This window comes from Burkholderia diffusa (genome assembly GCF_001718315.1).
Lineage (GTDB): Bacteria > Pseudomonadota > Gammaproteobacteria > Burkholderiales > Burkholderiaceae > Burkholderia > Burkholderia diffusa_B.
Map to the genome: position 1 here is coordinate 1,141,768 of NZ_CP013362.1, position 115,343 is coordinate 1,257,110.

General features: G+C 67.4%; 94 protein-coding genes, 1 pseudogene and 1 riboswitch (2 of these 96 only partly in view). Of the genes and pseudogenes, 49 read left to right on the forward strand and 46 right to left on the reverse strand.

The window, feature by feature from the left end; genetic code table 11:
• Positions 1–45 carry the end of a GNAT family N-acetyltransferase gene (locus WI26_RS05305; protein WP_060321605.1) on the forward strand. It extends 447 nt beyond the left edge of the window, so only the last 45 of its 492 coding nucleotides appear in the window; the start codon falls outside the window, past its left edge; its stop codon occupies positions 43–45.
• A gap of 7 nt (positions 46–52) precedes the next feature.
• Here WI26_RS05305 and WI26_RS05310 read toward each other — a convergent pair whose 3' ends face one another.
• The 3 genes from WI26_RS05310 to WI26_RS05320 are packed head-to-tail and all read right to left on the reverse strand — an operon-like array spanning position 53 to position 2,029.
• Positions 53–925 (reverse strand): cytochrome c oxidase assembly protein, encoded by an 873-nt coding sequence (locus tag WI26_RS05310; RefSeq protein WP_069225376.1) that lies wholly within the window; start codon positions 923–925, stop codon positions 53–55.
• Positions 926–935: 10 nt separating this feature from the next.
• Positions 936–1,376: a copper chaperone PCu(A)C gene (locus WI26_RS05315; protein ID WP_069225377.1), complete on the reverse strand. Its 441-nt coding sequence runs from the start codon at positions 1,374–1,376 to the stop codon at positions 936–938.
• 8 nt (positions 1,377–1,384) lie between these two features.
• Positions 1,385–2,029, reverse strand: coding sequence for an SCO family protein (locus WI26_RS05320; RefSeq protein WP_059465214.1), 645 nt, complete (start codon positions 2,027–2,029; stop codon positions 1,385–1,387).
• Between the two features lie 283 nt (positions 2,030–2,312).
• On the opposite strand from WI26_RS05320, the gene otsB reads away from it, so the two are divergent.
• Positions 2,313–3,065 carry a trehalose-phosphatase gene (gene otsB, locus WI26_RS05325; protein ID WP_059465234.1) on the forward strand — a complete coding sequence of 251 codons (753 nt, stop codon included), beginning with the start codon at positions 2,313–2,315 and terminating at the stop codon, positions 3,063–3,065.
• Positions 3,062–4,438 (forward strand): alpha,alpha-trehalose-phosphate synthase (UDP-forming), encoded by a 1,377-nt coding sequence (gene otsA, locus WI26_RS05330; protein WP_069225378.1) that lies wholly within the window; start codon positions 3,062–3,064, stop codon positions 4,436–4,438. The genes otsB and otsA overlap by 4 nt, the downstream gene beginning before the upstream one ends.
• 97 nt (positions 4,439–4,535) lie before the next feature.
• Here otsA and WI26_RS05335 read toward each other — a convergent pair whose 3' ends face one another.
• Complete coding sequence (locus tag WI26_RS05335; RefSeq protein ID WP_059465216.1) at positions 4,536–6,365, reverse strand: ABC transporter ATP-binding protein; 1,830 nt, start codon at positions 6,363–6,365, stop codon at positions 4,536–4,538.
• A 567-nt stretch (positions 6,366–6,932) separates the two neighbouring features.
• Here WI26_RS05335 and WI26_RS05340 point away from each other — a divergent pair.
• The 3 genes from WI26_RS05340 (at position 6,933) to WI26_RS05350 (ending at position 9,536) form a co-directional block, all read left to right on the forward strand.
• Complete coding sequence (locus tag WI26_RS05340; RefSeq protein WP_044844742.1) at positions 6,933–7,997, forward strand: glycosyltransferase family 4 protein; 1,065 nt, start codon at positions 6,933–6,935, stop codon at positions 7,995–7,997.
• Positions 7,998–8,233: 236 nt separating this feature from the next.
• On the forward strand, positions 8,234–9,034 hold the full coding sequence (locus WI26_RS05345) for a hypothetical protein (RefSeq protein ID WP_069225379.1): 801 nt from the start codon (positions 8,234–8,236) through the stop codon (positions 9,032–9,034).
• 37 nt (positions 9,035–9,071) lie between these two features.
• Entirely contained in the window at positions 9,072–9,536 is a 465-nt protein-coding gene (locus tag WI26_RS05350) for a DUF2214 family protein (RefSeq protein ID WP_069225380.1), read from the forward strand.
• Positions 9,537–9,593: 57 nt separating this feature from the next.
• On the opposite strand, the gene gudD is transcribed toward WI26_RS05350, so the two are convergent.
• Positions 9,594–10,946, reverse strand: a complete 1,353-nt coding sequence (gene gudD, locus WI26_RS05355; RefSeq protein WP_059594475.1) for a glucarate dehydratase — start codon at positions 10,944–10,946, stop codon at positions 9,594–9,596.
• Between the two features lie 424 nt (positions 10,947–11,370).
• On the opposite strand from gudD, the gene WI26_RS05360 reads away from it, so the two are divergent.
• Positions 11,371–12,132: a FadR/GntR family transcriptional regulator gene (locus WI26_RS05360; protein WP_059465220.1), complete on the forward strand. Its 762-nt coding sequence runs from the start codon at positions 11,371–11,373 to the stop codon at positions 12,130–12,132.
• A gap of 226 nt (positions 12,133–12,358) precedes the next feature.
• Here the strand turns inward: WI26_RS05360 and WI26_RS05365 are convergent, their stop codons facing one another.
• The 3 genes from WI26_RS05365 to pdxY form a co-directional block, all read right to left on the reverse strand.
• Positions 12,359–13,507, reverse strand: a complete 1,149-nt coding sequence (locus WI26_RS05365) for a branched-chain amino acid ABC transporter substrate-binding protein (RefSeq protein ID WP_059465221.1) — start codon at positions 13,505–13,507, stop codon at positions 12,359–12,361.
• Positions 13,508–13,887: 380 nt separating this feature from the next.
• Positions 13,888–16,032 (reverse strand): phosphocholine-specific phospholipase C, encoded by a 2,145-nt coding sequence (locus WI26_RS05370; RefSeq protein ID WP_059465222.1) that lies wholly within the window; start codon positions 16,030–16,032, stop codon positions 13,888–13,890.
• 285 nt (positions 16,033–16,317) lie between these two features.
• Positions 16,318–17,178: a pyridoxal kinase PdxY gene (gene pdxY, locus WI26_RS05375; protein ID WP_059447657.1), complete on the reverse strand. Its 861-nt coding sequence runs from the start codon at positions 17,176–17,178 to the stop codon at positions 16,318–16,320.
• 174 nt (positions 17,179–17,352) lie between these two features.
• Between pdxY and WI26_RS05380 the strand changes: the two genes are divergently transcribed.
• Positions 17,353–18,420, forward strand: a complete 1,068-nt coding sequence (locus tag WI26_RS05380) for an alpha/beta fold hydrolase (RefSeq protein ID WP_069225381.1) — start codon at positions 17,353–17,355, stop codon at positions 18,418–18,420.
• Between the two features lie 25 nt (positions 18,421–18,445).
• Here the strand turns inward: WI26_RS05380 and WI26_RS05385 are convergent, their stop codons facing one another.
• Positions 18,446–19,444, reverse strand: coding sequence for an LLM class flavin-dependent oxidoreductase (locus WI26_RS05385; RefSeq protein WP_059465235.1), 999 nt, complete (start codon positions 19,442–19,444; stop codon positions 18,446–18,448).
• Positions 19,445–20,085: 641 nt separating this feature from the next.
• Here WI26_RS05385 and hpnI point away from each other — a divergent pair.
• The 9 genes from hpnI (at position 20,086) to WI26_RS05430 (ending at position 28,991) form a co-directional block, all read left to right on the forward strand.
• Positions 20,086–21,261, forward strand: a complete 1,176-nt coding sequence (gene hpnI / locus WI26_RS05390; RefSeq protein ID WP_059465224.1) for a bacteriohopanetetrol glucosamine biosynthesis glycosyltransferase HpnI — start codon at positions 20,086–20,088, stop codon at positions 21,259–21,261.
• 165 nt (positions 21,262–21,426) lie between these two features.
• Complete coding sequence (gene hpnJ / locus WI26_RS05395; protein WP_330756089.1) at positions 21,427–22,869, forward strand: hopanoid biosynthesis associated radical SAM protein HpnJ; 1,443 nt, start codon at positions 21,427–21,429, stop codon at positions 22,867–22,869.
• 3 nt (positions 22,870–22,872) lie between these two features.
• Positions 22,873–23,757, forward strand: coding sequence for a hopanoid biosynthesis-associated protein HpnK (hpnK, locus tag WI26_RS05400; protein WP_069225382.1), 885 nt, complete (start codon positions 22,873–22,875; stop codon positions 23,755–23,757).
• Positions 23,754–24,797 carry a lysylphosphatidylglycerol synthase domain-containing protein gene (locus WI26_RS05405; RefSeq protein WP_069225383.1) on the forward strand — a complete coding sequence of 348 codons (1,044 nt, stop codon included), beginning with the start codon at positions 23,754–23,756 and terminating at the stop codon, positions 24,795–24,797. The genes hpnK and WI26_RS05405 overlap by 4 nt, the downstream gene beginning before the upstream one ends.
• An 87-nt stretch (positions 24,798–24,884) precedes the next feature.
• Positions 24,885–25,442 (forward strand): hypothetical protein, encoded by a 558-nt coding sequence (locus tag WI26_RS05410; RefSeq protein WP_069225384.1) that lies wholly within the window; start codon positions 24,885–24,887, stop codon positions 25,440–25,442.
• 265 nt (positions 25,443–25,707) lie between these two features.
• Positions 25,708–26,397, forward strand: a complete 690-nt coding sequence (locus WI26_RS05415; RefSeq protein WP_059465229.1) for an ABC transporter permease — start codon at positions 25,708–25,710, stop codon at positions 26,395–26,397.
• Positions 26,394–27,107, forward strand: coding sequence for an ABC transporter permease (locus WI26_RS05420; RefSeq protein WP_059447650.1), 714 nt, complete (start codon positions 26,394–26,396; stop codon positions 27,105–27,107). The genes WI26_RS05415 and WI26_RS05420 overlap by 4 nt, the downstream gene beginning before the upstream one ends.
• A 21-nt stretch (positions 27,108–27,128) precedes the next feature.
• Positions 27,129–27,929 (forward strand): ABC transporter ATP-binding protein, encoded by an 801-nt coding sequence (locus tag WI26_RS05425; protein ID WP_006488736.1) that lies wholly within the window; start codon positions 27,129–27,131, stop codon positions 27,927–27,929.
• A 21-nt stretch (positions 27,930–27,950) separates the two neighbouring features.
• A complete protein-coding gene (locus WI26_RS05430; RefSeq protein ID WP_059447649.1) occupies positions 27,951–28,991 on the forward strand; it encodes a GlxA family transcriptional regulator in 1,041 nt (346 codons plus the stop codon).
• A 440-nt stretch (positions 28,992–29,431) separates the two neighbouring features.
• Here WI26_RS05430 and WI26_RS05435 read toward each other — a convergent pair whose 3' ends face one another.
• The 4 genes from WI26_RS05435 to WI26_RS30870 all read right to left on the reverse strand — a co-directional run bounded on the left by WI26_RS05435 (position 29,432) and on the right by WI26_RS30870 (position 31,833).
• Positions 29,432–29,935: a hypothetical protein gene (locus WI26_RS05435; protein WP_236849295.1), complete on the reverse strand. Its 504-nt coding sequence runs from the start codon at positions 29,933–29,935 to the stop codon at positions 29,432–29,434.
• Positions 29,932–30,267 (reverse strand): DUF6402 family protein, encoded by a 336-nt coding sequence (locus WI26_RS05440; protein ID WP_069225385.1) that lies wholly within the window; start codon positions 30,265–30,267, stop codon positions 29,932–29,934. The genes WI26_RS05435 and WI26_RS05440 overlap by 4 nt, the downstream gene beginning before the upstream one ends.
• A gap of 374 nt (positions 30,268–30,641) precedes the next feature.
• Positions 30,642–31,259, reverse strand: a complete 618-nt coding sequence (locus WI26_RS05445) for a type VI secretion system amidase effector protein Tae4 (RefSeq protein WP_069225386.1) — start codon at positions 31,257–31,259, stop codon at positions 30,642–30,644.
• Positions 31,252–31,833 (reverse strand): PAAR domain-containing protein, encoded by a 582-nt coding sequence (locus WI26_RS30870; protein ID WP_081334230.1) that lies wholly within the window; start codon positions 31,831–31,833, stop codon positions 31,252–31,254. Before WI26_RS30870 ends, WI26_RS05445 begins: the two co-directional genes overlap by 8 nt.
• 649 nt (positions 31,834–32,482) lie before the next feature.
• Between WI26_RS30870 and WI26_RS05450 the strand changes: the two genes are divergently transcribed.
• From WI26_RS05450 to WI26_RS05485, 7 genes are all read left to right on the forward strand, one after another.
• The gene (locus WI26_RS05450; RefSeq protein WP_069225387.1) at positions 32,483–33,715 is read left to right on the forward strand and encodes an aspartate aminotransferase family protein; all 1,233 of its coding nucleotides are present in this window, start codon (positions 32,483–32,485) and stop codon (positions 33,713–33,715) included.
• A gap of 30 nt (positions 33,716–33,745) precedes the next feature.
• Positions 33,746–34,813, forward strand: coding sequence for an arginine/ornithine succinyltransferase subunit alpha (gene aruF / locus WI26_RS05455; RefSeq protein ID WP_069225388.1), 1,068 nt, complete (start codon positions 33,746–33,748; stop codon positions 34,811–34,813).
• The gene (gene astA / locus WI26_RS05460) at positions 34,810–35,841 is read left to right on the forward strand and encodes an arginine N-succinyltransferase (protein WP_059510941.1); all 1,032 of its coding nucleotides are present in this window, start codon (positions 34,810–34,812) and stop codon (positions 35,839–35,841) included. The genes aruF and astA overlap by 4 nt, the downstream gene beginning before the upstream one ends.
• Positions 35,842–35,848: 7 nt before the next feature.
• Entirely contained in the window at positions 35,849–37,312 is a 1,464-nt protein-coding gene (gene astD / locus WI26_RS05465) for a succinylglutamate-semialdehyde dehydrogenase (RefSeq protein ID WP_069225389.1), read from the forward strand.
• 14 nt (positions 37,313–37,326) lie between these two features.
• Positions 37,327–38,667 carry an N-succinylarginine dihydrolase gene (gene astB / locus WI26_RS05470; RefSeq protein WP_059594468.1) on the forward strand — a complete coding sequence of 447 codons (1,341 nt, stop codon included), beginning with the start codon at positions 37,327–37,329 and terminating at the stop codon, positions 38,665–38,667.
• Between the two features lie 7 nt (positions 38,668–38,674).
• Positions 38,675–39,706 (forward strand): succinylglutamate desuccinylase, encoded by a 1,032-nt coding sequence (gene astE / locus WI26_RS05475; protein WP_208604131.1) that lies wholly within the window; start codon positions 38,675–38,677, stop codon positions 39,704–39,706.
• Between the two features lie 361 nt (positions 39,707–40,067).
• Positions 40,068–40,862 (forward strand): ABC transporter substrate-binding protein, encoded by a 795-nt coding sequence (locus WI26_RS05485; protein ID WP_059467138.1) that lies wholly within the window; start codon positions 40,068–40,070, stop codon positions 40,860–40,862.
• Between the two features lie 70 nt (positions 40,863–40,932).
• Here the strand turns inward: WI26_RS05485 and WI26_RS05490 are convergent, their stop codons facing one another.
• Both WI26_RS05490 and cdpA read right to left on the reverse strand, forming a co-directional pair.
• Positions 40,933–42,444, reverse strand: coding sequence for an HDOD domain-containing protein (locus WI26_RS05490; RefSeq protein WP_069225392.1), 1,512 nt, complete (start codon positions 42,442–42,444; stop codon positions 40,933–40,935).
• A 27-nt stretch (positions 42,445–42,471) separates the two neighbouring features.
• Positions 42,472–44,211, reverse strand: coding sequence for a cyclic di-GMP phosphodiesterase CdpA (gene cdpA, locus WI26_RS05495; protein WP_208604132.1), 1,740 nt, complete (start codon positions 44,209–44,211; stop codon positions 42,472–42,474).
• A gap of 279 nt (positions 44,212–44,490) precedes the next feature.
• Between cdpA and WI26_RS05500 the strand changes: the two genes are divergently transcribed.
• Positions 44,491–45,042 (forward strand): peroxiredoxin, encoded by a 552-nt coding sequence (locus WI26_RS05500; RefSeq protein WP_069225394.1) that lies wholly within the window; start codon positions 44,491–44,493, stop codon positions 45,040–45,042.
• Positions 45,043–45,132: 90 nt separating this feature from the next.
• Here the strand turns inward: WI26_RS05500 and WI26_RS05505 are convergent, their stop codons facing one another.
• Positions 45,133–45,762, reverse strand: coding sequence for an SDR family oxidoreductase (locus WI26_RS05505; RefSeq protein ID WP_059467134.1), 630 nt, complete (start codon positions 45,760–45,762; stop codon positions 45,133–45,135).
• 253 nt (positions 45,763–46,015) lie between these two features.
• Between WI26_RS05505 and WI26_RS05510 the strand changes: the two genes are divergently transcribed.
• Positions 46,016–47,488: an NYN domain-containing protein gene (locus tag WI26_RS05510; protein WP_069225395.1), complete on the forward strand. Its 1,473-nt coding sequence runs from the start codon at positions 46,016–46,018 to the stop codon at positions 47,486–47,488.
• 83 nt (positions 47,489–47,571) lie between these two features.
• On the opposite strand, the gene WI26_RS05515 is transcribed toward WI26_RS05510, so the two are convergent.
• The 8 genes from WI26_RS05515 to WI26_RS05550 form a co-directional block, all read right to left on the reverse strand.
• Positions 47,572–47,955 (reverse strand): VOC family protein, encoded by a 384-nt coding sequence (locus WI26_RS05515; protein WP_069225396.1) that lies wholly within the window; start codon positions 47,953–47,955, stop codon positions 47,572–47,574.
• Positions 47,956–48,068: 113 nt separating this feature from the next.
• Positions 48,069–51,377, reverse strand: a complete 3,309-nt coding sequence (locus tag WI26_RS05520) for an efflux RND transporter permease subunit (protein WP_069225397.1) — start codon at positions 51,375–51,377, stop codon at positions 48,069–48,071.
• A gap of 3 nt (positions 51,378–51,380) precedes the next feature.
• Entirely contained in the window at positions 51,381–54,500 is a 3,120-nt protein-coding gene (locus WI26_RS05525) for an MdtB/MuxB family multidrug efflux RND transporter permease subunit (RefSeq protein ID WP_059510950.1), read from the reverse strand.
• A 15-nt stretch (positions 54,501–54,515) separates the two neighbouring features.
• Positions 54,516–55,895 (reverse strand): MdtA/MuxA family multidrug efflux RND transporter periplasmic adaptor subunit, encoded by a 1,380-nt coding sequence (locus WI26_RS05530; protein WP_069225398.1) that lies wholly within the window; start codon positions 55,893–55,895, stop codon positions 54,516–54,518.
• Between the two features lie 250 nt (positions 55,896–56,145).
• On the reverse strand, positions 56,146–56,970 hold the full coding sequence (locus tag WI26_RS05535; RefSeq protein ID WP_059467128.1) for an IclR family transcriptional regulator: 825 nt from the start codon (positions 56,968–56,970) through the stop codon (positions 56,146–56,148).
• Between the two features lie 560 nt (positions 56,971–57,530).
• Positions 57,531–59,489: a PhoX family protein gene (locus WI26_RS05540; protein ID WP_069225399.1), complete on the reverse strand. Its 1,959-nt coding sequence runs from the start codon at positions 59,487–59,489 to the stop codon at positions 57,531–57,533.
• A 193-nt stretch (positions 59,490–59,682) separates the two neighbouring features.
• Positions 59,683–60,876 carry an ammonium transporter gene (locus tag WI26_RS05545; protein ID WP_059465522.1) on the reverse strand — a complete coding sequence of 398 codons (1,194 nt, stop codon included), beginning with the start codon at positions 60,874–60,876 and terminating at the stop codon, positions 59,683–59,685.
• A gap of 242 nt (positions 60,877–61,118) precedes the next feature.
• Positions 61,119–61,454, reverse strand: a complete 336-nt coding sequence (locus WI26_RS05550; protein WP_059465523.1) for a hypothetical protein — start codon at positions 61,452–61,454, stop codon at positions 61,119–61,121.
• A 193-nt stretch (positions 61,455–61,647) separates the two neighbouring features.
• Here WI26_RS05550 and WI26_RS05555 point away from each other — a divergent pair, with 193 nt between their 5' ends.
• From WI26_RS05555 to WI26_RS05570, 4 genes are all read left to right on the forward strand, one after another.
• On the forward strand, positions 61,648–62,076 hold the full coding sequence (locus WI26_RS05555; RefSeq protein WP_059508712.1) for a hypothetical protein: 429 nt from the start codon (positions 61,648–61,650) through the stop codon (positions 62,074–62,076).
• A gap of 97 nt (positions 62,077–62,173) precedes the next feature.
• Entirely contained in the window at positions 62,174–62,629 is a 456-nt protein-coding gene (locus WI26_RS05560) for an Rrf2 family transcriptional regulator (protein WP_059449432.1), read from the forward strand.
• Positions 62,630–62,765: 136 nt separating this feature from the next.
• A complete protein-coding gene (locus tag WI26_RS05565; RefSeq protein ID WP_069225400.1) occupies positions 62,766–63,407 on the forward strand; it encodes an NAD(P)-dependent oxidoreductase in 642 nt (213 codons plus the stop codon).
• 287 nt (positions 63,408–63,694) lie between these two features.
• Positions 63,695–64,165, forward strand: coding sequence for an Lrp/AsnC family transcriptional regulator (locus tag WI26_RS05570; RefSeq protein ID WP_006754321.1), 471 nt, complete (start codon positions 63,695–63,697; stop codon positions 64,163–64,165).
• A gap of 76 nt (positions 64,166–64,241) precedes the next feature.
• On the opposite strand, the gene WI26_RS05575 is transcribed toward WI26_RS05570, so the two are convergent.
• The 3 genes from WI26_RS05575 to WI26_RS05585 are packed head-to-tail and all read right to left on the reverse strand — an operon-like array spanning position 64,242 to position 67,729.
• Entirely contained in the window at positions 64,242–65,015 is a 774-nt protein-coding gene (locus WI26_RS05575; RefSeq protein ID WP_069225401.1) for an ABC transporter ATP-binding protein, read from the reverse strand.
• 4 nt (positions 65,016–65,019) lie between these two features.
• A complete protein-coding gene (locus WI26_RS05580) occupies positions 65,020–66,696 on the reverse strand; it encodes an ABC transporter permease (RefSeq protein WP_069225402.1) in 1,677 nt (558 codons plus the stop codon).
• Complete coding sequence (locus WI26_RS05585; RefSeq protein ID WP_069225403.1) at positions 66,686–67,729, reverse strand: Fe(3+) ABC transporter substrate-binding protein; 1,044 nt, start codon at positions 67,727–67,729, stop codon at positions 66,686–66,688. Before WI26_RS05585 ends, WI26_RS05580 begins: the two co-directional genes overlap by 11 nt.
• Positions 67,730–67,970: 241 nt before the next feature.
• Between WI26_RS05585 and WI26_RS32120 the strand changes: the two genes are divergently transcribed.
• Positions 67,971–68,132: a hypothetical protein gene (locus WI26_RS32120; protein WP_006476417.1), complete on the forward strand. Its 162-nt coding sequence runs from the start codon at positions 67,971–67,973 to the stop codon at positions 68,130–68,132.
• Between the two features lie 159 nt (positions 68,133–68,291).
• On the opposite strand, the gene WI26_RS05590 is transcribed toward WI26_RS32120, so the two are convergent.
• The gene (locus WI26_RS05590; protein WP_059465529.1) at positions 68,292–69,659 is read right to left on the reverse strand and encodes an amino acid permease; all 1,368 of its coding nucleotides are present in this window, start codon (positions 69,657–69,659) and stop codon (positions 68,292–68,294) included.
• Positions 69,660–69,957: 298 nt separating this feature from the next.
• Positions 69,958–72,246, reverse strand: a complete 2,289-nt coding sequence (locus WI26_RS05595) for an FUSC family protein (RefSeq protein WP_069225404.1) — start codon at positions 72,244–72,246, stop codon at positions 69,958–69,960.
• Between the two features lie 181 nt (positions 72,247–72,427).
• On the opposite strand from WI26_RS05595, the gene recC reads away from it, so the two are divergent.
• Genes recC through arfB form a run of 4 tightly spaced genes read left to right on the forward strand, consistent with a single transcriptional unit; the run spans position 72,428 to position 82,135 of the window.
• Positions 72,428–75,766: an exodeoxyribonuclease V subunit gamma gene (gene recC, locus WI26_RS05600; RefSeq protein ID WP_069225405.1), complete on the forward strand. Its 3,339-nt coding sequence runs from the start codon at positions 72,428–72,430 to the stop codon at positions 75,764–75,766.
• Positions 75,763–79,467 carry an exodeoxyribonuclease V subunit beta gene (recB, locus tag WI26_RS05605; RefSeq protein ID WP_069225406.1) on the forward strand — a complete coding sequence of 1,235 codons (3,705 nt, stop codon included), beginning with the start codon at positions 75,763–75,765 and terminating at the stop codon, positions 79,465–79,467. Before recC ends, recB begins: the two co-directional genes overlap by 4 nt.
• A complete protein-coding gene (locus tag WI26_RS05610; protein ID WP_069225407.1) occupies positions 79,464–81,734 on the forward strand; it encodes an AAA family ATPase in 2,271 nt (756 codons plus the stop codon). The genes recB and WI26_RS05610 overlap by 4 nt, the downstream gene beginning before the upstream one ends.
• A complete protein-coding gene (gene arfB / locus WI26_RS05615) occupies positions 81,731–82,135 on the forward strand; it encodes an alternative ribosome rescue aminoacyl-tRNA hydrolase ArfB (RefSeq protein WP_044848015.1) in 405 nt (134 codons plus the stop codon). The genes WI26_RS05610 and arfB overlap by 4 nt, the downstream gene beginning before the upstream one ends.
• 53 nt (positions 82,136–82,188) lie before the next feature.
• Here arfB and WI26_RS05620 read toward each other — a convergent pair whose 3' ends face one another.
• The 5 genes from WI26_RS05620 to thiC all read right to left on the reverse strand — a co-directional run bounded on the left by WI26_RS05620 (position 82,189) and on the right by thiC (position 87,891).
• Positions 82,189–83,469 carry an EAL domain-containing protein gene (locus tag WI26_RS05620; protein ID WP_069225408.1) on the reverse strand — a complete coding sequence of 427 codons (1,281 nt, stop codon included), beginning with the start codon at positions 83,467–83,469 and terminating at the stop codon, positions 82,189–82,191.
• Between the two features lie 448 nt (positions 83,470–83,917).
• Positions 83,918–84,844: a DMT family transporter gene (locus WI26_RS05625; protein ID WP_069225409.1), complete on the reverse strand. Its 927-nt coding sequence runs from the start codon at positions 84,842–84,844 to the stop codon at positions 83,918–83,920.
• A 187-nt stretch (positions 84,845–85,031) separates the two neighbouring features.
• Complete coding sequence (locus tag WI26_RS05630) at positions 85,032–85,280, reverse strand: hypothetical protein (protein WP_059465536.1); 249 nt, start codon at positions 85,278–85,280, stop codon at positions 85,032–85,034.
• A 209-nt stretch (positions 85,281–85,489) separates the two neighbouring features.
• The gene (locus tag WI26_RS05635) at positions 85,490–85,705 is read right to left on the reverse strand and encodes a glycine zipper 2TM domain-containing protein (protein WP_059465537.1); all 216 of its coding nucleotides are present in this window, start codon (positions 85,703–85,705) and stop codon (positions 85,490–85,492) included.
• Positions 85,706–85,959: 254 nt separating this feature from the next.
• Positions 85,960–87,891, reverse strand: a complete 1,932-nt coding sequence (gene thiC, locus WI26_RS05640) for a phosphomethylpyrimidine synthase ThiC (RefSeq protein ID WP_059465538.1) — start codon at positions 87,889–87,891, stop codon at positions 85,960–85,962.
• Between the two features lie 124 nt (positions 87,892–88,015).
• Positions 88,016–88,132, reverse strand: a riboswitch (TPP riboswitch).
• Positions 88,133–88,400: 268 nt separating this feature from the next.
• On the opposite strand from thiC, the gene WI26_RS05645 reads away from it, so the two are divergent.
• From WI26_RS05645 to WI26_RS05655, 3 genes are all read left to right on the forward strand, one after another.
• On the forward strand, positions 88,401–88,652 hold the full coding sequence (locus tag WI26_RS05645) for a pentapeptide MXKDX repeat protein (protein ID WP_069225410.1): 252 nt from the start codon (positions 88,401–88,403) through the stop codon (positions 88,650–88,652).
• A gap of 87 nt (positions 88,653–88,739) precedes the next feature.
• On the forward strand, positions 88,740–89,372 hold the full coding sequence (locus tag WI26_RS05650) for a cytochrome b/b6 domain-containing protein (RefSeq protein WP_069225411.1): 633 nt from the start codon (positions 88,740–88,742) through the stop codon (positions 89,370–89,372).
• 29 nt (positions 89,373–89,401) lie between these two features.
• Positions 89,402–90,190: a molybdopterin-dependent oxidoreductase gene (locus WI26_RS05655; RefSeq protein WP_059523572.1), complete on the forward strand. Its 789-nt coding sequence runs from the start codon at positions 89,402–89,404 to the stop codon at positions 90,188–90,190.
• 41 nt (positions 90,191–90,231) lie between these two features.
• Here WI26_RS05655 and WI26_RS05660 read toward each other — a convergent pair whose 3' ends face one another.
• Both WI26_RS05660 and WI26_RS05665 read right to left on the reverse strand, forming a co-directional pair.
• Positions 90,232–90,513 (reverse strand): helix-turn-helix domain-containing protein, encoded by a 282-nt coding sequence (locus WI26_RS05660; RefSeq protein WP_059508721.1) that lies wholly within the window; start codon positions 90,511–90,513, stop codon positions 90,232–90,234.
• A pseudogene (locus tag WI26_RS05665) lies at positions 90,510–90,862 on the reverse strand (type II toxin-antitoxin system RelE/ParE family toxin). The gene WI26_RS05660 and the pseudogene WI26_RS05665 overlap by 4 nt, the downstream one beginning before the upstream one ends.
• A gap of 495 nt (positions 90,863–91,357) precedes the next feature.
• On the opposite strand from WI26_RS05665, the gene WI26_RS05670 reads away from it, so the two are divergent.
• Positions 91,358–92,539, forward strand: a complete 1,182-nt coding sequence (locus WI26_RS05670) for an EamA family transporter (protein ID WP_069225412.1) — start codon at positions 91,358–91,360, stop codon at positions 92,537–92,539.
• Between the two features lie 21 nt (positions 92,540–92,560).
• Here WI26_RS05670 and WI26_RS05675 read toward each other — a convergent pair whose 3' ends face one another.
• The 7 genes from WI26_RS05675 to WI26_RS05705 all read right to left on the reverse strand — a co-directional run bounded on the left by WI26_RS05675 (position 92,561) and on the right by WI26_RS05705 (position 99,760).
• Positions 92,561–93,760 (reverse strand): MFS transporter, encoded by a 1,200-nt coding sequence (locus WI26_RS05675; protein WP_069225413.1) that lies wholly within the window; start codon positions 93,758–93,760, stop codon positions 92,561–92,563.
• 222 nt (positions 93,761–93,982) lie between these two features.
• The gene (locus WI26_RS05680; protein ID WP_059465546.1) at positions 93,983–94,807 is read right to left on the reverse strand and encodes a phosphodiesterase; all 825 of its coding nucleotides are present in this window, start codon (positions 94,805–94,807) and stop codon (positions 93,983–93,985) included.
• Between the two features lie 38 nt (positions 94,808–94,845).
• Entirely contained in the window at positions 94,846–95,877 is a 1,032-nt protein-coding gene (locus WI26_RS05685) for an ABC transporter ATP-binding protein (RefSeq protein WP_069225414.1), read from the reverse strand.
• A 23-nt stretch (positions 95,878–95,900) separates the two neighbouring features.
• The gene (locus WI26_RS05690) at positions 95,901–96,797 is read right to left on the reverse strand and encodes an ABC transporter permease (protein ID WP_069225415.1); all 897 of its coding nucleotides are present in this window, start codon (positions 96,795–96,797) and stop codon (positions 95,901–95,903) included.
• 10 nt (positions 96,798–96,807) lie between these two features.
• Positions 96,808–97,632, reverse strand: coding sequence for an ABC transporter permease (locus tag WI26_RS05695; RefSeq protein ID WP_069225416.1), 825 nt, complete (start codon positions 97,630–97,632; stop codon positions 96,808–96,810).
• A 16-nt stretch (positions 97,633–97,648) separates the two neighbouring features.
• Positions 97,649–98,677: an ABC transporter substrate-binding protein gene (locus tag WI26_RS05700; RefSeq protein WP_069225417.1), complete on the reverse strand. Its 1,029-nt coding sequence runs from the start codon at positions 98,675–98,677 to the stop codon at positions 97,649–97,651.
• 57 nt (positions 98,678–98,734) lie between these two features.
• Positions 98,735–99,760, reverse strand: coding sequence for a substrate-binding domain-containing protein (locus tag WI26_RS05705; RefSeq protein WP_059465551.1), 1,026 nt, complete (start codon positions 99,758–99,760; stop codon positions 98,735–98,737).
• 901 nt (positions 99,761–100,661) lie between these two features.
• On the opposite strand from WI26_RS05705, the gene WI26_RS05710 reads away from it, so the two are divergent.
• The 5 genes from WI26_RS05710 (at position 100,662) to lpdA (ending at position 106,705) form a co-directional block, all read left to right on the forward strand.
• Positions 100,662–101,288, forward strand: a complete 627-nt coding sequence (locus WI26_RS05710) for a flavin reductase family protein (RefSeq protein ID WP_059508727.1) — start codon at positions 100,662–100,664, stop codon at positions 101,286–101,288.
• Positions 101,289–101,690: 402 nt separating this feature from the next.
• Positions 101,691–102,923, forward strand: coding sequence for a 3-methyl-2-oxobutanoate dehydrogenase (2-methylpropanoyl-transferring) subunit alpha (locus WI26_RS05715; protein WP_069225418.1), 1,233 nt, complete (start codon positions 101,691–101,693; stop codon positions 102,921–102,923).
• 2 nt (positions 102,924–102,925) lie between these two features.
• Entirely contained in the window at positions 102,926–103,969 is a 1,044-nt protein-coding gene (locus WI26_RS05720; protein ID WP_069225419.1) for an alpha-ketoacid dehydrogenase subunit beta, read from the forward strand.
• Between the two features lies 1 nt (position 103,970).
• A complete protein-coding gene (locus tag WI26_RS05725) occupies positions 103,971–105,308 on the forward strand; it encodes a dihydrolipoamide acetyltransferase family protein (RefSeq protein WP_069225420.1) in 1,338 nt (445 codons plus the stop codon).
• A 5-nt stretch (positions 105,309–105,313) separates the two neighbouring features.
• Positions 105,314–106,705, forward strand: coding sequence for a dihydrolipoyl dehydrogenase (gene lpdA / locus WI26_RS05730; RefSeq protein ID WP_069225421.1), 1,392 nt, complete (start codon positions 105,314–105,316; stop codon positions 106,703–106,705).
• Positions 106,706–106,750: 45 nt separating this feature from the next.
• On the opposite strand, the gene WI26_RS05735 is transcribed toward lpdA, so the two are convergent.
• A complete protein-coding gene (locus WI26_RS05735; protein ID WP_059465557.1) occupies positions 106,751–107,725 on the reverse strand; it encodes an alpha/beta hydrolase in 975 nt (324 codons plus the stop codon).
• Between the two features lie 136 nt (positions 107,726–107,861).
• Here WI26_RS05735 and WI26_RS05740 point away from each other — a divergent pair, with 136 nt between their 5' ends.
• The 4 genes from WI26_RS05740 to WI26_RS05755 all read left to right on the forward strand — a co-directional run bounded on the left by WI26_RS05740 (position 107,862) and on the right by WI26_RS05755 (position 112,322).
• A complete protein-coding gene (locus tag WI26_RS05740; protein WP_059465558.1) occupies positions 107,862–108,878 on the forward strand; it encodes an AraC family transcriptional regulator in 1,017 nt (338 codons plus the stop codon).
• A 95-nt stretch (positions 108,879–108,973) separates the two neighbouring features.
• Positions 108,974–109,603 (forward strand): NAD-dependent epimerase/dehydratase family protein, encoded by a 630-nt coding sequence (locus WI26_RS05745; protein ID WP_069225422.1) that lies wholly within the window; start codon positions 108,974–108,976, stop codon positions 109,601–109,603.
• Positions 109,604–109,899: 296 nt separating this feature from the next.
• Positions 109,900–110,577: an SOS response-associated peptidase family protein gene (locus tag WI26_RS05750; RefSeq protein WP_069226356.1), complete on the forward strand. Its 678-nt coding sequence runs from the start codon at positions 109,900–109,902 to the stop codon at positions 110,575–110,577.
• A 314-nt stretch (positions 110,578–110,891) separates the two neighbouring features.
• Positions 110,892–112,322, forward strand: a complete 1,431-nt coding sequence (locus tag WI26_RS05755) for a purine-cytosine permease family protein (protein ID WP_059540175.1) — start codon at positions 110,892–110,894, stop codon at positions 112,320–112,322.
• Between the two features lie 725 nt (positions 112,323–113,047).
• On the opposite strand, the gene WI26_RS05760 is transcribed toward WI26_RS05755, so the two are convergent.
• The gene (locus WI26_RS05760; protein ID WP_059508732.1) at positions 113,048–113,959 is read right to left on the reverse strand and encodes a LysR family transcriptional regulator; all 912 of its coding nucleotides are present in this window, start codon (positions 113,957–113,959) and stop codon (positions 113,048–113,050) included.
• A gap of 171 nt (positions 113,960–114,130) precedes the next feature.
• Here WI26_RS05760 and WI26_RS05765 point away from each other — a divergent pair, with 171 nt between their 5' ends.
• Positions 114,131–115,051: a pyridoxal-phosphate dependent enzyme gene (locus tag WI26_RS05765; RefSeq protein WP_069225423.1), complete on the forward strand. Its 921-nt coding sequence runs from the start codon at positions 114,131–114,133 to the stop codon at positions 115,049–115,051.
• A 270-nt stretch (positions 115,052–115,321) separates the two neighbouring features.
• Here WI26_RS05765 and WI26_RS05770 read toward each other — a convergent pair whose 3' ends face one another.
• Positions 115,322–115,343: the 3' portion of a DUF2242 domain-containing protein gene (locus tag WI26_RS05770; RefSeq protein ID WP_069225424.1), read on the reverse strand. 1,031 nt of this gene lie beyond the right edge of the window; the window shows 22 of its 1,053 coding nt (coding positions 1,032–1,053); its start codon lies off the right edge, out of view; it ends in the stop codon at positions 115,322–115,324.

The window sequence follows — 115,343 nt, forward strand, 5'->3', positions numbered from 1 at the left end:
GAGGACGGCATCCCGCACGTGTGGATGACCGGCACGCGCGGCTGACGCGCCGTCAGTGAGCGGTGCGCGTCACCGGCGGGTTTTGCGCGCGCCGGGCGGCCGCCCGCTCGTCGATCAAGCGGCCGCGTGCCGACAGCCGCAGCCAGTGCCGCAGCGCGATCAGCGCGCCGATCACGCTCATCATCGAACCGGGAATCCACAGCAGCAGGCCGCCGATCTGCTGGTCGCGCAGCGGGCTGAGCCACGTGAATGCGCGTCCGCAGATCGAGTAGATCGGATACAGCTCGTGCGGCGTGAAGAAGATCAGCGCGCCGAGCGCGATCTGCGGCGGGATCGCCGCGACGACGATCAGGATCCGGCGGCCGGGTGACAGCCGCGCGGGCGGAGCGGGGCGCGGATCGACGACGAGCCACCAGAACAGCAGCCCGTCGATCACCATGCTCCAGTTCATCACGCGATACAGGCGCCAGTCGAGCATCGCGATGAAGTGGATCGGCGACAGCAGCCAGAAATAGATCAGCCCGACGAACAGCACGACCGCGACGACCGGATGGAACACCACGTCGAGCGTCGCGCGCACGGGCGCCCACGCGAGCGCGGGGCGCACGAAGCGCTGCCGCCAGCGAAACGGAATGCCCGCGCGGATCGCTGCGCCAGGGTAGGCCAGCGCGATGAAGAACGGCCCGAGGTGATGCAGCACGAGATGCTGCGCGCGATGCATGAAGAATTCGTGCTCGAAGAAGTAGTCGAGCCGCGTATGCAGCGCGATGTAGAGCGCCGTCAGCCCGAGCCAGAACGAGAACTGCCGCAGCGGCGACACCTTCGCCTTCTTCACGCCGCGTGCGAACAGCACGGCGGCCGTCAGCACCGCGATGACCACGGTCGGCGACGGTTCCCACGGATCGAGCCAGTACAGGACGTTCATCGCGCGCGTATCACTTCGCCTGGGCCGGCGACTTCACGGCGAACGGCGTGTCGACCGTCTCGCCGTCGGAGAACTTCAGGCGCAGGTGCACGGTGTCGCCCGGCTTGATTGCGTGCTTCGGCTCCTCGAGCATGAAGTGATAGCCGCCCGGCGCGATGTCGACCTTGCCGCGCGCGGGGATCGTCAGCTTGTCGACCATTTCCATCTTCTGCGTCGAGCCGTTCGACACGGTCTGGTGCAGCATCGCCATTCCGTAGTCGGGGCTGTCGACGTCGACGAGATCGACCGGCTTGTCGCTCGTGTTGACGAGCGTCACGTAGCCGCCCGCGGGCAGCTTGTTCGGCAGCCAGCGCACCCATGCATTCTGTGCGGTGATCGCGCCGGCGGCATATGCGTGCGCGCCGGTGCACAGCGCGGCGAGGAGGGCGAACGTCTTGAGGGTCGTCTTCATGTCGGAGTTCAGGTGGTGGAGGCGGTGTCGATGATCCGGCGCACATCGGCGGCGATGGCGTCTGGTGAATCGCGGTCGGTGGCGAGCAGGCGCGCGCGACCGTTCGCGTCGAAGATGTAGACGGCCGAGCTGTGCGTCACCTCATAGCCGCCCGACGGATCGCGTTTTTCCATCTGGTACGCGACGCGATAGCGCTTCGCGAGGGATTCGATCTGCCCGTCGGTGCCGGTCAGGCCGCGCGCGTGCGCGGCATCGAACGCGGCGACGTACGACTGCATCGCCTGCGGCGTGTCGCGCGCGGGATCGACCGAGACGAACAGGATGCGCACGTCGTTCGCCTGCGGCCCGAGCTTCGCGAGCACTTCCATCAGCCGTGCCATCGTTTCGGGGCAGACGTCCGGACAGTGCGTATAGCCGAAGTAGACGAGCGCGACGCGGCCGCGAAACGCGTTCGCGTCGACCGCGTGGCCGTCGCCGCCGGTGAGCGTGAACGACAAGTCGGGCAGGTGGCCCGTGACGTTGGTCAGGTGCCAGTTCGGCTCGTCGTGCGTGCATGCGGCGAGCGCGACGGCGGCGGTCAGCGCCGCGGCCGTGCGGACCAAGCGGGTCAGACTGAATAGGCGCCGGTGCGGCGCGGGACGGGCAGGCGACATCCTGGGGCTCGATCGGACGGAACGGTCGTCGACCGGCGCGGCGCCATGCGTCGCGCGGCCGGCGGTTGCCGACTGTAGCGCAATTCCCGCGCCTGCGTCCTTTCGAAACCCGTACGGCACGGGCGAGCGGGGCAATATGTCGCAGTCGACGCGGATGGCCGCGCGCGCTCCGCCCTCCGCCGGTTTCGCCCATCTCGATACGCAGGCGCGGTAAGATGCGCACAATTCCATTCTCGCAGCGGCGGCCCCGCGTTTGCAGGCCGCTTCTCAGACCATCGAATCGATGCAATCCGTTCCGGCTTCCCTGTCCCTGACCGATACCGCGTTCTTTTTCGACTTCGACGGCACGCTCGTCGAGCTGGCGCCGACGCCCGACAGCATCCACGTGCCGCCGTCGCTGCTGACGTTGCTCGATGAACTGCGGCGCCGCACGCATGGTGCGGTTGCCGTCGTGTCGGGTCGCGGCATCGACAATCTCGACACGTTCCTGAAAATGCCCGATCTGCCGATCGCGGGCCTGCACGGCGCCGAACGTCGCGATGCGAACGGCGACACGCAGCGTATCGGCTTCAACGACGAACGGCTGCTGCGCATCGAGCGCGAACTCGCAGGCGTCGTCGACCGTCATCCGGGCATGCTGCTCGAAATCAAGGGCGCGGCCGTCGCGCTGCACTATCGCAACGCGCCCGAGCGCGAGCCGGTCGCACGCGAAGCAGCCGAGCGCCTCGTCGCCGAATACGCGGATGCGTATGTGCTGCAGCCCGGCAAGATGGTATTCGAGATCAAGCCGAAAGGCGTCGACAAGGGGCGCGCGCTGGCCGCGTTCCTCGACGAGCCGCCGTTCGCGGGCCGCGTGCCGCTGTTCGCGGGCGACGACCTGACCGACGAGAAGGGCTTCGCGGTGGTCAACGCGCGCGGCGGCCTGTCGATCAAGGTCGGTGCTGGCGAGACGTCGGCCCGCACGCGGCTCGACTCCGTCGACGCATTGCACGAGCAGATCGCCCGCTGGCTTCACGCGGAGCAGCAAGGCGCATGAGTCGACTCATCATCGTTTCGAACCGCGTCGCCCCGATTTCGGAAGGCGAGCCGGCGGCAGGCGGCCTCGCGATCGGCGTGTACGACGCGCTGAAGGAGACGGGCGGCATGTGGTTCGGCTGGAGCGGCGAGGTGGTCGCGTCCGGTGCGCCGCAGATCCGCATCGAGGAGCGCGGCCCCGTGACGTTCGCGACCATCGGGCTGTCGCGCCGCGATTACGACCAGTACTACCGAGGTTTCTCGAACGCGACGCTGTGGCCCGCGTTTCATTACCGCGCGGACCTGATCCAGTACGATCGCCACGAGTTCGAAGGCTACAGCCGCGTGAACGTCTGGCTCGCGCAGCAGCTCGTGCCGCTATTGCAGGACGACGACGTGATCTGGGTGCACGACTATCACCTGATCCCGTTCGCACGTGCGCTGCGCGCGGCCGGCGTGAAGAACCGCATCGGCTTTTTCCTGCACATTCCGTTTCCGGCCGCGCAGGTGCTGGTCAACGTGCCGCCGCATCGCGAGCTCGTCGAGTCGCTGTGCGCGTTCGACCTGCTCGGGTTCCAGACCGAGCCGGACCTGCGCGCGTTCTGCGACTACATCGAGTTCGAGGCCGGCGGCGAAGTGGCGCGCGAAGGGCGCACGATGCGCGTCAGCGCGTTCGGCAACACGCTGCGTGCGTCCGCCTATCCGATCGGCGTGTATCCGGACGAGATCGCGTCGCTCGCGCAGGCCGGCGAGCACGGCAAGGCCGCGCGCATGGCCACGTCGCTGCGCGGGCGCCAGCTGATCATGAGCGTCGACCGGCTCGACTATTCGAAGGGGCTGGTCGAGCGGTTCCGCGCGTTCGAGAAGCTGCTGGAGCACCAGGCGTCGATCCGCAACCGCGTGTCGTTCCTGCAGATCGCGCCGTCGACGCGCGCCGACCTGCGCGCGTACCAGGACATCCGCCTGCAGCTCGAAGCGGAGTCGGGGCGCATCAACGGCCGCTACGCGGAGCTCGACTGGGCGCCGATCCTCTACATTCACCGCCAGTACGACCGGCAGGTGCTGGCCGCGCTGTATCGCCTCGCGCGCGTGGGCTTCGTGACGCCGTTGCGCGACGGGATGAATCTCGTCGCGAAGGAGTATGTGTCCGCGCAGAATCCGGAGGATCCGGGCGTGCTCGTGCTGTCGCGTTTCGCGGGCGCCGCGCGCGAACTGACGGGAGCGCTGATCGTCAATCCGATCGACATCGACGGGATGGCCGATGCGCTGTCGCAGGCGCTGACGATGCCGCTTGCCGAACGGCGCGCGCGGTATGCGGACATGATCGCGCAGCTGCGCGAGAACAATGTGTCGGTGTGGCGCGACAACTTCCTGCGCGACCTGCAGCGCGTGTAACCCGCGCGCAGCGCGGCACAGGTCGCGTGATGCCATGAAGAAAAAGCCGCCGTGCTTCGAGCACGGCGGCTTTTTTTGTGGACTGCGTGGCGCGGCGTCAGGCCACGCGTTCCCCGGTTGGTGTGGTGCCGTCGGGCGCGTGATGGCGGCCGTGCTGCTTCGCGAGCAGGTCGCGGTACAGGCCCGGGCGGTTGCGCAGCACGTCGGGGCTGCCGTCGTCGATCACCTTGCCATTGCTCATCACGATGATCCGGTCGAAGTTGCGCAATGTCGACAGCCGGTGCGCGATCGCGATTACCGTGCGGCCGACCATCAGGCGGTCGAGCGCGCTCTGGATCGCTTCCTCGGATGCGCTGTCGAGCGCGGACGTCGCTTCGTCGAGCAGCAGGATCGGCGCGTTCTTCAGGATCGCGCGCGCGATCGCGATGCGCTGGCGCTGGCCGCCCGACAGCTTCACGCCACGGTCGCCGACGATGGTGTCATAGCCTTCCGGCATCGCCTCGATGAACTCCGAGCAACGGGCGTCGCGCGCGGCGGCGAGCACTTCGTCGCGGGTCGCCTCGGGGCGGCCGTACGCGATGTTGTCGTAGATGGTCCGGTGCAGCAGCGAGATGTCCTGCGGCACGAGCGCGATCGCGTGGCGCAGGCTGTCCTGCGTGATCGCCTTCACGTCCTGGCCGTCCACCTTCACGGCGCCGTCCTGCGTATCGTAGAAGCGCTGCAGCAGCGCGAGCACGGTCGACTTGCCGGCGCCCGACTTGCCGATCAGGCCGACCCGCTGGCCCGGTTCGATATGCAGATCGAAGTGGTCCAGGATCGCGCGGCGGTGCGGGTACGCGAACGTCACGCGTTCGAAATCGACACGCCCGCCCTTGGCCGACAGCGGTTGCGCGTCGGATCGGTCGGGCATCCCGTGCGGCTCGAGCAGCGTCTTCACGGCTTCGGACAGGCGTGCGACGTGCTGCGTGACGTCGACGAGCGCGACCGCCAGATCGCGCGTGCCGTGCAGGATCGTGAAGCCGAGCGAACTGACGAGCACGATGTCGCCGGAGGTCGCGCGCCCCTGGTCCCACAGCCACAGTGCCCAGCCGAGCAGGCCGGCGGACAGCATCGCGGTGATCACCGCATGCAGCAGGCGCAGTTTCTCGAGATACAGCAGGCTTTGCTGGCGCGCGTCCATCTCGGCCTTCACCGTCGCGCCGAAGCGCTTCTGTTCGCGCAGCGTCATCCCGAACGCGCGCACGAGGCCCATGTTGCCGATCACGTCGACGAGCTCGCCGTCGACCGCGGCGGCTTTCGACGCGAACGCGTGATGGCGCGCGGAGCCGCGGCCGGCGAGCTTGAACAGCACGACGGAGAGCACGGCCGAACAGCCGAGCAGGCCGGCAGCCATCAGCGGGTTCACGACGATGATCATCAGGATCGCGCCCATCACCGCAATGCACGGCGGCAGCACGTTCCAGGCCATCGTGTTCTCAGACGTATAGACGGCGTTCGACGTGGCGGTGATGCGGCTCGCGAGCGTGCCCGGCTGCTTTTCCGAGTAGTACGTCGGCGAGTGGCCGATCAGGTACTGGAACAGGTCGCGCCGCAGGTCGCCGGTGACCGCGACGAACGTATGCGCGGCGACCCAGCCGCCGACGCGCCACAGCAGGTTGTCGGCCGCGATCAGCCCGACGAGCAGCGCGAACGCGCTCCACAACGGGCCCGGATGATGACGCCCGGTCGCAAGCACGTCGATCAGGTGCTTGATCGCATATTGCGAGCCGAGCGCGCAGCCGACGGCGGCCAGCACACTGCAGAGCACGACCAGGTGCGCGACGGGATGCAGGCGGATGTAGCGGAACAGGAACGCGATCGGCCGATGCGCGTAGCTCGACAGCTTCGCGTTGTGGGCGTTGCGCTGGGCAGGGGTGAGAGATTCCAAAATATGCGTGCGGTGATTCGGTGATTGAGCGGATCGACTGGATCGCAGCCACGGTCGCTCGGACTGAATAATCCGGCATTGTAAACAAGGCCGTGCATTGCGCTGCGCGAATCTTGCGTTGGTCAGGGGTGCGCGACCAAATTTGAGATAAAATCCGGCATCTTCATCCTGCCTGCCGCATGCGCCGGAATCGCGATGTCGGCAGCGACGGGATGACCCGGAACGCCAAAAGGGCCTTCCACTCTAGAACGGACGCCCAAGTCCGCGGGTTGCAAAGTGTTGCGCCTTTGTAACAAAGTAAAGTGTTTGAAATGTTGTGAGCCGTATCGGGATTAACCCTAGATAATCGGCTCCGGGTTCGATTCCAGGTTTTTACGAACCCCTGTCAACGGGTCTTCGTTTCAAACGTTCTATGCCTGTCGCGTCGCCGACGCTCCTTGTGCAGCGCGGGTTCGACGCCCCCGGCAGGCTGATTCGTCCGATCTTCGGACGAAATGCATCCAGCCCGGACCGCCGGCAGGTTGCCGACCCATACCTGGTTTTTAGCCGATTTTTTAGGAGTTACGCATGCGAATCGCCCAAATCGCTCCGTTGCACGAAGCGGTGCCCCCGAAACTGTACGGTGGTACCGAGCGAGTGGTGTCCTACCTCACCGAAGCGCTCGTCGAGATGGGGCATGACGTCACGCTCTTCGCGAGCGGCGATTCGCAAACGTCGGCGAAGCTCGAGGCGTGCTGGCCGCAGGCGCTGCGCCTCGACCCGACGATCCGCGACGTGATGGCCCCGCACATGCTGCTCCTCGAGCAGGTGCGCCGCCGTGCGGAAGAGTTCGACGTCCTGCACTGCCATATCGACTACTACCCGTTCTCGCTGTTCTCGCGCCAGCCGGTCCCGCATCTGACGACGATGCACGGCCGTCTCGACCTGCCGGAACTGCAGCCGATCTTCAATGCGTTCAGCGACGTGCCGGTCGTGTCGATCTCCGACAACCAGCGCATCCCGCTGCCGCAAGCGAACTGGCTGTCGACCGTGTACCACGGCCTGCCGGAAAACCTGCTGACGCCGATCCCGAACGTGAAGCCGAGCTACCTCGCGTTCCTGGGCCGCATCTCGCCGGAGAAGCGCGTCGACACCGCGATCCGCATCGCCGAGCAGGCCGGCCTGCCGATCAAGATCGCCGCGAAGCTCGACAAGGCCGACCGCGCGTACTACGAAGAGAAGATCAAGCCGCTGTTCGCGCTGCCGCACGTCGAGTACATTGGCGAAATCAGCGAATCGGAAAAGACCGAATTCCTGGGCAACGCGCACGCGCTGCTGTTCCCGATCGACTGGCCGGAGCCGTTCGGCCTGGTGATGATCGAAGCGATGGCCTGCGGCACGCCGGTGATCGCGTTCAAGCGCGGTTCGGTGCCGGAAGTGATCGAGAACGGCGTGTCGGGCTTCGTCGTCGAAGACGAACTGTCGGCCGTCGCGGCGCTCAAGCGTCTCGACACGCTGCCGCGCGAGAAGGTGCGCGCCGCGTTCGAGGCACGTTTCTCGTCGAAGGTGATGGCGCAGAACTACGTGAAGGGCTACGAGGAACTGCTGCGCCAGAAGCGCCGCACGGTGCTGCGCGAAGTCAACGCAGGCTGATGCCGGAGCGCCGGCCGCACTGCGGCTGAGGCCGTCATCGACGCCCCGTCCGGGTCCCCGGCGGGGCGTTGTCACATCTGCAGCGCGGATCTGTTGTATTCTCGCCGCGCCCGGCGCCGCGAACGGCCCCGGAAGCGGCCCGGCACGCCATCCTGCCGTCTGTCCAGACGGTAATGTCCCTATAATGGCCGTGCCGCGAAATCCGGCCCCGCACGAACATCGAGAGGAGAGCAGTCTTGGCGAGATCGAAAACCACGCGCGCAGCGCCGGCCCCCGGCGCCGGCGTGATCTTCGCGTTGCGCGCGATCGGTCTCGTGCTGCTCGCGCGCTGGCTGTTCTCGATGTCCCAGATGGGCTATCGCGCGTCGCTGTCGGCGATGGTGTCGTCGCCCTGGGCGTTCGTCTATCTCGTGCTGATCTTCCTGCTGCTCGCGCTGCCGGGCGCCGCTGCGCGCGCCGAGCGGCCGTTCCATCCGCTGCCGCAATGGCTGCGTCAGGCGCTGCGGGTTTTCGCACTGATCGGTTTCCTGTTTGCCGTGTGGTCGATCGGCGCGTTCGCGTGGGCGGCCGGCTGGCGCCGTGCGCTGCACGCGGTGACGGCGACCAACGGCTGGCTCGTCGCCGCGCCGGCGCTGTATGCGGCGATCGTGTGGATGTGCCGCCCGCGGCCGCTGTGGCGCACCAACGTGGCCGCGCGCCGTTTCGCGGTCGGCCGCTACGCAATCTCGCTCGATACGCTCACGCGCACCGCGATTGTCTGGATGGAGAGCCGCAAGGTCGGTCAGTATGACGCGCGCGAACTATCGGTGCGCTGGCCCGACCGGGGCGCGGCCACTGCGGTCGAGCAGGGTGCGCCGGCGGCTGCCGTGCCGCCGCGTCGCGGCAGCCTGTTTCGGCGGCCGCAGGTGGAACTGCTGTGGGATTCGCCGGCGGCCGTCGGCCATAACCGGCAGATCGTGATGCGCGCACCACTCGCGACCGAGGGCGACCGCGTTGCGGTGCTCGCGCTTGACGCCGCGCTCAAGCAGATCGTCTGACAAGGCCTGCGCGGCGCGCGGGCGACACGGAGGCACAATGATCGTTCGTTGGTTGCTGGCAGCCGTTCACCTGATGGCGTTCGGCGTTGCGTTCGCCGCAATCGCAGGGCGCAACCGCGCGCTGCGCAGGGTCATTGCGTCGGCGCAGGCCGCCGACCTGCCCGGCGTGTTCAAGGCGGACGCGGCCTGGGGATTGTCCGCGCTGGTGCTGATCGCGACGGGACTCGCGCGCGCGTTCGGCGGCTTCGAGAAGGGCGCCGCGTATTACCTTCACGAGCCGCTCTTCCACGTCAAGATGACCGCGCTCGTGCTGATCCTGCTGCTCGAGATCGTGCCGATGCTGGGGTTGATCCGCTGGCGCGTCGCCGTGCGGCAACAGCAAATGCCCGATCTCGGCCGCGCACGGACCTACGTGCGGATCGGCCACTGGCAGGCCATGCTCGTGATGGTCATCGTGTTCGCCGCGTCGGGGATGGCGCGTGGGCTCGGGCTGGCCGGGTAGCTGCGCACGGCCGGGACTTCCGACCGGACGGCCCTGCCGCCCGGCTCGTCCGCCCGCTCAGCGCACGAGGCACGGGCGCTTGTTGTTGAACGTCCATCCCGGAATCAGATACTGCATCGCGGCTGCATCGTCGCGCGCGCCGAGCGCGTGCTGCTTGTACAGCTCGTGCGCGAGCGCCACCGCATCCATGTCGATGTCGATGCCGAGACCTGGACGCTTCGGCACTTCCACGAGTCCGTTCTCGATCTTCAGCGGCTCGCGCGTCAGCCGTTCGCCGTCCTGCCAGATCCAGTGCGTGTCGATCGCGGTGACCTGGCCGGGCGCGGCGGCCGCGACGTGCGTGAACATCGCGAGCGACACGTCGAAGTGGTTGTTCGAATGCGAACCCCACGTGAGGCCCCAGTCGCGGCACATCTGCGCGACGCGCACCGAGCCCTGCATCGTCCAGAAGTGCGGATCGGCCAACGGGATGTCGACCGCCTGCAGCTGCACCGCGTGGCCCATCTGCCGCCAGTCGGTCGCGATCATGTTGGTCGCCGTCGGCAGCCCGGTCGCGCGGCGGAATTCGGCCATCACCTCGCGGCCCGAGTAGCCGTTTTCCGCACCGCACGGATCTTCCGCATACGCGAGCACGTGATGCAGGTCGCGACACAGCCGCACGGCCTCGTCGAGCGACCACGCGCCGTTCGGATCGAGCGTCACGCGCGCTTCGGGGAAGCGCTCGGCGAGCGCCGTCACGGCTTCGACCTCGCGTGCGCCTTCGAACACGCCGCCTTTCAGCTTGAAGTCGTTGAACCCGTACCGCGCATGAGCGGCTTCGGCGAGGCGCACGACCGCTTCGGGCGTCAGCGCGGCCTCGTCACGCACGCGCGTCCAGTCGTCGGTCGCGCCGCGGCCGTCGCGATAGGGCAGCGCGGTTTGCTTGCGATCGCCGACGTAGAACAGGTAACCGAGCATCTCGACGCGCTCGCGCTGCTGTCCCTCGCCGAGCAGGGCGGCCACGGGCACGCCGAGATGCTGGCCGAGCAGGTCGAGCAGCGCGGCTTCGAGCGCGGTGACCGCGTGGATCGTGGTGCGCAGGTCGAAGGTCTGCAAGCCGCGGCCGCTTGCGTCGCGGTCAGCAAAGGTGCGCCGCACGTCGTTGAGCATCGCATGGTAGTTGCCGACCGGCTGACCGACGACGAGCGCGCGCGCATCCTCGAGCGTGCGGCGGATGCTTTCGCCTCCCGGCACTTCGCCGACGCCGGTCCGGCCCGCACTGTCCTTCAGGATCACGAGGTTGCGGGTGAAGAACGGGCCGTGCGCGCCGCTCAGGTTGAGCAGCATGCTGTCGTGGCCGGCGACCGGAATGGCTTGCAGATCGACGATGCGTGGCGTGTCGTGGGAAGGCGAGGCAGTGACGGCGTTCATGGCGGCGATGGCGAAAGAGTGGGCAATGCCGTGCGGCAAAAGCTTTGCCGCGCGCGGCGGGAGGTGCGATCATTCGACAACCGACGTGCGCGGCGCGCAAGCCCCGCATGTCGACAGCAACCCGAAAGGGTGGGGCGACCCGCTCGATGCCGGTGTCGCGGCGGACCGAAGCAAGTGTGGATGCTCGCTTCGGTCGACCGTGAAACTGGGCGCCGGCAGCCGCGCGGAAGCGCGAATGCCGGCCGATCGCGAACCACGGGACCCGGCAGGCGCTTGTACGCCGGCTTCGGTCGACAGGAGATCCGTATCGCGATCATCAGTCGTCGGATGACTTGTGACGCAGTATAATGAATCATCGGCGTCCGCTCAAACCCCGCGTAAACCCTCGGCTCACATTACGATCATTCAAAAAGGAACCGGCCTCATGTCCGTGCCCACGCTTCCCGCAGCGCCGCGCCGTCGCGCACGCAGCCTCGCACAAGATGTCGTCGACGCGCTGACCGCGCAGATCGAAAACGGCACGCTGCGTCCCGGCGACAAGCTGCCGACCGAAACCGAAGTCATGGCGGCGCAGGGCGTCAGCCGCACGGTCGTGCGCGAAGCGATCTCGCGGATGCAGGCGAGCGGCCTCATCGAGACGCGCCACGGCATCGGCAGCTTCGTGCTCGAACCGACGCGCCGCCAGACGCTCGGCATCGATCCCGCGACCATCACGACGCTGCGCGACGTGCTTGCCGTGCTCGAGCTGCGCATCAGCCTCGAAAGCGAATGCGCGAGCCTCGCCGCGCAGCGCGCGAACGATACCGACCTGGCCGCGCTGCGGCGTGCGCTCGACGCGATCGCGTCGGGGGCGGGCGGCGGCCGCGACACCGCACAGCTCGATTTCCAGTTCCATCTGCAGATCGCGCAGTCCACCGGCAACCGCTACTTCGTCGACATCATGACGCAGCTGGGCGCGTCGATCATTCCGCGCACGCGCGTGAATTCGGCGCGTTTTGCCGGCGACGACCTCGAGCGCTATGTCGGCCGGCTCAATCACGAGCATGAAGACATTTACGAGGCGATCGCGCGTCACGACCCGGAAGCCGCGCGTGCCGCGATGCGCACGCACCTGACCAACAGCCGCGAGCGGCTGCGGCGTGCGCACGAGGCGGCCGAGGCGGAGCGCGACACGCAGGCCAGCTGACGAGTCGCTGCCGAAATGGCCCGCGCGTTGCCGCGGGCCATGGCGTATATCGCCGAAACATCAGTCATCGTATGATGTCCGCGCCGATTGGCCCATTGCGCCACTCGTTATATTGCCGGCCGCGCATCCGTCGGTACGCGCACCGTGCGAGAGACGGCGAGGCGACGTTCCCGCCGTCGCCCGCGCCCGAGGCGGCCGGGCTGTCCAGGCCGCCAATCCCGCCCGATCAGCCGCCCTTCGTCACGATGGTCTTCCACGTGCCGTTCTTCACCTGATACAGCGTCGACATCCCGCTCTTCAGCGAGCCGTCGTTCGCGAACGAGATGCGCCCGGTGACACCTTCGAAGTCGACTTTCTTCAACGCCGGGCGATAGACCTTCGGATCGGTCGAGTTGGCCGCCTGCATTGCCTTGATTGCCGCCCACGCCGCGTCGTAGCCGAACTGCGCATACGACAGCACGTCGACGCCGAAGCGCTTCTTGAACCGCTGCTCGAAATCCTTGCCCTGCGGCAGCTCGTCGAGCGGCCGTCCGTACTCCCACGCCATCGCGCCTTCCGCGGCCGGGCCCGCGATCTTGATGAACTCGTTGTCCTTCACGCCGCCGCCGCCGACGAACTGCGCAGTCAGCCCGAGCTGGCGCATCTGCTTGATGAAGTTCGCGGCGAGCGAATCGAGCCCGCCGAAGAAGATCAGGTCGGGGTTCTTGCCCTTCAGGCTCGTGATCTGCGCGCGGAAGTCGACCGCCTGGTTGCTGGTGAACTCGCGGCCGATGATGTTGCCGCCGGCCGCCTTCACGGCCTTCTCGAACTCGTCGGCCTCGCCCTGGCCGAACGCGGTGCGATCGTCGATGATCGCGATGCGCTTCGCCTTGGTCACGTCGACCGCGTACTTGCCCGCGTTCCCGGCGTTCTGGCCGTCGGTCGCGATCACCATGAACATGTTTGCGAGCCCGCGCGACGTGAGCGTCGGATTGGTCGCGGCCGGATCGATCACCGGAATGCCGGCCTTGTCGTAGACCACCGACGCCGGAATCGTCGTGCCCGAGTTGAAGTGGCCGACCACCACCGACACGTTCTGGTCGACGAGCGCCTGCGCGGCCTGCACGCCGATACGCGGGTCGGCCTGGTCGTCCTGCACGACGAGGTTGAAGTGCGCGGGCTTGCCGGCGATCTGGATCTTCTGCGCGGCCGCGTCGTCGAGCGCGAGTTGCACGCCGTTCTGGAGATCCTTGCCATAACCGGCGTTCACGCCGGTGAGCGGCGCGGCGAAACCGACCTTCACGTCGGTCGAGTCGGCCGCCTGAGCGGCCTGTTGCGAGAGGAGAGCTACCGCGGATACGACCGATACCGACAACAGGGAATGACGGAATTTCATGTTCGTTCCTCTTGTTCTTACACCAGCGGGTGGGTACCGCACGCAGCCGGCGGGCCGGGTGCGTGCGACGGGCGGGCGGTTCGACCGCTTCTCGGAATCGGGCGGGGAGGTCGGCATGCTGATGCTTCCCGGAAGAATCTCCCGTCAGGCTCTGCGAGGAGCCCCGATCGCCTCGATATATAGGTCGCCGATATGTGCGGGTCTTGGCAATTTGCCGCGCATTCGATGCGGATTTGCGCATAGCTTCCACGCGAGCGCGGGCGGCCGGTATCGGGAGTTTCCCGTCGCGCGCGCAACGGGCGCAGAGGCGGGATACGGGCGGCGGTGCGGGGGACAGGCGCGGCGCGGCCCGCCGGGGCCGCGCCGCGTCATGAGAGCCGTCAGTCGGACAGCGCGTCCGATGCGGCTTCGGCGTCGTCGTGCGCCGCGGTCGTGCGGATCAGCGGGTCGCTCGTGCTGGGGCGGCCGGTTTCGACGTGGCCCGCGAAGCGGCGCTGGAAGCCGAGCGGCTTGCCGTCGCTGACGGTCAGGTCGTACCAGCCGTTGCTGCCGCGCAGGTCCCAGTAGTCGTCGACGTGCGTACCCGGCTTGAGGTCGAACTCACGCGCATGGCCGTGGCCGTATGCGTTCGTCACCTTGAGCCGCACGGTCTTGTGACCGCGGTTCATCAGGCGCAGCGTGATGTTGCCGTTCGCGACGTCGTAGCCGTAGATCACTTCGGGGTTGACGCTCGCGGGGCCGACCGCCAGCGCGGCGGGGCTGCGGAAGTGGCAATAGAAGCCGTTCGGGCCGTACACGTCGAGGTCGTACAGGCCGAGCGACGGCGCCGGGCTCCACGTGTCGGAAAGCCGCTTGCCGGCGTCGACCGTGTAGGCCCACGGGCCGTCGACGCGATTGCGCGCCTGAACCTGGAACGCCGCGCCCGCGGTGCCGGTGTTCGCGAAGGTCAGCCGGAATTGGCCGCTCGCATTGTCGATCCGCCCGTGCACGAACAGTTCGTACGGCAGCGCGCGCGCCGGACGCAGGCCGGCCTCCTGCTTCGGCAGATGCTGGACGACCGGCGGCACCGGGATGTAGTCGGGGTGTCGGTTGCGGTCGGGCGGCGCGTAGCCGCTCGTGTCCGGGAGCTGCGGCCAGCTTGCGTCAGGCGTCGAGAAATCGAACGCGGACGTCAGGTTGCCGCACACCGTACGGCGCCATGGCGACACGTTCGCCGCGGTGACCGCGTATTGCTCGCCGAAGCGCGCTTCGATGAATTGCAGCAGCGACGTGTGATCGAAGGTCTGCGAACAGACCCAGCCGCCCTTGGTCCACGGCGACACCACCAGCATCGGCACACGCGGCCCGAGCCCGTACGGGCCGGCCATGTGCGACGCGTCGCCGGCGAATACCTCGTTGGTCGTCGCGACCGTCGACAGCCCGTTGTCGCGCGACTGCGGCGCGAACGGCGGCTGCACGTGGTCGAAGAACCCGTCGTTCTCGTCGTAGGTGATGAAGAGCGCGGTCTTGCTCCATACGTCGGGATTCGACACGAGCGTCTTCAGCACCTGCTCGATGTACCACGCGCCGTAGTTCGCCGGCCAGTTCGGGTGTTCCGAGTACGCTTCCGGCGCGCAGATCCACGACACCTGCGGCAGCGTGCCGTTCTTCACGTCCTGCTGCAGCACGTCGAACAGCGTGCCGCCGGCGCTGATGTTTGTGCCGGTGCGCGCCTTGTCGTACAGCGGCGTGCCGGGCAGCGCGCTGCGGTACTGGTTGAAGTAGAGCAGCGCGTTGTCGCCGTAGTTGCCGATGTACGGGTTCTGCGTCCAGCCCCACGAGCCGTTGGCGTCGAGCCCCGTGCCGACGTCCTGGTAGATCTTCCACGACACGCCGGCCTGCTCGAGCACTTCCGGATAGGTCGTCCAGCCGTAGCCCTTTTCCTCGTTGCCGAGCACCGGGCCGCCGCCCGTGCCGTCGTTGCCGACATAACCGGTCCACATGTAGTAGCGGTTCGGGTCGGTCGAGCTCGGGATCGCGCAGTGGTACGCATCGCAGATCGTGAACGCGTCGGCGAGCTGGTAGTGGAACGGGATGTCGTCGCGCTTCAGGTACGCCATCGTCGTGGTGCCCTTGTTCGGCACCCACTGGTCGTAGCGGCCCTTGTTCCACGCGGCATGCATGTCCTGCCAGCCGTGCGGCAGGTCCTGCAGGAACTGCAGGCCGAGCTTGTCGGCGCCCGGATGGAACGGCAGCAGCTCGGCCGGGCCGACCGGCTGATGGAACACCGACTTGCCGTTCGCGAGGCGCAGCGGGCGCGGGTCGCCGAAGCCGCGCACACCGCGCATCGTGCCGAAGTAGTGGTCGAACGAGCGATTCTCCTGCATCAGGATCACGATGTGTTCGATATCGCGGATCGTGCCGGTACGGCGGTTCGCGGGAATGGCGAGCGCATCGCGGATCACGGGCGGGAACAGGTTCAGCGCGGCGGCGCCGGCGGTGCCGGCGGCGACGCGCAGGAAGTCACGACGGTTCGATCGGGTCATGGTCGTTATCGTGCGTTAAAGGGGGGAGCCGATTGGCGGGACATGCGGGAAAAAACGGGCGCGTCCGCGGCGCAGGATGCGGCTGCGTCGGTCGTGCCGCCGCGAGCATAGCGAGGATTCGGTGTCATTCATGTGAAGTCCGGAAACGTTTGCACGGCAGCCGGACGGCATTCGAACGGCGTGGCGCCGACGATCGGGTTGCAGGGAGCGACGCGAAAGGGTGGGCGGGGGCTGCGCGCGTGGAATGACGGAGAGGCAGGGAAGGCGCGCGGCGAGGCGGGTGCGTCAGGCGTCGGTGACCCACGCGCCGAACCATTCGCTCGGGCGCGCGATTTCATCCTGCGCGGCGACGAGTTCGAGCTCGTAGCGGCGCGCATCGTAGGTCGCCTTCACGACCGCGTGCACGGCCGCGAGCGTATGCTCGAACGCGGCGCGCACCGAGTCGCCGCGCAGCCGGCGCGCGACGAAGATGGCGCTGGTGAGGTCGCCGACGCCGACCGGATGGCGCGGAAACGCATACAACGGGCGCTGGCCGATCCACGCTTCGGTCTCGGTGACGGCAAGCATGTTGAAGCGGTCGGCCGGGCTGTTGCGGTCGTGCAGGTGCTTGACGAGGATGATCTTCGGGCCGCGGCGGATCAGCGCGCGGCAGGCGTCGACGGCTTCGGCGACGGTCTCGATGCGCCGTCCGGCGAGCTTCTGCAGTTCGGTGTGGTTCGGCGACATGCCGTCCGCGAGCGCCGGCATCTCCTGGACGATGAATTCCTCGACGCCGGGTTCGGGCCGGATGCCGCCCGTCTGGCCCAGCGCCGGATCGCAGAAGTACCACGCGTTCGGGTTCATCGCCTTCACCGAGCGCACGATCTCGACCGTCGCGCGCGCCTGCGCCGGCGAGCCGACGAAGCCGGACAGCACCGCGTCGCAGCGCTTGAGCGCGCCGATCGCGGCAACGCCGTCGACGAGCTGCTCCATCTTCGCGGCGTCGATCGCGCTGCCGGCCCAGTGGCCGTACTGCATGTGATTCGACAGCTGGACGGTATTGAGCGGCCAGACGTTGACACCGAGGCGCTGCATCGGGAACACGGCCGCGCTGTTGCCGGCGTGTCCGTAGATCACGTGCGACTGAATGCTGAGGACGTTTTTCATGAGCGTTCGCCTGCAGGCGTTTCAGGGTCACGTCACACGATACCCGAGATCGTCGCGTGCGCGGAAGTCGCGTGGCGATCGAGTGTTGCGCGCCGTCGTCAGCCTGACCGCGTAGAATCGCGGAGCGCGGAGCCGCCTGGCTGTCCGCGTGCATTTCCCATTACCGTGATCGCCATGCCTTCGATTTGCAAGATGTTGTCCGTCGCGCGCGCCGCCGTGCTCGGCGCGGGTATCGCCGCCGCATGCGCGACGCCCGCCGCGGCCGCGGCCGCCGTCCCGGCGCCGACCGGTAACGACGGGCCCGCGTACGGCCCCCGCCTGGAGGGCTTCACCTATCCGGAGCCGGTGCACCGCTACGCGTTCGTGTCCCAGCGCGAAACCCTCGAGATGATGTACATGGACGTGCAGCCGGCGCACCCGAACGGCCGCACCGTCGTGCTGCTGCACGGGAAGAATTTCTGCGCGGCGACGTGGGAGGACACGATCGGCGTGCTGAGCCGCGCCGGCTATCGCGTGATCGCGCCGGACCAGATCGGCTTCTGCAAGTCGTCGAAGCCCGAGCGCTACCAGTTCAGCTTCCAGCAGCTCGCGCGCAACACGCATGCGCTGCTCGAATCGATCGGCGTGAAGTCGGCGACGATCGTCGGCCATTCGACGGGCGGGATGCTCGCGATGCGCTACGCGCTGACGTACCCGAAGGCGACCGAGCAGCTCGTGCTGGTGAACCCGATCGGCCTCGAGGACTGGAGGGCGCTAGGCGTGCCGCCGCTGTCCGTCGACTACTGGTATGCACGCGAGCAGAAGACGACGGCCGACGGCATCCGCCGCTACGAGCAGGCGACCTACTACGCGGGCAAGTGGGCGCCCTCCTACGAGCGCTGGGTGCAGATGCTCGCGGGCATGTATCGCGGCCCGGGCCGCGACGCGGTCGCGTGGAACTCCGCGCTGATCTACGACATGATCCTCACGCAACCGGTGGTGTACGAACTCGGCGCGATTCGCGTGCCGACGCTGCTGCTGATCGGCGACAAGGACACGACCGCGATCGGCAAGGACGTGGCGCCGCCCGACGTGCACGCGAAGCTCGGTCGTTACCCGGAACTCGCGAAACGCACGCAGGCGGCGATTCCCGGCGCGCAGCTCGTCGAATTCCCGGCGCTCGGGCACGCGCCGCAGATCCAGGACCCGGACGCGTTCCACAAGGCGCTGCTCGACGGGATGGCGGCGGTGCACCCGCAGTGACGCCTGGGCGGGCGGGCCCGCCCCGTCAGCGGGTTTCGTTCGCGAGTTCGTCGCGGATCTGCGCGGCCAGTTCGAACGAGCGCAGCCGCGCGCCGTGATCGTGGATCTGCGCGGTGATGATGACCTCGTCCGCGCCCGTCTGCGCGATCCGGTCGCGCAGCTTGTCGCGCACCGTGTCGCGCGAGCCGACGGCCGCGAACGACAGCGCGTGCGCGACGTTCGCGAGTTCGAATTCGGTCGCCTCGAGCACGTCGACGGGCGGCGGCAGCTTGCCCGGCGTGCCGCGACGCAGGTTGATGAACTGCTGCTGCAGCGACGTGAAGAGGCGCCGCGCCTCGTCGTCGGTATCGGCCGCGAACACGTTGATCCCGACCATCGCATGCGGCTTCGGCCATGCGGCCGACGGCCGGTACTGCGCGCGATAGAGTTCGAGCGCGCGCATCAGGTAGTCCGGCGCGAAGTGCGACGCGAATGCGAACGGCAGCCCGAGCATCGCGGCGAGCTGCGCGCTGAAGAGGCTCGAACCCAGCAGCCACACGGGCACGTCCAGCCCCGCACCGGGCACCGCGCGCACGCGCTGGCCGGGCACGGGTTCCGCGAAGTAGCGCTGCAGCTCGGCGACGTCGTCCGGAAACGAGTCGGCGCTGCCGATCAGGTCGCGGCGCAGTGCGCGCGACGTGGTCTGGTCGGTGCCGGGCGCGCGGCCGAGCCCGAGGTCGATGCGCCCCGGATACAGCGACGCGAGCGTGCCGAACTGCTCGGCGATCACGAGCGGCGCATGGTTCGGCAGCATGATCCCGCCCGAGCCGACGCGGATCGTCTTCGTCGCGCCCGCCACATGACCGATCACGACGGCGGTCGCCGCGCTCGCGATGCCGGGCATGTTGTGATGTTCGGCGAGCCAGTACCGCCGGTAACCGAGGCGCTCCGCGTGCTGCGCGAGATCGACGGTGTTGCGGAACGCCTGGGCGGCGTCGGCGCCGGCGGGAATGGGGGCGAGGTCGAGTACGGAAAACGGAATCATCGGATGGCCTTCGTAGGGGAGGAGCGCGGTGATGCGCATGCGCAACAGATGCCGACGATTTTGCCAAAGGGTTCCGGAACGCGCTGGCGACGCACGGATACCCATGAGCCTTTCAGGGGTGCAAGGTAAGCCCCGATGATCGTTGCATAAATCGACCTAATCGCCGAATAATTACCAATCTTTACCGCGATTGGGCATGTCTTTGCATCGACGTACAAATTTCCACGAAACGTTTGATTTTCAAGACTGCAATATGCCTGCAAAGCGCTTACGCTAACGTGAACGAGGTCGCATCAGAATGGTTCCTCGCCCGCCCAGCTTTGCCGAAATCGCACCAGTCCGTTTCGCGAGGCATCCGAGCGCGGGTCGGCGCGGGCTGATAAAATCCGGCGCCTGCCCATGTTGTGCCGATGGTAGCCATTCGAATCTTCCCGCATCCCGTCCGGGCATCGCGCGAGGATGTGCCACGCGAATCCGGGCATGGCCGCCTTCGGGGCATGGGCCGTGCCTCCCCATTACACAGACGCTGCTGGAACAAGGAGTCGGGTCGTGCCCGCGTTCGTTGCTGTCGGAATACCCAATCACGTTCAATCCGGTCCGATCGATCGGCCGGGCGCGCGCGTTGCCGGAGGGCGTCGCGCATGACGCCGGCCGTCACGTTGCTGGACTGGCTCCTGACCGTGTTCACGCTGGCCGCGGCCGGCTATGCGCTCGTCGCCGCGTTCGCGCCGCGTCCGCGCACGCCGCGCACCGGCGCGCGCGACGGCTTCGAGCCCGTCAGCGTGCTCAAGCCGCTGTGCGGCGCGGAGCCGCACCTGTACGAAAACCTCGCGACATTCTGCGAGCAGCGCCACCCGCGCCATGAAGTGCTGTTCGGGGTCGCGTCGGCGGCCGATCCGGCCATCGCCGTGGTCGAGCGGCTGCGCGCCGATTATCCGGAATGCGACATCACGCTGGTGATCGACGCGCGCGTGCACGGCAAGAACCTGAAGGTCAGCAACCTGATCAATCTGGCCTCGCGCGCGAAGTACGGCCGCATCGTGATCGCGGACAGCGACATCGCGGTGAAGCCGGATTACCTGGAGCGCGTGACGGCGCCGCTCGCGGACGCATCGGTCGGCGTCGTCACGTGCCTGTATCATGCGCGCAGCGTCGGCGGGTTCTGGACACGGATCGGCGCGCAGTTCGTCGATGCCTGGTTCGCACCGTCGGTACGGATCACGCACCTCGGCCGCTCGAGCCGCTTCGGCTTCGGCGCGACGCTCGCGCTCACGCGCGACACGCTCGACCGGATCGGCGGCTTCGTCGCGCTGAAGGATGAACTGGCTGACGATTTCTGGCTCGCCGAGCTGCCGCGACGCCTCGGGCGGCGCACCGTGTTGTCCGAGGTCGAGGTCGCGACCGACGTGATCGAGCCGTCGTTCGGGCCGCTCTGGCACCGCGAGACGCGCTGGCTGCGCACGATTCGTTCGCTGAATCCAACCGGCTTCGCGTTCCTGTTCATCACGTTTACCGCACCGTGGCTCGCCATCGGCGCGGCACTGGCACTGCGTCTCGACGGCACGATTGCCGGCACGCTGGCGGGGGGCGCGGCCGTCGTCGGGGCGTTCGGGCGGCTCGTGCTGCACGCGCGCGGCGAGGACGGCTGGCGCGCGTTCTGGCGCGATCTGCCGCTCGTCGCGGTGCGCGACACGCTGCTCGCGCTCGAATGGCTCGCGGCCGTGTTCGGCACGCATGTCGTATGGCGTGGCGCGAGGATGACAGTCGTCGGCGGCGAACGCGCGGCGGCGGCAGTGGAAGGCGGGGACGGCCGCTGAGGCGCGTTCCCGACGGAACCGGCCACGTGCCCGGTCCCGATCGAATCCGGCCCGAAGGCCGAGACGCGCCGCGCGGCAACGCCGTGCGACGCGACATGACAGAGAGGCGGGCGCCGGCAGGGCGGCCCGCGGTTGATTGACTGAATCGTTGAAACGAATCGAACTATGCAGGCTACCGGAGCATTCATGAAAACGCTGTTCTTGCAGGCCCCTTCGTATGACGGCTTCGACGGCGGAGCCGGCTCGCGCTATCAGGCGAAGCGCGAAATCCGTTCCTTCTGGTACCCGACGTGGCTTGCGCAGCCGGCCGCGCTCGTGCCGGGCAGCCGCGTCGTCGACGCGCCGGCCGACGGCCTGTCGGTCGAAGAGACGCTGAAGATCGCCAACGACTACGACCTCGTGATCATCCACACGAGCACGCCGTCGTTCCCGACCGATGCGATGTTCGCGCAGGATCTCAAGAAGATGAAGCCGTCGATGCTGGTCGGCATGGTCGGCGCGAAGGTGATGGTCGATCCGCACAACTCGCTCACGGCGAGCGAGGCAATCGACTTCGTGTGCCGCGAGGAATTCGACTACACCTGCAAGGAACTCGCCGAAGGCAAGCCGTTCGCCGAGATCAAGGGCTTGAGCTGGCGCGCGAAGGACGGCTCGATCGAGCACAACGAAGCGCGTCCGATCCTCGAGAACATGGACGAACTGCCGTTCGTCGCGCCCGTCTACAAGCGCGACCTGAAGATCGACAACTACTTCATCGGCTACCTGAACTACCCGTACGTGTCGATCTACACGGGCCGCGGCTGCAAGTCGCGCTGCACGTTCTGCCTGTGGCCGCAGACGGTCAGCGGCCATCGCTACCGCACGCGCTCCGTCGAGAACGTGCTCGCGGAAGCGAAATGGATCCGCGACAACATGCCGGAAGTGAAGGAACTGATGTTCGATGACGACACCTTCACCGACGACCTGCCGCGCGCCGAAGCGATCGCCATCGGTCTGGGCAAGCTCGGCATGACGTGGTCGTGCAACGCGAAGGCGAACGTGCCGTACAAGACGCTGAAGGTCATGAAGGAAAATGGCCTGCGCCTGCTGCTGGTCGGCTTCGAATCCGGTGACGACCAGATCCTCGTGAACATCAAGAAGGGCGTGCGCACCGATTTCGCGCGCCGCTTCAGCGCGGACTGCAAGAAGCTCGGCATCAAGATCCACGGCACCTTCATTCTCGGCCTGCCGGGCGAGACGCAGGAAACCATCAAGAAAACGATCGAGTACGCGAAGGAAATCAATCCGCACACGATCCAGGTGTCGCTCGCCGCGCCGTATCCGGGCACGACGCTCTACAAGCAGGCCGTCGAAAACGGCTGGATGGAAGAGAACAAGACCATCAACCTGGTGAGCAAGGAAGGCGTGCAGCTCGCGGCGATCGGCTACGCGCACCTGTCGCGCGACGAGATCTATCACCACCTCGAGCAGTTCTATCGCCAGTTCTACTTCCGTCCGTCGAAGATCTGGGAGATCGTCCGCGAGATGCTGACGAGCTGGGACATGATGAAGCGCCGTCTGCGCGAAGGCGTCGAGTTCTTCCGCTTCCTGCGCGCGCACGAGGCCTGATTCGTGACGACGCAGCGGGCGGCGCGGGCGCTGATCTTCACCGCGGACGACTTCGGGCTGCACCCGCGCGTCAACGCGGCGGTCGAGCGCGCGCATCGCGACGGCGTGCTCAACGCCGCGAGCCTGATGGTCGCCGCGCCTGCGGCGCAGGATGCGATCGAGCGCGCGCGGCGGCTGCCGTCGCTCGCGGTCGGCCTGCATCTCGTTCTCGCGGACGGGCCGGCCACGCTGCCCGCGCAGGAAATACCCGCGCTCGTCGGCCCCGACGGGCGATTCGGCGACGCGATGGCGAAGGACGGCTGCCGCTTCTTCTTCCTGCCGCACGTGCGGGCGCAACTGCGCCGCGAGATCCGCGCGCAGTTCGACGCGTTCGCGGCGAGCGGCCTGCCGCTCGACCACGTGAACGCGCACAAGCATTTCCACCTGCATCCGACCGTGCTGTCGATGATCATCGAGATCGGCCGCGATTACGGGCTGCGCGCGGTGCGGTTGCCGTACGAAGCGAGCGCGCCCGCGCTGCTCAAGCCGTGGATCGCGCTGGTGCGCGCGCGGCTCGACCGCGCGGGGCTTGCACATAACGACTATGTGGTCGGGATCGAGCATACGGGCGCGATGGACGAGGCCGTACTGCTCGACGCGCTCGCGGCGCTGCCGCCCGGCGTCGGCGAGATCTACTGTCATCCGGCGGAAGCGGGCGACGGCCCGATCACGCCGACGATGGCCGGTTACCGTCCGGTCGACGAACTGGATGCGCTGCTGTCGCCGCGCGTCGCGGCCGCGCTGAAGACCGCGGGCGTCGCGACCGGCGGTTTTGCGGACGTGTTCGGCCAGCCCTCGGCGCGGCGTGGTGCGCGCGCGTCGCGCGAAGCGGGGGTGCAGCCGTCATGACCCGATGGATCAAATGGCTCGGCTGGCCGATCGGCATCGGCATCCTGCTCGCGTTGGGGCTGCACGAAGGCATCGGCGACGTGACGCAGATGCTCGAGCGCGCCGGGTTCGCGCTGCTGTGGCTCGTGCCGTTTCACGCGCTGCCGCTGCTGCTCGACGCGTATGCGTGGCATCAGCTGCTCGACCGACGCGCGTCGCTGCCGTTCCTGTGGTGGATCGCGACCGTGCGCGAAGCGGTGAACCGGCTGCTGCCGGTGGTCGGGATCGGCGGCGAGCTGGTCGGGATCCGGATGGCGCGCTGGCAGGTGCCCGACGCAAGCCGCGTGACCGCGTCGGTGATCGTCGAGGTGCTGGTGACGATCGTCGTGCAGTATGCGTTCGCGGCGCTCGGCCTCGTGCTGCTGCTCGCGACGACGCACGACATGGGCGGCGGCACGATCGGCCTGGCGCTGCTGCTGACGCTGCCGCTGCCGGTGCTCGGCGTCGTGCTGATGCGGCGCGGCGGGATCTTCCATGCGATCGAGCGGTTCGCGGGGCGTCTGCTCGGCGATTCGCACCGGTTGCTGCAGGGCGTCGACGGCCGCCGCCTCGATGGCGACATCGACGCGCTGATGTCGCGCACGATGCTGCTGTTCAGGGCATTCTTCTGGCAACTGGCCGGTTATGTGCTCGGCGCGCTCGAGATCTACTGGGCGCTCGCGCTGCTCGGCCATCCGGTGTCGATCGGCGGCGCGATCGCGATCGAGGCGATGACGCAGGCCGTGCGTCATGCGGCGTTCATGGTGCCGGGCGGCCTCGGCGTGCAGGAGGCGACCGTCGTGCTGCTCGCCCAGATGTTCGGCGTCGATCGCGAGACGGCGCTGTCGCTGGCGCTGGTCAAGCGTGGCCGCGAGGTGCTGTTCGGCTGCGTCGCGCTCGGTTCGTGGCAGCTTGCCGAACTCGTGCGCACGCGGCGCCGGATCAGCGGAGCGCGGGCGGTGGCGCGGGCGCCGCAAGCGGTGCGCCGCGAAGCCGAGACGCACACCGAAACCATGCATTGAACACGAGACGGGCCACGCGCCCGTCTCGCGCTTTTGGCGTTGCACGGGTATCCTTGCCGCGTGTTTTCTCGACGCGCATTTCTTCCGATGATTTTCCGTTTCCGGCTGCTTCCCGTGACGATGCTGGCCGCCGCGCTGGCGCTGACCGGCTGCGGCGACAAGCAAGGCAACTTCGACGTGCAACGTATCAGGGACTTTTTCAACGCGATCAAGCCCGCGCCGCTGCTGCTCAAGGGGCTGAAGGCCGGCGTATCGACCGAAGCCGACGTGCGCGCGACGATGGGCAAGCCCGAGACCGAGCGCGCGTTCACCGACGGCTCGAAACGCCTCGAATATCCGCGCGGCCCGATGGGCAACCAGACCTGGTTCGTCGACCTCGACGCGAGCGGGCACTACACGGGCGCGACGCAGGTGCTGACCGCCGAGAATTTCGCGAAGGTGCGTCCCGGGATGAACGAGGACGAGGTGCGGCGTCTGCTCGGCAAGCCGGGCGACATCGCGCAGTACCCGCTGAAACCCGAGACGGTGTGGAGCTGGCGCTGGCTCGAGGACGGCGTGAATACCGACGCGTTCTTCAACGTTCATTTCGGTCCGGACGGGCTTGTCTATACGACTTCGCGCTCCGACATCCTCAAGGGGCGGTGAGAACGCCTGCGGCGCTATATCGAAAAAGCGACCGGAAAATTGCAAAAAGTCCGCTTCCCTGCGTGTCATCCGACTGTCAGGAAGCGGCTTTTTTCCTTTTGAAACAGCGGCGTAGGCCGTGCCTGCAAATGATGAGACGAATTGCTGCGATGCAGCAATCGCGTGTACGGTGATTTGAGGCAATCAATTTCGCTTGCGACTATCCGCGTCAGCCCGGCGCGGGAAGGCATGTGCGCCGGTGTTCATATCAACACTGGAGACGCGCGTGTTCCTTTACGGCTTTGGTCCCGTCCTCTGGGCCGGCACCGTGCAGACCATCGAGCTGTCGGTGCTGTCCCTTGCCGCCGCGGTGGCGCTGGGGCTGATCGGCGCGGTGGCGAAGCTGTCGCACAACCGGGTGTTGCGAGCGATCGCGACCGGTTATACGACGCTGATCCGCTCGGTGCCCGATCTTGTCCTGATGCTGCTGCTGTTCTACAGCATCCAGATCTGGCTGAACCAGTTCACCGACCTCGTCGGCTGGGAGCAGATCGACATCGATCCGTTCGTCGCCGGCGTGCTGACGCTTGGCTTCATCTACGGTGCGTACTTCACCGAGACGTTCCGCGGGGCGTTCCTGTCGGTGCCGCGCGGCCAGCTGGAGGCAGGCGCGGCGTACGGGATGAGCGGGATGCGCGTGTTCGTGCGGATCATGTTTCCGCAGATGATGCGTTTTGCGCTGCCGGGCATCGGCAACAACTGGCAGGTGCTCGTCAAGGCGACCGCGCTGGTGTCGATCATCGGTCTCGCGGACGTCGTGAAGGCCGCGCAGGACGCCGGCAAGAGCACGTTCAACATGTTCTTCTTCATTCTCGTCGCGGCGCTGATCTACCTCGCGATCACGACCGTTTCCAACCTCGTGCTGATCCAGCTCGAGAAGCGTTATTCCATGGGCGTGCGGCACGCAGAACTATGATCGAGATCCTCCAGGAATTCGGCCAGGCGTTCCTTTACTGGGACGGCCAGCGCCTCTCCGGCCTTGCGGTGACGCTGTGGCTGCTCGTCGCGTCGATTTCGCTCGGCTTCGTGTGCGCGGTGCCGCTCGCAGTCGCGCGCGTGTCGAAGAAGAAATGGCTGTCGATGCCGGTGCGGTTCTACACGTACGTATTCCGCGGCACGCCGCTGTATGTGCAGTTGCTGCTGATGTACACGGGCATGTACAGCCTCGAGTTCGTGCGTTCGCACTCGCTCCTCGACGCGTTTTTCCGCAGCGGCTTCAATTGCGCGATCCTCGCGTTCGCGCTGAACACCTGCGCGTATACCACCGAGATCTTCGCCGGCGCGATTCGCGCGATTCCGCACGGCGAGGTCGAGGCGGCGCGTGCTTACGGGATGTCGCCGTTCACGATGTATCGCCGGGTGATCCTGCCGTCGGCGCTGCGCCGTGCGCTGCCGCTGTACAGCAACGAGGTGATCCTGATGCTGCACGCGACCACCGTCGCGTTCACGGCGACCGTGCCCGACATCCTGAAGGTCGCGCGCGACGCCAATTCCGCGACCTACATGGCGTTCCAGTCGTTCGGAATCGCCGCGCTGATCTATCTTGCGGTATCGTTCGCACTCGTCGCGGCATTTCGCCGGGCGGAGCGCCACTGGCTCGCGTATCTCGCGGCCGGCCGTCATTGATTTCACTTCGAGGAGAGCCAGTTGGCCGAGATCACTCAAACGAGCGCGTCCGCTTCCGTCAAGCTTGCCGCGGTCGACATTCACAAGCGCTACGGCGACAACGAGGTGCTCAAGGGCGTGTCGTTGAACGCGAAGGCCGGCGACGTCATCAGCATCATCGGTGCGAGCGGGTCGGGCAAGAGCACATTCCTGCGCTGCATCAATTTTCTCGAGCGGCCGAATGCGGGGCAGATCGTCGTCGACGGCGAGGCCGTGCGTACCAAGACCGATCGCGCCGGTGCACTCGAGGTTGCCGATCACAAGCAGTTGCAGCGCATCCGCACGAAGCTCGCGATGGTGTTCCAGCACTTCAATCTGTGGGCGCACATGAACGTGCTCGAGAACGTGATGGAAGCGCCGGTGCACGTGCTCGGCATTTCGAAGAAGGAAGCCGAGGAGCGTGCGCGGGAATACCTGGAGAAGGTCGGTCTGCCGCCGCGCGTCGAGAAGCAGTATCCGTCGCATCTGTCGGGCGGGCAGCAGCAGCGTGTCGCGATCGCGCGGGCGCTGGCGATGCATCCCGACGTGATGTTGTTCGACGAGCCGACTTCCGCGCTGGATCCGGAACTCGTCGGTGAAGTGCTGAAGGTGATGCAGAAGCTGGCCGAAGAAGGCCGCACGATGATCGTCGTCACGCACGAGATGGGCTTCGCGCGCAACGTGTCGAATCACGTGATGTTCCTGCATCAGGGGCGGACCGAGGAAGAGGGCGATCCGAAGGAGGTGCTGGTGCGTCCGCAGAGCGAGCGCCTGAAGCAGTTCCTGTCGGGCAGTCTCAAGTAACGCGAAGGGCGGGTTTCATACGTGGTACCGGTGTCTCGTCCCGCAGGCGCCACCCGCACGACGCAGGTGGCGATCGTTGCATTGCCGCCCGTGTCGATGTCGGGTGTGGGTCCGATCGTCGATGCGTTGCATCTCGCGAACGAGATCGACGGGCGCTTGCTGTATCGCTGGCAGGTGTGTTCGTGGGACGGGCGGCCGGTGCCGCTCGCCGGTGGTGCGCAGTGGCATGCCGATGCGGCGTTCAACGATGCGATCGCGTGCGACTGGCTGATCGTCGTGTCGGAGCGGTTTCAGCAGTTTGCGGACTATCGGCTGTTTCTCGCGAGTCTCGCGCGCGTCGGGCAGCGCACGCCGGTGGTGACCGGGATTCACCACGGCGTGTGGTGGCTCGCGATGGCCGGGCAGCTTTCCGGATATCGCGTGAGCGTGAACTGGGAGACGTATCAGCAGTTCGCCGAGCAGTTCGAGCGGTCGATCGTCACGCAGCAGATCTTCGAGATCGATCGCGATCGGGCGACGTGCGCGGGCGGGCAGGCGACCGTCGATTTCATGCTGGCCATGATCGGCCGGGAACACGGGGCGGATCTGGGCGAGCGCATTGCCGATGCGCTCGGGGCCGGCACGCTGCGCAGCGGCGAGGAGCGGCAACGGATTCCTTTCGTGACCGCACCGGGCGAGCGGCATCCTCGGCTGAACGATGCATTGCTTTTGATGGAAGCCAATGTCGAGGATCCGTTGACGACCGACGAGATCGCCGGGCTCGTGGGCGTTTCCCGGCGGCAGCTGGAGCGACTCTTTCGGCAGTATCTCGGAGCGATGCCCTCCAAGTATTACCTCAATCTCCGGTTGCTCAAGGCAAGGACCCAGTTGCAGCGGACCAGCAAGTCGGTGGTTCAGGTCAGTCTCGCTTGCGGGTTTTCTTCTGCTGCGCATTTTTCGAATGCTTATCGCGAGCGGTTTGGGGTTACGCCTCGGGAAGATCGTCGGGCATGGCTCGAGAAGCAGACCGGCGGTGGGGGCGAGCCGAGAGGGGGGGCGCTCGTTGAGCGGGGGAAGGATTGAGGTCTTTTGTCTTGCCGCTTTCGTTGACGTGAAGCACCTGTGATCGTGTCGGTCTATTAGCGTCGCCCCTGCGCGGGGCGGCGGTTACTTTTCTTTGTCTTGCCAAAGAAAAGTAACCAAAAGAAAGGCGCTCGGACAACGCATGAACTCCCGGTGCCATGGTCATCCAAGTGGCCCTCGCCTAAGTGTCGGCGCCAGTCAGGACACGGGAGTGGTTCGAGCAATGGTTCTGACATCACTCACCACTCCACGGAGCGGTATACCGCCCGCTGGCTCCGTCCTCGCTTCGCTCGGCCGACAGGTGTTGCGCTCCGGCATACGAAGGCGTCGCATAACTGCCACGCGTGCGTGAACGGCGAAGGGGAAAAACGGAGCCGAAGGAGGGTCCGTGATCGGAACAGTTTTCGCCGCGCGCGATCTCAGCCCTGACCTGAGCGTACTCACGGCAGTTTCGCCAGCAGGCGATCGATAAATGACGGCGGAAGGCGCATAAGTCCGTCGTCACCCGACACCGCCGTATCGTAGATGAGAGAGTCTTTCGTCCAGATCAATCTGGCAGCATCGGGGTACCAATACGTGCGCTCGGCCAACAATGTATTGTCGGATGTCCGATACACGCGCAGCAGGATTCGATCACGCGTCAGGTACGCATAGCGGGCTGTGTAGATGCCACCGTCTTCCTCGGACCGAACCGTGTGGAACTTCGTAGCTGCACCCCGCGCATCCGCGGCGCGGTAATAGGACCAGCAAGCCCCTACAAGAAACATAACGCACAGTCCCGCGTCAAGTCTTCTCGTCATCATGGTCAGCCTGGTGGCACGTGCATTTTTCCCAGGCTGGAAGCAGACAGCCGACAGCAGCAGACCTGTCGCGATTCCTCCCAACGCGAGCAATGCAAAGGCGCCGATGGCACTCTCCTGTATACCGGTTGCGAGTCCGATCATGCGAAGTACACCGTGATGGGGTTGTCCAGTCGCATGGGCTTCCAGTCGGAATAGACAACAAAGTCGCCGCCGCGACGGTGCTTGAGTTGCCATTCACGGAACGAACGGTTCCGCACCGGATAGTAGACTTTGCCAGATCGAAAGAGGTTTTCCGCAAGCTCACCAGTGACGACCGGATAGTCGAGCCAGCGTACATCCGCCAGGTTGGCGGTTGCAACCTCGGGGACGATGATCACACCGTTCCTACTCCGGTGCCCCAGGTATTGAGATGTGGTGTCCATCGGCCCTTCGAACGAATAGCCGTCGCGTACGTAGACGACGATATGCGCCACTGCTTACCGTGCATAGTCGATATGGAAGAGTAGAGGTCGCAGTTATCCGGCGAGACCAATGTATGGCGCGACGTACGGTTTGCTATAGAACAGCGCGGCGATCAACGTTACAGCAAAAAGAGCACTTCCCCAGCGATGGCCCGACCAGCGCTTATACGCCACGGCGTTTAATACCGCACACGCGATAGCCGGCCATAGAAGCATGACAAACATGCCCAGCAGGAACCTTACGCGAGATGTGCAGTGTTCCATGTCGCTGCAGCCTGTTGTATGCGATTTCGCTTCGGGCCAATGGATATGATTGAGAATATAGATGGTCACCCATGTGACGCCCAGGCCCCATGCGAATCCGAGTACAGCGAGCACTATCCGCTTCATCTTACTTCCCAGAACAGGATTTCTTTGGAATTGGCAAGGTCGGAGAACCAGTTATTGTTCGTAAGCGGATTTTTGAATCGCGATATGCCGACGCGGAAGCGTAAGAAACTTACAACGGATGGCGTAAGCGTGTCTTTGTTCCAGAGGTCGATATGGCCACCGCTGAGTGAGTCTGCGGAGTCACCATCCTGCCGCCAGTAACCGAAAAAATAAATGATACCGGTTCGACCACTTATCTTGTTCTGCCAATCCGGACCTGTGATGTTTTCGGGTTTGCCGAGCCCAAGGAATGGGCGAAGCTTCAGCCATTCGGCCAACTCGTAGGCGCGCGTCGCTGTTGCTTTCCCGCCGAGTATCAGGCGGCCTAGTGTCTTCTTGCCGGGCATCGGCTTCAACACGTTTTGAGAAAATGACTTCATGTCGCTTCCGATCCTGTGTAACGTGACGCTCATGCGCATGGCGCATTGATTCACGTACTCGCCAGTGGGATCGTCATAGGGGTCTTGCTTCGGGTACGCGTTCCAAAGCGCCTGAAAGGAGAGAGCTTGTAGATGGACGGACTTCTTTGAATTTGGTGTGTCGTTCGTGCGGACCTTCGTGGAGGGGTTAGGCATGGCTTACCCCACTGTATTTTTTCGCGATGGCTTCGTCACCCCAATAGACGGTGTAGTCTTCCGAGCCATCACCGGTATTGACTCGAGGTAGTTTGCCGCTTGCATCGAGCACGCCCGAATGGATTCCACCGTCTGCCGTCTCGATGTAATAGGGATAGCCGACAGGGCCGTCGGCCGCGTTTGTGCGAGTTTTCACTTCGATCTGTTCATCAAATGCGCCCTTCCTGAACGATGCGACACTGCCCGTTGCCGTGCGGCTCAAAACGACTTCCCCGAGAGCCTTTAGCCGATCATTGCACCACGCGTCACCCGCGAGTACGGCGATGATGCTGGGTGGCGTCGAGCAGCCACAGAGGACGATATCGCGGTCGAGTGCGACTTCTCCCTGAAACCTGAGTCGATAGGGTCCACCAGCCTTTGCGATGATGCCGGTGCTCTGACACGCGGTACAGAATGCGCTACCGCCAATCAAGGCTGCCTGATGGCCACGGACGAGGAACCGTGGTCCGCCATATGAGTCGATTGTCCCGCCGCTGGAAAGATGATCGCCGACGACTGCAATTCTTCTATTCATTGATTGCCCCTCTCGGAAAGCCATGATCGTAGCGGTGTAGTGCAAGACGCCATCTCGATATTGTCCGGGGCGCTCAGGATGGCGTGATCGCGCTGGCTACATTGCTTGCGCACTGGCCCGGAAAATTGCTTGAGGGACTTCCCGAACTGTCCGGCGTGACCACGCGATACCAGAAGGGGATGCGTCCGTGTCGGCCGAGCGAAGCGAGGACGGAGCTAGCGGGCGGTATACCGCTCCGTGGGGTGGTGAGTGACGTCAGAACCATTGCTCGAACCACTCCGGTTTCCTGACTGGCGCGGACACTTAGGCGAGGGCCACTTGGATGACCATGGCACCGGGAGTTCATGCGTTGTCCGAGCGCCTTTCTTTTGGTTACTTTTCTTTGGCAAGACAAAGAAAAGTAACCGCCACCCCGCGCAGGGGCGACGCTAATAGACCGACACGATCACAGGTGCTTCACGTCAACGAAAAGCGCACCACCCAAACGACCCCAAATAAAGCCCCCGACAAAACAGCCCCCGCCGGGAGGGCAAAATAAGGCGACCCAACCGCTTCCGATAGAACCCGTCGCAAATCCGCAAGACGCTTGCGCCACCCTTACCTAAACTTGATCCTGTTGAACCCTCTTACGAAACCGAAAGGAACGACCATGACGACCTCGACCGTGACCCGCCAGACATTCGATGAAGTGATGGTGCCGGTATTTTCTCCCGCGCCGTTCGTGCCGGACCGTGCAGAGGGCTCGCGCGTGTGGGATACGGCCGGCCGCGAATACGTGGATTTCGCGTGCGGCATCGCGGTGACGTCGCTGGGCCACGGCCATCCGGAACTGCTGAAGGTTCTGGACGAACAGGGCCGCAAGCTCTGGCACATCGGCAACGGCTACACGAACGAGCCTGTGCTGCGCCTCGCGAAGCGCCTCGAATCGCTGACCTTCGCCGACCGCGCGTTCTTCGCGAACTCGGGCGCCGAAGCGAACGAAGCCGCCCTGAAGCTCGCACGCCGCGTTGCATTCGACCGCCACGGCGCTGACAAATACGAAATCGTCTCGTTCGTCCAGTCGTTCCACGGCCGCACGTTCTTCACGGTCAGCGTCGGCGGCCAGCCGAAATACTCGGAAGGCTTCGGCCCGGTGCCGGCCGGCATCAAGCACCTGCCGTTCAACGACATCGAAGCCGCCAAGGCCGCGATCGGCCCGCAAACCTGCGCGGTGATCGTCGAGCCGGTGCAGGGCGAAGGCGGCGTGATCCCGGCCGATCCGGCCTTCCTGAAGGCACTGCGCGAAGCGTGCGACGCCAACGACGCACTGCTGATCTTCGACGAAGTGCAAACGGGCGTCGGCCGCACGGGCCAGTTCTACGCATACATGGACACCGGCGTCACGCCGGACATCCTCACGACCGCGAAGGCGCTCGGCAACGGCTTCCCGATCGGCGCGATGCTGACGACGAACGAGCTGGCCGCGCACTTCAAGGTCGGCGTGCACGGCACGACGTACGGCGGCAACCCGCTCGCATCGGCGATCGCGGACAAGGTCGTCGAGCTGATCGGCGACCCGGCCCTGCTCGAAGGCGTGCGCGAACGCAGCGTGCGACTGAAGGGCGCGCTGGAACGCATCAACGCACGCTTCGGCATCTTCAAGGAAGTCCGCGGCAAGGGCCTGCTGGTCGGCGCGGAACTCACCGCCGCATTCGACGGCCGTGCGAAGGACTTCGTCACCGCGGCCGCCGAGAACGGCCTGATCATGCTGATTGCGGGCCCGAACGTGCTGCGTTTCGTGCCGTCGCTCGTGATTCCGTTCGACCTGCTCGACGAAGGCGTGAAGCGCTTCGAGAAGGCGGTCGAGCAGGTGCTCGCGGCCCAGGAAGCCCCCGCGCGCTGATCGGCGCGCCCATCGCAGACAGGAACGACGATGCTATTTGTTCGCCCCGGCAAACTCACGGATCTCGATGCGCTCGCGCACATGGCGCGCACCGCGCAGCCGGTCCTGCACTCGCTGCCGCACGACCGCGCGGCGCTCGAAGCGCGCGTGGCGCTCTCCGAGGATTCGTTTCGCGCGGACGTCGACTTCGCCGGCGAGGAGTTCTATCTCTTCGTGCTCGAGGATTCGTCGACGGGCAAGCTGCTCGGCACGGCGAGCATCGTGGCCGCGGCCGGCTACTCGGAGCCGTTCTATGCGTTCCGCAACGACGCACTGATCCACGCGTCGCGCGAGCTGCACGTGAACCGCAAGATCCACGCGCTTACGATGTCGCACGAGCTGACCGGCAAGAGCCGGCTGGCCGGCTTCTATGTCGATCCGTCGCTGCGCGGCGACGCGGCCGCGCACCTGATCTCGCGCGCGCGGATGATGTACATCGCCGCGAACCGCCGCCGCTTCACGCCGGAAGTGTTCACGCTGCTGCTCGGCGTGAGCGACGCCACGGGCGCATCGCCGTTCTGGGAAGCGGTAGGCCGCAAGTTCTTCGGCCGCGACTTCACCGACGTCGACATCGCGTCGGGCGGCCGCAGCCGCACGTTCATCGCGGAAGTGATGCCCGCGTATCCGCTCTACGTGCCGCTCCTGCCGGAAGCCGCACAGCGCGTGCTCGGCGAGCCGAACGAATCCGCACTGCTCGCGTACGACATTCACCTCGAGGAAGGCTTCGAGCCGGACCGCTTCGTCGACATCTTCGACGCGGGCCCGGTGCTGACCGCGCAGGTCGATCGCACCGCGTGCGTGAAGCATGGCGCCGAGCGCATCGTGCGTGAAGCGGCGCACCAGCAGGGCGACGTCGCATACATGGTGTCGACGGGCAGCGGCGAATCGTTCCGCTGCGTGCTGGCCGACCTGCCGGGCGACACGGCCGACGCGCGGGGCGCCCATGCGCCGCTGGCCGGTGACGTGCGCGCGGCGCTCGATGTGAAGGATGGTGACGTCGTGCGCTGCGTGCCGCTGCACCGCCGCGACGAAGAAGACATGAAGGGAGACGCAGCATGATCGTCGTTCGGGTCGTACAAACGGGCGACGTCGACGCGCTCGTGTCGCTCGCGAAGGAAACCGGGCCGGGCCTGACCACGTTCAAGCCCGATCGCGACGCGCTTGCCGCGCGCATCGAACGCACGCGCCGCACGCTCCACGGCGAAGCCGCGCCGGGGGAAGCCGGCTACTTCTTCGTGATGGAAGAATCGAAGACGGGCGACATCGCGGGCGTGTGCGGGATCGAATCGCAGGTCGGTCTCGAACAGCCGTTCTACAACTACCGCGTGAGCACGGTCGTGCATGCGAGCCAGGAGCTCGGCGTGTGGACGCGGATGCATGCGCTGAACATCTCGCACGACCTGACGGGCTACGCGGAAGTGTGCTCGCTGTTCCTGAGCCCGCGCTATCGCACGGGCGGCGTCGGCGGCCTGCTGTCGCGTTCGCGCTTCATGTTCATCGCGCAGTTCCGCGAGCGCTTTCCGGAACGCATCTGCGCGGAGTTGCGCGGCCACTTCGACGAGGACGGCACGTCGCCGTTCTGGCGTGCGGTCGGTTCGCACTTCTATCAGATCGACTTCAACGCGGCCGACTATCTGAGCTCGCACGGTCGCAAGTCGTTCCTCGCGGAACTGATGCCGCGCTATCCGGTGTACGTCGACCTGCTCCCGCAGGATGCGCAGGACGCGGTCGGCCTCACGCACCGCGACACGCTGCCGGCCCGCAAGATGCTCGAGGCGGAAGGGCTGCGCTACCAGAACCACGTCGACATCTTCGACGCTGGCCCGGTGCTCGAATGCCACGTCAACGACCTGCGCACGGTGCGCGAGAGCGTCGTCGTGCCCGTTGCGATCGGCGTGCCGGACGCCAGCGAAAACGCTCCGAAGTCGCTCGTGTCGAATACGTCGCTCGGCGATTTCCGTGTCGGCGTCGCGCCGGGTGTGGTCGCGAATGGCGCGTTCGTGCTGTCGGCCGACGATGCCGCCGCGCTCGACGTGAAGGCCGGCGATCCGGTCCGCGTGCTGCCGCTCAAAGTCAAACAGGGATAAACGAATCATGACGGAACTCTTCATCGACGGCGCCTGGGTCGCAGGCTCGGGCCCCGTCTTCGCTTCGCGCAACCCGGGCACCGACGCTGTCGCTTGGCAGGGCGTCAGCGCATCGGCGGCCGACGTCGATCGCGCGGTGGCAAGCGCGCGCCGCGCATTCGCCGGCTGGTCGGCACTCGACTTCGAATCGCGCTGCGCGATCGTCAAGCGCTTCGCGGCGCTGCTCACCGAGCGCAAGGAAGCGATCGCCACCGCGATCGGCCGCGAGACGGGCAAGCCGCTGTGGGAAGCGCGCACCGAAGTCGCGGCGATGGCCGCGAAGGTCGGCATCTCGATCCAGGCGTACCAGGAACGTACCGGCGAGAAGCGCCAGGAGATGGCCGACGGCATCGCGGTGCTGCGCCATCGTCCGCACGGCGTCGTCGCGGTGTTCGGCCCGTACAACTTCCCCGGCCACTTGCCGAACGGCCATATCGTACCGGCGCTGATCGCGGGCAACACGGTCGTGTTCAAGCCGTCGGAGCTCGCGCCGGGCGTCGCGCGCGCGACGGTCGAGGTGTGGCAGGAAGCCGGGCTGCCGGCCGGCGTGCTGAACCTCGTGCAGGGCGAGAAGGACACGGGCATCGCGCTCGCGAATCACCGGCAGATCGACGGGCTGTTCTTCACCGGCAGCTCGGACACCGGCACGCTGCTGCACAAGCAGTTCGGCGGGCGTCCGGAAATCGTGCTCGCGCTCGAGATGGGCGGCAACAATCCGCTCGTGATCGGCGAAGTCGAGGACATCGACGCGGCCGTGCATCACACGATCCAGTCGGCGTTCCTGTCGGCCGGCCAGCGCTGCACGTGCGCACGCCGCATCTTTGTGCCGCACGGCGCGTTCGGCGACCGCTTCCTCGCACGTTTCGCCGACGTCACGTCGAAGATCACGGCCGACGTGTTCGACGCCGATCCGCAGCCGTTCATGGGCGCGGTGATTTCGGCACGCGCAGCCGCGAAGCTCGTCGACGCGCAGTCGCGCCTGATCGAGCAGGGTGCGAAGCCGGTCATCGCGATGACGCAGCGCGATCCGCGCCTGGGCTTCGTGAATGCGTCGATCATCGACGTGACCGGCGTGGCCGACCTGCCCGACGAAGAGCATTTCGGCCCGCTCGCGCAGATCGTCCGCTACGCGACGTTCGACGAAGCGATCGAGCGCGCGAACGACACGGCGTTCGGCCTGTCCGCCGGCCTGCTGGCCGACGACGCGAAGGCATGGGACCACTTCCGCCGCACGATCCGTGCGGGGATCGTCAACTGGAACCGCCCGACCAACGGCGCATCGTCCGCCGCGCCGTTCGGCGGCACGGGCCGCTCGGGCAATCATCGGCCGAGCGCGTACTACGCGGCCGACTATTGCGCGTATCCGATGGCGTCGGTGGAAAGCACCGAATTGACCTTGCCCGCGAGCCTGTCGCCGGGCCTGCATTTCTGATCGAGGGAACGACGATGAACGCACAAGAAGCCAATTTCGACGGGCTCGTCGGCCCGACCCACAACTACGCCGGGCTGTCGTTCGGCAACGTGGCGTCGCTCAACAACGAGAAGTCGGCCGCGAACCCGAAGGCCGCCGCGAAGCAGGGGCTGCGCAAGATGAAGCAGCTCGCGGATCTCGGTTTCGCGCAAGGGGTGCTGCCGCCGCAGGAGCGTCCGTCGCTGCGTCTGCTGCGCGAGCTCGGCTTCACCGGCAAGGACGCGGACGTGATCGCGAAGGCCGCGAAGCAGGCGCCCGAACTGCTCGCCGCGGCGAGCTCGGCATCGGCGATGTGGACCGCGAACGCGGCGACCGTCAGCCCGTCGGCCGACACGAGCGACGGCCGCGTGCACTTCACGCCGGCCAACCTGTGCAGCAAGCTGCATCGCGCGATCGAGCACGAGGCGACGCGCCGCACGCTGTCGACGCTGTTCGCCGATCCGGCGCACTTCGCGGTGCACGAGGCGCTGACGGGCACGCCGGCACTCGGCGACGAAGGCGCCGCGAACCATACGCGCTTTTGTGCCGAATACGGCAAGCCGGGCGTGGAGTTCTTCGTGTACGGCCGCGCGGAATATCGCCGCGGCCCGGAGCCGAAGCGCTTCCCGGCGCGCCAGACCTTCGAGGCGAGCCGCGCGGTCGCGCATCGCCACGGTCTCGCCGAGACGGCGACGGTCTACGCGCAGCAGGATCCGGACGTGATCGATGCAGGCGTGTTCCACAACGACGTGATCTCGGTCGGCAACCGCGATACGCTGTTCACGCACGAGCGCGCGTTCGTCAACAAGCAGGCGATCTACGACACGCTGACGGCCGCGCTCGACGCGCGCGGCGCGCGGCTGAACGTGATCGAGGTGCCCGATGCGGCCGTGAGCGTGAACGACGCGGTCACGTCGTATCTGTTCAACAGCCAGCTGCTGTCGCGCGCGGACGGCTCGCAGGTGCTCGTCGTGCCGCAGGAGTGCCGCGAGAACGCGAACGTCGCCGCATATCTGGATCAGCTCGCGGCCGGCAACGGCCCGATCCGCGACGTGCTCGTGTTCGACCTGCGCGAAAGCATGAAGAACGGCGGCGGCCCCGCGTGCCTGCGCCTGCGCGTCGTGCTGAACGACGCCGAGCGCGCGGCCGTCACGTCGAACGTGTGGATCAACGACACGCTGTTCGCGTCGCTCGACGCGTGGATCGAAAAGCATTACCGCGACCGTCTCGCACCGGAAGACCTCGCCGATCCGACGCTGCTCGACGAATCGCGCACGGCGCTCGACGAGCTCACGCAGATCCTGCGCGTCGGGTCGCTGTATGACTTCCAGCGCTGAGTCCCGCATGCCGGCCGCCGCGCTGCTCGACGATTTCCTCGCATTCACGCTCGCGGGCGACGCCCCGCCCGTGACGGACGGCGCGTGCGCAGGCGGTGCGGTGCGCTGGCAATGGCTCGGCGACGGGCTGCTTAAGTTCGAGCCGGCGCTGGCCGAGCGGGACGCCAACGCGGCCAGCGTGCTCGTGTCGGCCGGCGTGCATGGCGACGAGACCGCGCCGATCGAGCTGCTGTCGATGCTCGTGCGCGACCTCGCGGCAGGCACGCTGCCGCTCGCGTGCCGATTGCTCGTCGTGCTCGGCAACGTGCCGGCGATGCGCGGCGGTGAACGGTATCTCGACGACGACCTGAACCGCCTGTTCAGCGGCCGTCACGCGCAAGTGCCGGCGAGCCGCGAAGCGCCGCGCGCGGCACAGCTCGAAGCGGCGGCCGCCGCGTTCTTCGCGGCTGCGCCGGCGGGCAGCGTGCGCTGGCACATCGACATGCATACTGCGATCCGCGCATCGGTGTTCGAGCAGTTCGCGCTGCTGCCGCACACGGGCACGCCGCCGACGCGCGCGATGGTCGAATGGCTCGGCGATGCGCGCATCGCGGCCGTGCTGCTGCATACCGCGAAGGGCAATACGTATTCGCATTACACGGCCGAGCATTGCGGCGCGCTCGCGTGCACGCTCGAACTCGGCAAGGTGCGGCCGTTCGGTCAGAACGATCTGGCGCGCTTCGCGCCGGCCGATCATGCGGTGCGCAAGCTCGTTTCGGGCGCGCCGCGCGATGTCGACGCGCCGCTGCCGCGCATGTTCACCGTGATCGACCAGATCACGAAGCAGAGCGACGCGCTCGAGCTGTTCGTCGCGGCCGACGTCGCGAACTTCACCGCGTTCGCGCGCGGCACCGTGCTCGCGCAGGACGGCGACTACCGCTACACGGTGAAGCACGACGAGGAGCGCATCGTATTTCCGAATCCGACCGTGAAGCCGGGTTTGCGCGCGGGCCTGCTCGTCGTCGACACGACGCGCGAGACGCTTGCCGCACTCGTCTGACGGAAGATCGGCTGCGCGCGGCGACAGTGATCCGTCCCGTCGCCCGTGCGCCGTCCCGCAGCATCCCCCGAATGGCGTCGACGCCCGCATGCCGCGCAGACGGCCCGCGCGTCGAGCCTTGCGTATTTGCGACATCGTCTTGCAAGTTCGACGGCGCATCCGGCCGTCGTCGCGCACGCAGCGCAGCATCGCGCGCCGCCGGCCGCTTTGCCGTATCGGGCCGCGCGGATTGGTACAATCGCGGCCTTGCGGCTGTTGCGCCGCATCAAGGCGCGGCATCGGCATTGTGGTTGTCATCCGACCCTGCAATGATGCATGCGCCCGTAGTTCCGGAACATTCGAGTATCGAGGAGAACACCTGATGAAGTTGGATTGGCGTAAAGTGGCCGCGCATGCGGTAGTGGCGGCATCGGCCGTGGCGGCAGGCAGCGCGATGGCTGCGGATCTGAAGGAGATCCGGTTCGGCGTCGAAGCCTCGTACGCGCCGTTCGAATACAAGACGCCCGACGGCAAGCTGACCGGCTTCGACATCGATATCGGCAACGCGGTGTGCGCGAAGCTGAAGACGAAGTGCGTGTGGGTCGAGAACGACTTCGACGGCCTGATCCCCGCGCTGCAGGCGCGCAAGTTCGACGCGATCAACTCGGACATGACGATCACCGACCAGCGCAAGCACGCGATCGCGTTCACCGATCCGATCTACACGATCCCGAACCAGCTGATCGCGAAGCAGGGCAGCGGCCTGCTGCCGACCCCGCAAGCGCTGAAAGGCAAGCGCGTCGGCGTGCTGCAGGGCACGATCCAGGAAGCGTACGCGAAGAAGAAGTGGGCGCCGGCCGGCGTCGACGTCGTGCCGTACCAGACGCAGGACCTGGCCTACGCCGACCTGAAGTCGGGCCGTCTGGACGCGACGTTCCAGGATTCGGAAGCGGGCTCGAAGGGCTTCCTGTCGAAGCCGCAAGGCCAGGGCTTCGGCTTCGCCGGCGGCACGGTCAGCGATGCGGAGATCCTCGGCTCGGGCGTCGGTTTCGGCCTGCGCAAGAACGACGCGGCGCTGAAGACGGCGCTCGATCAGGCGCTGAAGGAACTGAAGGCCGACGGCACGATCGACAACCTCGCGAAGAAGTACTTCAGCGTGCCGGTCACGCTCAAGTAAGCGTTTCGATCCGTCGCACGATGCAGCCGGCCGCTTTCGCGGCCGGTTTGCTTTTGGGGCGCCGCTCGCGTTACGCGGGGAAGAACCGCCCCAGTTCGCGCGCGAGCTCGTTGAGCACGCTCATCTCCTGCTGCGTGATCTTGCGCGCCGGCTGCGCACCGGCCCAATCGCCGTACAGCAGGCCGACGGTCTTCGTGCCGACGCGTACGGGCAGCAGCACGAACGCGCGCGTGTCGGGAAGCGCATCGAGATACCACGCGGGCAGGCGCTTCATCATCTTCGGGTCCTGCGCCTGCTCGATGAAGATGCCGACCGAGTTCGTGATCGCGAGATGGAACACGTCCGGCTCGAAGCGCTCGTCGAAGCACAGCCGGTCGAGCGCCGCGTCGACGTCCGGGCCGAAGCCGAGCCGCGCGGCGAACGCGCCGTCTTCACGACGCACGAACATCACGGTGCGCGTGAACGCGAGGCCCGCCAGCAGGCTTTCCGACGCGAGCGCGAGCACCGGCGTCAGCACGTGCTCGGACGGCAGCGCGCGCAGGTCCGCGAGGCCGGCTTCGAGGCATGCCTCGGGTTCGGGCTGCGCCCGCGCGATCGCGTCGGCGTTCGCGCGCAGCTCGACGATCTCGCGCATCACGGTGTCGCTCGCTTCCTCGCGCGCGAGCCGGTCGGCGATTTCCACCAGCGCGTCGGCATCGATGTCCAGCTCCTGCCCGTAGTGCTGCGCGAGCGCCGCGATACGCGCATCGCGCTGCGGGCCCGCGGGCATCGCGAGCGCACCGGCGACATCGGTCGAGCAGCGGCTCACCGCGCGCAGCCAGCGCACGCGGCCGGGGCTGTCGTCGACGCACGCGTCGCGCGGCCGCTGGCGGTCTGCGTCGATGTCGTCCTCGTCGCCGCCGGCGGCGTGTGCGCTGCCGCCGTCGCCGTCGGCCATGCCGGCGCGGATCACGTCGGGCAGCCGCCAGCTCGCGGCGGCCTCGAGACCGATTTCGTCGAAGCCGACACCCAGCACGTCGACGCACGCGGCCGCTTCGTCGCCGTTCAGCTCGGCGGCGCGGCGCCGGATCCGGTCCCATTCGCTGTCGAGATAGCAGACCACCAGCAGCTTGCCGACCTGACGCATCAGCGTGCAGACGACGGCTTCCTCGCCGCCGCGCAACTCGGCATGCTCGGTCAGCTTGCGGGCAACGCAACCGGACAGCAGCGCGCGGTTCAACTCGAGCTTCGCGTCGATGCGGCGCGGCGTGCTGTGATGGAAATGGTCGACGAGCTTGAGCCCGACGACGAGATGGCCGACGGTGTCCATGCCGAGCACCATCAACGCACGCGTGACGGTCGTGATGTTGCCGCCGAACGCCATGTACATCGCGGAGTTGGCTAGCCGCAGGACTTTCTGCGTGAGCGCGAAATCAGACAGCACGACGCGCACGAGCGCGGTGAAGTCGAGATCGTCGTTCTTCATCGCGGCCATCGTCGCGCGCAGCGACTCCGACAGCAGCGGGAAGTCGCCCCGTTCGTTCATCCGCGCCCACAGCTTGTCGAGCAGCGCGGTGCGGGGCAGGTGTGCGGTGATTGACATACGGATCTATCCGGTTCGCCGCGCGCGTCAGGCGGCGTGCAGGCGCAGCTGCTGCGCCTCGAAGCGCCGTGCGAGCTCCTCGGACGGCAGCGCCTGACAGACGAGCCAGCCCTGGATGTGATTGCAGCCCATCTCGGTCAGCAGCTCGCGCTGCGCCTCGGTCTCGACGCCTTCCGCGACGAGTTCGAGATCCAGCGTCTGCGCGAGGCCGACCACCGCCGACACGATCGCGCGATCGTTGCGCGACGTCAGCAGGTTCTCGACGAAGCTGCGGTCGATCTTCAGCTTTGCGAGCGGGAAGCGCTGCAGGTACGCAAGGCTCGAATAGCCGGTACCGAAATCGTCGATCGCGAAGCGGATGCCGAGCGCGGTCAGCTCCTCGAGCAGCCCCTTCGCCTGCGCGGGGTCGTGCATCAGCAGGCTTTCGGTAATTTCCAGCACGATGCGGCGCGGGTCGATGCCCGTCAACGCGATCGCCTCGCGCACGCTTTGCGTGAAACGCGGGTCGCGGAACTGCTGCGGCGACACGTTGACCGCCACATACTGCAGCGCAAGCCCCTGGCGATCCCAGGCGACGAGCTGCATGCACGCGGCCTTGAGTACCCAGTTGCCGAGATAGTTGATCAGGCCGATCGATTCGGCGAGCGGAATGAAGGTCGCCGGCGGCACGAGGCCGTGCACCGGATGACGCCAGCGGATCAGCGCCTCGACGCCGTCCACCGCACCCGACTGGCTGCGCGTGATCGGCTGGAAGTGCAGCGAGAACTCGCCGTTGCGCACGCCGTCGTACAGGTCGGCCTCGAGCTTCAGTCGTTCCGCGTCGGCCGGATCGTCGACCGGCTCATGGAATGCGAGCGCATTGCCGCCGGACGCCTTGGCCTGCGCGAGCGCATGGTCGGCGCGGCGCAGCAGCGGACTGTGATGCTGCGCGCGATGTGGCGCGGCGCGTTCGTCCGGGTACAGCGCGATACCGATGCTCGCGGACAGGTGGACGGTTTGCCCCTGGTATGCATAAGGTTCGCGCACCGCGGCCTGCAGCCGGCGCGCGAGCGCATCCGCGGCATTGCTCGCGCGCGTGCGGTCCGGCGCGGTGAACACGACGGCGAACTTGTCGCTCGCGACGCGCGCGAGCTGCTCGCCGGGCGTGACGAGCGCCTGCAGTCGCTGCGCGGTGTCGCGCAGCAGCGTGTCGCCCGCGTCGTAGCCGAGCGCGCGGTTGATGCGCTGGTAGTCGTCAAGGTCGAGCAGCAGCAGCGCCGCGCAGGTGCCGCTTTCGTCGGCGGCCTGCTGCACGCGCATCAGCGCGGGCACGAGCGCGGACAGGTTGTCGAGCCCCGTCATCGGATCGTGGTGCATCTCGTACGTCAGGCGCGCCTCGAGCGCACGCCAGGCCGACACGTCGAACGCGGCGATCGCGAAGCCGTCGACGCCGTGATGGCGGCTCTTGAACGCACGGATCTCGACGTCGAGCGGATAGGTGAGCGACTTGACGATGCACATCGTCGCCTTCTCGACCTGGCCGGAACGCGCGGCGCGCGCAAGCAGGCCTTCGAGCGCCGCGGTATCCTGTTCCGCGATCAGGTCGCGCAGCGTCAGCGTGTGCAGGTAATCGCGGTGATAACCGATGAAGCGCAGGCTCGCGTCGGACACGTAGAGAAAGCGGAGCTCGCGGTCGACATGAGCGAGGAAATCCACCGTGCCGACCGTCTGTTCCAGCCAGTTGCGCACGGTGTCGTCGCGGCGCGGCGCGCCGGCGCGCGCAGGCATCAGCGCGCCGCCCGACCAGGCGAAGCGGCGCAGCGTATGCAAGGCATTGCGCCAGGAGCCCTTGCGTGGCGTCTGTTTCCTGTTGGCTTCCATGTATCTCGCTGACGTGAAGGGCTGGAACCGGCTGTCCGGGAGGAATAACGGCAGACTGCGCGGAATCTTTAACCGGTTGGTCGCGGCTGGCGCTGCCGCCGAACCGGATCGTGCACACCGGCGTTCGACAGGCGAACGCCGGTGTGGCCTACATCGAGGCTGACTTTATAAGAAATGAGGACGCAGATGAAGCGAAAACTGTTGGTGGGCGCCGCGGCGGCGCTGCTGGTGGCCGGTCATGCGCTGGTCGCGCAGGCGCAACTGAAGCCGGGCGACACGGCGCCCGACTTCACGACGCAGGCGTCGCTGGGCGGCAAGACTTACACGTACTCGCTGGCCGATGCGCTGAAGCACGGGCCGGTCGTGCTGTACTTCTACCCGGCTGCGTTCACGAAGGGTTGCACGATCGAGGCGCATGCGTTCGCGGATGCGGTCGATCGTTACAAGGCTTACGGCGCGACGGTGATCGGCGTATCCGCGGACAACATCGACACGCTGACGAAGTTCTCGGTGAGCGAGTGCCGCAGCAAGTTCCCGGTCGCGGCCGATCCGGACGCGAAGATCATCCGCGAATACGACGCGAAGCTGCCCGCGCTCGATCGCGCGAATCGCGTGTCCTACGTGATTTCGCCGGAAGGGAAGGTGCTGTACGAATACACGAGCTTGTCGCCCGACAAGCATGTCGAGAACACGCTCGGCGCGGTGAAGGCGTGGGCCGACGCGCATCCGAAGCAGTAAGCCGCAGCCAGTGAGCCCGCAGCAAAGCGGCCCGCATCGCGGGCCGCCGGCACGACGAATCGCGCCGCCCGGGGGCGGCGCAGGCGTGCGTTACGCGCGCAACGCCTGTTCGATCGGCACGCTGCCGCCGACGAAGCCGATGACCTTGCGCGAAATGCCGAGCTTGATCGCTTCGATCGCGGCCCATGCGACATCCTGACGCGACACCGGCGGCGCCGGGTCGAGCGGCTCCTCGGTCAGCGCGATCTTGCCGACGCCCGGGCCGTCCGCGAGCGGGCCGGGGCGCAGGATCACGTAGTCGATGCCCGACGCGATCACGCGCTCGTCGCCTTCGCGCTTCATCTGCGAGTAGTGGCGCAGCGCGTCGCCGCTGCGCTCCGGCCAGTACGCGCTCAGCGAGCTGATCACGACCAGCTTCTGCACGTTGTAGGCGAGCGCATGCTCGGCCGTGCGCGCGACCGCGTCGCGGTCGATCTGCTCCTCCTCGGCGGCGCCTTCCGATTCCGCCGAGCCGGCCGCGTAGATCACGTGCGTGATGCCCTGGAACGCGTGCGAGAAATCACCCGCCAGATCGGCCTCGACGACCTTCGCGCCCGGCAGCGCATAGCCGTGCCGGCGCACCAGCGCAGTCACCTCGAATTCCGGCTGCTCGAGCAGCAGATCCGCGCAGGCCCGGCCCGTGCGGCCGGTCGCGCCAATCAGCAATACCTTCGTCGTCATGAAACCGCTCCTTGCGCGATGCGTCATCCTCCCAGATAGGGACGGACGACCGATACTCAAGTGTATGTCGATTTGGGGAGGCGGCGCGCGGGTAATTGGGGCGGTACCGCTCCGTAACGACCGGCGCGGCACCCGTTATCCGCGCGCTCGCGCGCATGGATGGCGGAATCGACCCGCCGACCGGCTATCATGTGCGCGATGCATTTTTCGCCGCTACGCAATACAACGCGGCGACCAACCGGTTGGAGTACACATGGCATTACCCCTGGACAACGTCAGCATGGCCGTGTTCTGCGACTTCGAGAACGTCGCGCTCGGCGTGCGCGACGCGAAGTACGAGAAATTCGACATCAAGCCCGTGCTGGAGCGGCTGCTGCTGAAAGGCAGCATCGTCGTGAAGAAGGCGTATTGTGACTGGGAGCGCTACAAGGGCTTCAAGGCGTCGATGCACGAGGCGAGCTTCGAGCTGATCGAGATTCCGCACGTGCGCCAGTCCGGCAAGAATTCGGCCGACATCCGGCTCGTCGTGGACGCGCTCGACCTCTGCTACACGAAGTCGCACGTCGATACGTTCGTGATCATCAGCGGCGACTCGGATTTTTCGCCGCTCGTGTCGAAGCTGCGCGAGAACGCGAAGAAGGTGATCGGGGTCGGCGTGAAGAAGTCGACGTCGGACCTGCTGGTCGCGAACTGCGACGAATTCATTTTCTACGACGACCTGGTGCGCGAGCAGCAGCGCGCGCTGGCGAAACGCGAACAGCAGCGCACGGGCAACGGCGGCGCGAAGCGCGCCGACGAGCCGTCGCGCAAGCCGGAGCTGGAAGTGCGCCGGAGCGAGGCGATCGCGCTCGCGGTCGAGACCTTCGATGCGCTGGCATCGGAGCGCGACGACGTCGGCAAGATCTGGGCGTCGGTGCTCAAGAGCGCGATCAAGCGCCGCAAGCCCGACTTCAACGAGTCGTATTACGGCTTCCGTGCGTTCGGCAACCTGCTCGACGAAGCGCAGGCGCGCGGCCTGCTCGAGGTGGGGCGCGACGACAAGTCGGGCGCGTTCGTGTCGCGGCCGCGCCAGTCCGCCGCGGCGGCCGAGCCGGTGGCGGCGCGTGAAACGGGTGGCGCGCAGCAAGGTCACGGCGGGCGCCACGGGGAAGCCGCACCGGCCGAGCGCGAGCCGCGGCATCGCGGGCAGCGTGCGGAAGCGGCCGTTCACGAAAGCGTGCGGATCGATGCCGAAGAGGCGGACATTGTCGACGTCGTGACCGACGCGGCCGTCGTGCCGGCGGCGACGGCCGAAGCGAATGAAGCGGCCGAGACGCACGGCGACGCGAAGGACGGTCGCAAGCGCGCGCGCAAGAGCGCGGCGAAGAAGACCGGCGCGAAGAAGGGCGGCGATGCGAAGGGCGCCGGCCGTCACGCGGCGGCGAAGCCGGACGAGGCCGCGCACGGCGGTGAGAAGCACGGCGGTGAGAAGCATGCCCAAGCGGCCCATCGCGACGCGGAGCACGGCGAGGACCGGCACGTCGCGGCACAGCACGCGGCACCGACGGTCGGCGAGTACGGCGTGTCGACGGCTGCCGCGCAGCCGTCACACGAAGCAGCACCGGCTGTCGAATCGACCGCTGAAGCGGCCGCTGAAACGGCAACCGGCGCCAAGCCGAAGAAGCCGGCTCGCAAGACGGCGACCCGCGCACGTCGCCCGCGCAAGACGGCCGCTGCCCCCGAGTAACGGCGTCACGGCGGGGCGGTGTCCGACCGAGGGCGCCGCCCGCGCCGCCACGTTGGCCGGTGCCTGCCGGCCGACGCGTTCCGTTATCCGTTCAGCACGTATGGCTGCGTCATTACTTCGAGGAAGTGGCCGTCCGGATCATCGAAATACACGCCGCGCCCGCCGTTGTGGCGATAGATGTCGCCGGGCTGCCGCTTCGCGGGGTCGACCCAGTGCGGTAGTCCGCGCTCGCGAATGCGCGCGAACACGCGATCGAAGCCGGCCTCGTCGGTCAGGAACGCATAGTGCTGGACCGTGATTTCCCCCTCTTTTTCATAAAAATCGAGCGACACGCCGTTGTCGAGCTGGACGACCAGCATCGCGCCGAACGGCGTCGGCGCCGGCAGTTCCAGAAGTTCCGTGAGGAAGCGGCTCGACGCGTGCTTGTCGCGGCACCAGACGATCGTATGGTTCAGCTGGACGTTCATGGCAGGTCCCCGGGAAGGGGCGCGAGGGTGGGCATGGACACACGATAGCCGATCGCGGCCGGTGTGCAAGCCCGTCAAGCGGCGGCCCTATGCGGCCGCTTGCCGTTACCCGCTTACTCGCCCGCTACCGCCGGTCCGCCCGGGGTGCCGCGGCGGCTGCGGCGCTTGTCGCCCCACACGCGCAACCGGTCCATGTACAGATAGACGACCGGCGTCGTATAGAGCGTCAGCACCTGCGACATGATCAGGCCGCCGGCGATCGCGATCCCGAGCGGCGCGCGCAGCTCGGCGCCGTCGCCGTTGCCGAACGCGAGCGGCAGCGCGCCGAGCAGTGCGGCCATCGTCGTCATCATGATCGGCCGGAAGCGCAACAGGCACGCCTCGTGGATCGCATCAAGCGACGACTTGTTGCCGTTGCGCGTCTGGTCGATCGCGAAGTCGACCATCATGATCGCGTTCTTCTTCACGATACCGATCAGCAGGATCACGCCGATCAGCGCGATGATGCTGAACTCGGTCTTGAACAGCAGCAGCGCGAGCAGGGCGCCGACGCCGGCCGACGGCAGCGTCGACAGGATCGTGATCGGGTGGATGTAGCTCTCGTACAGGATACCGAGCACGATGTAGACGGCCAGGAGTGCCGCGAGGATCAGGATCGGCTGGTTGTTCAGCGACTGCTGGAACGCCTGCGCGGTGCCCTGGAAGCTGCCGACGATCGTCGGCGGCACGCCGATCTGCGCCATCGTCTGGTAGATCACCTGGGTCGCCTGCGACAGCGACACGCCCGGCGGCAGGTTGAACGAGATCGTCGTCGCGACGAACAGCCCCTGGTGGTTGACCGACAGCGGCGTCGTGCTCGGGCCGAAGGTCGCGATCGCGGACAGCGGGATCATCGTCGACTTCGACGTCGACACCGCCGCGCCCGACGATGCGCTCGACTTGCCGCTCGACGCGATCGAGTTCAGCGCCTGGTTGCGCGCGGAATCGGACGCGATCGCCGCGGCGCTGGTGGCGGCCGTTCCGGCGCTCGACGTGCCGGCCGAGGTCGCGACGAACGTGCCGGCCGCGGCGTTGGTCGTCTGCGAGCCGTTCGCGCTGCCGCCCGACGTGCTGATCCATACCTGGTTCAGCATCTCGGGGCTCTGCCAGTATTTCGGCGCGACTTCCATCACGACGTGGTACTGGTTCAGCGGGTTGTAGATCGTCGAGACCTGACGCTGGCCGAACGCGTCGTACAGCGTGTTGTCGATCTGCGCGGGCTTGATGCCGAGCCGTGCGGCGGTCGCGCGGTCGATCGTCACCATCGCCTCGAGGCCGCCTTGTTGCTGGTCGGAGTTCACGTCGGTCAGCTCGGCGCGCTTCTGCAGCGCCTCGGTCAGCAGCGGCCCCCACTTGTACAGCTCGGCGCTCGAATCGCCGAGCAGCGTGAACTGGTACTGCGCGTTGCTCTGCCGGCCGCCGACGCGAATGTCCTGCGCGGCCTGCAGGAACGTACGCGCACCCGCGACGTCAGCGAGCGGCTTGCGCAACTGCTGGATCACCTGGTCGGCCGACAGCTTGCGCTCGGTGCGGTCCTTCAGCGTGACGAACATGAAGCCCGAGTTGGTCTGCGTGCCGCCGGTGAAGCCCGCGACGCTCTTCACGTTCGGGTTGGCCTGCACGATCCGCATCATCTCGGAGAACTTCAGCTTCATCGCCTGGAACGACGTCGACTGGTCGGCCTGGATGCCGCCGATCATCAACCCGGTGTCCTGCTGCGGGAAGAAGCCTTTCGGCACGACGATATACAGGTAGACGTTCAGGCCGATCGTCGCGAACAGGATCAGCAGGACCAGCAGCGGACGGCGCAGCGCCCACGACAGCGAGCGCTCGTAGCCGCGCTGCATCCGGGTGAAGAAGCGCTCGAGGAAACGGCCGAGGCGGCCTTCCTCCTGCACCTCGTGCGACTCGCGCAGCAGCCGCGCGCACATCATCGGCGTGACGGTCAGCGAAACGGCCAGCGACACGCCGATCGCGAGCGACAGCGTCAGCGCGAATTCGCGGAACAGGCGCCCGACGATGCCGCCCATCAGCAGGATCGGCAGGAACACCGCGACGAGCGAAATGCTCATCGACAGCACGGTGAAGCCGACTTCGCGCGCACCGTCGAATGCGGCCTGCAGCCGCGGCTTGCCGTTCTCGATGTGGCGCGTGATGTTCTCGAGCACGACGATCGCGTCGTCGACGACGAAGCCGGTCGCGACGATCAGCGCCATCAGCGACAGGTTGTCGATCGAGAAGCCGAGCAGGTACATCGCGCCGAACGTGCCGACGATCGAGATCGGCACCGCGACGCTCGGAATCAGCGTCGCGCGCCAGTTGCGCAGGAACAGGAACACGACCATCACGACCAGGCTCACCGCGATCAGAAGCGTGTGCTCGGTGTCCTTCAGCGACGCGCGGATCGTCGTCGAGCGGTCGAGCACCGGCGTCACCGTGATGTCGGCCGGCAGCGACGCGGTGAGCTGCGGCAGCGCCGCGCGCACGCGGTCGATCGTCTCGATGATGTTCGCGCCGGGCGAGCGGTAGAGGATCACGAGCACCGCGCGCTTGCCGTTCGACAGGCCCAGGTTGCGGAGATCCTCGACGCCGTCGACGACCTCGGACAGGTCGGACAGCCGCACGGCCGCGCCGTTGCGGTACGCGACGACCAGGTCGCTGTACTGCGACGCCTGCGAGGCCTGGTCGTTCGTATACAACTGGTAGCGCTTCGGGCCGAATTCGATCGCGCCCTTCGGGCTGTTCGCGTTCGCGGATGCGAGCGCGGCCCGCACGTCCTCGAGGCCGATTCCGTAGTGGAACAGCGCGTGAGGCTCGAGCTCGACGCGCACGGCCGGGTTCGCGGAGCCGCTCACCGACACCTGGCCGACCCCGTCGATCTGCGACAGCGACTGCTGCAGCACCGTCGACGCGGCGTCGTACAGCTTCGCGGGCGACGACGTTTCCGACGTGAGCGACACGACCATGATCGGCGAATCGGCCGGGTTCACTTTGCGGTAGGTCGGGTTGCTCTTGAGCGACGCGGGCAGGTCGGCGCGCGCCGCGTTGATCGCGGCCTGAACGTCGCGCGCGGCGCCGTCGATGTCGCGGTTCAGCCCGAACTGCAGGATGATCCGCGCGTTGCCGACGGTGCTGGTCGACGTCATTTCGCTGACGTCGGCGATCGAGCCGAGGTGCCGCTCGAGCGGGCTCGTCACGCTGGTCGCGACCGTCTCGGGGCTCGCGCCAGGCAGTGACGCCTGCACCGAAATGGTCGGGAAATCGACCTGCGGCAGCGGCGACACCGGCAACTTGATGAACGCGAACAGGCCCGCGAGCGCGACGCCGAGCGCGAGCAGCGTCGTCGCGACGGGGCGGGTGATGAAGGGGCGCGACAGGTTCATCGCTTACGCGCCCGTTTGCTTGCCGGCGTCGCGGCCGGGGCCGTGCCGCTCGAACCAGCCGCGTACGCGGCGCGCGAGGCTGTCGAAGCCGAGATAGATCACCGGCGTCGTGAACAGCGTGAGCACCTGCGACACGATCAGGCCGCCCGCGATCGCGATCCCGAGCGGCTGGCGCAGCTCGGAGCCCGCGCCCGCGCCGACGATCAGCGGCACCGCGCCGAGCAGCGCGGCGAGCGTCGTCATCAGGATCGGCCGGAAGCGCAGCAGGCACGCCTGATAGATCGCCTCGCGCGGCGGCTTGCCTTCGACGCGCTCGGCCTCGAGCGCGAAGTCGATCATCATGATCGCGTTCTTCTTCACGATGCCGATCAGCAGCACGATCCCGATGATCCCGATGATGTCGAGGTCGTGTCCGGTGATCATCAGCGCGAGCAGTGCGCCGACGCCGGCCGACGGCAGCGTCGACAGGATCGTGATCGGATGGATGTAGCTCTCGTACAGCACGCCGAGCACGATGTACATCGTGACGACCGCCGCGAGGATCAGGAACAACTGGTTCGACAGCGACGCCTGGAACGCGAGCGCCGCGCCCTGGAAGCGCGTCTGGAACGAGCCGGGCAGGCCGATGTCCTTCTCCGCGGCGGCGATCGCCTTCACGGCCTCGCCGAGCGACGCGCCCGGTGCGAGGTTGAACGAAACCGTCGTCGACGGGAACTGCGACAGGTGCGCGACCAGCAGCGGCGACGGCCGTTCGTGGAACGACGCGATCGACGACAGCGGCACCTGGCCGCCGCCCGCCGACGGCAGGTAGATGTCGTTCAGCGATTCGGCGTAATGCTGCTCCTTCGGCTCCGACTCGAGAATCACGCGGTACTGGTTCGACTGCGTGAAGATGGTCGATACGATGCGCTGGCCGAACGCGTCGTACAGCGCATTGTCGACGGTCGCAGGCGTGATGCCGAAGCGCGCGGCGCTCGCGCGATCGATCTCGATGTAGACCGACTGGCCGTTGCTTTGCAGGTCGGTCGCGACGTCGGCGAGCGACGGCTCCTTCTGCAGCCGCGTGACGAGCTTCGGCACCCATGTCGCGAACTCGTCCGGGTTCGGGCTCGTCAGCATGAACTGGTACTGCGTCGGGCTCACGGTCGAGTCGATCGTCAGATCCTGCACCGACTGCATGAACAGCGTGATGCCGGTCACGTTCGCGACACGCTGCTGCAGGTCGCGGATGATCTGCGCGGCCGACTTGGAGCGGTCGTCGCGCGCCTTCAGGTTGATCAGCATCCGGCCGCTGTTCAGCGTGATGTTGCTGCCGTCGACGCCGATGAACGACGTGAGGCTCTCGACGTTCGGATCCTTCAGGATCTCGGCCGCGAGCGCCTGCTGGCGTTCGGCCATCGCGCCGTACGAGATCGACTGCGGCGCCTGCGTGATCGCCTGGATCACGCCGGTATCCTGCGCGGGGAAGAAGCCTTTCGGCACGTACACGTAGAGCAGGGCGGTGAGCGCGAGCGTCAGCAGCGCGACGACGAGCGTCGAGCGCTGGCGGTTCAGCACCCATTCGAGCGCGACCGCATAGCGCGCGATCACCCAGTCGATCGCGCGGTGCACGCGCGCCTCGAAGCGGTGGCTTTCGGGCGGCGGCGAATGGCGCAGCAGCTTCGCGCACATCATCGGCACGAGCGTGAGCGACACGATCGCCGAGATCACGATCGTCACCGCGAGCGTGATCGCGAATTCGTGGAACAGCCGGCCGACCACGTCGCCCATGAACAGCAGCGGAATCAGCACCGCGATCAGCGACACCGTCAGCGAGATGATCGTGAAGCCGATCTGCCGCGAGCCCTTCAGCGCGGCCTCGAGGCCGGAATCGCCTTCCTCGACGTAGCGCGCGATGTTCTCGATCATCACGATCGCATCGTCGACGACGAAGCCGGTCGCGATGGTGAGCGCCATCAGCGACAGGTTGTTCAGCGAAAAGCCGGCCATGTACATCACCGCGAGCGTGCCGATCAGCGACAGCGGCACCGAGAGGCTCGGGATGATGGTCGCGTAGATGTTCGCGAGGAACAGGTACATCACCAGCACGACCAGCGCGACCGCAAGCAGCAACTCGAACTGCACGTCGCGCACGGCGGCGCGGATCATCGTCGTGCGGTCGGTGACGATCTGCACGTCGAGCGCGGCCGGCAGCGTTTCCTGCAGCTTCGGCAACTGCGCCTTGATCGCGTCGACGGTCGCGATCACGTTCGCGCCCGGCTGGCGCTGCACGTTCAGGATGATCGCGGGCTCCGAGTTCACCCACGCGCCGAGCTTGGTGTTCTCCGAGCCGGCGACGACCTTCGCGACGTCGGTCAGCATCACCGGACGGCCGCTCTTGTACGCGACGACCGCATCGTTGTATTGATCTGCGCTGGTGAGCTGGTCGTTCGCGTTGATCGTATACGCGCGCGTCGGGCCGTCGAAGTTGCCCTTCGGCGTGTTCACGTTCAGGTTCGAGATCGTCGTGCGCAGATCGTCGAGGTTCATCCCGTATTGCGCGAGCGCGGTCGGGTTCGCCTGGATCCGCACGGCCGGCCGGTTGCCGCCCGACAGGCTGACGAGGCCGACACCCGCGATCTGCGAGATCTTCATCGCGAGGCGCGTGTCGGTCAGGTCCTGCACCTGCGTGAGCGGCAAGGTCTTCGACGTGATGGCGAGCGTCAGCACCGGCGCGTCGGCCGGGTTGACCTTCGCATAGATCGGCGGGGCGGGCAGATCGGACGGCAGCAGGTTGCCGGCCGCGTTGATCGCGGCCTGCACTTCCTGTTCGGCGATGTCGAGCGGCAGGTCGAGCGAAAACTGCAGCGTGATCACCGACGCGCCGGCCGAGCTTTGCGACGACATCTGGTTCAGCGACGGCATCTGGCCGAACTGCCGTTCCAGCGGCGCGGTGACCGACGACGTCATCACCTCCGGGCTCGCGCCCGGATAGAAGGTCTGGACCTGGATCGTCGGATAGTCGACCTCGGGCAGTGCCGCAAGCGGCAGGAAGCGCAGCGCAACGAGACCGGCCAGCATGATCGCCGCCATCAGGAGGGCGGTGCCGACCGGCCGGAGAATGAAAAGGCGGGATGGATTCATCGAGCGGCCCGTGCGTTACCGGGCCGCGGAGGCCGCTGCCTGCGACGCGCCGTGCTTGTGTCCGTCGCGGTGGGCGGCCGCACCCGATGCAGCCGACGCGCCCGACGCCGTGCCGGCGCCGTGTGCGCCCGATGCGCCTTTCGGCTTGTCGGCCGGGATCGTGATCTTCGCGCCTTCGCGCAAGCGGTCGGAGCCGTCGGTGACCACACGCTCGCCGATCGCGACGCCGCTGACGATACTCGTGCGCTCGCCGTCGACCGGGCCGGTCTTGACCTTGCGCACCGTCACCGTGTTGTCGGGTTTCACGATGTATACGAACTGGCCGATCGAGCCGGTCAGCACGGCGGCCGTCGGCACGATCGTCGCATTGCGCATCACGTCGACCAGCAGCCGCGTGTTCACGAACTGATTCGGAAACAGCAGGCCTTCCTTGTTGTCGAAGGTCGCGCGCAACTTGACCGTGCCGGTGCTCGTGTCGATCTGGTTGTCGAGCGTTTCGAGCGAACCCGTCTCGAGCGGCACCGTGTTGTTGCGGTTGTACGCGGTGACCGACAGTTTCTGGCCCGCGTTTACCTGCTTGACGATTTGCGGCAGGTTGTCCTCCGAGGTCGTGAAGATCACGCTCATCGGCTGCAGCTGCGTGATCACGACGATCCCGTTCGTGTCGCCCGGTGTCACGTAGTTGCCGGGGTCGACCTGACGCAGGCCGACGCGGCCCGACACCGGCGCCGTGATGCGCGCGTACGCGAGGTTCAGCTTCGCGGAGTCGATCGCGGCCTGGTCGGTCTTCACCGTTCCTTCGTATTGCTTGACGAGCGACGCCTGGGTGTCGACCGTCTGCGACGCGATCGAATCCTGCGACAGCAGTGTCTGATAGCGCTTCAGGTCGATGCGGGCTGTCGCGAGCAGCGCCGAATCGCGCGCGTGCGTGCCTTCGGCATTCTCGAGCGCGACCTGGTACGGGCGCGGGTCGATCTGCGCGAGCAGATCGCCTTTCTTCACGATCTGGCCTTCCTGGAACGCGACCGACTGCAGATAACCGGACAACTGCGTCTTGACCGTCACGTTCGCGAGCGGCGTCACGGTGCCGAGCGCGGACAGCACGATCGGCATCTCGCCCTGCGTCGCGGTCGCGACCGATACCGGTTGCGGAACGTTCGCCATGGCGGCGGGGCCGCCTCGGCCGCGATGGCCGCCACCGCCGGCGCTCGCGCCGGAGGCCGCGCCGCCCGCTGCCGGCGCGTCGGCCGGCGTGCGGTTCCACGGGTGCCACCACAACAAGCCGCCGATGACGACGATCGCGAGCGTCCCGATCACCAGCGTGCGGCGCGGGCGGCGCGCGGCCGTGGAGGCGGGTTCCTTCGAAGGGGGCGTGGGCTTGTGTTGGTTGTCCATCGTGTTCTGTCAGGAAGACGGCGCGGCGGGCCGGGAGGCGGCCCAGGGGCGGCGCGTGGGCAAGCGGCGCCGCAGGGCCGGCTCGGTCGGGGCCCTTGCGGTCCGCGCGGGAAAAGAAAAGAGCGGTGCGCGCCACGAATGCGGCGCGACGATGGGCATGATCCTACGTCCCGTCCCCGTTACAGTCCAGTGGTCTATCTTTCAACGGGTTACGGTCGTTACAGAACGCGACAGGGCGATGACGGATCGATTACACGGCGCTGCGCCGGGCCGGCGCGCCGCCGATCTCGCGGGTGATTTTGGCGATGCATTCGTGCAGCGCGGGCACCACGTGTTCCTGCAGCCATTCGGGCGGGCATTGACTGGATGCGCCGCCGCAGTTCACCGAATAGCGCTGGCCCGACGGGCCGACGAAGCCGGCCGCGACCGCGTTCAACCCTTCGCGCCATTCGCCGATCGCGATCGCGTGACCGGCGCGCATCGCGTCCTCGACGCCGGGGGTCAGGCGGGCCGACACGTGCGGCCAGTCGTCGCCAGCCGTCGCGCGCAGCGCGTCGAGCAGCGCGCGACGCTCGTCGTCCTCCAGTGCCGCGAGATACGCGCGGCCGACCGCGGTGCGCGCGATGTCCATCCGCGAGCCGATCTCGAGGCGCGTGACGAGCACGGCCGAGCGCGGCCGGATCACGTCGATCGCGACCATGTCGAGGCGGTCGCGCACCGCGAGATGCACCGACAGCGATGTGCGCTCGGCGAGTTCGATCATGAACGGCCGCGAGCGCGCGCGGATGTCGAAGTTGCGCAGGAAGCCGTGGCTGAGCTCCAGCACGGACGCGGTCAGCACGAAGCGCTCGCTGTCCGGCAGCTGGAACAGAAAGCCGGCGCTCACGAGCGTCGCCGTGATGCGCGACACGGTTGGCTTCGGGATGCCCGTCAATTCGGTGAGCTCGCGGTTGCTGACCGGGGCGTCGGCGGCCGCGATGCGCCGCAGCACGGCGAGGCCGCGCGCGAGCGCGGTGATCTCGTCCGGCGACGATTCGCGGTCTCGGGGCGCGGGAGGCGTTACAGGTGTCGACACGAGGGATTCTCTCTATTTCCGAAACTCGATTTCAATTTTGTTGGTATTGTAGGATGATTGTCAAAAGATGCATGTTCCATGGGTGAATCGTTCATTAGATGAGATTTTACGGGTTCACCCTTGGTTTATTAGGAAAACGCTCAAGGCAGCATCGCCGGAAAGTGCAGAAGCCGGTGCAAATACCGCTTGACTTGTCGGGCAGAAACGGAAAGAATGTCTCACGTTTTCGAAACATCGTTTCAGGAGTTTAACCGGCAACGGTGTTTCGCGCAGTCTCTCAGGTTCTAGCACGGCCCTCGGAATGGCTAGAACTTTTTTAGCGCCACGGTCTCCGTGGCGCTTTTTTTTGCCCGTCCGCCGGACACGTCAGGCCGTATTATCCCCCCATCGCTGAAATCGCCCGTTCGACCCGGCTCGTGCGCGCGTGGGTGCGCGCGGCGCACGCAAAAAAAAGCGCGATGCCCGCAATGGGCATCGCGCGTAAACCGGCGTGGAGCGCCGACGAATGAAACGTGAAGAAGAAAGCGGTGCCCGGGGTCACCGACGCCGGGCCAGTGAGCTCAGCCCTTCGCGAGCTTGATGCTGGTCGGCTCGGCCGTCAGGTAGCCGACGCTGGCGCCGAAGCGGTCCTTGTAGTTCGCGCGCACGAGCGGATCGAGCGTCGGCTTGACCTTGTCGTGCAGCGGCGACTCCCAGTCGCCCGCGTGCTGGAAGTTGCTCATGATGTACGTCCAGCCGTTGATCTCGTCGACCGCGTGCAGACCCGTCGATTCGGCGCCGGCCGGGCACGACAGCACGCGCACGAGCGACTTCGTGTCGACGTTGTACGCCCACAGGAAGTTGTTCACGTGCATGCCCGAGTCTTCGCCGATGAAGAGCGTGCGCAGCTTCTCGGAGAACTTCAGGTTGTCCGGGTTCGCGATCTTGTCCGGATTCGCGAGGTTGCCGAGCGCATCGGCCGCGGCGAGGTCCTCGCCGACGAGCGCGGCCGGCGCGCTCATGTCGACGGGCACCCACTCGCTGTCGATCGCGCCGCCCGACGTGTCGCGTTGGCCGGCCTTCAGGTTCAGCGCGTAGACGGCGCCCGCGGCGATCTTCTTGTCCACCGCGACGTCGCGCGACACCGCATTGCCCTTGACCATCGACGTCTCGATCCGCGACATCGCCGTGTAGACGATCTTGTCCTTCGCGTTGACCGTCGTGCCTTCGAGCTTCGTGAACGCCATGCTGCTGCCGATCAGCGCCGCGTAGCGGTGCGTCTCGAGGAACGCAGCCGCCTTTTCCATCCCGGGCTTCACGCGGATCCAGTTGAACTTGCCGCTGAAATGGATCTTCGTGTAGCTCGCGTCGTTCGGGTCGGTCGTCGTCAGGTCCATGATGTCCGACGCCTTCAGCGTGTTCGCGAGCGTCTCGATCTCGCTGCTCGTCGCGTGGCCGATGCGGATCCACGTGAGCGTCGCGCTGCCCGCGCCGGCGGACGACGTCTGCGTCCACTTCGCGACGTATAGCGTGCCGGCCGACAGGTCGGCCGCCTTGTCGGCGACGAACATGAACAGGCCGCCGTTGGTGGCGTCGTCACCCATCATCACCGTGCGCTGGTCCGGCATCACCTGGATCAGCTCGTGCGAGATGCGGCCGAGGCAGTAATGCTTCTTCACCGAGCCGGTGCCGTCCGGGTTCACCGTGATCTCGGGCAGGTGGCCGTAGTGATAGGGGTTCGCCGTCGTCTCGTCGCCGAACGTGTTCTTGCTGAATGCCTTGAACTGCGCGTCGGTCGCGGCCTTCGTCGCGTCCGGCTCGTATTCCTCGCTCGACAGATGCGTGCCCCACGGCGACAGGCTCGCGCCACACGTGATCCACAGGCCGTGCGCCTTCGACGTATCGACGTTGTGATACTTGACGACCTTCAGCGCGCCGCTCGCCGGATCCTGGTCGAGAGTGATTACCGCGATCGGCGATGGCAACTGGCCGTACTGCGACGCGCTCGCCTGGTCGCGCGTCGTGTATTCGAACTGAACGACCGCGAATACCGTGTTGCCCTTCACGCCGGCCACGTTCGCGTTCTTCAGCGTCAGCAGCGAACTGCCGTCCGGGCAGTCCGAATAGAACTGGCGCTCCTTGCCCGCCACCGAGCGATCGATGATCGGCTGGTTGTTGATGTCGTAGTAGCCGCCCGCGAGCGTCGTGCCGCCCTTGCCGTCCGGCACCATGTCGCCCGTCACGAAGAACGGGCGATACGCGAGCTTGAAGTTGCGCGACGAGCCGTCCGAGAACGACACCGATAGCGTCGAGCCGACCGTCGTCGTGGCCATCGCGGCCGCGTTGTCGAGCGTGGGCGCGGCCATGGCCGAGAACGCGGCCGACGTGTATGCGGCGGCGGCCGGCGTCGCCGCCGGATTGTCGTCGCCGCCGCAGCCCGTCAGCAGGGCCGGCAGCGCGAGGCCGGAGAGGGGCAGCATGGGCGCGCCGGCAAGGATCTTCAAGGCCTGACGACGGGAAGCATTGGGCAACGCGGGCATGTGGAGTCCAGTTTCGAATGTTGGAAGAATGGCCTTGCGCGATGCAGGCGATCAGCAAGCACGACGAAGGCAAGTTGAAAACTGGACCGAAGTTTAGGGACGCTCGATGAAAGTTTTTTGAATTGAAAACGTAATGATGCGCCGGCTATCCGACAGGCGGGCTGCCGGACGCCGGTTGGACACGTATTTGCGCTCAGTCGCGCTCGGGCGTCGCCGAGATGCGGTGGATCGACAGGTCGGCGCCGTCGAACTCGGCTTCGCGTTCGAGGCGAAGGCCGACGGTCGCCTTCAGCGCGCCGTACACGAGCGTGCCGCCCGCGGTGGCGATCGCGATGCCGCCGAGCGTGCCGATGAGTTGCGATACGAACGACACGCCGCCGAGGCCGCCGAGGGCGGGTTGCCCGAACACGCCGGCCGCAATGCCGCCGAGCGCGCCGCACATCCCGTGCAGCGGCCACACGCCGAGCACGTCGTCGATGCGCCACTTGTTCTGCACGCAGGTGAACATCGCGACGAACAATGCGCCGGCGGCCGCCCCGGTGACGAGCGCACCGATCGGGTGCATCACGTCGGAGCCCGCGCAGACCGCGACGAGCCCCGCGAGCGGGCCGTTGTAGGTGAAGCCCGGATCGTTGCGGCCGGCCATCCACGCGGCGAGCGTGCCGCCGACCATCGCCATCAGCGAGTTCACGGCGACCAAGCCGCTGATCTTGTCGAGCGTTTGCGCGCTCATCACGTTGAAGCCGAACCAGCCGACCGCGAGCACCCACGCGCCGAGCGCGAGGAACGGGATGTTCGACGGCGGGTGCGCGGCGATCCGGCCGTCCTTCGCATAGCGGCCGTGCCGTGCGCCGAGCAGCAGCACGGCCGGCAGCGCGACCCAGCCGCCGAACGCATGCACGACGACCGAGCCCGCGAAATCGTGGAACGGCGCGCCGAACGCGTGCGTGAGCCAGCCCTGCACGCCAAAGCGCTCGTTCCATGCGATCCCTTCGAAGAACGGATAGATGAAGCCGACGATGATCAGCGTCGCGACGAGCTGCGGGTTGAATTTCGCGCGCTCGGCGATCCCGCCGGACACGATCGCGGGAATGGCCGCCGCGAACGTCAGCAGGAAGAAGAAGCGCACGAGCGCGTAGCCGCTGTGCTGCGACAGCGTGCCGATGTCGTCGAAGAACTCGACGCCGTACGCGATCGTGTAGCCGATGAAGAAGTACGCGAGCGTCGACACCGAGAAGTCGACCAGGATCTTCACGAGTGCGTTGACCTGGTTCTTCTTGCGGACCGTGCCGAGCTCGAGAAATGCAAAGCCCGCGTGCATCGCGAGCACCATGACGGCGCCGATCAACAGGAACAGTGAGTCGACGCCGGATTTCAGACCATCCATGCCGTGGCTTCCTTGCGCAAAAAACGGGCAAGGAATGCAAATATCGAGCCAACTTGGTGAACGAGTGCGTGCAAGTGGTGCGGAAGGCCGCGTGGTGCGGCATGCCGACGATGCGTGCACGGTGGCGGGGCAACCCGAATATGGCGCGAAGCCGTGCTGATTGCACGCGCATGGTGCGGTGCGTGCAGGTGTGGTGCGTGCGATGCGCGGCGTGGTGCGCCGTGATGCACCGGTCTGGCGCGTCAGCGGCGAGGGAACAGCACGCGCGAGCGTCGCAGCCGTAGCGCGCAGACGCACCAGTAGGTCGCGACGGTGGTGAGCCCGAGCGCGGCAAATGCGAGCGCGGCGAAGCCCGCGTGCGACTGGCCGTCGCCGTCGGGGCCAAGGATGCCTTGCGCGACGATCAGCGCGGCCGTCCAGAAACCGATCACCGCCTGGGCGAGCAGGCGTGCGCACGCCACGCGGCGCGGGCGCCCGGCGGCGCGCAGGCGCGGCGCGGACGGCGAGCGAAGGCACAGGAACAGGGTGGCGGCGAGCGCGGCGGCCAGCGCGATGAACCAGTCAATGAGGAAAGCCATGAAGGAACGGGAAGCAGACGGAGCGGACTGAAGCCTGCCCACTTTAGCTTCGGCACGCGTGCGATTGAATCAGACAAATCCGAAATTGAAAGGCATTTTTAATCACGAGTCGTCATTGGCCTTGTTCCACAGGCGGTATCATCGACGCTGGTTCAACCATTCAGGCCGTGCGGCGCACGGCCGGAGATCGCTGATGAAGATGAAGATTCGGCCGGCGCGTCGCGTACCTGGGTCCATGCTGGCGGCCGCGGCCGTCGGTGCGGTGCTGTTGCTCGCAGGCTGCGAGAAATCCGGCACGCCGGCCACGCAACCCGATACGGCCGCGAGCGCGGCCGCCGATGCCGCGAACAGCGCGGCCAAGGCGCTCGACCAGGTGGCAAGCACCGTCAACCAGCAGATCAATGCCGCGAAGGCCGGCATCGCGAGCGCGGCCTCGGCGGTGCCGCCGCTGTCCGCGAGCGGCCTCGCGTCCGCCGCGCAGGCGCAGATCGATGCGGCCGCTTCAGCCGTCGTCGCGCATGCCGCATCGGAAGCCGGCGCGAAAATGGCGGAAGCCGGCAAGAAGCTGCAGCAGTGGAGCCAGCAGAACGCGTCGGGTGCAAAGCCGGCCAGCGGCGAGTAAGAGTCAGGGGCCCTTGCGAAATCCGCGAAATGTAATTATAGTGGTTACACATTGTCGCCGGCTGCCGTTCGGGCCGGCGTCATCGAGTGAGTGAGGAATGAATACCAGCAGCCGGTTCGCGTTTGCCGTTCATGTGCTTGCCCTGCTGTCGATGCAGGAAGGTGCGCCGCTGTCGTCCGACATCATCGCGGGTAGCGTGAACACGAATCCGGCGCTGATTCGCCGTCTGCTGTCGATGCTCGCCGCCGCGGGGCTGACCACGTCGCAGCTCGGCGCGGGCGGAGGCGCGCTGCTGGCGCGCGAGCCCGGCGAGATCACGCTGCTCGACGTGTATCGTGCGGTCGACGATGCGCAGTTGTTTGCGCTGCATCGCGAGGCGCCGAATCCCGCGTGTCTCGTCGGGCGGCACATCCAGGGCGTGCTGATCGACTATATCGGTGACGCGCAGCGCGCGATGGAAGCATCGCTTGCGACGCGCACGCTCGCGGACGTCACGGCCGACGTGCTCGAATCGGAGCAGCGCAGCCGGCCGGCGGGCAGCACGGGAGGCTGATCGCGGGTAGCGGATGAAGCAGGGCAGGAGGCCGGGCGGCGCGCACGCGCGGCGACCGGCACGACGGAGCGGTGCTCCGTTTTTTTTGGCCTTATATGTAATCGCCGAAGTTACTTTTTATTTTTGGAGAATCGACATGACGCAACGTATCTTGAACATCGCACTGTTCGGCGCCACCGGGATGATCGGCTCGCGCATCGCCGCGGAAGCCGTGCGCCGCGGCCATCGCGTGACCGCGCTGTCGCGCCACCCGGGCGCGGCCGGCGACGGCATCACCGCGAAGGCGGCGGACCTGTTCGATGCGGCCAGCATCGCGGCCGCGCTGCCGGGCCACGACGTCGTCGCGAGTGCGTACAGCCCGAAGCAGGAAGAGCCCGCGAAGATCGTCGCCGCGGCGAAGGCGCTGGTGGAAAGCACACGCCAGGCGGGCTTGAAGCGGCTCGTGGTGGTGGGCGGCGCCGGTTCGCTCGAAGTCGGGCCGGGCAAGCAGTTGGTCGACACCGAAGGTTTCCCGGACGCGTACAAGGCGGTCGCGCTCGCGCACCGCGATGCGCTCGATTATCTGAAAACGGTCACCGATCTCGACTGGACGTTCTTCGCGCCGGCGGCTCTGATCGCGCCGGGCGAGCGCACGGGCACGTTCCGCACGGGCGCGGGCAAGCTGATCGCGGACGCAGAGGGCAACAGCAGGATCTCGGCGGAAGACTACGCGGTGGCGTTCGTCGATGCGCTCGAGCAGCACGGCTTCGTGCGCGAGATCGCGACGGTCGCGTATTGATCGCTCTCACGGCAAGGCGGCGCATACGTGCCGTATCTCGCCGTTAGCGACTGGCAGGCGGCGCAGCCGTAATGACTTCAGGCGATTCCACCTCGACGGGTGGAATCGCCTGTTTCGTCTGGTGAGCCGATGATCGATGGACTGCCGCGCTCCGGACGCGTGCGTGGCGCGGATCGTTCCGTGCCCGATTGGTATTTATCCCGGTCGACGCCGCGCAGCGGTTTCCATATTGTTCCCCGTCATGCAGGATGTATAGAAAAAATTTCTATCTACGAGGGACTGGGTAAATGGATGCCATCGATCGCAAACTGCTGGAGCTGTTGCAGGCAGATGCCACATTGCCGATCGCGGAGCTCGCGCAGCGCGTGAACCTGTCGCAGACGCCGTGCTGGAAGCGCGTGCAGCGGCTCAAGGAAACCGGCGCGATCCGCGCGCAGGTCGCGCTGTGCGATCCGCGCAAGCTCGGTGTCGGCACGACGGTGTTCGTCGCGATCCGCACCAACCAGCATACGGAGGAGTGGGCGCAGCGCTTCACGCAGGCCGTGCGCGACATGCCGGAAGTCGTCGAGGTCTACCGGATGAGCGGCGAGACCGACTATCTGCTGCGCGTCGTGGTGGCCGGCATCGACGATTACGATCGCGTGTACAAGCAACTGATCCGCGCGGTGCCGTTGTTCGACGTGAGCTCGTCGTTTGCGATGGAGCAGATCAAGTATTCGACTGCGTTGCCGGTGCGCGATCTGTCCGAGCCGGCCTAGCGCGGGATGGCGATGGATCGCGTTGGTGCGCAGGTGATACGCGTGTGCGCTGCCGATACGTGCCGTTGTCGCCTCGTCAGCGGCCGCGCGACAGCGCGCGTGCGCGTTCGTCCGCCAGCGCGTCGCGGCGCACGAACTCCGCGACGAACGGGCTGGCCGGATGGTGGTGCAGCGCGTAAGGCGTATCCCATTGCGCGAGTCGGCCGTCCTTCATCACGCCGATCCGGTCGGCGATCGCGAACGCTTCGGCCTGGTTGTGCGTGACGAGGATCGCGGTGTGACCCGTGCGCTTCAGGATGTCGCGCAGCTCGAACGCGAGACGCTCGCGTGTATCGACGTCGAGATTCGAGAACGGCTCGTCGAGCAGCAGCAGCTCCGGTGACGGCGCGAGCGCGCGGGCGAGGGCGACGCGCTGCTGCTGGCCGCCCGACAGTTCGTGCGGATACGCGCTGCCGGAAGCGGCGAGTCCGACGAGCTCGAGCATGTCGGCGACGCGCGCGCGTCGCTCGACCTTCGGCATCCGTCGCAGGCCGAACGCGACGTTGTCGGCCGCATTCAGGTGCGGGAACAGCGCATAGTCCTGGAACATCATCCCGATGCGCCGCCGCTCGGGCGGCACGTCGAGCGACGGCGCCGCGACGGGCGTGCCGTCCAGCACGATGCGTCCCATGCGCACGGGTTCGAAGCCCGCGATCGCGCGCAGCACGGTAGTCTTGCCGCAGCCCGATGCACCGAGCAGGCAACCGATGTCGCCGCGCGGCAGCGCGAGGCTCAGTCCGTCGACCGCCGTGCGGCGGCCGTGCGGCGTGTCATAGGCGACGCAGAGGTCGTCGAGTTCGAGCAGGTTCACGGTGTCAGGCTCCGATCTTGTGACGAGTGCGCGCGAGCAGGATCACGGGCACGAGCCCGGCCAGCACGATCGCGAGCGCGGCGACCGCGCCTTCCTCATAGGTGCCGCGCGCGGCCTCCGCATATAGCCAGGTCGCGAGCGTGTCGAAATTCAGCGGGCGCAGCAGCAGCGTCGCCGGCAGCTCCTTCATCGCGTCGACGAACACGAGCAGTGCGCTCGTCGTGAGCGCGGGCCGCAGCAGCGGCAGGTGCACGCGGCGCAGCGTGCCGCCGGCCGTCTCGCCGAGCGAGCGCGCGGCGTGTTCCAGCGACGGCGGAATGCGCGCAAGGCCGGCTTCGATGCTGCCGGCGGAGATCGCGAGAAAGCGCACGGTGTATGCGATCACGAGCGCGGCTGCCGACCCCATCAGCACCAGCCCGTCGCGGCCGAGCGCCGCGCCCAGCAGCCGGTCGGCCGCCGCGAACGGGACCAGCAGGCCGATCGCCAGCACGGTGCCCGGCACCGCGTAGCCGAGGCTCGCGATTCGCGCGCATACGCGGGCCGGGCCCGCACGCGCGCTGTCGCGCCGCGCGCGCGCCGCCCACGCGACGACGAGCCCGCATGCGAGTGTCGCCACGGTTGCGGCGGCGGCGATCGTCAGCGTGTTCGCGAGCCCGGTCATCAATTGAGCGGATACGCCGCCGACGAAATGCAGCCGCTTGCCGGTCTCGACCGCGAGGTACGCCGCCGGCGCGCCGAAGCCGAGCAGCACCGGCAACCCGCCGAGCGCGGTGGCGCTCCACGCCGCGGCGCCCGTCAGCTTGCGCGGTGCGAGCGGACGCATGCGCCGGCCGTGCGCGTAGCGCTGGCGGCGGCGCCCGTAGCGTTCGAGCACGATCATGCCGACGACGATCGCGAGCATCGCGAGCGCGATCTGCGCGGCGCCGGCGAGATCGGAGCGCGTGATCCATGTCGTGTAGACCGACACGGTCAGCGTCTGCACACCGAGGAATTCCGATGCGCCGATGTCGTTCAGCGTTTCGAGCAGCGCAAGGCTCACGCCGACCGCGATCGCGGGCCGCGCGAGCGGCACGACGACGCGCCAGAACGTCGCGATGCGTCCCGCGCCGAGCGTGCGCGCGGCTTCGAGCAGGCTCGCGGACTGCGTGACGAACATCGCGCGCGTGCTCAGGTACACGTACGGATACAGCACGAAGCCGAGCACGAAGATTGCACCGGGCAGCGAGCGCAGGTCGGGCAGGCGGAACTGGCGCGGGCTGTCGAAGCCGAGCAGCCAGCGGATCGCGCCCTGCACGGGGCCGATCGGATGGAGCAGGTCGAGGTACGCGAACGCGACGATATAGGTGGGCACTGCGAGCGGCAGGAGCAGCGCCCAGGTCAGCATCCGTCGGCCGGGAAAATCGTACGCGGTGACGAGCCACGCGCAACCCGTGCCGAGCACCGTGACGATCGCGCCGACGCCCGCGAGCAACAGCAGCGTGTTGACGAGCGCCTGCGGCAGCACGAACTCGGCGAGATGCTTCCAGTGCGCGAGATCGGCGCCGAACGACGCTGCGACCAGCACCGCGAGCGGCGCCGCGACCGCCGCGGCGATCGCGACGGCCGCGCCCAGCCAGAGGACGCCCGCGCGCGATCGGAGCGGCCGGCGGCGCGCGCGGACGAACGATGCGTCAGTTGTCAAAGCCGACCTTGTCGACGAGCTGGCTGGCCGCCTTGCGGTGCTTCGCGATGTCGGTCAGCGGCAGCGGGTCGATCTTCAGCGTGCCGAAACTCGCGATCACCGGATCGAGCTTCACGTTCGCGCGCACCGGATATTCGTAGTTCGCCTGCGCATACAGCGCCTGCGCTTCCGGCGACACGAGGTACTCGAGCAGCTTCACCGCGTTGGCCTTGTGCGGCGCGTGCTTCGCGATCGCCGCGCCGCTGATGTTTACGTGCGTGCCACCGCTTTTCGCGTTCGCGAACGTCGGCCGCACGACCTTGATCGCGTCGCCCCACTTGCGCGCATCGGTGCCGGGCTCCGCGTTCTTCATGTGACCGACGTAGTACGCGTTGGCAAGACCGACGTCGCAGATGCCGCCGAGAATGTCGCGCGCGACGTCGCGGTCGCCGCCCGTCGCCTTGCGGGCGAGATTCGTCTTCACGCCGCGCAGCCACTTTTCGGTCGCGGCTTCGCCGTCGTGCGCGATCATCGCCGCGACGAATGCCGTGTTGTACGGATGCTGCCCCGAGCGGATGCAGACCTTGCCCTTCCATTTCGGATCGGCGAGATCCTCGTAGCGGAACGCGTCGACCTTCAGGTCCTTCTCCACGTACAGCACGCGGTCGCGCAGCGACAGCGCGTACCAGTCGCCTTGCGCGCCGCGCAGGTTCGCGGGAATCGCATCGTCGAGCACCTTCGAGCGCACCGGCTGCGCGAGCCCGCCGTCGACCAGGTCCAGCAGGTTGCCGATGTCGACCGTCATCAGCACGTCGGCCGGCGATTGCGCGCCTTCCGCCTTCACGCGCTCGAGCAGGCCGTCCTTCACGAACACCGTGTTGACCTTGACGCCGCTCTGTTTCGTGAACGCGTCGATCAGCGGCTGGATCAGCTTCGGTTCGCGCGTGGTGTACAGGCTTACTTCCTCGGCCGCGTGGGCTAGTGGCGCGAATGCGGCGGCGGCAAGGGCGAGGGCGCCGGCGAGCGGCAGCAGGCGGGTGCGCGGATTCGACATGGAGACTCCGATGAGGCAGGCGACGAAAAAGCGTTCCGGGGCGTGCCTGCCGCCCGAGCAACCCGAAACATTACAAAACGAAAGATTTCGGATTCTAGATCGGAATGGGAATGATTATCAAATGAAAGGTTGTGGAAGGCGAGGAGGAAGGTGGAGGAAGGGCGCGCAACCAGGGCGCCGCAGCGCGGACGCAAGCGCGTAGAATGCCCGCTTCAACGAATTCGACGGAGCCGCACCGACCATGAACGATCAGCGCAAGAAGAACCCTGTCCGCAACGTGAGCATCCTGATCGTCGTGGCCGTGCTGCTCGTGATCGGGACGATTCTGTATAACGCGATCTCGCAGAAGCACGCGTACGACGAGGCCCATCCGGCCGAGGCCGCGAGCGCCGCGTCGCACTGACCCAAGCGCGAATGCCGCGATCGCTGCGCGGCCCGATCGGGCCGCCAACGATGCGCAGCAACGGCAGGAGGAGTGGGAGCGGTGGGCGGCGCCGGGCGCCGCGCCGGGACGGACGCGGGCGCCGAAGCCGGCGCGCCGCGTGGAAAGGTCAGCCGTGCGTCAACGTGACGCAGGCGCAAACTTCGGGCGGATTCGTGCGTAGAACACGACCGCGAGCAGCACGAGCCATGCCGCGCCGACGTATAGCGCGACGCGCGTATCTTCGAACCAGCCGAGCATCACGATCACGAAACTCATGAACGCGATCGTCAGCGCAGGTGCGACGGGCCACAGCGGCACCTTGAACTTCAATGCCGCGACTTCCGCGCGCGACAGGCGACGGCGCATCGCGACCTGCGACAGCAGGATCATCAGCCACACCCACACGGTCGCGAACGTCGCGATCGCCGCGACCACCAGGAATACGTCTTTCGGCATCAGGTAGTTGAGCAGCACGCCGACCAGCAGCGCGCCGGCCATCACGAGCACCGTGACCCATGGCACGCCGTGCCGCGACGTCGTCATCAGCACGCGCGGCGCCTGACCCTGCCGCGCCATTCCGAACATCATCCGCCCCGCGCCGAATATGTCGCTGTTGATCGCCGAGATTGCCGCGCTGATCACCACGAGGTTGAGAATGGTCGCCGCCGACTTCACGCCGAGCGCCGAGAAGATCTGCACGAACGGGCTGCCGTCGCTGCCGACGCCGGTCCACGGGCTGATCGACATCAGCACGATCATCGTCAGCACGTAGAACAACAGGATGCGCGCGGGCACCGCGTTGATGGCGCGCGGAATCACGCGCTCCGGATCCTTTGCCTCGCCGGCGCTCATCCCGATCACCTCGATGCCGCCGTACGCGAAGATCACGACCGACAGCGACGCGATCAGACCGCCGATCCCGTTCGGGAAGAAGCCGCCATGGTTCCACAGGTTCGCGAACGTCGGCACGTCGGCCGAATGGCCGAAATGCATGCCGGTCAGCAGGATCGCGATGCCGCCGCCGATCATCGCGACGATCGCGCCGACCTTGATGATCGACAGCCAGAACTCGAGCTCGCCGAACACCTTCACATGGCACAGATTCAGCCCGCAGATGACCGCGACGACGCCGAGTACCCAGATCCATTGAGGGACATCCGGAAACCAGAAGCCCATGTAGATGCCGAACGCGGTGATGTCGGCAATCGCGACGATCACCATTTCGAGCGTGTAGGTCCAGCCGGTGACGAAGCCCGCGAACGGGCCGAGATTTTCGGTCGCGTAGTGGCCGAACGAGCCGGCGACGGGCTCGCGCACGGCCATCTCGCCCAGTGCGCGCATCACCATGTAGACAGCCGCGCCGCCCAGAATATAGGCCAGGATCACCGCCGGGCCCGCGAGCTGGATCGCGGACGCCGAGCCGTAGAACAGGCCGGTGCCGATCGCCGAGCCCAGCGCGAGAAAGCGGATGTGCCGCGCGCTCAGATGGCGCTGCAAGTTCTTCATCGAGTCTCCGATATCGTTATGCGACGGACCGGGCGAGCGGGGCCGGCCCGGTTGGCTCAAGTTGTCTATACAACTTGAGCGTGGCGGAATGATAACAAGCCGGACCATGTGACCGGAATCGGGTATTCCCTGACTGGCGCAACCGGCGCAATCGGAGGTGGGGCCATCGCGCGGCAGGCGCGCGGGCCGTATCGGGCGTGCGGGTCATGCTTCGGGAGGGTGTTGCGGGAGCGGGGAGCGCTGCCGGCCGGCCCGCTTGTATGCGCGGGGAGGCCGGCGGCGGATTGACTTCATCGCGTCATGCGGGCAGGCGGATGACGCTCGCGTCCTTGCGGATCAGCAGTGACGACGCGAGCATCTGCTTGCACTGGTGCGCGAGCACCTTCAGGTCGTGCGTGAGCTCGGCGCCCACCGCGTCGGATTTTTCCGCGGACACGACCATCGCGTCGAGGTCGCGGGTGAGTTGCTTCGTCGCGTCGAGCTGGTCGGCCGGCGGCGGCTCGCCGGCTTCCGCCTTCTCGAGATTCTCGAGCACGGCGGACAGGCCGCGGCGCAACGCATCGTCGTGGACGAGGTTCTCGTCGGCCGCGCATGCGCTGCGGATCAGCGGCGCGGCGGCGGTGATCTGCGCACCGAGCACGTGGGTCTGCACGAGCAGATCGTTCAGCTCCGGCACGAAGCGCTGGTGCGCCTTTGGCTCGATCATCATCCGCTGGAACGCCTGGCCGAGGTTCGCGAACGCAATGTGCACGTCCTTGCGCGCGAGGCGGTAGCGGTAGTCGTCGTCGAGGGCAGTGGCCGGCGTCTCGATCGCCGCGGCGACGACCGGCACGACCGCCGCGCCGTCGGCGGCCGGCACCGGTGGCGGCACGCCGCGCCCGGCGCGCCACACTGCCTCGAAATACTTGCGGGTCGAGGTCAGCATGTCGGTGACGAGCTTGCCCATCAGCCGGTATTCCCAGTACGGGAACAGGCGGCTCGCTGCGATCGCGATCATGCAGCCGACCACCGTGTCGATCGCGCGCTCGCCGATGATGCGCATGCTGCCCGGCGCGAGCAGGTGGAACATCAGCAGCACGTAGGACGACGTGAACACGACGCTCGCCGCGTAGTTGAACAGCAACAGGCTGTAGCTCATCACCATCGACCCGAACATGATCGCGATCAGCAGGGGCGGCTCCTTGACCGTGTAGATCAGCGCAATGCTCGCCGCGCAGCCGATCATCGTGCCGACGATACGCTGCGCGTTGCGCTGCTTGGTGAGCGAGTAGCCGGGCTTCAGGATGATGATGGTCGTCATCACGATCCAGTAGGCGTTTGTGAGCGGCAGCAGCCGGCCGAGCCAGAAGCCGACCGCGACCGCGATCGTCACGCGCAGCGCGTGACGAAAGCTCGGCGAGCGCATGTTCAGGTTCGAGAAGATCAGGAGTGGCGACATCCGGCGCCGCTGCAGGAAACGCGTGAGTGCCTTGTCGATCTTCAGTTCGGTCTGCTGCGGGTCGGCATGGCCCGACAGGTTGCGGCGCATCCGGTCGATCAGGCGCGTCGCGCTCCAGATGCGCCGGAACGTCGCGAGCACGGCTGCGTAGGCTTCCGCGTTGGTGGCCGGAAAGTTCTTCTTGCGCATCAGCTCGATCTCGTATTCGATCGCGCGCAGTTCGGCCTTTACGCTGATCCGCGAATGCGGTGCGCGATTCTCGAGCACCGCGAGGCCGATTTCCTCGAGGTCGCGGGCAGCCTTGCGAATCAGATCGCGATAGAAAATGATCAGGTCGGAGCCGCCGAACGTATTGCGCACGAGCGGGTAGTCGGTGTGCGCGCCGACGAACAGCTCGTGCAGGTCGACGCTGTTGATGAACAGGTTGTACATCGTCGTGCGGCCGGGGTCGAGCTTGCCGCGGCGCAGCTTCGGCAGGTTGCGCAGCACGATGTCGCGCGCGGTTTCCTGCGTTTCGACCGCGGTGATCTGCTTCGCGACGAGATTGCGATAGCACTCGTCGAGATCGGCATCGAGATCGTAGAACTGCGCACGCGCGAGCAGATAGTCGGCGCATGCGAACAGGCTTTCGGCGAGCGCCTGCTGTTCGATCCGGCGCGCCTGCCATTGCGACACGAGCGTTGCCCAATACGTGTACCAGAGGCCGCCCGCGAGAATCCAGCCGGCATTGACGAACGCCTGCAGCGGTGTGAACTTCTCCTCGAGCGTCATCACCATCATGAACAGCGTCGCGAAGCTGATCTGCGGCCAGCGGTTGCCGTAGACGACGATCAGCGACAGCACGAACGTGAGTGGCACGATCGTCAGCCACAGCGCGAAGATGTTCGGTGTGGCGAGGCCGGTCGCGAGCGCGGCCAGGAAGCCGATCACGCTGCACGCAAGCATTTCGTTGTGCTTGTACTTCAGCGGGCCGGGCATGTCGACGACGCACGCACCGAGCGCGCCGGTCGAGATCGTGAAGCCGAGCTCCCGGTTGTGAAACACGATCAGGCACAGCACGGCCGGCAGCGACACGCCGACCGCGATCCGCAGGCCGCCGAAAAAGTACTGGCTGTAGAAAAACTTTCTGATTTCGACCGAATAGCGCATCGATGAGCTGAATGACAGACGAAGACGCCCGGGGCGGCGTATTGACTGGCGACGAGTCTATCGTATTTCGCGGTCCGCAAAACCTGGCCTTTCGGAAGAGGGCCGCCGCGACGGCCCATTTGCTATCCTTGGTGCTCCTGTTCGCCCGGCCTGTCCGGCGCGATGCTCCGACACCCGCTTCATGCTCCATCTCTTCTATTCGAACCGTCACGAAACGCTGGCCGACGCGCTGCTCGACGACCTGGCCGCGTTCCCGGCCCGCAATGGCCCGTGGGCGCCGCAACAGGTCATCGTGCCGAGCGCTGCGCTGCGCCGCCGTCTGGAACTCGATATCGCCGCGCGCCACGGCGTGTGCGCGAACGTCGAGTTCACGTATCTCGCGCAGTGGCTATGGGCGCAGATCGGCCGCGTGCTGACGGTACCGGCGCGCTCGCCGTTCGCGCCCGATCGCCTTGTGTGGCGTTGCTACCGGCTGTTCGCGCAGGGCGCGGGCGGCGCGCCGTGGCTTGCGTCGCCGCGGCTGGCCGCGTATCTGTCCGCGTCCGACGATGCGATGCGCTACGAGCTCGCGCAACGCGTCGCGGCCGTGCTCGATCATTACCTGACCTATCGGCCCGAATGGCTGGCCGCCTGGCAGGCCGGCGAGTCGGTGCTCGCGGGCGACGCCGCGCCGCGCGGAATCAGCGATGCCGCACGTGACGACGAGCACTGGCAGGCGGCGCTGTGGCGCGCGCTGCTCGCGGAGCTGAGCGACAGCGGCACGCCACCCGCGCATCGCTTCCTCGTGGAGGCGCGCAACCTCGATCTCGAAACCGTCGCGCGTGCCGACTGGCCGGAATCGGTCAGCGTGTTCGCGCTGCCGACGATGCCGCCGCTGCACGTCGCGCTGCTGCGCGAGCTGTCGCGCTGGATCGACGTGCGCGTCTATGCACTCAATCCGTGCCGCGAATTCTGGTTCGACATCGTCACCGCCGCGCATGCCGAGGCACTCGACGCGGCCGGCCGGCTCGACTATCAGGAAGTCGGCCATCCGCTGCTCGCGGAGTGGGGCCGGCAGACGCAGGCGCAACTGCACATGCTGCACGAACTGACCGAAAACGCCGCGTCAGGCGATGCGTCGCGTTTCGTCGCGAATCCCGCGCCGACCTGGCTCGCGCGCGTGCAGAACGCGATCCTCGACCTTCAACCGGAGGCCGAGCTCGGCGAAGCGCCGGCCGAGCGCGGGATCGAGGTGCACGTGTGCCATAGCCTCGCGCGCCAGCTCGAGGTGCTGCATGACCGCCTGCTCGCGTGGTTTGACGCGGACGCGTCGCTGCAGCCGTCCGATGTGCTGGTGGCGGTCGCCGATCTCGCGGCGGCCGGGCCGCTGATCGATGCCGTGTTCGGCACGGCGGGCGCCGGCGGCGCGCGCGTGCCTTACCGGATCACCGGCCTGCCGCCGTCGCAGGCGAACCCGGTCGCGCGCGTGCTGCTCGAGTGGCTCGCGTTGCCGGAACGGCAGGTCGGCGCGCCCGAGTTGGTCGAATGGCTGCGCGTCGACGCGGTGGCCGCCCGTTACGGCATCGATGCGACCGCGCTCGAGACGGTTCAGACCTGGCTCGCGGCCGCCGGCGCGCGGCGCGGGCTGTCGCCGACGGTGAGCGACGATGCGGCCGTGCCTGCGCCGCGCCATACGTTTTCCGATGCGCTCGCGCGACTCTTCCTCGGCTATGCGATGCCCGAAGGCGCGGCACCGGTCGGCGCGTGGCTGCCGATCGAGGCGGCGACCGGCAGCGAGGCCGAACTGCTCGGTCGGCTGGCGCGCTTCACGGACGATCTCGACGGCTTCTCGCGACGGCTCGCTGATGCGCACACGCCGCGCGGATGGAGCGAACTGTTCGCCGACACGCTCGCGCGGTTCTTCGACTCCGGTGCCGCGTATGCCGATGCGCTTTCGGGCGTACGGGACGCGCTCGACGCGATGCTTGCCGCGATGACGGAAGGCGCGTCCGACGAGGCGTTGCCGGCGGCCGTCGTACGCGCGGGGCTGGCGGCCGCGCTCGACGATCCGGCGCGCGGCGGGGTGCCATGGGGCGGCGTCACGTTCTCGTCGCTGACGAGCCTGCGCGGGCTGCCATACCGCGTCGTATGCCTGCTCGGCATGGACGACGGCGTGCTGCCAAGCCTGGCTCGCGCGGACGAGTTCGACCTGATGGCCGTGCTGCCGAAGCTCGGCGACCGGCAACGCCGCGACGACGAACGCAACCTGTTTCTCGACCTGCTGCTCGCCGCGCGCGACCGGCTGCTGATTGCCTATACGGGGCGCAGCATTCGCGACAACGCGCCGTTGCCGCCCGCGGCGCTCGTCGACGAACTGCTCGACCATCTCGCGCTCGTCACGGCCGGCGAGGACGCCCCACCGGATGCGGTCGATGCCGCACGGCGCGCGTTCATCGTCGAACATCCGCTGCAACCGTTCGCGGCCGAGTATTTCCGGCCCGGCAGCGAACTGGTTTCGTACGATGCCGAGCGCGCGACGCTCGCGTCGCTGCTGGCAGCCGAAGCCGCGCGCGATGCGACGCGCGAGCAGCCGTTCTTCGCGCAGCCGCTGCCGGCCGAGCCAGTCGAACCCGTCGCGTTCAGCGAATTCGAACGGTTCTGGCGGCATCCGGCCCGCGCGCTGCTGCGAGCGCGGCTCGGCATCGTGCTTTCCGACGCGCAGGCCGAACTGCTCGACACGGAGCCGTTCGCACTCGACTTCGCAGGCAGCGACGCGCTCGCCGAGCGCGTGCTGCCGCTGCTGATCGAATCGGATGAAGGCGGCGTGCACGATCACGCGTTGCGCATCGCGGACGCCAGCCCGGAACTGCCGGGCGGTGCAACGGGCGCCGTCTGGCGCGACCAGGCGCTTGGCTCGATGACGCAGCTTGCGTCGAACGTGCGGCGTGCGCTGGCCGACGGCATGGAACGACGGCCGTTCACGCTCGCGATCGCACCGGCATGGCCCGACATCGAACAGGCGCTGTTCGGTGCCGATGATGCGACGCTGTCGCGCGATGCGGTGCATGCGCCGCTCGAGTTGCACGGCACGCTGAACCGGCTGACGCCGGCGGGCCAGGTCATCTATCGCTATGCACGGCCGAGCGCGCGCGATTACCTGTCCGCGTGGCTCGCGCACCTCGTCTATTGCGCGGTGGAGCCCGACGGTCCGCGCCGCACGCTGTGGTTCGGCAGCGGCGGCGCATTCGAACTCACGCCGGTCGCGGCACCGCTCGAGCGCTTGGCGCCGCTCGCCGCGCTGTTTCGTGCGGGGCGGCGCATGCCGCTGCGATTCTTCCCGCGCAGCGCGTGGGCGCGCGTGTCCGACGGCGAGGCGAAGGCCGCGAGCGTCTGGATCAACGAGCGCGTGGTGAGCGAAGCCGACGATCCGGCGATCGCGATCGCATGGCGCGGTGCGAATCCGTCGCTCGACGAGCCGTTCGGCACACTCGCGCGGCTCGTGTTCGAGCCGATGCTGGAGCATCTGAAGGAGGTCGCATGAGCGCCGCATCCCAGCCGCAGGCGGCGCTCGAACTCGACGTGTTCGCGTGCCCGCTCGATGGCGTCAACCAGATCGAGGCGTCGGCCGGTACCGGCAAGACGTGGAACATCTGCGCGCTGTACGTGCGCCTGCTGCTGGAGAAGGATCTCGGCGCGGACGAAATCCTCGTCGTGACTTTCACGAAGGCGGCCACGGCGGAGCTGCACGAGCGGATCCGCGGTCGGCTGGCGCAACTCGCGCATGCGCTCGATACCGGTGACGACGGCGGCGATCCATTCGTCGCGCGCCTGCTCGAGACGACGCTCGGCGAAGCCGGTGCGCTCGACCCGGACACCGCCGCGAAGCGAATCCGGCGTGCGCTGCGCGCATTCGACCAGGCGGCGATCCACACGATCCACGCATTCTGCCAGCGTGCGCTGCAGGAAGCGCCGTTCGCGGCCGCGATGCCGTTCGCGTTCGACATGCAGGCCGACGACGCGGCACTGCGCTTCGAGCTCGCGGCGGACTTCTGGCGCACGCGCGTCGAGCCCATGGCCGCGCGCTGGCCCGGCTTCGCGACGTGGCTGGTCGATTCGGGCGCGGGCCCAGCTGCGCTCGACGCCCAGCTCGCGCGGCGGTTGAAGAAGCCGCTCGCCGCGCTGCGCTGGGACGGTGCCGTCGAACCGGATGAATCGGCGGAGGCCGCTGCCGTCGAATGCTTCGCGGAGGCCGCGCGGATGTGGGCCGACGAGCAGGATGCGATCGACGCGTTGCTGCGCACCGCGCAGCCCGTGCTCAATCAGCGTTCGCACAAGCCGGACGCGCTCGCCGATGCGCTCGGTGCGTGGTCCGCGCATTTCGGGCAAGGCAACCCCGCGGCCGCGCTACCGAAGGCGGCGCTCAAGCTCACGCGCACCGCGCTCGCGAAGGCGACGAAAAAGGGCGGCGCGACCCCCGAACACCCGTTCTTCGACGTGGCCGACGCGCTCGAAGCGGCGGTGGCCGCCGTCGAGGCCACGCAGCGCGCCCGCTGGCTCGCGCTGGTCGCCGACTGGCTCGACACCGCACCGGTCGAGCTGGCCGAACGCAAGCGTACGCGCCGCGTCGTGTCGTTCGACGATCTGCTCGCGAACCTGTATCACGCGCTGCATGCGCATCCGTGGCTCGCGGAGACGCTGCGCGCGCGCTATCCGGCCGCGCTGATCGACGAATTCCAGGATACCGATCCGCTGCAGTTCGCGATCTTCAACCGGATCTTCGCGCCGGGCGGCCCGCTCTTTCTCGTCGGCGATCCGAAGCAGGCCATCTACAGCTTCCGCGCGGCGGATCTGCATACGTATCTCGCCGCGCGGGCAAGTGCGAGCGCGTGCTATACGCTCGCGGTCAACCAGCGCTCGACGCCGGCGATCGTCGATGCGTGCAACCGCTTCTTCATGTCGAACCCGCGCGCGTTCGTGCTCGACGGGCTCGACTACTACGCGGTACGGGCCGGCACGCGCGTGCGTGCACCGTTCATCGACGAGACCGATCCGCGACCGTCAGGCGATTTCCGGATCTGGGCGCTGCCGGGTGGCGACGGCACGCTGCTCAAGCGCGACGCGCAGGCCCAGGCCGCCCAGGCGTGCGCGGCCGAGATTGCCCGGCTGATGCGCGGCGCGCGCGAAGGACATGTGCGGCTCGGCGATACGCCGCTGTCGCCGGGCGACATCGCGGTGCTCGTACAGACGCACCGGCAGGGGAGCCTCGTGAAACGCGTGCTGGCCACGTGGGGCATCGGCAGCGTCGAGCTTGCGCAGGCGTCCGTGTTTTCGACCGGCGATGCCGAGCAGCTCGAGCGCGTGCTCGCGGCGATCGATGCGCCTGGCGATCTGCGACGCTTGCGTGCGGCGCTGGCCGCCGACTGGTTCGGCCTCGATGCGCAGGCGCTGTGGCGGATGGAGCAGGGCGACGGCGATGCGTCGCGCGCTGCGGCCGACAGTGCGGACGCGATGAGCTGGGTCGAGCGCTTCTCGCGCTATCGGCTGTTGTGGCGCGAACGTGGCTTCGCGGTGATGTGGCGCACGTTCACGCGCGAGCTGCGGATCGCCGAGCGGCTGATGGCCGGCGTGGACGGCGAACGCCGTGTGACCGACATCAACCATCTGGCCGAACTGACGCAGGCGCGCGCGTCGGCGCAGCCGGGCATTGCGCCGACGCTGCGCTGGCTCGCCGCGCAACGGCTCGACGGCGGCGGCGAGGAAGCGCAGTTGCGTCTTGAATCCGATCGCAACCTCGTGCAGATCGTGACCGTGCACAAGTCGAAGGGCCTGGAATACGCGGTCGTGTTCTGTCCGTTCCTGAACGACGGCGGGCTGCGCGAGCCGCCCGCGTCGGCGCTGCCCGACGCGCGCGAGTATCACGACGATGCGGGCGACGCCGTGCTGCATTACGGGTGCGACGACGCTGCCGCCGAGCATGCCGCGCGCCAGGCGTTGCGCGAGCAGGCGGCGGAACGCGCGCGGCTCGTCTACGTGGCGCTCACGCGCGCGGTCTATCGGTGCTATCTCGTCGCCGGGCCTTATCTGTCGTCTCGCTCGACTCGCGAGGCGCGGCGCAGCGTGCTGAACTGGCTCGCGGCCGGGGCCGGCCAGTCGTTCGACGCGTGGCTCGACGAGCCGCCCGACGAAGCGGCGCTCGACGCTGCGTGGCAAGCACTCGCAGGCGGGCCCGTGAGCGTTGCACCGTTGCCGGTGCCGGCGCGCCGTGAGCGGCTGGCGGCTGGCCATGATGCATCGCAGACGTTCGCCGCACGCCATGCGACGCGCGTGCTGCGCGACGCGTGGCGGATGGCGAGCTTCAGTTCGCTGACCGCATCGATGGCGCGCGAGGAGGCGGGCGTCGCGGTCGTGCCGGACGACGAACTGCGGCCCGATCACGATGCGCTTGCTGCCGTGCTGCCGGACGGCGCGCTTGCGGTGAGCGACACGGTCACGGTCGAGCCGCCGGACGACGACATTCTCGTGTTTCCGCGCGGTGCGGCGGCGGGCGAGTGTCTGCATCGCCTGTTCGAACTCAGCCGCTTCACCGAGCCTGATTCGTGGCACCAGGCGGCGCTCGGCGCGCTGCATGACCGGCCAGTCGAGGCAGAGCCCGAACTCGCGAAGCGCCTGCCGGCGATGATGGCGCGGCTCGTCGACGATGTCGTGCGCACGGAGCTCGTGCCGGGCATGCGGCTTGCGGATCTCGATCCCGCCAAACGGCTCGACGAAATGGGTTTCCTGTTCCCGGCGCCGTCGCTCGAGCTGGGCGCGCTGCGCCGGCTGCTGGTCGCGCACGGCTATCCGGACGTCGCACTGGACGCGGGCACGCTCGCCGGCTTCATCAAGGGTTTCATCGACATGATCGTCGAACACGATGGCCGCTTCTGGATCGTCGACTGGAAGTCGAACCATCTCGGCAATACGCCGGACGCTTACGGCCCGCGCGCGCTCGACGTCGCGATGGCCGATCATGCATATCACCTGCAGGCGCTGCTCTATACGGTTGCGCTGCATCGCTATTTGCGCGGGCGGCTGCCCGACTACGACTACGACACGCATATCGCGGGTTACCTGTACCTGTTCGTGCGCGGCGTGCGGCCGGACTGGCGCAGTGCCGGCGAACCGGCCGGCGTGCATGCGCGGCGGCCCGCGCGCGAACTCGTCGACGCGCTCGACCGAATGATGGAAGGGGGCCGCGCATGAACGTGTCCGACGATACGCTCGAATTTACCGGCGGCCTCGTCGCGCGGCTGCCCGAGCCGGCGGATTTCGGTATCGCGCTCGCGGAAGGATTCGCGCGACGCATCGGCGACCTGTCGCGCCGTGCGGGGGCGCCGGCCGCGGCTGCGCGCTGGGCGGCGCGCGCCGCGTTCGCGACGAGCCGGGCGACCGCGGGCGGCCATGTATGCGTGTCGCTCGGCGCGCTCGCGCAGCGCTACGAGGAACCGGTCGACGACGTGCGCGCGGCACTTGCCGCAAGCGGTGTGGTGGCGTTCGGCACGCTCGCGCGCGGCGACGAGCGGCCGCTGATCGTCGACCGGCACGACCATCTGTATCTGTCGCGCTATTTCGACTATGAACGACGGCTCGCCGATGCGCTCGTCGCGCAGGCTGGCGTCGCCGCACCGGGCGACGTGCTGTCGCCCGACCGGTTGCGCGACAGTCTCGCGCGTTATTTCGGGCCCGCGACGGGCGAAGTGGACTGGCAGCGCGTTGCGGCGATCGTTGCGCTGACAGGGCGCGTGACGATCGTCAGCGGCGGCCCCGGCACCGGCAAGACGACGACAGTCGTCGGCGTGCTGGCTTGTCTGCTCGACGCACATCCGGGGTTGCGCATCGCGCTGGCGGCGCCGACCGGCAAGGCCGCGCAGCGGATGCAGGAAGCGCTGCACGCGCGGGCAGGTGACCTGCCGCCGGAACTTGCCGCGCGCCTGCCCGACACGTCGTATACGCTGCATCGCCTGCTGGGCGGCGGCGGTGCCGCGGGTTTTCGCCATCATCGCGACAATCCATTGCCTTACGACCTGATCGTGGTCGACGAGGCGTCGATGATCGACGTTGCGCTCGCCGCGCATCTGCTCGATGCGCTCGCGCCGGGCGCACGGCTCGTGCTGCTCGGCGACAAGGATCAGCTGGCCGCGGTCGAAGCCGGCGCCGTGTTTGCCGAACTCAGCGCGCGACCGACGTTTACCGCCGCTGCGCGCACGCGCATCGCGGAGGCGCTCGGGATCGACGAAGCGGCTTTCGTTGCTGCTTTGCCGGTGCCGGACGGCGAGGCCACGGGCGCGGTTGCTGGTGCGGCTCAAGCCCCGGCCCGGACCCAGGCATTCGCGCCGTTGTCGGCGAGTGCTGCGCGCAAGCCATCGGCGCGGCGCAATGTGGATACGCGCCAGGCGTCGCTGTTCGACGACGGCCCTTCGGCAGAAGTGGTTTCCCCGACTGCTTCGTCGTCACCTGAACCGGTCGACCTCGATAGCGCGTCCGCGGCCACCGATCCGGCATGGATCGAGGCCGACGAACTCGCGTGGCTCGACGCCGTCGAGCTCGCGCCGCTCGATCCGTCCGATCCGGCGGTCGCGCCGATCGACGCCACGCGAGCCGACGAAATCGCCGCCGCGTCGCCCGCGCCCGCACCGCTCGCGGACTGCGTCGTGTGGCTCGAGCGCAATTACCGTTTCGGTCTCGATTCGCCGATCGGCCGCTTGTCGCTCACGATCCGCCGCGGCGACGTGCAGGGCACGCTCGATGCATTGCCGGCCGACGACGCCGCTGCCGCGTCGTTTCACGACGATGCGGGCGAGACGCTCGCGGCGTCGACGGTCGAACGGCTCGCGCGCCGGTTCGAGGCATACCTCGATGCGTTGCGTGCCGCGTTGTCCGAGCCGGTGCCCGATCCGTTGCCTTTGTTCGATGCGCTCAACCGCTTCCGGATCCTGTGCGCGACGCGCACAGGATCACGCGGCGCCGAGCACGTCAATGCGCTGGTGGCCACGCACGTGCGGCATGCCGCGCGCGTGCCGCTCGCGGTCGGCGCACACTGGTTCACCGGACGGCCGATCATGGTGACGCGCAACGACTACGCGCTCGGCCTGTTCAACGGCGACATCGGCATCGCGTTGCCGGACGCGCACGGCGTGCTGCGCGTATGGTTCCGCCGCGCGGACGGCACCGCGCGCGCCGTGTCGCCCGCGGCGCTGCCGCCGCACGAAACGGCGTTCGCACTGACCGTCCACAAATCGCAGGGCTCCGAATTCGATGAGGCCGCGCTCGTGCTGCCGGCGTCGTTCGGCCGCGTGCTCACGCGCGAGCTCGTCTACACCGCCGTCACGCGTGCGCGCACGCGCGTGCAGGTGATCGGCCCGCGGCGCGTGCTGGTGCAGGCGGTCGCGACACGTACGCAACGCGATTCGGGCCTTGCGGCCCGCGTCGACGAGGCGCTCGCACGGCGCCGCAAGGAGACGTCACGATGATGATCCGCTACACGCTCGATCCGGCCGAAGTCGAATGGACCGCCGTGCGCGCGCAGGGCGCCGGCGGCCAGAACGTCAACAAGGTGTCGAGCGCGATTCACCTGCGTTTCGACATCCGCGCGTCGTCGCTGCCGCCGGTCATCAAGGAACGGCTCCTCGCGCTGTCCGACCAGCGCATCACGCGCGACGGCATCGTCGTGATCAAGTCACAGGAATACCGCACCCAGGAGAAAAACCGCGAGGCAGCACTCGCGCGACTCGATGCGTTGATCGGCAGTGTCGCGTTCACGCCGCGGGCGCGGGTCGCGACGCGGCCGACACGCGCATCGAAGGAGCGGCGGCTCGAACACAAGTCGCGCCGCAGCGTGGTGAAGTCCGGAAGAGGGAAGGTGATCGACTGACGAAAGAAGGCCGACTGGCCGGCATCGCGAGCGCAGTCGTGCCGCCGTATGCGCTACCGCATCACGGTGCCCGCACTGTCGAGCACGAAGTCGACGCAGAACACGACGAGGCGGCTTTGCGCGCGAATCGCGACGGCCGCCGTATAGCAATCGCGGCCTTCGGTCAGCGAGAAGTGCGGGCCCATTAGTGCGACGCGACCAGGCGCCGCGATCGCGCGCTGGAAGTACGGGCGTCGCGACCAGTTGCTGTGCGTCTCGGGGAACAGCGGCGAGAGCCGCGTGCCGGTCGTCTGGCCGTCCTCGGGACGCGCGCCGATCGACGGCAGGAACTGTTCGCCGATCTCGTCCGTGACGAACACCCGGCGCGCGGCCGGCACCGCGAATACGCGCTGCGCGGCGTCCTGCAGGTTGCCGCTCGCGGAAAATGCGGCCGCGCCGGCGAGCACGAGCCGCTCGATCGCATCGAAGCCCGGCTGCTCGGCGCTCGCCGGCGTGTGCCGGCGAGCGATGAAGCGTTGCCACGCGGCGTCGAGCATCGCGGGCGCCGCGGCACTCGCGTGCGCGATCGATGCATCGGGCTGGCCGAACTGGAAGCCTTGGACGAAATCGATATCGGCCTCCATCAGCGTCTGCAGCGCGTCGTCGCTTTCGACGCCTTCGGCTAGCACCATCGCGCCGGCCTGGTGGAGCATCGATACCAGGTGATGCATGATGCGGCGATCGTCGGCCGACGCGTTCGCGCGTTCGACGAGCGATCGATCCAGCTTGACGATATCGGGCCGTGCGCGCCACACGCGGTCGAAATTCGAGAACCCGGTGCCGAAATCGTCGATCGCGATCAGGAAGTCCCGGTGCTGGATCATGTCGATCGTGCGAGCGAGCGCCGCTTCGTCGCGCGCCGGCTGCTCGACGACTTCCAGCACGATGCGGTTCGGCGGCAGCGCGAAATGGCGGCACAGCGCCTCGACGAATTCGCGCTGCACGAGACCGGAATCGAGCACGCGCGGCGTCACGTTCAGGAACAGCCAGCCGTCGCCGATGCCTTGCGCGACGAAGTTGGCCGTATGCAGGCAGCGGGCAAGCCGGTCGAGCAGCAATGCTTCGGCAGCGGCACGGGTCCTGTCGAACAGCGCGACCGGCGAAACCAGTGTGCCGTTCTCGTCCACGACGCGCAGCAGCGCTTCATAGCCGACCACGCGCTTGTGCGTGATCGACAGCACGGGTTGAAACACGCTGCGCAGCGTCGTCTCGCGATACATGGCGGTCCAGCCGCTGGGCGTCGGCGTGAGGCGTTCGAGCAGGGAGTCGAGCGAGAGGTCGCGGGAGGGCTTCATGTCAACGGTGCCCTGGGGCGATCGGGGGGCGGTATCGTACGCGCCACGCAGAAGCCGTCGCACGCGCAGGTGGACGCGAAAGATCGTGGTGCATCGTAACCGCCTTCTGCGGATGGATGTTCTGAGTGTAACGGGAATGGTGCCACCCGCGTATCAGGGTAACTCCAGACGCAAACGCTACACCGACGACTGGGCGGGGCTGTCCGACCGGGAGCACGACACGCATGGGTCGCCGGTCGCGTATGCGGCGACAGCGCCGCGTGTACCGCGTGCATTGCATGCAAGGAAAGCCGGGAAGCCGGGATGCCGGGATGCCACGCGGCTGCATCGGCATCAGGCGAAACCCGCCATGCGCTGTCGCGCACCGAGCGACGTGCGGCGCTCGAGGATCGGCGGCTGGAGTGTCGCGGGAAACCCGCACCGGCGGGGTGCCGGCCCCGCGCGCCGCTCAGGCCGCTTCGCCGCCGCGCGGGCGGAGCCCGGGAATCCGCTTGATCACGCCCGTCGCAAGCGCGGTGCCGACGAGCACGATCGCGCAACCTTCGATCATCACGAGCGATACGTGTTCGCCGAGGAACAGCGCGCCCCACAACAGGCCGAACACCGGGATCACGAACGTCACGGTAATTGCGCGGGCCGGGCCCACATGCGCGATCAGATGGAAGAAGATGAAATATGCAATGCCCGTGCAGGCGATGCCGAGCGCGAGCACGGCTCCCCACGCCTGCGTGCTGACGGATGCCGCAGGCCAGGTCGCGATCGCGAACGGCAGCAGCAGCACGCTCGAGCCGATCATGCTACCCGTCGCGTTGACGAGCGGATCGACGCCGCTAAGCGTGCGCTTCGTGTAGTTGGCCGCGATACCGTACAGCAGCGTCGCGCCGAGCGCGGCGACGGCGGCGAGCGCGGTCGCGTTGGCGCCGGTGCTGCCGCGCGCGTTCGCAATCTGATCCCATACGAGCGTGAGCACGCCAGCGAAGCCGATCACGAGGCCGAGCGCGCGCGGCAGCGACAGCTTGTCCTTCAGCCACAGATAGGCGACGAGCGCTCCCCACAGCGGCGTCGTCGCGTTGATCACCGACGTCACGCCGGCAGACAGCGTCAATTCGGCGAATGCGAACAGGCAGAACGGGATGCCCGAGTTCAGCGCGCCAACGACGAACAACGGCCACGCGCGACGGCGCAGCTGCGCGCCGAGCTCGGCGGGCCTGAAGCGCGTCAGCGCGAAGCCTGCGAGAAACAGCGCGCCGATGCTCACGCGCAGCGCCATCAACGGCGCGACACCGAAATCGGCGACGCCGATCCGGATGAACAGGAACGACGCACCCCACAGGGCAGCGAGGACGGTCAGCAGAAAGGCGTTCTTGGGTGACATCGAGCGTGGCGGCGAGGGGACGGGATGCGAGGAATCTTACACCGCGTTCCCGTGCCGTCGTTTCACGATCGGATGAAATGGCAAGAACCGGGAAATCCGCTTGCCTCCCGATATCGGATGAAATGGCAAGAACCGGGAAATCCGCTTGCCTCCCGATGCGAACCGGCCGGACGGCCGGCGCGGCCGTTCAATGATGGTGCCAGCCGCCGCGTCCGCCGAAGCCGAAATTGAGCGATACCGCAGGGCCCCAATAGCCACCCCAGGCCGGGGCATAGGCGGGGGCCGGGTAGTAGTACGCGGGGCCCGGATCGACATAGACGGGCGCGGGCTGCACCGGCGCCGCTGCGTAATAGCCGGACGGATAGTAGCCGTAAGGGTAGTAACAGCCGGCGAGCGTCGTGCACGCGAGCGCCGCGACGACGAGGGTCCTGTTCATGATGTCTCTCCGGCGGAGCCGGCAATCGGCAGATGCTTAAGCTTAGGCCGCGCGGCGATGACAAGATGCGCTAAACGGTAACGGATCATTTCCGGGCCGCTGCGGCGTGTTGCGGCGCCGCATGCGAAAAACGGCGCTTCCGCCGTGCGGAAACGCCGTCAGGCCGGCTATTGCCGCGCGTCGCGCGGCAGCCGGGTAAGCCGGCCGGCTTATTTGCCGACCTGGTTGCCGATGATGCCGCCTGCTGCCGCGCCGCCCAGCGTCGACAGCGCGTTGCCGCCGATCGCCGCGCCGGCCACGCCGCCGACACCCGCACCAATCGCGGTATCGCGCTGGCGCCGTGTCATCGAATCGCAGGCCGAGAGGCTGGCCACCGTCGCGACGAGCAGCGCGCATACCCCAAAACGCCGAATCGAATAGTTCATGATCGTTGTCCTTGTGGTAGTGAACGGAGGTCGCGCGTCCGCCTGACGGCCGCGCATGAATTCAATCTACGCGTCGTCCCGCGAGGCTGTTGTAAGGACTTGTTAAGGCTCGAGCGGTTTCGTAATCAATTGTTTCCCCTGCGCCGGCGGGTACACGGGATGCGTACGCGCAAAAAAGCCCGCTCGAAAGCGGGCTTCTGCGGTGCTTCACGAAACGAAGCGGTCCGTGCGGACCGCCGCGTTCGCTTGCCGACTTACTGACGGTGATAGATCTCGGCACCGGTCTTCACGAACTCGACCGCCTTGACTTCCATCCCCTTCTTCAGCGCCTCGGTTTCCGACACGCCCTGCTGTGCCGCGAACTCGCGCACGTCCTGCGTGATTTTCATCGAGCAGAAGTGCGGGCCGCACATCGAGCAGAAGTGCGCGACCTTCGCCGAATCCTTCGGCAGCGTCTCGTCGTGGAATTCGCGTGCCTTGTCGGGGTCGAGGCCGATGTTGAACTGGTCTTCCCAGCGGAACTCGAAACGCGCCTTCGACAGCGCGTTGTCGCGCACTTGCGCGCCGGGGTGACCCTTGGCCAGGTCGGCCGCATGCGCGGCGAGCTTGTACGTGATGATCCCTTCCTTCACGTCGTCCTTGTTCGGCAGCCCGAGGTGCTCCTTCGGCGTCACGTAGCACAGCATCGCAGTGCCGAACCAGCCGATCATCGCGGCGCCGATGCCGGACGTGATGTGGTCGTAGCCCGGCGCGATGTCGGTGGTCAGCGGCCCGAGCGTGTAGAACGGCGCTTCCTTGCACCAGTCGAGCTGGAGATCCATGTTCTCCTTGATCAGCTGCATCGGCACGTGGCCGGGGCCTTCGATCATCACCTGCACGTCATGCTTCCACGCGATCTGCGTGAGCTCGCCGAGCGTCTTCAGTTCGCCGAGCTGCGCTTCGTCGTTCGCATCGTAGATCGAGCCGGGACGCAGGCCGTCGCCGAGCGAGAAGCTCACGTCGTACGCCTTCATGATCTCGCAGATTTCTTCGAAGTGTTCGTACAGGAAGCTTTCCTTGTGATGCGCGAGGCACCACTTCGCCATGATCGAGCCGCCGCGCGACACGATGCCCGTCATCCGGTTCGCGGTGAGCGGCACGTACTGCAGCCGCACGCCCGCGTGGATCGTGAAGTAGTCGACGCCTTGCTCGGCCTGCTCGATCAGCGTGTCGCGGAAGATTTCCCAGGTCAGGTCCTCGGCCTTGCCGTTGACCTTTTCGAGCGCCTGGTAGATCGGCACCGTGCCGATCGGCACCGGGCTGTTGCGGATGATCCACTCGCGCGTTTCATGGATGTGCTTGCCGGTCGACAGGTCCATCACCGTGTCGCCGCCCCAGCGGATCGCCCACGTCATCTTGTCGACTTCCTCGCCGATCGACGACGTGACGGCCGAGTTGCCGATGTTCGCGTTGATCTTCACGAGGAAGTTGCGGCCGATGATCATCGGCTCGGATTCCGGGTGGTTGATGTTCGCGGGGATGATCGCGCGGCCGCGCGCGACTTCGTCGCGCACGAACTCGGGGGTGATCTCGGCGAGCGCGTTCGCGCCGAAGGCCGCGGCGCCGAACGCCTGGCCCGGGTGCTGGCGGCCCATCATCGCGGCGAGCTTCGCGCCGTTCGGGCCGCTCGACTTCAGGCTCTCGATGTACTCGGCGCGGCGCTGGTTCTCGCGGATCGCGATGTATTCCATTTCCGGCGTGATGATGCCCTGGCGCGCGTAGTGCATCTGCGTGACGTTCTTGCCGGCCTGCGCGCGGCGCGGGTTGCGGTGCAGGCCCGGGAAACGCAGGTCGGCGGTGGCCGGGTCGGCCGCGCGCTCGAGGCCGTACTGGCTCGACAGGCCGTCGAGCACTTCGGTGTCGCCGCGCGCTTCGATCCAGCGCTGGCGCAGTGCCGGCAGGCCCGCGCGGATGTCGATCTTCGCGTCCGGATCGGTGTACGGGCCCGACGTGTCGTACACGTAGATCGGCGGGTTCTTTTCGCCGCCGAAGCCGGTCGGGGTGTCGGACTGCGTGATTTCACGCATCGGCACGCGAATGTCGGGCTGCGAGCCGGTTACATAAACCTTTCGCGAATTGGGCAGCGGGGCGACGGCAGCGGCGTCGACGTGGGCGTCCGCGGACAGAAACTTCGGATTGGCGTTCATGCAATCTCCTGTGTGAGCGCCGGACAGGCGCCACGGCGCTTGCCCGGAGCCCTTGACGAATGTGGGGCTCGAGCTAAGCAGGAGACGAGGCTTGGTGAGGCGGCGGATTTCGTCAGAAGGATGGCGGTGAAATCCGTACGCTTCCCTGCGCTGGCATTATCCAGATCAGGTTCAAAGGGTATTTCTCACCCGCAATGCCGGTTGTTTGACCGAACGCATTGCAGGACCCCCGCGTTAGCAGCGCACACGATACACTGGCTTCGCGGCGGTTTCAACCGGTGGCAGGCCGGCAACCGAAGTGCGGTTGCAGCAACGCGGAGCGCCCGCCCGCCCCGCAACCCGCGATGCATGACACCGCCGCACGGCCCTGCAGCCCGGCTGACAATGACGGCGCGGTGCAGCAATGCAGCGGTTTCGGCAGTCCCAGAAAAAATTCTCGAAACGACTGTCATATCCCGCGACGTCCTCCGTCTATTCGGCTCCTCAAACCCATGTTTCGGAGAGATGTCATGAAAAAAGTACTGATCGCAGCCTGTGTCGCCGGTTTCGCCATGGTCGCAACGGGCGCGTATGCGCAGAACGATGCGATGTCGAAGGACGGTTCGTCGATGTCGAAGGACGCAATGGGCCACGACGCGATGGCGAAGGACGGCGCGATGAAGAAGGACGCCATGAAGAAGCATGCGATGAAGAAGGACGCGATGTCGCATGACGCGATGGGCAAGTCGACGTCGGGCGACAAGATGGCGCCGTCGAACTGACCGACGGGGCGGGGCGCGGCCGGCGCATGCGGTACACGAAGCCGCTCGCGCGTCGCGCACCGCCGCTACGTTCCGGGAGTCTTCATCATGCAAACCATTCCCGCTGCCGGGCGCGCGACCGCCACGCCGCCCGCGCGCAAGATCCATCCGCTGTGGGTGCGCGTGAGCCATTGGCTCAACGCGCTCGCGGCGATCCTGATGGCACTGTCCGGCTGGCGCATCTACGATGCGTCGCCGATTTATCCACCGTTTACGTTCGCGCACGGCATCACGCTCGGCGGCTGGCTGGGCGGCGCGCTCCAATGGCATTTCGCGGCGATGTGGCTGCTGGTCGGCAACGGGCTGTTCTACCTCGCGATGTCGATCGCGACGGGCCGCCTCGTACGCAAGATGCTGCCGGTCACGCCGGCGTCGATATGGCGCGACGTGCGCGCCGCACTGGGCGGTCGGTTGTCGCACGACGACCTGAGCGTCTACAACGCGGTGCAGCGCGCCGCGTATCTGACCGCGATCGTCGATCTGATCGTGCTGGTGCTGTCGGGGCTCACGATCTGGAAGTCGGTGCAGTTTCCGTTGCTGCGCGAGCTGTTCGGCGGTTACGACAACGCGCGTGTCGTGCACTTCTGGGCGATGTCGTTGCTCGTCGCGTTTTTCGTCGTACACGTCGCGATGGCGCTGCTGGTGCCGCGCTCGCTGCTCGCGATGCTGCGCGGCCGCTGACCCGCACGCCGCGGGCGAAGGAACTCATCATGTCGGAATCCGGAAACAACCGTGGTCGGCCGAGCTGGACGCTCGACCGCAAGTCGCTCGAGCTCGACGTGCGCCGCGAACTCGAGATGCCGTCGCGGCGCCTGTTCAACCGGCGCGTGCTGACGCTCGGCGGCCTGACGATGCTGACCGGCTGCACGCTGCAGGACGACGCGTCGGTCAACGCGTTCCTCGAGAAGGTGTCGCGCATGAACGATCGCGTTCAGGCGTGGCTGTTCAGCGGCGAGCGGCTCGCGCCGACCTATACCGAGGCCGACATCACGCGGCCGTTCCCGTTCAACGCGTATTACGGCATCGACGACGTGCCGCACGTCGACGCATCGACGTACCGGCTCGTGCTGTCGGGCCGGGTGACGGGCAAGCGCGTGTGGACGCTCGACGAGCTGTATGCGCTGCCGCATGCGGAGCAGATCACGCGCCACATCTGCGTGGAGGGGTGGAGCGCGATCGGCCGCTGGGGCGGCACACCGTTCGGCGCGTTTCTGGCACGCGTCGGCGCCGATACGCATGCGAAATACGTCGGCTTCAAATGCGCGGACGATTACTACGAAAGCATCGACATGCCGACCGCGCTGCATCCGCAGACGCTGCTCGCATTCGACTACGACGGCCGGCGCCTGCCGCCCGAATTCGGCTTTCCGATGAAGCTGCGGATGCCGACCAAGCTCGGCTACAAGAATCCGAAGCACATCATGGAAATCTTCGTGACCGATACTTACCCGGGCGGCTACTGGGTCGATCAGGGGTACAACTGGTTCGGCGGATCGTGAGCGGCGGGGCGCGGCTGCGCCCGCCGTGCTTCACGTGGGCGTCACGCGGATTCGCTTACCTGCAGATCGACGCGCAGGCCGACCGCCGCCGCCATGTTCACGAGCGCGTCGAGCCCGAACAGGTTGATCTTGCCGCGCAGCAGATCGGACACGCGCGGCTGCGTGACGCCCAGCTGTTTCGCGGCCTGGGCCTGGCTGAGTTCGAGCTGCGCGATGCGCTGCTTGAGCGCGATCATCAGCGCCGAGCGCAGCTTCATGTTCTCGGCTTCGGCCGGCTGGCCCTCGATGGCGTCCCAGACATTCGTATAGCGTTCGTTGCTCATCGTTTCCTCTCGATCGTCAGCGCGCGATAGCGCCGGGTGGCCAGTTCGATATCGGTCTTGCAGGTGCGCGCCGATTGCTTGCGGAAGCAGTGCAGCACGTAGATCGCGTCGGCGAAGGTCGCGACGTAGATGATCCGGAATGCGCCGCTCGCATCGCGCAGGCGAATTTCCCGCACACCGCACCGATGGTGCGCATCGGCTTCCAGTCGTCGGGCGCCAGGCCGCGCTGCACCTGGTCGATCTGGTGACCGGCCTCGCGGCGCGCGGGCAGCGGAAAGCCGCGCAGCGCGTTCAGCGCGCTGCCGACGAAGACAACCGGCTTCGGCGGAAGGATGGTGGGATTATACAAAATTTTGTATGGTCGGTGTGCGGGTTGAACGAGTGGAATGTCGGCGACCGGACGGGCAGGCCGACCGTCACCATAAGCGCGAGGCAACGCCCGTGGCGCATGACTGGCCGTCAGGCCGATGGATCGATCGCGATGGGCGGAGAAGGGCGGCGGGCGATGTCCGCGATGCCCGGGCGACGTGTATCCGGCCCCGGATCCCGTTGGTCCGGATCCCGAAAAATGTCGCGCCGAAACGTCAGTCGATATCCTTTCAGACAGGTCTGACGATGCTTTCGAATCCTTGATGCCATAATGCCGAGCGTGCGCTGCCAAAGCCGTCTGCGTACGTTTTTTGTACCCTCTGCCGCCGCTTGCCGGTTCTCATTCGTCGCCGTTCGCACTGCCATGTCGTTCCGCACGTTCGTCTCCGCCTTCCTGGTCCCGTCAGGGGCGTTTGCCGGCATCGCCGGCGTCTTTCAGCGGAGCACGCGACACGTCGTGCGGGCGGGCTGAACGATGACACCGCTCGACCGCCTTCTCGATTTCCTCGCCCGTCTGCCGATCCGCATCCGCCTGCCGCAAAGCCGCGGCGGCCGTGTCGCACTGGCCCTGGTATTCATCTATTTCGTCTGGGGTTCGACCTACAGCGGCCTGCATTTCGCGCTGCAGTCGTTCCCGCCGCTGCTGCTGTCGGGGCTGCGCAACCTGCTCGGCGGGATCGGCCTGTTAATCTTCGCGCTGCGTCGCAAACCCGAATGGCCGACGCTGCTGGAAATTCGCAACTCGGCGATCGTCGGCACGATGCTGGTCGCGCTGTCGTCCGGCACGATCGCGCTCGGGATGCGCACGGTCAGCAGCGGCTCGGCCGCGGTGATGGTCGCGACGGTGCCACTGTTCGCGACCGTGATCGCGGCGGTGGCGGGGCGTCCCGTGACGAAGGGCGAGTGGGCGGCCGTCGCGCTCGGGATGGTCGGTATCGTCGTGCTGAATTCGGGCGGCGCGGCCGCCGCGAACTCGGCGCTCGGCACGATCTGCGTGCTCGCCGGCGCGCTGTTCTGGGCAGGCGGCGCGCATCTCGCGACGCGGCTCAAGCTGCCGTCGGACCTGTTCCTGTCGACGTCGCTGCAGATCGGCCTGGGCGGGTTGATGTCCACGATCGCCGCGTGGTTGATGGGCGAGCGCATCGAGCAGGTCGCGGTCGGTCCGGTGTTCGCGTTCTTGTACCTGATGGTGTTCTGCACGATGGCCGCGTACGTCGCTTACGGCTATCTGATTCGCCATACGAGCCCGATCATCGCGAGCAGCTGCATGTACGTGAACCCGATCGTCGCAGTCGCGCTCGGCGCGCTGATGCTCGGCGAGCCCGTGACGATGGCGACCGTGATCGCGACGGTCGCGATTCTCGGTAGTGTCGGCCTGTCGTTCTTGTTCGATCCGGCCCGCCGGCCCGCGGCGCGCGCGGCCGCCGACGCGTCATCGGCCGCGGCAGCCGTGGCCGTCGAATCGTCAGCGGGTACGACGGTAGCACCGGATGCGGCCGCGATGCCGGAGGCGGCGCCGATCCTCACGCCTTCCGCGGTACCGCTTGCGGTGCCGGCACCGGCCGCCATCGTGGACCCGGCCGCGGTCATGGATCCCGCGCCGGCATTCACGCTTGCGCCGGCCGACGAACCGGCCGCGTCTCGCGCCGACGTGTGACGCCGGCGCGAGACGCGACGTTCAGCGGTGCCGTGCGCCGCGGTGGTGGAACCAGCCAGCGAGCGCGGAAAACAGCAGGCCGGTCGCGCACATGCCGGTCCAGCCGAACGCGCGCCACGCGGCGACGCCGGCCGACGAGCCGAGCGCGCCGCCGATGAAGTAGCACACCATGTAGACAGTGTTCACGCGGCTGCGCGCCTCGGGCTTCAACGCGTAGATACGCGACTGGTTCGAGATCTGCGCGGCCTGCACGCCGACATCGAGCACGATCACGCCGATCACGAGCCCGGCGAGGCTCGTCCCCGACAGCGCGAAAATCACGAACGACGCCGCGAGCAGTGCGATCGCGAGCGAGATGATCGCGCGCGGGCCGCGCTTGTCCGCGAAACGGCCCGCGTATGGCGCGGCCAGCGCGCCCGCCGCGCCGACAATCCCGAAGAGTCCGGCGGCCTGCGGGCCGAGGTGGAACGGCGCGCCGGCGAGCAGCAGCGTAAGCACCGGCCAGAACGCGCTGAACGCTGCGAAGAGCGCGGCGCCCGTCAGCGATGCCTCGCGCAGCCCGCGCAGTTCCACCGCGAGGTGCCACATCGAGCCGAGCAGCTTGCCGTATGACAGGGTCGACGTCGGCGAGCTGCGCGGCAGGCGCAGCACGATCACCGCGGCCAGCGCGACGAGCGCCGCGACCGATGCACCGAACACTGCCCGCCAGCCGAAATATTCGGCGACGAAGCCGGCCGCCGTGCGCGCCAGCAGGATGCCGAGCAGCAGGCCGCTCATCACGGTGCCGACCGCATGCCCGCGCTCGGCCGGCGGCGCGATTTCGGCCGCGAACGGCACGGCCTGCTGCGCGATCGTCGCGAGCACGCCGATCGCGAGGCTCGCGCCGGCGAGCACCGCCAGCGACGGCGCGGTCGCGGCCACGATCAGCGCGATCGACAGGCCCGCGATCTGCATCAGGATCAGCCCGCGGCGATCGAAACGGTCGCCGAGCGGCGCGAGGAGGAACATGCCGGCCGCATAGCCGAGCTGCGTTGCGGTCGGCACCGCGCCGATCCATGACGCGCCGTCGGGAAAGGCGGAGCGGAAGCTGTCGAGCAGCGGCTGGTTGTAATAGATGTTCGCGACCGACACGCCCGCGATCGTCGCAAGCAGCAACAGCAAGCTGCGTGAGTAGTGGGGCGAGGCGGCGTCGGTCGGACGGTCGGTGGAGGCGGCGGACATGTCGGCAACGGAACGGAGTTGGGCGGCGTGGGCGGGGCCCGGCATCGGCTGCGCAGGCGCGCCGGGCCCCGATCGAGGGTGCCGATCATACCGGAGCGCGATGAATCCTGCCGGCCGGGCCGCCACACGACGGGCGGCACGGCCAGGCGTGACGGGCCGCCGATCGGTCGCTACTGGCGGCAACCGCCCGCAGCCGGCTGCCGTCGCGCGCGACGCGTGCCTTCAGTCGACCAGTTCGCCGCTCGGTTCATAGAACGGATAAGGCCCGTCGCCTTCGTCCACATACACGTGATGGGACACCACTCCCGCTTCTGGCGTATGGACGTGCACTGCGAATGCGGGCGGCTCGAGCCGGAACGCGGACGGCGCGTCCGCGCGCAAGTCGAATGCGACCTGGTGCGCGGGCGCCGGCACGGCCGATGCAAGCGTGCCGCCGAAGCGCGTGAACATCGTCCGGTGCACGTGGCCGCACAGCACGCGTTCGACATTTGGATAGCCGCGCAGCAGCGCATCGAGTTTCGCGGCGGCGGCGGGCGCGAGGCGCAGCGCGTCCATGTGCCCGATCCCGGATGCGAACGGCGGATGGTGCAGCGCGACGATCACCGGCCGGTCGCGTGCGGCGTCGAGCTGCGCGGCGAGCCACGCGAGCCGCGCGTCGCACAGGTCGCCGCGGCTCGCGCCGGGCACCTGCGAATCGAGCGCGAGCACCCGCACGGCGCCGACGTCGAGCGCGTACTGCACGAATTCGCCGTCCTGCAATTCGGGGCGATCGGCGAACGCGCGGCGCAGCCCCGCACGATCGTCGTGATTGCCGACCATCAGGTAATACGGAATCTCGAGCGATGCGAGGAGGTCGCGCAAATGACGGTATTCGTCGTCGTGACCGAAGTCGGTCAGGTCGCCCGTGACCAGCACCGCGTCAGGACGCGGCGCCAGCGCGTTCAGTTTCGCAATGCAGCGCGCGAGCGCGGCCGCGGTGTCGACGCGCCGGTACGCGAGCTGGCCCGGACGCTTGATGTGGAGATCGCTGATTTGAGCAAGCAGCATCGTTGTTCCTCGGAATATCTGATTATCTTGGGGCGGCGTCACGCGGCGAGTGCGATCAGGCCTTCCGCAACGATCGTGAGGCCGACCGCCGTGCCGTGCGCGAGCTCGATGCGGCCCGGCACGTCGATCACGAGCGGGTCGGGCGCCGCATGCTCGATCGTGAGCCGCGTGCGCTCGCCGAGGAACGCGCACGCACCGATCGCGCCGCGCAACGGCGCATGCGCGGGATCGGCGAGCTGCGCATCCTCCGGGCGGAAGAACCACTCGTCGGCGGCGTGCGGCGTGACGATCGAGCCACCCGTCGTCACGAGCGCGCCGTCGCGCCATTGTCCCGCAAGCCGGTTCAGCGTGCCGATGAACTGCGCGACCGTGCGGTTCGCCGGCCGGTAATAGATGTCGCGCGGCGTGCCGATCTGCTCGATGCGGCCCGCGCCCATCACGACGATCCGGTCGCCCAGTTCCATCGCCTCGGCCTGGTCGTGCGTGACGTACACGGTCGTCACGCCAAGCTCGCGCAGCAGCGCATTCATTTCGCGCCGCAGCACGTCGCGCAGCTTCGCGTCCAGCGCGGTCAGCGGCTCGTCGAGCAGCAGCACGCGCGGGCGCACCGCGAGCGCGCGTGCCAGCGCGACACGCTGGCGCTGGCCCCCCGACAGCTGATCGACCGGTTTGTCCGCATGCGCATCGAGCCGCATCATCGCGAGCAATTCGTCGACGCGTTCGCGCAGCGCGCGCGGCTCCGTCTTGCGGATCTTCAGTCCGTAGCCGACGTTGCCGCGCACCGTCAGGTTCGGAAATAGCGCGTAGTTCTGGAACACCATGCCGACCTGGCGGCGCTCGATCGGCAGCGCGGTCACGTCGTCGCCGCCGAACAGGATCGTGCCGCCGGCGTCCGGCGTGTCGAGGCCGGCGATCAGGCGCAGCGTCGTTGTCTTGCCGCAGCCGGACGGGCCGAGCAGCACGAGCGTCTCGCCCGCGCCGATCGACAGGTCGAGCGGCTCGAGCACGCGCGTGCCGCGGAACGTCTTCGCGCAGCGGGTCAGGGTGATGGGAGTGGATTCGAGTTTCATGGGAGCGGGAAAGTCAATGCAGGTCAGCGCGCGCGACGCTTCAGCGCACGCGTGCCGGACGGATCGACGCCGAGCCACTGCATCGCGACGAGAAGCGGCAGCGTCATCAGCAGGAACACGATCGTGTACGCGCTGCCGACTTCGAGGCGCAGCGATGCGTAGGTGTCGGCGAGCCCGACGGGCAGCGTCTTCGTATCGGGCGTGTGCAGCATCCACGTGAGGTTGAATTCGCCGATCGACAGTGTGAGCACCGCGAGCGCGCCCGCGACGATGCCGGGGCGCAGGTTCGGCAGCACGATCGTGACGAAGCGCGTGACGAACGACGCGCCGAGGCTCGCCGCGCCTTCCTCGAGCGTGCGCAGGTCGGCGCCGGCCGCGACGGCCGCGACCGCGCGCACCATGAACGGCAGCGTGAACACGACATGGCCGACGACGATGAACCACAGGCTCATCCGGAACGCGGTGAAGCCGCCGTACACGACCAGCAGCGCGAGCGCCGACGCGAGGCCCGGCAGCGCGACCGGCAGCACGAGCGCTTCCTCGATCACACGGGCGACGCGATTCTTGCTACGCGCGAGCGCGTAGCCGGCCGGCACGCCGACGACGAGCACGATCGCGAGCGTCGCGAACGCGACGCCGAGCGACAGCGCGACCGATCCCTGGTATTGCTGCCACACCTGGTCGAGCCAGCGCAGCGTGAGGCCGCTCGACAGCCCGCGGAAATAATTGACGGTGAGGCCCGCGAGCACCGACATCACGACGGGCACGATCAGGAACGCGCACAGCAGCAGCGTGACGGCCCATTGCAGCGTGGCGATCGCACGCGCGCCCGACACGCGCGGCGCGCGGCGCGCGGCGCCGGTCGCATGCGACGGGGCAGGCGCCGGCGACGGCGCGGACGAACCGGAAAGCGATTGCATGAAGAAATCCTCAGGCCGCGGCGGCGGCGGTGTGGCCGGTGAACCGGCGCGCGAGCGCGAGCACGGCCCACGTGACGATGCCGAGCACGATCGACAGGCCGGCCGCCGTTGCGATGTTCGCGTTCAGCGTGAACTCGGTGTAGATCGTCATCGGCAGCACGTTCAGGTCGGTGGCGAGCGTGAAGGCGGTGCCGAACGCGCCCATCGCGGTCGCGAAGCAGATCGCGCCGGCCGCGATCAGCCCCGGCGCGAGCGCCGGCAGCACGATGTCGACGAAGATGCGCCACGGCGACGCGCCGAGCGAGCGCGCGGCTTCTTCGAGCGACGCGTCGAGCTTCGACGCGGCCGCGATCACCGTGACGATCACGCGCGGAATCGAGAAGTACAGGTAGCCGACGAACAGCCCGGCAACCGAATAGGCGAACACCCACTTGTCGCCGGTCAGCTTCGCGGACAGCATCCCGATCAGCCCTTGCCGGCCGGCGAGCATGATCACCATGAAGCCGACCACGACGCCCGGGAACGCGAGCGGAAAGGTGAGCAGCGCGAGCAGCACGCGCTTGCCGGCGAATTCGCGGCGTGCGAGCAGCAGGCCCGAGATCGTCGACAGCGCGAGCGTCGCGAGCGTGACGCCGGCCGACAACACGACCGTCTCGCCGAGGCTCTTCATGTAGCGCGCGTTGGCGAGCAGTGCCGCGTACTGCGCGAAGAACGCGCCGTCGGCGGACACCCGCACGAGTGCCGCCATCGGCAGCAGCCAGAACGCGGCGAACACCGCAAGCGCCGGCGCGACGAGCGCGACGCGCCAGCGCAGCGGGAAAGTCAGGTCGAGCATGGCGTGAGTCCTGCGCTTACTGCATCACCTGCAGGTATTGCTGGCCGAACGCTTGCTGACCGGCCGCCATCTTGCCGAAGTCGACCGGTTTCGCCCGCGCATATTCGCTCGCCGGCAGGAACTTCGCGGCGACGTCGGCGCCGAGCGTCTGCGCGCGCACCGGACGCAGGTACGCGTTGGCCCACAGCTTCTGGCCTTCGTCGGACAGCACGAAGTCGAGCACCTTCCTGCCGTTCGCATCGTGCGGCGCGCCCTTGACGAGGCTCATCACGTACGGCACCGCGATCGTGCCTTCCTTCGGAATCACGAACTCGACGTTCGCGTGATCCTTGTACTTCGCGCGATACGCGTCGAAGTCGTAGTCGAGCAGAATCGGAATCTCGCCGGACAGCACGCGTGCATACGCGGTCTGCTTCGGCACGATCGGCGCGTTGGCCTTCAGCTTGCGGAACCAGTCGAGCGCCGGCTTGAAGTTGTCGAGGCTGCCGCCGAGCGCCTGGTTGACGGCGACCGCGCCCGCGTAGCCGACGAATGCGCTTGACGGATCGAGATAGCCGACCATGCCCTTGTATTCGGGCTTCAGCAGGTCCGCCCACGAGCGCGGGACCGGTTTGCCGTCGAGCGCGTCCTTGTTCACGAAGAAGCCGAGCGTGCCCGAGTGGATCGCGAACCAGTAGCCTTGCGGGTCCTTCAGGTTCGCGGGGATGTCGTTCCAGTGCGCGGGCTTGTACGGCGCGATCACGTCCTTGTCCTTCGCCTGGAATGCCGACGATATGCCGAGATACACGACATCGGCGACCGGGCTCTTCTGCTCGGCGATCAGCTGCGCGATCGCCTGGCCCGAGTTCTTGTTGTCGAACGGCACGCGGATGCCGGTCTTCTGCTTGATCGCCGCGATCTGCGCGGCCCAGTCCGCCCATTCGGGCGGGCAGTTGTAGCAGATCGCGGTTTCGTCGGCGTGGGCAGCGGGTGCGAACGCGACGAGCGCGGCGCAGGCGACGGGTGCGGCGAGCACGCGCAGCAGCGAGGTCAGGCGAAAGGACACGGTGGGTCTCCGGGCGGGGTAAGGGTATGGCGCCGCGCGCGGTGGCGCGGCGCGCGTTCAGGCCTGGTGCAACTGAAGATCGGCGGCCGGCGGCGCGACCGTCGCGCCGTCGCGCACCGTGTGCGGCAGGATCAGCGACGTGCGCTCGATCGTCGCGCCGCCGATGCATTCGACGAGGCGCCGCCATGCATGGCGGCCGATGTCCTGGTTCGGTGTCGCGACGCTCGCGAGCGGCGGCGCGAGCAGCTCGCCGATCGCGATGCCGTCGAAGCCGAGCACCGACAGGTCGTCGGGAATCGAGAAGCCCGCGCGGCGCAGGCCGCGCATTACGACCATCGCGAGCAGGTCGTTGCTGCAGAAGAGGGCGGTCGGCCGCGTGGCTTGCGCGGTGAGGTGCGCGAGCACCGCGTCGGGAAGCTCGGGCGCGTTGAAGTCGACTTCGACCGGCGGCAGCGTCGCGACGCCGGCTTCCTCGAGTGCCTGCGCGTAGCCGAGATGGCGCTGGCGCGCGCGATCCGACGCGGCGAGCGAGCCGGCCAGCATCAGCACGCGGCGATGGCCGCGCGCGGTCAGCAGACGGACGCCGTCATAGGCGGCGCGGCGGTTGTCCACCGATACCGACGGGCGGCGTTGCGTGTCGTTGTGCATCAGCACGTAATGCGGGCCGTCGCGATCGAGCATGTCGAGCAGCGGATGCGTATCCGCATCGGCGACGGTCAGGATCAGCCCCTCGACGCGCTGCTCGCGCAGCGTCTCGATCGCATGGCGCTCGCGCGCGGCGTCGTATTCGGTCGTCATCAGGATCAGCTTGAAGCCGGCCGCGGTCGCGAGTTCGTCGATGCCCTGCAGGCAATCGGCGAATACCGGGTTCGACAGCGTCGGCACGACGACGCCCACGAGCCGCGTGCGCTCCCCGCGCAATTGCCGGCCGAGCGGGCTCGGGCGGAACTGCAGCGTGTCGATGGCGGTGCGGATCGTCGCCAGCGTGGCGGGGCTGACGGTGTGCGGCGCATTGATCGCGCGCGAGACGGTGGCGATCGAGAAGCCGGCGAGCGCGGCGACGTCCTTGATGGTCGGGGTCATGAAGTTACGCGATGTAAACGTTTTCGGCACGGAAATTATCGAAAACGTTTGTGACTTCGCGATGACGCATGGGACGTCTGTTTCGTGAAAAGCGCGATACACACGTCAGACGTTTGGTGCCCGCCGAGCGGGGCGGATTCGATTGTATCGGCGGATGCTGCGGCGCGGGGCGAAATCGATGACGGTGTCGCATGGATGTCGACGGCGCTCAATGAATCGGGGCGCGGACGGTGGGGGCCGGCATGCTGCATCGCGATGCGATGCGCATGAATCAGCTAACGCATGCGCAAGCAATGGTAGAATCGCGTCCGCCCTTTTGCCGGGGTGATGAAATTGGTAAACATAGCGGACTTAAACGATTGAGTGCCCGGCCGGAAACGGTCGGTGCAGAACCCTTCAAATTCGGCGAAACCCCTGATGCGCGACGCGCGTCGAGGCAACGCCGAGCCAAGCCTCGCGGTACAGCTCGAGCGAGGAAGGTGTAGAGACTAGACGGGGGGCGCCTAAGGCGCACGGGTGGCGATCACGCCCGCGCGCGATGGCGAAGGCATAGTCCAGCGCACGAACGGCTCCGTTTCGACGACGCCGGCTTTGAAAGAAGCAGTGTGACGAAAATCCGCCGCCTTGATTGGCTTGCCGGTTCAAGTCCGGTCCCCGGCACCATCGATCGCATCGATGCGATTCGACGAAGGACTGAAAAACCCGCGACGCATCGACGCTCGCGGGTTTTTTTATTTGGTGCAATGCATGGCAAGGTGGTTCGCTGCGCGCGTCGCTGCGGCGAATACGACGCCGTGTGATACTTCGCACGCGTGTCGTACAGAACGCCATCACCACCATCGACGCGCGTGACGCTGCCGATGGAATCAAACGCAGTGTGCCTGCCGCAAGACCACCCGTCATGACCGATTCGCACTACCACTATTACGAACCGTCGCAAGGCCACGGCCTCCCGCACGACCCGCTGAACGCGATCATCGGCCCGCGCCCGATCGGCTGGATTTCCTCCCGAGGCGCCGACGGCACGCTCAACCTCGCGCCGTACAGCTTCTTCAACGCGTTCAACTATCGTCCGCCGATCATCGGTTTTTCGAGCACCGCCGCGAAGGACAGCCTGCGCAACGTGCAGGAAACCGGCGAGTTCGTCTGGAACCTCGCGACGCGCGACCTTGCCGAGCGGATGAACCAGACCTGCGCTGCGGTACCGTATGGCGTCAACGAATTCGAACTCGGCGGACTGACCGCGATTCCGTCGCGCGTCGTCGACGTGCCGCGCGTGGCGGAAAGCGGCGTGAACTTCGAATGCAAAGTGACCGACGTGATCCGGCTGCGCGATCACCACGGCGTCGAGACACCGGCGACGCTGGTGCTCGGCGAGGTCATCGCGGTGCATATTCGTCATGACCTGCTGAAGGACGGTATCTTCGACACGTTCGGCGCGGGCATCATTCTGCGCGCAGGCGGCCCGTCGGCCTACGTGCACGTGAGACCCGACAGCCGCTTCGACATCGCGCGCCCCGACGCGTGATTCGTCGCCCGCCGGCGCCAGCCGCGCGGGCCGGCGCGCAAGCGCCCCGACGCACCGAGACCCCGCCGGATCCTGGATTTCGCGGGGTCTTTTGTTTCGTATCGCTCGACATGACCGCGGTGTACCGATCGGTCGGGCTTCGATATGCACGCTCCACCGCCGTTGACGCGGCGCAGCATGGGCGACCTGCGTTCGCTCCGCCACCGGCGTCGATCGTCCAGCGGAATCCGCCATGGCAAATCTGCTCACCCGGCACGAGCGGGTTGGTCATCGACGTTTTGCGCCATAAGGCATAGATTTCAAAGGTTGGCGTGCTTATCCGTGCGCCAGCCTGCGCGAGAGCCGGCAACCGGCCGCGCGCTTCCATCAGCGTGAGACACAATCGAGCGTGGAGACGACACGATGAGCCTGTCAGAGCCATTACGTCTGCATGTGCCGGAGCCCACCGGGCGTCCGGGCTGCAAGACGGATTTTTCCTATCTGCATCTATCGCCGGCCGGCGCGGTTCGCCGCCCGCCGATCGACGTTGCGCCGGCGGACACCGCCCATCTCGCCCGCAGCCTGGTGCGCGTGCTTGACGATCACGGCGCGGCCCTCGGCCCATGGGCGCCGGACCTCGACGACGCGCGCCTGATCGCCGGGATGCGCGCGATGCTCAAGACCCGCATCTTCGACGCGCGCATGATGATCGCGCAGCGTCAGAAGAAAATCTCCTTTTACATGGTGAGCCTCGGCGAAGAGGCGATCGGCGCCGCGCACGCGATGGCGCTGCGCCACGGCGACATGTGCTTCCCGACCTACCGCCAGCAAAGCATCCTGATCGCGCGCGACGTGCCGCTCGAACGGATGATCTGCCAGTTGATGTCGAACGAGGGCGACCCGTTGAAGGGACGCCAGCTTCCGGTCATGTATTCGGACCGCGAAGCCGGCTTCTTCTCGATCTCGGGCAATCTCGCGACGCAGTTCATCCAGGCGGTCGGCTGGGCGATGGCGTCGGCGATCAAGGGCGACACGAAGATCTCGTCCGCATGGATCGGCGACGGCGCGACCGCGGAATCCGACTTCCACACCGCGCTGACGTTCGCGCACGTGTATCGCGCGCCGGTCGTGCTGAACGTCGTCAACAACCAGTGGGCGATCTCGACGTTCCAGGCGATCGCGGGCGGCGAGGGAACGACGTTCGCCGGGCGCGGCGTCGGCTGCGGCATCGCTTCGCTGCGCGTCGACGGCAACGACTTCCTCGCGATCTACGCGGCGTCGACGTGGGCAGCCGAACGCGCGCGCCGCAATCTCGGTCCGACGCTGATCGAGTGGGTGACCTATCGCGCCGGCGCGCACTCGACGTCGGACGATCCGTCGAAATACCGGCCGAGCGACGACTGGGCCCATTTCCCGCTCGGCGATCCGATCGCTCGCTTCAAGCAGCATCTGATCGCGAAGGGCATCTGGTCGGACAGCGCGCACGACGCGCTCACGGCCGAGCTGGAAGCCGAGGTGATCGCCGCGCAGAAGGAAGCGGAGAAGTTCGGAACGCTGGCCGACGACCGGATTCCATCGCCGGCCTCGATGTTCGACGACGTGTACAAGGAGCTGCCCGCGCACCTGCGCCGTCAGCGCCAGGAACTGGGAGCGTGATCATGGCGCAACATGAAACGACGACGGCATCCGCGCAACCGATGACGATGATCCAGGCGCTGCGCTCCGCGATGGACGTGATGCTCGGCCGCGACGACGACGTGGTCGTGTTCGGGCAGGACGTCGGCTACTTCGGCGGCGTGTTCCGCTGTACCGAGGGGCTGCAGGCGAAGTACGGCAAGTCGCGCGTGTTCGATGCGCCGATCTCGGAAGGCGGGATCGTCGGCGCCGCGGTCGGGATGGGGGCGTACGGATTGCGGCCGGTCTGCGAGATCCAGTTCGCGGACTACTTCTATCCGGCGTCCGACCAGATCGTGTCGGAAGGCGCGCGACTGCGCTATCGCTCCGCGGGGCAGTTCACCGCGCCGATGACGATCCGCATGCCATGCGGCGGCGGCATTTACGGCGGTCAGACGCACAGCCAGAGCCCGGAGGCGATGTTCACGCAGGTCTGCGGATTGCGAACGGTGATGCCGTCGAATCCGTACGACGCGAAAGGACTCCTGATCGCTTCGATCGAGAACGACGATCCGGTGATTTTCCTCGAGCCGAAACGCCTGTACAACGGGCCGTTCGACGGCCATCACGAGCGTCCCGTCACGTCGTGGCTCAAGCATCCGGGCAGTGCGGTGCCGGAAGGCTATTACACGGTGCCGCTCGATACGGCTGCCGTCGTGCGGCCCGGCAACGACTTGACGGTGCTGACGTACGGCACGACCGTGCACGTGTCGCTGGCGGCCGCCAAGGAAACCGGCATCGATGCGGAAGTGATCGACCTGCGCACGCTGTGGCCGGTCGATCTCGACACGATCGTCGCGTCGGTGCGCAAGACGGGGCGCTGCGTGGTGGTGCACGAGGCGACGCGCACCTGCGGCTACGGCGCGGAGCTGGTGTCGCTCGTGCAGGAGCACTGCTTCTACCATCTGGAAGCGCCGATCGAGCGGACGACGGGCTGGGACACGCCGTATCCGCACGCGCAGGAATGGGCGTATTTCCCCGGCCCGGCCCGGGTCGGCGAAGCGTTGCGACGCGTGATGGAGGCCTGAGATGGGGATTCATGTCATCAAGATGCCGGATATCGGCGAAGGGATTGCCGAGGTCGAGCTGGTGGCCTGGCACGTGCAACCGGGGCAGACGATCGCCGAAGACCAGCCGCTCGCCGATGTGATGACCGACAAGGCGGCGGTGGAGATTCCGTCGCCGGTGGCCGGCAAGGTGCTGGAGCTCGGCGGGCGGATCGGGGAGATGATGGCGGTCGGCAGCGAGTTGATCCGTCTCGAAGTCGAAGGCGACGGCAACCTGAAGCCGGGCGCGAAGGCGCGCGAGGCCGGCGCGGACGTGGCGCAGCCTCCGGGGGCGGCCGATGTGCGTGTCGAGCCGTCTCATGTCGATGCGGTGTCCGAAACACATGGGGCGCCGAAGGAGACGACGCATGCCGCGCCCCGCGTGCCGGCCGAGCCGCGCCGCGCGGAACACGCGGTGCCGCCGCGCGCGGCACTCGCGCCGGGCGAGCGGCCGCTCGCGTCGCCGGCGGTGCGCCAGCGCGCATGGGACATGGGCATCGAGCTGCGCTACGTGCGCGGCACTGGCGAAGCCGGGCGGATCCTGCACGCGGACCTCGATGCATACGCACGCACGGGCGGCGGCGCGGCGCGCGGATCGCAAGCGCGCGGCTACGACGAGCGCAACGACGAAACCGGTGTGCCGGTAATCGGCTTGCGGCGCGCGATCGCGCGCAAGATGCAGGAAGCGAAGCGCCGCATTCCGCACTTCACCTACGTCGAGGAGATCGACGTCACCGAGCTCGAATCGCTGCGCGCCGAGTTGAACCGGCGCCACGGCGACACGCGCGGCCGGCTCACGCCGCTGCCGCTGCTGATTCGCGCGATGGTGATCGCGCTGCGCGCGTTCCCGCAGATCAATGCACGTTACGACGACGAGGCCGGTGTCGTCACGCGCTACGGCGCGGTGCACATGGGCGTCGCGACGCAGACGGACGGCGGCCTCACGGTGCCGGTGCTGCGTCATGCGGAAGCGCGTGACGTGTGGTCGATCTCGGCGGAAATCGCGCGGCTCGCCGATGCGGTGCGAGCGAACCGCGCGCAGCGCGACGAGCTGACCGGCTCGACGATCACGATCTCGAGCCTCGGTGCGCTCGGCGGCATCGTGTCGACGCCGGTCATCAACCATCCGGAGGTCGGCATCGTCGGCGTGAACCGGATCGTCGAGCGGCCGATGATCCGCGACGGCGCGATCGTCGCGCGCAAGATGATGAACCTGTCGTCGTCGTTCGATCATCGCGTGGTCGACGGCGCGGACGCGGCAGAATTCATCCAGGCCGTGCGCGAGGTGCTCGAGCGCCCGGCGCTGCTGTTCGTGGAGTGAGAACGATGAAGAACGAACACACCACGTTGCTCGTGATCGGCGGCGGGCCGGGCGGATACGTCGCCGCGATTCGCGCGGGGCAGCTCGGTATTCCGACGGTGCTCGTCGAGCGCGAACGGCTCGGCGGCACGTGCCTGAACATCGGCTGCATTCCGTCGAAGGCGCTGATCCATGTCGCCGACGCGTTCGAGCAGGCATGCGGGCAGGCCGGCGAGGGAATGCTCGGGATTCGCGTGCGCACACCGGAGATCGACATCGCGAAGAGCGTCGCGTGGAAGGATGGCATCGTCGAGCGGCTCACGCGCGGTGCCGGCGCGCTGCTGAAGAAGCACGGCGTGCGCGTGTTGCACGGCGATGCGCGCGTGGTCGACGGCAAGACGGTCGACGTCGTCGCCGGCGACCATGCGATGCGGATCGCCTGCGAGCACCTGTTGCTCGCGACCGGCTCGGAGCCGGTCGCGCTGCCGTCGATGCCGTTCGGCGGGCACGTTGTCTCGTCGACCGAGGCGCTGTCGCCCGCGTCGTTGCCGAAGCGGCTGGTCGTCGTCGGCGCCGGGTACATCGGGCTCGAACTCGGATTCGTCTATCGCAAGCTCGGCGTCGACGTCAGCATCGTCGAGGCGGCCGAGCGTGTGCTGCCCGCGTACGACGCGGAACTTGCGAAGCCGGTCGCCGATTCGCTCGCGCGGCTCGGTGTCGGGCTCTGGCTGGGTTACAAGGTGCAGGGTCTCGCGAGCGACGGCGCGGTGCGCGTGCAGGCACCCGACGGCGCGGAGAACACGCTGCCGGCCGATCGCGTGCTGGTCGCGGTTGGGCGACGGCCGCGCGTCGACGGCTTCGGGCTCGAATCGATGCCGCTCGATCGCAATGGCCGCGCACTACGCATCGATGACGAATGCAGGACGTCGATGCGCAACGTGTGGGCGATTGGCGACGTGGCCGGCGAGCCGATGCTCGCGCATCGCGCGATGGCGCAGGGCGAGATGGTGGCCGAGCTGATCGCCGGACGCCGCCGCAAGTTCACGCCGGCATCGATCCCGGCGGTGTGCTTCACCGATCCCGAGGTCGTGACGTCCGGCTGGTCGCCCGACGACGCGAAGGCGGCCGGCATCGACTGCATCAACGCGTCGTTCCCGTTAGCGGCGAACGGCCGCGCGATGACGCTGCAGGCGACCGACGGCTTCGTGCGCGTCGTCGCGCGGCGCGACACGCATCTGATCGTCGGCTGGCAGGCGGTGGGGCGCGGCGTGTCGGAACTGGCCGCGGCGTTCTCGCAGTCGCTCGAGATGGGCGCGCGGCTCGAGGACATCGGCGGCACGATCCACGCGCACCCGACGCTTGGCGAAGCGATGCAGGAGGCGGCGTTGCGTGCGCTGGGGCATGCGCTGCATGTGTGAGCATGCGCCGGCATGCGCAGCCGGTCGGAGCCTCGCCGCAGGCGGTCACGAAGGCATCCGCGTGCTGGCAGGCTGCGCCGTCACGTCGCGATAGAACGCATCGATCGCGTCCACCATTTGCGCAAGTCCCGGCTGCTCGAGCGGATAGTGGCCGGCGTTGTCGAGCATCACGACCTTGACCGGTACGTTGCGGATCCGCGCGAGGAACGGCTCGCTCAGGTGGCGCGGCGTCCAGCGGTCCGCGGCCGGCTGCGTGAGCAGGACCGGGCAGACGCGGAAATTCTCCGGCTCGAGCGCCGGCCGATACGACATGTACGAATCGAGAAAGGCCATCGTCATCGCGTTCCCGGCCGACGTGCGATCGGACAGCCACACCTTCAGCGCGTCGTCGCGATTGACGAGCGCGTGCATCTTGCTCGCGAGCGACATCGGGATGCGCATCGCGCGCAGCGGCGTCTTCGCGGTGAAGTGCGTCATCGGGCCGCCGACGCGGCTCATGAACAGGTTGCGCGCGGTTTCGTCGCGCACCTGCCGAAGGCGCTGATCGAGGAACGTCATGCCGACGATGCCGTCGACCTTGCCGTTCAGCGCAGCCACATGGTAAGTCAACATGCCGCCCGCGCTCAGCCCGTAGAGCACGATGGGGCGATCGTCCTTCGCGCGCTCCGCGTCGATCAGGTCGCTGCCGGCGCGCACCCAGTCGTCGTAACGCACCAGCGCGCCGCGCGCCACTTCGGTCATCCCGTATTCGGGCATGTCGACCGCGATCGTCTCGTAGCCGCGTCGCGCGAGCTGCTCGCCGACGATCATCGACATCTGCCGCCCGTTGGTGCCGACGCCATGGAACAGGATCACCTTCACTTTCGCCAGAGGATTGCGATACGTGTCGAGATGGAGGCGATGGCCGTTCCAGCGCCACCATTCTTCATGCGGCTCGCGGTCGGACGTCCACTGGAAATCGGGCGGCAGGAATGCCTGCATGGTGCGCCAGACGGGTTGGTCTGCATAGGTCTTGGACATGGCGGCGGACTCCGGTCGATTGCACGAAAGGGCGGGTTGCGATGGATCCCATCATGATCCGTCGAGTGGACGCCGGCCATGCTGGCGCGGGCCAACCGCTTTAGAATCTAGGCCAACGCACGTCACGAGGGGTCCGATGAACGTCTGGAACTTTGCCCGCAGCCCGGCTTCCGTCCTGCTGATGATCGCGTTCGGGCGCGAGCGCGCGATTGCGCCGGCGGCCTTGCTGAAGGGCTCGCAGCTCACGCTGAAGCAACTGGCCGATCCGGACTTCACCGTGCTGGCCGCGCAGGAGCTGACGGTCGCGTCGAACCTGCTGGCGCTCACCGGCGACGAGCCCGGCATCGGCCTGACGGTCGGCCTGTCGTACCAGCTGTCGGCCTACGGGTTGCTCGGATACGGGCTGCTGAGCAGCGCGACCGGCATGGACGCCGTCGCGCTCGCCGGCCGCTATCTGGCGCTCACCTATACGTTCGTCGGGATGACGTACCGTCGCGCCGGTCGACACGACGCGATCGTATTCGACGCGTCGCCGGAACTATCGGCGCCGCTGCAGCGTTTCTTCGTCGAGCGCGCGATGGGCGCGACCTGCCGCGTGCTGCGCGACGTGATCGGTGATGCGTTCGAGCTCGCGACATTCGATGTCGGATACGACGTGGAGCCGGGCGGCCGGCAGGTGCTCGGCACGCGGGTCCGGTACGGGCGGCCGGGCAATGCGATCACGTTCGAGCATGCGCAGCTCGAACGGCCGTTGCCGCAGGCCAACGCCGCGACCGCCGCGATGTGCGAGCGCATGTGTGCGGAGCTGGTCTCGCGCCGGCGCACGCGCGTCGATTTCGTGTCGTTCCTGAATGAATACCTTGCCACGCGGCCGTTCGATCGGCCGCCGCAGCTGAAGGACATCGCGACGCTGCTGAACACGAGCGAGCGCACGCTCAAGCGCCGGCTGCAGGAAGAGGGCGCGTGCTTCCGCGACATCTCCAATGCGGTGCGCAAGACGCGCGCGCAGGCGCTGCTCGCCGAAGGGCGGCTGTCGATCAAGGAGATCGCGGAGGAACTGGGATTCAGCGACATGTCGTCGTTTTCGCAGGCATACAAGCGCTGGACCGGTGTCGCGCCGAGCGTGTCGAGGCTGGCTGGAACACCTTCGTAGCGGGCGCGATGCGGGGTGCGGTTGACCCGCCCGCGCGGACAGTTCATCGTGTCGGTTCCCCGCCGATTCACCGGCCTCCCACGGAATGACTTGCCATGAAACTGTTGCTCGTCGGCGCGACCGGGCTCGTCGGCCGCCACGTCCTGGAAGCCGCACTGGCCGACGCGCGGGTGGACCAGGTCGTCGTGCTCGCGCGCCGGCCGTTGTCGCCGCATCCGAAAATGCGCGCGCTGATGGTTGACTTCGACCACCTCCCCGAGGCGGCCGACTGGTGGCAGGCCGACGCGGTGATCTGCACGCTCGGCACCACGATGCGCGTCGCGGGCTCGCAGGCCGCATTCCGCCGCGTCGATCACGACTATCCACTCGCGGTCGCGCGTCTCGCGCATCGGTTTGGCACGCCGACCTACGTACTCAATTCCGCGCTCGGCGCCGACCCGGGCTCGCGTATCTTCTACAACCGCGTGAAGGGCGAGGTCGAGCGCGCGCTGGCAGGCATCGGGTTCGCGTCGCTCACCTGCGTGCGGCCGGGACTGATCGGCGGCAGCCGCGACGAATTCCGGTTCGGCGAACGGATGCTGGTGTTTGCGTTGAGCGTCGTCGGGCCGCTGCTGCCGCGGAAGTGGCGCGTGAATCCCGCGCCGCGCATTGCCCGCGCGCTGCTCGATGCCGCGCTCGAGGCGCGGCCGGGTGTGCATGTTGTCGGATCGGAGCGGCTTGCCTGACCCGTGGCGGTCGGCACGCTGCCCCATACCCGGCCCGCACGGACGAGCGAGCCGACTGCCTGCGCCGACTATCGCGCACGAAACCGTCGAGCACGCCGAACTGTTCCGCGAGCGCATCGCGCAACGCATCCGGCGCTTCGCCGCCGTCGCCACCGGCGCCACCGGCGCCACCGGCGTCGCGCACGGTGACGGCCGACGCGCTCCCGCAAGACTGTTTCGTCATACCAAGCGATAGTGCAGACGTGGCGCGCACGCCGACCTACGATGAAGACATCGCGTCCATCGTCTGCCCGACCGTGTGCACCCACTACCGCGCCCCTGATGAAGACCCGGGTATCAGCGAGCTGAGGATCGGCATCGGCGATCTGTTTCGTCGCGATCCGTGGGAACCCGACGTATATCCGGATTACGCGGCGCCTATCGCGTGCGCCGACGGCGACGGTCTCGCGGTCGTCAGCGCGGTGTTCGGCTTCTGGCCGAAGTTCATGCAGCCCGAGCGCCTCGACGAGAACGGCCGCAAGCGAAAGAAACTCGATACGGTGAACGCGCGCGCGGAAACCGTCGGTTCTTCGCGGCTCTACGGCAACGCCTGGCGCAACGGCCAGCGCTGCCTGATTCCGGTGCGATGGATCTTCGAGCCCTGCTACGAAACGGGCCGCAACGTATGGCACCGGATCGGTGCCGACGGCTGGCAACCGTGCTGCATCGCCGGCCTCTGGCGGCGTTACGAAACGGTCGGCGGTCGCGAGTGCATCGGCATGACGATGCTCACGGTCAATGCCGACGATCATCCGCTGTTCGCGCGCATGCATCGGCCCGGCGACGAGAAGCGCGGTGTCGTGATCCTGCGCCGCGACGACTACGACGAATGGCTGCACACGCGCGACATCGAAGCTGCGCGACGCATGCTGATTCTCCTGCCCGCCGGCGCCATGATCGCCGCACCCGATCAGGCATCTTCCGCCGGCACCTGAGGTTTCGTTTTCCCTGCATTGTTCATACGCGCAGCCGACGCCTCCGGTCGCCGGCGGCACGCCGTTTCCGGGACGATCTGCCAGACTGCCGGACACCGGGTAATCACCGATTTCGGCCTGGTTGTATATACAACATCATCCGCTGGCATTGTCGGCACGGGTCGTGCCGGCCGCGCGCCCGCATGCAGACCTTGCGTGGCGCGTGCTTCGGCGATCCACCGCGCGCCGCGCCCGGCGAGGCGAAACGGGCGGCTCGGCACGTTCCCCGTCTCGCCAAGACCATTTGCGATCCTCAGTATCCTGGAGATTTTCCCGTGTCAACGAATCCGAGTGGAAAAGCCGGTGCCCTGATCGAGGTACGCTCGATCGATTTCATTCCCGACGCGGAGCGCCACGGCGGCCTGCTGAGCCAGTTCACGCTGTGGCTGTCGGCGAACATGCAGATCACGGCCATCGTCACGGGGGCGCTGGCCGTCGTGCTCGGCGGCGACGTGTTTTGGTCGCTGGTCGCGCTGCTGCTCGGCCAGCTCGTCGGCGGCGCGGTGATGGCGCTGCACGGCGCGCAGGGGCCGCAACTCGGCTTGCCGCAGATGATCTCGAGTCGCGTGCAGTTCGGCGTCTACGGCGCGATGATCCCGATCGTGCTCGTGTGCCTGATGTACGTCGGTTTTTCCGCCAGCGGCTCGGTGCTCGCCGGGCAGGCCGTCGCGCAGCTGCTGCACGTCGACGACGCGGCCGGCATCCTGCTGTTCGCGGCCGTGATCGTCGTGCTGACCGTGTTCGGCTATCGCGCGATCCATTTCGTCGGGAGGATCGCGAGCGTGATCGGCATCGTCGCGTTCGTCTACATGTTCGCGCAGTTGTTCGCGAACCACGATGTCGGCGCGCTGCTCGCGAACCGGCACTTCTCGCTCGCGAGCTTCCTGCTGTCGATGTCGCTGTCCGCTTCGTGGCAGATCGCGTTCGGCCCGTACGTCGCCGATTACTCGCGCTACCTGCCGCGCTCGACGTCGTCGGCCGCCACGTTCCTCGCAGTTGGCCTCGGCTCGGTGATCGGCGCGCAGGCGGCGATGGTGTTCGGCGTGTTCGCGGCCGCGCTGGCCGGCAGCCAGTTCGCGCACCATGAGGTGTCCTATATCGTCGGCCTCGGCTCGACGGGCGCCGTGGCTGCGTTGCTGTATTTCAGCATCGCATTCGGCAAGGTGACGGTGACCGCGCTCAACGCATACGGAAGCTTCATGTCGATGGCGACGATCGTCAGCGGGTTTCGCGGCAAGCGGGCGGTGTCGTCACGCAGCCGTCTCGTGTACATCTTCGGGATGATCTGCGTGTCGACGCTGATCGCGCTCGCCGGCCGCCATTCGTTCCTGAAGGAATTCACCGCGTTCATCCTGTTTCTGCTTGCGTTCTTCACGCCGTGGAGCGCGATCAACCTGGTCGACTATTACTGCTTCACGCGCTCGCGCTACGACGTGCCGGCGCTGTCCGATCCGGACGGCCGTTATGGCCGCTGGAACATGATGGCGATCACGATCTACGTGCTCGGCATCCTGGTGCAGCTGCCATTCATGTCGACGCACATCTACACGGGTCCGCTCGTCGACGCGCTCGGCGGCACCGACATCTCGTGGATCCTCGGCCTCGTCGTGCCGGCTGTGCTGTACTACGTCGGCGCGCGTGCATCGCGACGCAGCATCCCGGAGCGCCTGATCCTGCCGCTCGAACGCGGCGAGGTTCACCACTGAGCGGACTGACGCATCGCGTCGCGCGTCGTGCCGACCGGCGGCTGGAACGAGCGGCCAGGTACACAGAGCCCCGACGCGGCCGGCAACTGAGCCGTACATCCCGGCGCGGGCGTTTTTCAGTTCGTCCGCGATCTCGGGCAAGAGGTTTATCGGCGAGAACTCGATGTGCCGATGCCGAACACCCGGCCACGCGCGCGCAGCGGCAGCGCGACGCCGCCGCCCGGCCGGGAAGGGGAAAAAGTCGCGCTGTTCACGCGATGAGCGCCTGCAATCAGTCGGCAACGGCACCGCGTCGGTGCGGACAATGTGAAGTGTGCCTGCATGATTTTTGCGGCAGAAGCCGCGCTCGCGCGAAATTGTCTCGATTCGATGCGAACAATGCAGCGCGGAGAGGCAGCATGCGCGTTCGAGCCGCGAGGAGCGGGTTTCGACGATTCGCCAGCGGGCTCGCCATGGAAAAAAGCCCCGGTCACAGGGGGCCATGACCGGGGCGAAAAGCATCCTCTCTTTGGCACGAGGGTTGGATGCGGGCGCAGTATATTGCGGGGCCCAGCCTTTCGAAATGACGTTAAACGGCCTCTTTTGGCGTCAATTTCAAAATTCCGACGCGGCGGCATCGTTCGTCACCGATCTGAAAGATTTTTCGTGCGATCGAGCAAATGTTTAGTGTGCGAGGACGGCGGGGCGGCCCGCCGCCGGCGCGCGGGGCGCGTGCCAGCGGTCGATCATTCCGCGTGGCCGGCCGCGTCGCGCACCGCCTCGAGAAATCGCGCGACGACGGGAGACGCCGGCACCGCCGCACCGTCGAATACGAACTCGATATCGAAGCGGCTCGCGAGTTCGTCGAGCGCGACGAGCCGGACCGTGCGTGGGCACGTCGGGGACGCGCTTTCCGGCACGAACGCGCAGCCCATGCCCGCCGCCACGAGACCGATCAGCGTCGGGATGTCGCTGCCCACCTGCGCGATGCGTGGCGTGAAGCCGGCTCGTTCGCACTGCGCCATCAGGAAGCGGTGGTGCGCGGCGGAGCGCTGCGCGTCGAACCAGACGAACGGTTCCCGCGCGACGTCGGCGAGCGTGCGCGGCGCGCGGAAGCGGCCGCCGGGCGGCGCGGGCATCGCGAGCACGAAGCGGTCGCTCAGCAGCCGCACGCCCGACAGATGCGGGGCCTCGTCGCCGCGCCACGCCATGATGCCGCCGTCGAGCTGGCCGCGCATCAGCGCGGCCGCCTGTTCGGCGGACAGCATCGGCGCGATCGACAGCTTCACGTCCGGACACGCGTCGCGAAACGCCCTCAGCACGTTCGCGACGACCGGCAGCGGCAGGCAGTTCGGCAGCGCGCCGAGGCGCAGTTCGCCGAGCTGGCCGGACGCGCTGCGCAACGCGCGCTCGCGACTGTCCTGCAACGTCGCGAGCAGGCCTGTCGCATCCGTCAGGAAACTCGCGCCGGCCGCCGTCAGCGTGACACCCGTCGCACGGCGGATCAGCAGCGGCGTGCCGATCGCATCCTCGAGCTCGCGGATCTGCCGCGACAGCGCGGGCTGGACGATGCCGGCCGCGCGGGCGCCGGCCATTACGCTGCCGGCTTGCGCGACGGCCACGAAATAACGCAGGTGACGCAGCTCGATCTGGCGCATGCGGTGTCGACTCCCGGTTGTCGATGTTGATTCGTGGATATGCCTGTAAAGCATAGCAGGCGCCATTCGATGGTATTGGAAAGCATGGCGGGCGTGCCGTACGATGATCGACGTTGCCGGCCCTGTTCACGAGCCGTGTGCGCTCCCTTTGTCCCGACCCCGTCCCGCACCATGCCGCTTCATATCCAGACCCCCTATGTCCGCTCACAAATCGCGTCGCGCCGTTTCGGCAAGCACATCCGACTGAAGCTGGACGCGCTGCAGCCGTCCGGTTCGTTCAAATTGCGCGGCATCGGCGCTGTGTGCGAAACGCGGTATGCGGCCGGTGCGCGCCGGTTCGTGTCGTCGTCGGGCGGCAATGCGGGCATCGCGGTCGCGTATTGCGGTCGTGAGCTCGGCGTGCCGGTGCTCGTCGTCGTGCCGGAAACCGCGTCGGCCCGTGCGCGCGAGTTGATCCGCGTGGAGGGCGCGGAGGTGGTCGTACACGGCGCGAGCTGGGCCGAGGCGAACGCGTACGCACTGTCGGCCGTCGGCGCGCAGGACGCGTTCGTGCATCCGTTCGATGATCCCGTGCTGTGGCAGGGACATGCGACGATGATCGACGAGATGGCGGCGGCCGGCCCGAAACCCGGCGCGGTCGTGCTGGCGGTCGGTGGCGGCGGGCTGCTGTGCGGCGTGCTCGAGGGTCTCGCGCGCAACGGCTGGCAGGACGTACCAGTCGTCGCGGTCGGCACGGAAGGCGCCGACAGCTACGCGCGCTCGATCGCGCGGGGGCATCCGCTCGAATTGCCGGCGATCACGAGCATCGCGACGTCGCTCGGCGCAAAGCGGCCGTGCGACGCGGCGGTCGAATGGTCGAAGCGGCATGCGATCTATCCGGTCGTCGTGTCGGATGCGCAGGCGGTGGCTGCGTCGCTGCGGTTCCTGGACGAGCACCGGATCGTCGTCGAGCCGGCGTGCGGCGCGGCGCTGGCCGCGCTCGAACAGCCGGTGCCGGTGCTTGCTGCGGCGTCGGACATCGCGGTGATCGTGTGCGGCGGCGTGACGGCGACGATCGAGCAGTTGCAGGCGTTGAACGCGACGTTGCGGTAACGCGCCGGCGTGCGCGACGCGGCGCAGCCGAACAACGATGCGGGTGGAGACGTAACGGCGGAGTGATCACGCGGCGGGAACGATCGCGCGTGTTTGCGGAATCGGGATGCGTATCGTTCGTCGCGGCAGACTGCATCCGATCGCCGGCCATCTCACGACGCGTATGCGCAACCGAACTTCGCGTGTACGACCATCACGCGGGACGGCGGGAAGGGCGCACATGGCGCGCCGCGCGCGACGGGCGCACGGCGCGCAGAGAGGGGCGCGTGATCAGTTCGCGGACGGCGCGCTG

Bases quoted from the DNA above. Each gene is read 5' to 3' on its own strand.
- WI26_RS05310 (WP_069225376.1), bottom strand. From the start codon at position 925: ATGAACGTCCTGTACTGGCTCGATCCGTGGGAACCGTCGCCGACCGTG.
- WI26_RS05315 (WP_069225377.1), bottom strand. From the start codon at position 1,376: ATGAAGACGACCCTCAAGACGTTCGCCCTCCTCGCCGCGCTGTGCACC.
- WI26_RS05320 (WP_059465214.1), bottom strand. From the start codon at position 2,029: ATGTCGCCTGCCCGTCCCGCGCCGCACCGGCGCCTATTCAGTCTGACC.
- otsB (WP_059465234.1), top strand. From the start codon at position 2,313: ATGCAATCCGTTCCGGCTTCCCTGTCCCTGACCGATACCGCGTTCTTT.
- otsA (WP_069225378.1), top strand. From the start codon at position 3,062: ATGAGTCGACTCATCATCGTTTCGAACCGCGTCGCCCCGATTTCGGAA.
- WI26_RS05340 (WP_044844742.1), top strand. From the start codon at position 6,933: ATGCGAATCGCCCAAATCGCTCCGTTGCACGAAGCGGTGCCCCCGAAA.
- WI26_RS05350 (WP_069225380.1), top strand. From the start codon at position 9,072: ATGATCGTTCGTTGGTTGCTGGCAGCCGTTCACCTGATGGCGTTCGGC.
- gudD (WP_059594475.1), bottom strand. From the start codon at position 10,946: ATGAACGCCGTCACTGCCTCGCCTTCCCACGACACGCCACGCATCGTC.
- WI26_RS05360 (WP_059465220.1), top strand. From the start codon at position 11,371: ATGTCCGTGCCCACGCTTCCCGCAGCGCCGCGCCGTCGCGCACGCAGC.
- WI26_RS05365 (WP_059465221.1), bottom strand. From the start codon at position 13,507: ATGAAATTCCGTCATTCCCTGTTGTCGGTATCGGTCGTATCCGCGGTA.
- WI26_RS05370 (WP_059465222.1), bottom strand. From the start codon at position 16,032: ATGACCCGATCGAACCGTCGTGACTTCCTGCGCGTCGCCGCCGGCACC.
- pdxY (WP_059447657.1), bottom strand. From the start codon at position 17,178: ATGAAAAACGTCCTCAGCATTCAGTCGCACGTGATCTACGGACACGCC.
- WI26_RS05380 (WP_069225381.1), top strand. From the start codon at position 17,353: ATGCCTTCGATTTGCAAGATGTTGTCCGTCGCGCGCGCCGCCGTGCTC.
- WI26_RS05385 (WP_059465235.1), bottom strand. From the start codon at position 19,444: ATGATTCCGTTTTCCGTACTCGACCTCGCCCCCATTCCCGCCGGCGCC.
- hpnI (WP_059465224.1), top strand. From the start codon at position 20,086: ATGACGCCGGCCGTCACGTTGCTGGACTGGCTCCTGACCGTGTTCACG.
- hpnJ (WP_330756089.1), top strand. From the start codon at position 21,427: ATGCAGGCTACCGGAGCATTCATGAAAACGCTGTTCTTGCAGGCCCCT.
- WI26_RS05405 (WP_069225383.1), top strand. From the start codon at position 23,754: ATGACCCGATGGATCAAATGGCTCGGCTGGCCGATCGGCATCGGCATC.
- WI26_RS05410 (WP_069225384.1), top strand. From the start codon at position 24,885: ATGATTTTCCGTTTCCGGCTGCTTCCCGTGACGATGCTGGCCGCCGCG.
- WI26_RS05420 (WP_059447650.1), top strand. From the start codon at position 26,394: ATGATCGAGATCCTCCAGGAATTCGGCCAGGCGTTCCTTTACTGGGAC.
- WI26_RS05435 (WP_236849295.1), bottom strand. From the start codon at position 29,935: ATGATCGGACTCGCAACCGGTATACAGGAGAGTGCCATCGGCGCCTTT.
- WI26_RS05445 (WP_069225386.1), bottom strand. From the start codon at position 31,259: ATGCCTAACCCCTCCACGAAGGTCCGCACGAACGACACACCAAATTCA.
- WI26_RS30870 (WP_081334230.1), bottom strand. From the start codon at position 31,833: ATGAATAGAAGAATTGCAGTCGTCGGCGATCATCTTTCCAGCGGCGGG.
- WI26_RS05450 (WP_069225387.1), top strand. From the start codon at position 32,483: ATGACGACCTCGACCGTGACCCGCCAGACATTCGATGAAGTGATGGTG.
- aruF (WP_069225388.1), top strand. From the start codon at position 33,746: ATGCTATTTGTTCGCCCCGGCAAACTCACGGATCTCGATGCGCTCGCG.
- astA (WP_059510941.1), top strand. From the start codon at position 34,810: ATGATCGTCGTTCGGGTCGTACAAACGGGCGACGTCGACGCGCTCGTG.
- astD (WP_069225389.1), top strand. From the start codon at position 35,849: ATGACGGAACTCTTCATCGACGGCGCCTGGGTCGCAGGCTCGGGCCCC.
- astB (WP_059594468.1), top strand. From the start codon at position 37,327: ATGAACGCACAAGAAGCCAATTTCGACGGGCTCGTCGGCCCGACCCAC.
- astE (WP_208604131.1), top strand. From the start codon at position 38,675: ATGCCGGCCGCCGCGCTGCTCGACGATTTCCTCGCATTCACGCTCGCG.
- WI26_RS05485 (WP_059467138.1), top strand. From the start codon at position 40,068: ATGAAGTTGGATTGGCGTAAAGTGGCCGCGCATGCGGTAGTGGCGGCA.
- WI26_RS05490 (WP_069225392.1), bottom strand. From the start codon at position 42,444: ATGTCAATCACCGCACACCTGCCCCGCACCGCGCTGCTCGACAAGCTG.
- cdpA (WP_208604132.1), bottom strand. From the start codon at position 44,211: ATGCCTGCGCGCGCCGGCGCGCCGCGCCGCGACGACACCGTGCGCAAC.
- WI26_RS05500 (WP_069225394.1), top strand. From the start codon at position 44,491: ATGAAGCGAAAACTGTTGGTGGGCGCCGCGGCGGCGCTGCTGGTGGCC.
- WI26_RS05505 (WP_059467134.1), bottom strand. From the start codon at position 45,762: ATGACGACGAAGGTATTGCTGATTGGCGCGACCGGCCGCACGGGCCGG.
- WI26_RS05510 (WP_069225395.1), top strand. From the start codon at position 46,016: ATGGCATTACCCCTGGACAACGTCAGCATGGCCGTGTTCTGCGACTTC.
- WI26_RS05515 (WP_069225396.1), bottom strand. From the start codon at position 47,955: ATGAACGTCCAGCTGAACCATACGATCGTCTGGTGCCGCGACAAGCAC.
- WI26_RS05520 (WP_069225397.1), bottom strand. From the start codon at position 51,377: ATGAACCTGTCGCGCCCCTTCATCACCCGCCCCGTCGCGACGACGCTG.
- WI26_RS05525 (WP_059510950.1), bottom strand. From the start codon at position 54,500: ATGAATCCATCCCGCCTTTTCATTCTCCGGCCGGTCGGCACCGCCCTC.
- WI26_RS05530 (WP_069225398.1), bottom strand. From the start codon at position 55,895: ATGGACAACCAACACAAGCCCACGCCCCCTTCGAAGGAACCCGCCTCC.
- WI26_RS05540 (WP_069225399.1), bottom strand. From the start codon at position 59,489: ATGCCCGCGTTGCCCAATGCTTCCCGTCGTCAGGCCTTGAAGATCCTT.
- WI26_RS05545 (WP_059465522.1), bottom strand. From the start codon at position 60,876: ATGGATGGTCTGAAATCCGGCGTCGACTCACTGTTCCTGTTGATCGGC.
- WI26_RS05550 (WP_059465523.1), bottom strand. From the start codon at position 61,454: ATGGCTTTCCTCATTGACTGGTTCATCGCGCTGGCCGCCGCGCTCGCC.
- WI26_RS05555 (WP_059508712.1), top strand. From the start codon at position 61,648: ATGAAGATGAAGATTCGGCCGGCGCGTCGCGTACCTGGGTCCATGCTG.
- WI26_RS05560 (WP_059449432.1), top strand. From the start codon at position 62,174: ATGAATACCAGCAGCCGGTTCGCGTTTGCCGTTCATGTGCTTGCCCTG.
- WI26_RS05565 (WP_069225400.1), top strand. From the start codon at position 62,766: ATGACGCAACGTATCTTGAACATCGCACTGTTCGGCGCCACCGGGATG.
- WI26_RS05570 (WP_006754321.1), top strand. From the start codon at position 63,695: ATGGATGCCATCGATCGCAAACTGCTGGAGCTGTTGCAGGCAGATGCC.
- WI26_RS05585 (WP_069225403.1), bottom strand. From the start codon at position 67,729: ATGTCGAATCCGCGCACCCGCCTGCTGCCGCTCGCCGGCGCCCTCGCC.
- WI26_RS32120 (WP_006476417.1), top strand. From the start codon at position 67,971: ATGAACGATCAGCGCAAGAAGAACCCTGTCCGCAACGTGAGCATCCTG.
- WI26_RS05590 (WP_059465529.1), bottom strand. From the start codon at position 69,659: ATGAAGAACTTGCAGCGCCATCTGAGCGCGCGGCACATCCGCTTTCTC.
- WI26_RS05595 (WP_069225404.1), bottom strand. From the start codon at position 72,246: ATGCGCTATTCGGTCGAAATCAGAAAGTTTTTCTACAGCCAGTACTTT.
- recC (WP_069225405.1), top strand. From the start codon at position 72,428: ATGCTCCATCTCTTCTATTCGAACCGTCACGAAACGCTGGCCGACGCG.
- recB (WP_069225406.1), top strand. From the start codon at position 75,763: ATGAGCGCCGCATCCCAGCCGCAGGCGGCGCTCGAACTCGACGTGTTC.
- WI26_RS05610 (WP_069225407.1), top strand. From the start codon at position 79,464: ATGAACGTGTCCGACGATACGCTCGAATTTACCGGCGGCCTCGTCGCG.
- arfB (WP_044848015.1), top strand. From the start codon at position 81,731: ATGATGATCCGCTACACGCTCGATCCGGCCGAAGTCGAATGGACCGCC.
- WI26_RS05620 (WP_069225408.1), bottom strand. From the start codon at position 83,469: ATGAAGCCCTCCCGCGACCTCTCGCTCGACTCCCTGCTCGAACGCCTC.
- WI26_RS05625 (WP_069225409.1), bottom strand. From the start codon at position 84,844: ATGTCACCCAAGAACGCCTTTCTGCTGACCGTCCTCGCTGCCCTGTGG.
- WI26_RS05630 (WP_059465536.1), bottom strand. From the start codon at position 85,280: ATGAACAGGACCCTCGTCGTCGCGGCGCTCGCGTGCACGACGCTCGCC.
- WI26_RS05635 (WP_059465537.1), bottom strand. From the start codon at position 85,705: ATGAACTATTCGATTCGGCGTTTTGGGGTATGCGCGCTGCTCGTCGCG.
- thiC (WP_059465538.1), bottom strand. From the start codon at position 87,891: ATGAACGCCAATCCGAAGTTTCTGTCCGCGGACGCCCACGTCGACGCC.
- WI26_RS05645 (WP_069225410.1), top strand. From the start codon at position 88,401: ATGAAAAAAGTACTGATCGCAGCCTGTGTCGCCGGTTTCGCCATGGTC.
- WI26_RS05650 (WP_069225411.1), top strand. From the start codon at position 88,740: ATGCAAACCATTCCCGCTGCCGGGCGCGCGACCGCCACGCCGCCCGCG.
- WI26_RS05655 (WP_059523572.1), top strand. From the start codon at position 89,402: ATGTCGGAATCCGGAAACAACCGTGGTCGGCCGAGCTGGACGCTCGAC.
- WI26_RS05660 (WP_059508721.1), bottom strand. From the start codon at position 90,513: ATGAGCAACGAACGCTATACGAATGTCTGGGACGCCATCGAGGGCCAG.
- WI26_RS05670 (WP_069225412.1), top strand. From the start codon at position 91,358: ATGACACCGCTCGACCGCCTTCTCGATTTCCTCGCCCGTCTGCCGATC.
- WI26_RS05675 (WP_069225413.1), bottom strand. From the start codon at position 93,760: ATGTCCGCCGCCTCCACCGACCGTCCGACCGACGCCGCCTCGCCCCAC.
- WI26_RS05680 (WP_059465546.1), bottom strand. From the start codon at position 94,807: ATGCTGCTTGCTCAAATCAGCGATCTCCACATCAAGCGTCCGGGCCAG.
- WI26_RS05685 (WP_069225414.1), bottom strand. From the start codon at position 95,877: ATGAAACTCGAATCCACTCCCATCACCCTGACCCGCTGCGCGAAGACG.
- WI26_RS05690 (WP_069225415.1), bottom strand. From the start codon at position 96,797: ATGCAATCGCTTTCCGGTTCGTCCGCGCCGTCGCCGGCGCCTGCCCCG.
- WI26_RS05695 (WP_069225416.1), bottom strand. From the start codon at position 97,632: ATGCTCGACCTGACTTTCCCGCTGCGCTGGCGCGTCGCGCTCGTCGCG.
- WI26_RS05705 (WP_059465551.1), bottom strand. From the start codon at position 99,760: ATGACCCCGACCATCAAGGACGTCGCCGCGCTCGCCGGCTTCTCGATC.
- WI26_RS05710 (WP_059508727.1), top strand. From the start codon at position 100,662: ATGACCGATTCGCACTACCACTATTACGAACCGTCGCAAGGCCACGGC.
- WI26_RS05715 (WP_069225418.1), top strand. From the start codon at position 101,691: ATGAGCCTGTCAGAGCCATTACGTCTGCATGTGCCGGAGCCCACCGGG.
- WI26_RS05720 (WP_069225419.1), top strand. From the start codon at position 102,926: ATGGCGCAACATGAAACGACGACGGCATCCGCGCAACCGATGACGATG.
- WI26_RS05725 (WP_069225420.1), top strand. From the start codon at position 103,971: ATGGGGATTCATGTCATCAAGATGCCGGATATCGGCGAAGGGATTGCC.
- lpdA (WP_069225421.1), top strand. From the start codon at position 105,314: ATGAAGAACGAACACACCACGTTGCTCGTGATCGGCGGCGGGCCGGGC.
- WI26_RS05735 (WP_059465557.1), bottom strand. From the start codon at position 107,725: ATGTCCAAGACCTATGCAGACCAACCCGTCTGGCGCACCATGCAGGCA.
- WI26_RS05740 (WP_059465558.1), top strand. From the start codon at position 107,862: ATGAACGTCTGGAACTTTGCCCGCAGCCCGGCTTCCGTCCTGCTGATG.
- WI26_RS05745 (WP_069225422.1), top strand. From the start codon at position 108,974: ATGAAACTGTTGCTCGTCGGCGCGACCGGGCTCGTCGGCCGCCACGTC.
- WI26_RS05760 (WP_059508732.1), bottom strand. From the start codon at position 113,959: ATGCGCCAGATCGAGCTGCGTCACCTGCGTTATTTCGTGGCCGTCGCG.
- WI26_RS05765 (WP_069225423.1), top strand. From the start codon at position 114,131: ATGCCGCTTCATATCCAGACCCCCTATGTCCGCTCACAAATCGCGTCG.